We start from the raw sequence: 115,343 nt of genomic DNA, 5'->3' as shown, positions 1-115,343 counted from the left end.
TAGGCTGCGGGACGGGTAGACTAGCGATTCCGCTGGCAATGGAAGGGTTCAAAGTGGAAGGGGTAGATCTAAGTGCAACGATGCTGGAATTGGCGAGATCGAAGACGGACGAGCACAAGCTAGACATCCCATTCTACGAAATGAATTTGACAGCGCTCAAGTTAAATAAGCCATACGCGATGATGTTCATGGTCGGGAATACCTTCCAGCATGTGCTCACGAACGTTGAGCAGGATCTAATGTTCCGTGCCATTCATGATCATTTGGAGAAAGACGGGGTCTTTATTTTCGGGACCCGCTTGCCGAATCTCGAAGAACTTGGTTCGATTCAGAACTATGAGGAACGTTATCGGGATGCGATGAATCAAGTCGTCGTGGAAGAGCACGAAGAAATTTATAATCCGATGACGCAGGTGTTAACTTGTAGAATCGTGAAGAACATCTATGGAAGAACCAATCACCTCGAACAAACGGAGGCGTCTCTACATATCCGGTACACGTTCCCGCTTGAATTGGATCGATTGCTTCATCAGCATGCCTTTAAAATCGAACATTGTTATGGCTCATGGAGTAAGGAGGAGGTGACAGAAGGTAGCCAAGAATTGATCTATGTTTGTCGCAAGATCTAATGGAAATGAGGTTGATATGATGATAAAGAAGCAGCCGATATATCGGCTGCTTCTTGCTGTCTTGCTATAGTTATCTCCGAGTTGTGCGTGTCCAAAAACCGCCGTGCAATCGGGTTGGCTCCATCGTTACGATAAAGGCCTTCGGATCGCTTGCGAGGATGGAGGTGTATAGTTGGGTTTGATTTTTACGCTTCGCGAGTACCTCTAGAATGAGACGATGGCCATCTCGACCATCACCAATCCAAGAAGTTACGCCGTATCCCAGATCCCGTAACTGGTTGGGAAGTCCTGTATGGACATCTGTTACAATGACCTTAAATGTGACGTATCCGAGAGCGATTTTCTCTTCAATCCATGAGCCGACGAGAACCCCCAGTCCATAGCCAAGGGCGTAGACGATAAGGCTAATCGGCTGATTCACGTATTGCAGCACCATGTTAAGGCCTAGCACATAAATGGTAATTTCCAGTGTGCTGAGTCCAGCAGCCCAATACCGTTGACCTTTTAACGTCAAGATCATCCGCAGTGTAAAAAATGAAACATATACGATTTGAATGGCAAAAATACTCACAAGCACAGATAACATAAATATCCGTCTCTCCCGTTCTTATGAATGATCTAAGTTGTCTTTGTTCGAAATGTGACTACATCATCATAAGACGGGAGCATGTCTGTGTATAGTAGAACTATTTTACAAGTGGGGGATTCTTCGCTGTTATTCCGTAATTGTTACAGTCACTGGCGAATACTCCGCAATAACGGTCTGACCATGTATGGATACGCTGCCTTCTGGTGTTAAATCCTTCTCTGTCATGATCCCAAGGGCAATCGTGAATTGATTGAATTTAATCGGCACATCGTTCTCACGGCGTACTTCTTCACCATTCAGGTAGAAAATGACCTCGTCCTTGGCACGGTTATAAGTAATTTTATACGTATTAAATTCTCTTGGTTTGAAGTTCGTATCTTCCTTGAAAATACAGAAGTAACGCGTCTTATCCATCTTAGGTACTTCAACGCCAGGGAAAGGAAGTACAGCATAGACACTGGCATATTTATCATTACCTGCAAAGAAATCGAGGGCTGCACCCGTCGTAAAATCAAGTAGATTCAGCGATACATAACCGTCGTATAGATCACCTGGTACCGTGTTCTGCGTACGCGCACGAATTTGAAGCTCGAAGCTGACTTCACCTTGCTCCGGTACGACAACTTGTTCTACGGAATAGTACATATGCTTCGCATTGTCCAGAATTTGAATTTTATCATTTTGCTTGCTAAGCGGTGCGCGAACGTAGAGAATGCCGTTGCGAACAATCACGACCGCATCCGGCTCGCGATATTCCCAGAAGGAACCGTCGGGAAGCGGGAACCCACCGATTTTCCAGACCTTCTCCTCGGATAGAATCGTATCAAATTCACCAAAAATAAGTTGTTTCTCCATTCGTAGTTCCTCATTTCTGACAGTATTTAGATGGATTGAATTAACCCTTGAATCATTAAGCAGATCACCATGATCCCGCCGCAGCGAATAGCTGCTTTGGAGGATGCGCCCATCAGTGGAAGATAAGCATGGGACTGATTCGTACTACCCAGTCGTCCGTATACAGTATATATGGGCAAGGCTGTAATGAGCGCCACTAGTCCATAAACCGGGAGGATATCTAGGATCACACACAAGACTAAGGACCCGTATGACATGAACATGAGGAATCTTGAGAACTTGAGTGAGCGCTCCTCCCCCCATATGACGACGAGTGTATTTTTTCCCGAAGCCTTGTCTGCTTGCCAATGCAAAAAATGGTGATTGAATAACAGCAAGGTTGTTAATAGACCAACCGGCAACGAGAGCAACACCGCACGGTAATCGAAATGTCCGGTCTGTACATAATAGGCTCCCGCAATGGGAAGAATCCCAAAAGACAATAAGATAGCGATTTCGCTAAAACCTTTGCCACGATATCCGAATTTCAGTGGAGGCGCAACGTAGAAATAAGCGATGAGACCGCCGAATAATCCGAGTACGAATGCCCACCAGCCACTGAGGAAGCTGAGTATAACACCGCATAGTACGGCGATTCCGAATAACCCCCATGTTAATGAAGCAAAAATACGTTCGGAGATGATACCGTTCGTGAGAAAGCCAGAGTTCGTCGTGATCAAGCCTTCGGTTTGCTTGGCTTCTTCATCCACCCCGTTGCGATAATCCCACAGATCATTGATCATATTCGAAAATAAATGCGCTGCACCAGAGCCGAGTAACGTGATAAGTAGTAGAATGGGGTGAAATATGCCCTCCCAGACATAAGCACCGAGAGCCCCAAGAATAACGGGAATAAGCATGACCGGAATCACGCGAATCCGAGTAGCTTTCATGAGAACTCGTAACTTGTTGTCCATGCATATTCTCCTTTCTATATAAAAATATCCTATGATAATAAACAATCCAATTATAAAGCAATCTAATTAATTAATCTATCTAAATTTCTCTTCCTAATGTTCTCAAACCTACCAATGGAGCGGTGCGATATGGTACATACGTGGGAATTGCATAGGTAGGGGGGCTATGCTAAAATGAAGTTATGAGGATGTATGTCAGAGAGGAAGTGATTCATTATGGAGAATGAGCGCATGGAGCAACAAGGTACGACAACACATGATTCTTGTGCAGAGGGGCACCATCGGAAGAGTCATCATTCCGACAAAACCAAGAGTAATCTCATCAGTCGATTGAATCGTATTGAAGGTCAAGTGCGCGGTGTGAAGGGCTTGATTGAGAAAGATACGTATTGTGATGATGTGCTGAATCAGATCGCATCCATCCAATCCGCATTGAACGGTGTTGGGAAATTACTGCTTGAGCATCATATGAAGAGTTGCATCGTCGAGCGTATTCAAGAGGGCGATCATGATGTGCTCGATGAATTGTTGACGACGATGAATAAGTTAATGAAGTAATGCAGTTAGGAAGAGGAGAGCCCCGAATCGATAGAAGCGAAGAAGGATAAAGGGCAATCCTATTTTTCACTTGACAATTATAGGGTAGAGGGGTATGCTAAATATATAAAAACGATGCGGATGCATCAAATGAAAAAGGAGCTGCTGCGACATGGAAAATAAAACTTATAACGTTGAAGGTATGTCTTGTAATCATTGTGTAAATTCGATTGAGGGCGCTTTGAAACAAATCGGTGCGAATGGCAAGGTTGATCTAAATGCAGGTACGGTATCTGTAGAGTTCGATGGAAGCAAATTATCCGCTGCTCAAATTAAAGAAGCGATCGAAGATCAAGGTTACGACGTCAAATAATAGGATTATATGAAGTGAGACCGTATCTCCTAGTAAATTGAGGAGTGCGGTTTTTTTATTGGATCATGTTCGAAAAAGTAGTGAAAGTGTGAGGGGAGTCCGATATAACAGCAAATAAGCGAGCGTTCTTACACGTGATTCATTGCATAACGAAAAGGTGATTTCTGTGTTATGATTCGACAGGATATCGCGCTGCTCAAAGAGGGATGCGAAAGTTGTTTTTTTTCGCTATAATAGATGGTAAGTTCATATTAGATATTGAGAAAGTGGGTACAGCATGGGTCGTAAGTGGAATAATATCAAGGATAAGAAAGCGTCGAAAGATGCAAACGTAAGTCGTGTATATGCGAAGTTCGGGGTTGAGATTTATGTAGCCGCGAAAAAAGGGGAGCCTGATCCTGAATCGAACCGCGCCTTAAAAGTTGTACTTGAGCGCGCAAAGACATACAACGTTCCAAAAGCGATCATCGATCGTGCACTGGATAAAGCAAAGGGTAGTGCGGAAGAGACTTATGAAGAGCTGCGCTATGAAGGCTTCGGTCCGAACGGATCGATGGTTATTGTCGATGCCTTAACGAATAACGTGAATCGTACAGCTTCTGCCGTACGCTCTGCATTTAACAAAAACGGCGGTAACATGGGGGTCAATGGCTCCGTTGCTTACATGTTCGATGCGTCTGCCGTGATCGGGCTTGAAGGGAAATCCGTCGACGAAGTGATTGAGATCTTGTTAGAAGCAGATGTCGATGTACGTGATGTCGTCGAAGAGGACGAGACAGTCATGGTATATGCTGATCCTGATCAGTTCCATGCCGTTCAAGAAGCGTTCAAGCAAGTGGGAATTACGGAGTTTGCCGTTGCTGAGCTAACGATGTTGGCGCAGTCCGATGTGACATTGCCTGAAGATTCTCAAGCACAATTCGAGAAAATGATCGATGCGCTGGAAGACCTTGAGGATGTTCAGCAAGTGTATCACAACGTAGAGCTAGAATAGGAGTAAGTAACGGAGAAAGCCGCAGATGATGCGGCTTTTTTTGTGTTGGTTGATTCATATACATTTTTATTGGGGGATTGCATGATTAATGTTAAACTGGGATTATATGGATTCATCTGAAACGGGGAGGCTTCATGATGACAATTGTATCCGATACTTATGATCCGGTCCGCGATTCAAGAAGATGCAAAAAGTCTGTTAGAAATACAGCACTAATGAAGGAAATTATCGAGAAATTGAATATGGAATTGTTATCAACGAATACATCCGCAATCTATTTATATCAAAAGATGGGTTTTATAGAGGAAGGTAGATACAACACAGTAGAGCACGCGAATAAGGGGGATTACGATCATGACCTATCTATTTCAACCGATGACAAGAGGACATGCAGAAAGTATGATGAATTGGCGATATCAGGAGCCTTATGATTTTTATGATTTTGACAATAGCGAAGAAATGATGAGTGAACTCATGAATGGCGATTATTATAGCGTATTTATCGATAAGGATATTGAATCTCCAATAGGTTTCTTCTGTATCGGCAATTCAGCCAGGGTTCCAGGAGGGTACAACGCTGGGATCTATGACAGGTCTGATCTCATGGACGTTGGGTTAGGACTTGAACCATCCCAGACAGGAAATGGATTGGGAAGGATATTTGTTAAGGAAGGAATGGATTACCTTAGACAGCTCTTGAATCAAGAGAGGTTTCGCCTGGTTGTGGCAAGTTTTAATGAAAGAGCGATACATGTCTATCGGGAAAATGGTTTCGTAGAACATTGCAAAATCACAAGTAAAGTTCATGATCGAGAAGTAGAGTTTATATGCATGATCAGAGAAAATTAAGCAAGTGGAAAAAAACGAAAAAGAAGCATTATTGAAGCAATCATCAGTCATACGGTCAGAATAACAGATATCAAGTAGATTTTGATTATAGGAAGAAGTTGATTCCCAGGATGATTTCTCAAGCAATAATTACTAGAAATGAAAAAGTCTTAATGGTCAGACAATTCGTTGCCCGTGGAGATATCGTATGGAACTACCCGGGTGGTGGAATTGAAGAAGGAGAAACGCCTGAGAGCGCATGTATAAGAGAAGTTCAAGAAGAGACAGGGTATGTAACCAAAATTGTTAAGTTATTATTATTTTCTAGAAGTCGCTTGGGTTTCATTAGAGGATGAAGAAAAATTCGATTCCTATACTAGACCTATATTGGATTTGCATCGTGGCAAGGAATTTTCGCTATGATACATAATTCTTACTAAAGGTCTATTGATTCGGAACTTGAACGATGAGGTGAATAATGCCGAGAATCATTACTTTAGCAGATGGGAGATCAATCGAAGTCGATTGTCTTAGCTGCGCTTTGACAAGTGGTCTCATACAACCAACAGGTGGAGTTATATACGAATCAAGCCGTTTTCATATCCACCAAGATGTTACTTACCCTATAAGAGGGTTAGTTATATTAGCATCGAAGAGACATTTTTATGGCATGGATGAACTATCAGATGAGGAGCAAGTTGAGTACATATCATTAATTCATCGGATTCGAAGTGCACAACGAACGAAGTTGGGTATCGAGAAAGTCTATTATTTTTATAATGAGGATACAACTCATCATTTTCATTTATGGATGGTTCCTAGGTATGAGTGGATGAGCCAATTTGGAAAATCGGTTGAATCTCTAAGGCCTGTATTGTTGCACGCACGGAATAACCTGAATGATGAGGAGAATATGAGAAGCGTCATTGAAGGGATCAACATATTAAAGGATTTTTTCAAGAATGAACCATAAGGAAGTTATTCACGAGAACGCTTGTGCGCATTGTGATGAAAAGGTAAAATATAGATATTGAAAGGGCGTTAGGAAACGATGGAAATGATATGGCATCGTCATCTTGGCATCTACGGTATTTGTATTGAGCATGAACAATTGCTAGTCATCCACAAGAATGGTGGACCTTATACTGGAAGATTTGATTTGCCAGGCGGGAGTATTGAACCGAATGAATCGATACTTAAGACAATTGTTCGAGAATTTTTAGAAGAAACGGGTATATCAATACGTGTATTAAGTAATATTGGAACGAAAGATTTTATTGTACCTTGGAAAAGAAGCAATTTCGATCATACACATTGTCATCATATTGCTGTATTTTATGAAGTGACGAGAATGAGTGGGAGCATTGAAGAGTCTCCTAACATAGGTGATTCATTAGGAGCAGCCTGGGTCTCTATCAATGATTTGAATGAACATAATTCTTCACCCTTAGTGATCGAAGCGATGCAATGGATTCAATATAAGCAGTTTAATATCGAGACGAAAGAGTACTTAGCAGTGCTATAACCATACATGAGGAGACAGCTATAATGAGAAGGATTAATGTTGTGTACTCACTAATTACGGATCCGTCAAAATCCAAAATACTTATGGTCAAGAATGGCGATAATGGGAGCTGGACACTTCCAGGTGGACTGGTAGAAGAGGAAGAGTATCTTGAAGCAGCTGCAATTCGAGAAGCGAAAGAAGAAACAGGATTGGACATTAAAGTCTTTGGAATCGTAGCTGTCAATGAAGCAATCCTAGAGAAACAGGGAGAACATGCTGTATTTATTACTTTTAGAGCTAAAATTATTGGAGGAGAACAAGAAATTGTAAGACCCGACGAGATTAATGATATTCAATGGATTGCTGTAGAACAAGCTGATCAATTGATGCCTTACTATCTAGAAGGGCTTTGCGAGATTGTTCGTAAAGATGTTGAAGTCACATATTTTAATGAAGGAAGAGTATAGATACTTTCAAGGATGGTGGAATACGCGTGAAGCGAAATATTGAAGCTGTATTTATCGATCGAGACGGCACGATTGGTGGGAACGGTCATTTCATTCATCCGAATCATTTTGAGTTGTTCCCTTATGCACAACCGGCCATTGATATGTTGAAGTTGAATCACATCAAAGTATTCGCCTTTACGAATCAACATCGGATTTCACGCGGAGAGGCAACATTAGAAGAGTTTAAAGCGCAATTTAGAGCATATGGATTTGACGATTCTTATGTTTGTCCGCACGGGGTGAATGATCATTGTGATTATCGAAAACCCCAAGCGGGTATGTTAATTCAGGCTGCTGAGGACCATCAATTGGAGTTATCTCGATGTGTCGTTATTGGCGATGTAGGCGAAACGGATATGCTGGCTGCTCATCAAGTTGGTGCGATGATGATCTTGGTGAGAACTGGCTGGGGAGAAGGCTCGCTAGGTCCATTTCGAGACAAATGGATAGAAACCGAACCAGATTATATAGCGAAGGATCTCTTAGAAGCAGTCGAATGGTTATTACAGACTGAAGCTATGAAATAATCTTGGATGAGGGTGCATTGATGGAACATATATTAATCGTTGGCGGCACGGGTGTGCTCGCTGGCGTAACGCGATGGCTGAATGGTAGAGAACATAAGCTATCGATCATTGCTAGAGACCAAGATAAGTTAAGGCAAATCTCTAGTGGGTGTACGTTTCCTGATGATAATCATCTCATTTCATTGGATTATGGGAACAGTCATCAATTGAGAAGTAATGTTCAGGATGCACAGAAGAAGTATGGTAGGTTTACAATGATTGTAGCGTGACCCATTCGACGGCACCTGATGCACTTCGTACCATTATTGACGATATGAATCAAGATCAGTCATCCTTTACATTATTCCATATTCTTGGAAGTGGTAGTGATGTACAAGAAGTGAAGAAGGGGTTAAACGTACCGTCTACATTCCATTACTATCAAATTAAGTTAGGCTTCGTGATTGAGCATAATCAATCCAGATGGTTGACGCATGATGAGATATCAAACGGAGTCATACGCGCGATCCAGGAAAAGAACCAATTAACCGTTGTAGGAACGCTAGAACCTTGGAGTATGAGACCTTAACCTATACTTTTATCATTAAATGGAACACAATTGGTTCAGGAAGAGGAGAACGTTATCTGAATGAATTGGCAGGAAATAATAGAAAGGAAATCAAACGTATGGAAATTATTTCATATCAAGAGGTTTTTCATTCAAGTTTATTTGAAATGATTCGTAGTCACATTCGTCAAGTCCCTCCTTTCATAGATCTGAAATATGAAGAGTTCCTTCATATTCTGCATCAGCCCGGTCATATGACAGATCAATGGTATGGGGTTGCAGAACAAGATCTGAAGACATTTATGGTTCTCAAAGAGGGAGAATTGATCGCAGCAGCTCAGGTATCATTCCCCTTGTCTAGTGGTGAGGAACAACAGAATACTAGTGATAAGGAACAACAGAATACTAAGGAGAACACGGCTGAGTTGCTCTGGATTGTCGGAGATTCCAAATTCATGGATGAACTCAAAGCGTTCTATAGGCACCTTAACCAAATTGTTCTTGAGAATGGCTGTCAATCTATTCATATTTCACGAAATCCATTTGGAGCGGGTTGGGCAGGTATTCCAGACTGCTGGCCGCACTTGCTTGAAGTTGTACAAAGCGTATGTTCTTATGAGGTGGATCTTTGGGAATGTTATTGGTCGGATGGGCCGTTAAATCGACGAGCGCTTCCAATAGGGTATAACGTAGAATTAACAAATAATCTTCAAGCGCTTCAACTACACTTTGAGCTGATCTTGGACGATCACACGATCGGTGAAATCGATGTGTGGACACCTTCAACAATCGCTAGCTCTTTAACTGAAATCGGCTATGCTGCCATGGAGTGGATTGAAGTATCTGAAGAGCATCGAGGGCAAGGCATAGGACATGCGATGTTATCTTGTATGTATGACCGTTGTCTGGAATTGGGACTCAAGAGATTTATTCTATGGACAGATACACCAGAGATGAAGAGTTTAGCGATCAAATCAGGGTTTAGAGAAGGCCCCGTCTTTCACTGGATTACAACTCAAATCGAAGGATCTATTCATCTTACTGCGGAGGTTCAAAATGATTAGACGATGTACCGAGATGGATATCAATGCAATATTCCAAATTATTAACGACGCAGCAATAGCCTATAAAGGCGTTATACCAGAGGATCGTTATCATGAACCATATATGTCATTCAAAGAATTACAACATGAAATTTCAGATGGCATTGTGTTCTGGGGATATGAAGAGAACGAGCAATTAATAGGCGTAATGGGCATTCAGGACAAAATCGATGTTTCTCTCATTCGACATGCCTATGTACGTACGAATCAGCGGAATGGTGGGATTGGGACGAAGCTACTCTCTCATCTGACGGGACTAACCCCAAAGCCTATTTTAATAGGAACGTGGGATTCAGCCACATGGGCGATAAGTTTTTATGAGAAGAACGGGTTCGATCTTGTATCTCCCTGTGAGAAGGAAGTACTACTTAAGAAGTATTGGAATGTTCCGGAAAGACAGATAGAGACATCAGTTGTGTTACGCAATAGAATTTTATAAATCGAACAATGGAGGAGATAAGATGCAATTAGCGGGCAGTTATTTGTACATACCGGTAAGCCGTTTGAATAATGCAGCATCGTGGTATACGAAACATTTTAGCTTTAGAGTCTATAAAGAAGACGCGCTGTTCATCGAACTTCGTTCAGAATCCGGTGTAAGAATCATGCTCATCCCTAACGAAGAGGGTATTAATTCGCACATGCATTATTCTACAGGTACACAGGCCGTCTATGGGTTCGTTGTTATGAATATCCATGAAGTCTATCAAGAATTAAAGGACGCAGGGATTCAAGTGACAGCCATAACGGACTATGAGGGTCTATCTTTTAAATTCTATGATCCTGACCAGAATATGATTGAACTCTGGGGCGACTATCCCCAGGTGGGATGGACTGTATTCGAACCTCTAAATAAAAAATAACTCAAACAGGAGAAGTATCCAATGAACAATTTAGATAATATTTACCTGATTACCGACATTCCGGGGTTTACACCTCAAATTAGCCGTTTGATCTCAATGATGAATTATGCAAGATATACAACGTTAGAGGCGACCAAAGGCTTAACAGTCGATCAACTGGATTATTTAATAGATTCTGAGAGCAATTCAATAGGAGCATTATTATTGCATTTTGCAGCGGTGGAGTATGCCTATCAAGTTCAGACATTCGAGGGCAGAGAATTATCGGAAGAAGAATGGCTTGAATGGGGGCCTGCATTACGATTAGGTGAAGAAGGCCGTAATGCAATAAAGGGGCAGGAGTTGAGCTTCTACATAGAACGCATGAATCAAGTCAGAATGAGAACATTGGAATTATTCGGAACGGTAGATGATGACTGTTTGAATACCGAAGAGTCGTTCTGGTATGACAAGCAGGCGAATTATTACTTTATGTGGTTTCACGTCTTTGAAGATGAAATTAACCATCGAGGCCAAATTCGAGTGATTCGTAAGAGACAGGGCGTCTAAATACGAGTCGATTATTGGGAGGAACAAATGAATAACGAGAGAATCATCACAAGTACGAGCGAAGAATCGAATGATGTTCGCAATAAACTGATAGAATTTAACTCATCCCACGTACCGAATGGGCGATATGAAGTAGTGAATTTATGCGTTAAAAATGATCAGGGAGAAATCATAGCTGGTCTTAATAGTGCGATAAAATGGAACTAGATGGAGATCGATATTTTATGGGTTCATCATGATTACCGCGGAAAAGGGCATGGAAAAAGATTGTTAGAGGAAGCTGAGCGTATTGCTAGAGATCAACAATGTACATTTATAAAATTACACACTTTTAGTTTCCAAGCACCTGATTTTTACCCGAAATATGGGTTCCAGGTCATGGCAACAATCGAGAATGCGCCAACAGGTCATAGCCATTATTACTTCATGAAGGAGCTTTCTTAGTGTCGAACAACAGAGTGGAGAGTATCAGAGCGACAGTGGTGAATACCATGATGATGCCAACCCATATTGTAGCTGTCGGTGGTATTGTTGAGAATGAACAAGGCGAGATTCTTCTTGTGAAGACACGAGATGGAGGCTGGGTATTTCCTGGGGGCCAAGTAGAAGCTGGCGAAAATCTCATGGTCGGTCTGACTCGAGAGGTCAAAGAAGAGAGCGGCATCGATATTGCCATATCACATATGATCGGCGTGTATTCGAATACTAGCACGTATAAGTGGCATGATGGGATAACTGATGTTCCAACGAAAGTTATGCTAGATTTTTACTGCACTCCAGTCGGCGGAGAGTTGACTACTTCAGAAGAAACGTCTGAAAGCAAGTGGGTAAGGAGGAGCGAAGTTCTGGACCTGATTACGGCTCCTGCGATTCGTACGCGTTACCAGGCCTATTTGGATTTCGATGGAATTGTGAACTATATGGCGTATGTGACGAAGCCGGAATTCGAATTGAAGCTCACAAAGGAACTATAAAATAAAAAAGAAAGGGACGTATCATGTCCATCGCAATAGATCATTTCTTATTCCGAGTTGCTGGCGTATTCATCAAGGAGCGAAAGGTCCTCTTACATATGACGAAGAATGGGGGAGGCTGGGTATTGCCTGGTGGTAAAGCCGAAGTGAACGAACTAACAACGGATACCATCATTAGAGAATTTGAGGAAGAACTCGGATATACGGTGAAAGTTGATCGATTATTATGGATTATTGAGAATTTTAACGCTTATGGTGTGCCGGAATTGCATGAACATGGGATGTATTATGCCGTTGAAGCTCCAGGTGTTATTGTTCAAGATGCTGCATTTACCGGTAAAGAAGAATTGGGAATCCGTTACCAATGGGTAAATATCGATGAATTAGATCATGTGAATATCTATCCCAAAGCGTTAGGAACCCTGATCCGTGAATTAGCACAGACGGACGGCATTAAACATGTGATGAACAATGACCTTGAATAGTTGGGTACTACAGCTAAGGGGGGAGCATCGTTGCAAGAAGAGCAGCTATTAGTAGAAGGATTAGAGATCGTAGCGACGTGTAAGGGAACTACCGGTGATCTATGGCATGCACATTACGGTGTTGCGGCCATTGCGAGTTATTTCTTTCTCCAAGATAATCGGCTGTCTGGCGACATTCGCAGTACGATACTGAATCAAACCACAGCGATGCTGAATATGCATTCCATAGGAGAAATGAAGGAAAGTGAATCTCGCAGTGCAACCTACCCATACGCTGAAGAGAGAATATTAGATGCATTGGAAGGGACGATCGATGAGCTGCACTGGGTGGGGCATCATGTGACCTACTCTGCTTTGTCTCTTTTGGCTATAAAAGAACTAGGCTCTTGGGGGACAGAGAAACACATAGATGGCATTGTACAATTGATTCGTTCCTTTGAGAAGACGATTCCTGGTCGATCTTGGCTGGGCTTATCTACGCCTGAAGTGAAACGTCTAGCAATCCCGGCAGACGATCCATTACTACGAATTCAACACCCGAGTGACTTGTCAGTGCTAATCTTATCAGAGTTGTCTGCGTTCAATGCAATCTATAGGGCCGAAGCACATCACGATTTGATCGGTCATTTGCTTACTTTTTCACATGCACTGAATATTTTGTATGATTTAGGACATGAATCGTTGTTCCACAGAGGACTGCGACCTCTACTCAAAATGGTCAAAGTACTTCGATTGAGTCATGATCTGCAACCAGAATCCGAAATCCCATTGTATTCTCCCGTTGATCGTCTGCCGTTAGAGAAGAAGCAACCGGTGGTACACTTGCCGCTCGAGAAGGCATTCTGGTTACACGATCATCATGGATCGGATTGGGATTTCGGTCATGTGTTTAAGTTTACGTTCAGCTATTACAATCATCTAAAGCGATTGCCTCAACATATCGGAGATACTTCACTGCATAATTTTCGGTATGTGTTAAGTTTATAGTAATTGACTAGTTAATTTGCATTTTGAGAGGAGTGGTGTGGTATGAAAAATATGAATCGTACAAAACAAGTTATCGAACAAAGTAGGTATTTATCAACGTAGAGGAATCCATCGGATTCGGATTTCTCTACAACATTTAGGAGGAGTTCGGAATGATCACATTTCAAGCCATTGATAAGGCAAATTGGCAAGAATGCATTAATCTCAAGTTGAAAAAAGAACAAGAGCAATTTATTGCTTCGAATTTGTATTCTATTGCGCAGGTTCAATTTCTAGAGCGCTTCGAGGCGAAGGCCATATATGATGAGCAGCAAATGGTCGGATTTACATTATTTGGTCTAGATTCAGATGACGACAACTATTGGATCTACCGTTTTATGATTGATGAACGATTCCAAGGGCGTGGATATGGAACGGCAGCTTTCAATTCGATCATCGATCATATAAGACAGCGAGAAGATCGGACCGATGTTCTTATGATTAGCTATGCGCCTACGAACGAGCAGGCGAGAAGACTCTATGCCAAAGCAGGCTTTACCGAATTGGGCATCATGCCGTGGTCCAATGGTGAAGTCGTTGCGAAGTATACATTTTGAGTGAAATAATCAATAGATTAATAGATTAAGGCCCTGCAGCTGCAGGGTCTTTCAACACGATAGTTGAAAGAAATAACAACTTTGATCACAGAAATGAGGCTATACGTATGAGACGTGTTGATGTTGCATCCGTGTTAATCCACGATGAGCATGGACGTATTTTAGTCGTGAAGAATGGCGGTCCCTCTGCCTATTGGGGTCTGCCTGGGGGTGCCGTAGAACAGGGTGAGACGTTGAAACAAGGTGCCATTCGCGAGGCAAAAGAAGAAACGGGATACGATATTGCTATTACGGGGCTGAGTTCGCTTCGGGAGATGTACTTTACGGAGCGGGAGTCTCATGCTCTAATTATCACATTTACCGCGAAAATTATTGGTGGATCAATCCAAGTTCAAGACCCGGATAACGATATTGTTGACGTGCGCTGGATCGATGAGGATACAGCGATGGAGCTCATGCCAGAATTGACCGAAATGCTTCGATTGAACTCCGATCACGATAAATCTTTAGCATTTTATGCATTCGAAGGGGTCAAACCATAGACGGGCACATGGACTTTATATTTGTCGGAAGAGCGCTGGAGGAACCCATGAAATCAATGCTGAACATCAACCCTGATATGCCTGAGTCAAGGAGCGACGACTTGTGAAAATTAGAATCATAGGTGCCTGTGGAAGCGGGAAATCGACAGCTGCACGAATGCTAACGAAGCATTTCAACATTCCTTATTTCGAAATTGATAACATCGTCTGGGATCGAAGTGAAGAGAGCTTAAGATTCCCCGTGGAGGTACGAGACCGGACATTTCGCGAGATACTAGCCAGAGAGGACTGGGTGCTTGAAGGCGTACAGCACCATTGGACGGGAGAGAGTTTCGAGCGAGCAGACGTTATCTTTATTCTTAATCCGCATGTGTTCGTGAGAGACTACCGTATCGTGAAGCGATTCATTCGCTCCCGAAGCGGCATTGAGCCATGGAATTACGAGCAATCAGTCAGCAACCTGTGGAAAATGATCACGAAATGGAATCACAGATATGATATGGACGAGGTCCTTACCGTGACGAACCCTTACATACATAAGCGATTTATCGTTAAAAACATATCCGAGATGATTCAGCATCTCGAAGCATATGAGAGCGAAGGTACAACGTACAAAGCAATAATGTAGCTATTCGGATAGCAATAGGGCTGTGTGCCCATATTAATTTACATGCAATTTCCAATCTGTGAAAGTATCCCTATGACAAATTATTCAAATTTGTCGAATTGATTGACCGTCAACGTCCTGTCTACTAGACTTAGTTATGTTTTCCAGCAGTTGTAACTACAGGAGGTAAGACGGAAATGAACAAAAAATGGATGCTAACCGCAGGACTTACATTGACACTGGTAACAGGATTTTCACTGGGCGCTTATGCCGATGGACTCGTGAAGAAAATCTCAGCTTATCAGAATGGCAACATCAAAATTAAAGTAGACGGGAAAAGCGTGAACCTTGTTGATGGCGGCGACAGACTGATCCCAATCGTATATGATGGGCATACCTATGTACCTGCAAAGCCAGTAGCAGAAGCGCTAGGCGCGAAGATCAAATGGAACGGATCCACATCAACGATAGATATCTTAACGGGTGCGAATGGAACAGATACAGGCGCGACTCCGAATAAGGATAACGCAGCAACGGCAGTTAAAGGAGCGACGAATACATACCCATCGACAACGAAGTCCGCGGATCTGTTCGAGAGCTTCAAGCCAACGGCCAAAGACGCGCTCAAACTCTATATGGATGCGATCAAGTCTGGCGATAAAACCAAGTTGAATGCGTTTATTGAGAAGAGCGATCTATCGGTCGATGGATATGAGAACGAAGCAGCGAATGATGTGAAGAAGGCGGGCAAGAACGTTGACGGAATTCGTCTTAGCGATCAAGAGGTCATCGATGGGCTATATACTGGCATTATGGATCAGTTGAATAATGATCGTTGGTACAAATACTCGCAGCACTCTCAAACCAATGGTAGAATGTATCTCGAATATGTTGTCAAAGCGGATGATTATTCCAAACTTATCTCCGCGACATTTACGTTCGTCGTTGACAGCAAGAGCAATAAATACCACTTAAAATCGATTTATTTCTATTAAACGTAACGTTTAGAACGATTTGAAAACCCCTGCACGTCAGTGTTCTTGAGAACAGCTGTGGTACAGGGGTTTTTTATGACTAATTAGGTATTAACGGGTTCAGCATCGACCGTGAACAGAACCGTATGCATCGAGATTTTGTTGGCAAGAATGATTGGCCCCTCTTCGGATCCATCCGTCGTATTTTCGCTCCGCTCCACTTGCGCTTTCTTCCGGTCACCATGGGATTGCTTGAAGGAATCACTTTTCACCCAGCCATCAAAAGCTTCGCGATTTTCCCAAGAGGTGTTTACTTTGATCTCATCACATTCTTCTAAGTTTTGTGTGAGCCACAGCTCCATGGAGATGAATCCTGGCATGTGATGAACACCTTTCGGGTTCTGAAAACGCTCCGCGATGGATTCGCCAAGGCCTTTTCTAATTTGAATCGTATTCGTAACGACGATCATGGATCAACGCTCCTTTATATTCTCTTTTATTCTTGTTCCAGAAAAGCAACCACATCTCGCGCTGCTTCCCCGCCCATATAGGCGTGCCGCAGGAGTGGAATGCCATGAGGACCTTTGGCATGCTTCGCTTGAGGGTTGACCTGTACGATACTCTTCACGACATCCACGTATCCGAGCATGGCTGCAGCGAATAGATCAAGATGTGCTCCTTGCTCGAGCAGATAGCGCGCGATGTCTTGTCTGCCCACATGTGCGGCTGCACCTAAGGCTGTCTCCCAATCGCCGCCACCCCAGTTCATAGCTGCATGGAGCAAACCTGGCTCTACATCGAGCATCGATTGAACCGTATCGAGATCATGATGCGCACTCGCTACAAATTGCCGAACGAGCTCGCTCGGTAGGGCAGAGGGAATAGATTGTGGATCTAATTTTTGTTCCATGGACAACGCCTTCTTTCATTAGAAAATGGGTCGATCATAGACAAGATTGCTTATCGCATCGCAAGCATTGCATTAATCTCACATAAGGATAAGGGTCATCATAGTGAATACGAACGGTAATCTCAAAGACTTCCTCGAACATTTCGTGTGTAAGCACTTCAGAAGGCGTGCCTTGCGCGACCATGCGACCTTCTTTCATGACGATTAACCGGTCACTGTATTGGGCGGCTTGATTAATATCATGGAGGACGGATACGATCGTCATATTCATTTCTTTGTTTAATTGCGAGATGAGCTCTAGAATTTCGAACTGATGTGAGATATCTAGAAAAGTAGTTGGCTCATCTAACAGGAGAACCTTCGGCAGTTGAGCCAGTGACATGGCGATCCATGCACGCTGACGCTCGCCGCCAGATAAGGACTGAATCTGTTGGTCCGCGAGGTGATCCATTCGTGTCGCATGAATCGCCCACTCCACGATTTCGCGATCTTCCTTGCTCATACCCGAGAACCAACGCTGATAGGGATGTCGTCCATAGCGGACTAAATCTCTAACAGTTAGATCATGTTGACCCGTTTGCATTTGTGGCAGCATCGCTAAGATTTTGGCAATCTCGTTGCCTTTCATCGCTCGAATATCATGTCCGTCGAGAACAACGGTACCTGTATTCGGTTGCAGCAATCTTGTGATTAGGCGCAGCATGGTCGACTTGCCCGATCCATTAGGACCAATGATTGCAATCCGTTCGCCTTGTTCTGCAGAAATATTCACATCATGGATGGAGAATCGTGGGGTAGGAGCATAGGATATTCGCTCCGCATTAAGAAATGCCAATACGACCACCTCCACGTCTTAATAAATACAGGAAGAACGGCCCGCCTAGTGCAGCTAACAATATCCCGACAGGTAACTCGATCGGATCGAACCAGCTGCGCGCTGCCGTATCTGCGAATACGACCAGTGCAGCACCGCAGATGGCTGACATCGGCAGCAAAAATTTATAATCGCTACCCACGAACATTCGTACAATATGCGGAACGACGAGTCCGACAAAGCCGATTAAACCGGATACACTGACTGCAATACCCGCTAGCAGTGTGCTTACGATGATGAGGAAGAAGCGACTTTTCTCTGTCGGATGACCTAATAATTTGGCAGCCTCATCCCCAAGTAACAGAATGTTCGCATGTCGGATCGCGAAGATCGAGAGTATGAGTGCGACGGCTACATAAGGTAAAATCATATCGAGATGATACCAGCTTACACCCGATAATCCTCCGGCCAGCCAAGGGAGAACCGCTTGCACCCGATCACTATAGAGCTGCATGATCCCCGAAGTAATCGCACCGACAAGTGAATTGACAGCCACACCCGCAAGAATAATCCGTACAGGCACAGCCCCTTGCTTCCAAGAAAGCGCATAAGTGATCATCACAGCAATCCATGCCCCGACAAAAGCAGCGACAGGAATAAGATAGTAGTACTCTGGGAAAATGATCATGATGAGCACAGCCATCAACCCAGCACCTGCGGAAACCCCGATGATGCCGGGATCTGCAAGCGGATTGCGCATCACACCTTGCATGAATGCTCCGGACATTGCTAGTACCATGCCGACACATGCCCCAATGAGAACACGTGGAAGCCGGAAATTCCAGATAATCTGTTCTTCCGTGGAAGGTTCATGATGTACGAGTACGTTCCATATTGTCTGTAGCGGGACATGAACGGATCCGACGATTAGACCATATAGCATCGCGGCGATCAAAATAAACAAGGAAACGACAAGGGCAATTTGCCTGGTCATCAATCGACGATCAACAGGAACTTCTGGCTTTGTGATCGCCGATTTCGCCAATGAAGACTGGGATGGGCGAGCCAAGCTCATTATTTATCCTCTTCCTGAAGCTTTTTCGTTAAATATTGCAAAGAATCCGTTACTTTTGAACCTGCATTAACACCGAAGAGGTTGGAAGGCAGGACAATCACTTTTTTGTTCTTCACAGCTTTTAAGTTTTTCCATGCGGCATTTTTCTGGATTTCAGCCATAAAGGTTTTCTCAACCGCAGCAGGATCGCCATGTGTTATGAGCATCACATAATCAGGATCAGAAGTAATAATTCGCTCTGTGCTTAATTGGGCATAACCGCTGTATTCTTTCATGGTCGGGTAATCTTCGGCTACGTTCTTACCGCCAGCTTTTGCGAGTAGATCACCTGATAGAGAAGTGGGAAGTGCAGCGAGCAGAGCACCAGGAGCACCGTAGACGAGCAATACTTTTTTAGGGTTTACTTTGTCGACTTTAACGCCTTTGAGAAGTTTGTTCATGGTTGTATTGATTTCTGCGGCGCGTTTGTCTTTGCCGGTCATTTGACCATATAACGTAATACTTTTTTGAATGTCGCTGATCGAACTCGAGTTGCCTAAGAACACTTTGGCACCCGTAGCTTCTAGCGATTTGACATCTTTGAGATTTGCGACATTGGCAATGATGAGATCAGGCTTCAAGGCAGTAACTTTTTCATAATCAACTTTGTGCGTCGAGCCTACTTCAATCGCTTTCATCACGGCTGGTGGGAAGGATGGGTCTTGGATCGCTGGTCTACCAACAACGGTAGCACCCAAATCAGACATGATTCGAGCATCACCGGAACTCAGAACGACGACGCGGCTGACAGGTTTTGTGAATTTGATTTCTCGATTCGCAAAGTCTTTCACGGTAAAAGCTTTAGTCACCGCTGCCTTCGCAGTCGGTGCTGATTTCGTTGGTGCAGCGTAGGCGGTAGAGCCAGCAGCGAGTGGGGTTGCAACTATGAGTGCAAGGGATAGAAGGGCAATATTGAGTTTTGACATAGACCGTTTCATGCGAAAGTTCCTCCTAGAATCTTGTTCATTATGATGGAGTATCATCAACACACCGGGCCCTTGGTTATGAGAATGATATTCATTATCAGTAATACTAATTGAAAATCATTCTCAGTGTCAATATGTATTTTGAAAAAGGTGGAAATATTCTTATGAAGCGAATGATAGGGGGAGGGAACCTGGGGAAATAGAAAAACCTTATCATCTGTGGTAAAGTGTTAGGGTTGTTAATAATTACCACAATCAGTTCATGAACGCCTGGTGAATCAGATGAATGCGTTTGGGATGGAATAATGAGGTGAGAGAATGATATATTCTATTGAGAGGTTGCTTCGCGAGACATTAACTAGGGAAGTATCTCCCACAATGATCCTTCATAATTTTGAAGAGCGGATGATTAGACCAGGGATGTCTGGCGCAGCACTTCGTAAATTTGAGTTGTTTGTTTCGGATGCTTCAATATCTGAACGACTAAATTTGTCTTTAGTAGTAAAGGAAAGTTCATGGATTGAACGACGTGTACTCGATACTCTCTACAAACAGAAGATGAATGTTCCGTTTAATTTTACATTTAACTTAACCTCAGACGTTTCTGATTTCATATGCCTTCAGGATCTAGGTAGCAATCATATTCCGGATCCCTTGTCTATTTCGGATGACTGGTTGAAAAAAGAAGCCTATGAGCTCGCACGCATCCATGCAACTAATTTACATCAGGATACACAGTATGCTTGGCTACCTAGAATTGACCGTCGTTTTATTGAAACTTGGTTACAGGTCGGCTGGAAGGGCCCTTGGCAGGAAGTGTTACAAAACGAAGAGTTTGTAGATGTATTTCACTCATACATTAGTCAAATCGAGCAATCAGCACAACATATTGTCGAGGATATGAATTTGGTTATTCGGGATTCGGATTTTTTCAGTCTCATTCATACAGATCTTCATGGTGGTAACGTACTCGTTCATAACGACGAAGTTTATTTTATCGATTGGGCCGAAGCACACTATGGTTCGATCATACTTGATTTACCGCATAATTTTTGCACGAGGAGGCATGTTCAACATTATGTTGAGGCATTGAATGATTTGGGAGTGAGATTTCCAGAGACGACATTCTATAAACATTATCAGATATGCAGGCGTTACATCGGGCTTCGCTACATGGGATGGTTGCTGCATATTTGGAAACATGACAAGGGTGCGACGAATTGGATCATTCATCAAATGAACATGGCTATTGAATAACAGAGGAGACTTATATAATCATGACTCATAGTATCACACTTATACCTATCACACCCGATAATGAACTCGATTGCATCAAGCTCAGTCCTAGGGGAGATCAAATGAACCTGGTAGCGAGCAACTCAGACTCATTAATTCATGCCACCAAAGAGCTTACTTCTAAGCCTTATGGTATCTACGTAGACCAATCGATGGTCGGATTTATACTATTCGATCAGGAAATCTATCGCGACGGGTACTATTGGATCCTTCGCTTCATGATCGATGCACGATATCAAGGGAAAGGCTACGGACAATTAGCGATTCTGGAAGTTATTAACCAGTTAAGAAATAGAGAAGATTGCCGACAGATTCGTGTGTCACACATTCCTTGTAACACCGCAGCGAATCGATTGTATAAAAAGTGTGGTTTCGTAGAAACCGGCGAATTCGAAAACAATGGAGATATCATTCTTCGATACGACGCTCCAATTCCTTCATCAACGCGATAAAATGCTCAGCGGGCTTGGTCAAATAGCGATCCTTCAACCAGACCAAGCCTGTCGCGAAGGCGTTCTCGCTGTCTGTAATGGAAACTGCTTGTATATCATAACCTCGATATAATTGCAGGATCGATGCAGGAACGATGGTCGTTCCATTGCCCGTGGATACCCATTCGAGCAGCGTGACAATATCGGAGCATTCCCCAATAACATTCGCACGCAGGCCCCTCTTCGTAAATTGTTCCAGTATATTCTGATAGAGTCCAAGCCCTTCCGTACTTGGTAGGATGAGCGGGTACGGTTCAATGTCCTCATAGGTTATTGGCGCTCCGGCAAATGCATGAGAACTCGATCTGACAAAATAAAATGGCTCTGATCGTAAAGCCATCACCTCGAATTCACTGACATCCAGCGGAAGCCGCACAATGCCTAGCTCAATCGCGCGTTCATGAATTAATCGCAAGATCTGTGCCGATTCATTCTGCTGAATTCGATACGTAATCTGCGGGTAACGCTCCTGGAAGATACGCAGCAGCTTCGGCAATACAGCCGATGATAGTGTATTGACGCCTATCGTTAATTTGCCCCGTGTACCATGTCCGATTTCTTGTACTTCAATTTGCGACTCTTCCAACATCTTCGTGAGTTGAAGCGCATGTCGATATAAGGCTTGTCCCGCATCTGTCAGCTCCATGGATTTACCCGTTCGCTTCACCAGTTGAACCCCGAGTTCTTGTTCCATTCCTTTTAATTGCTGACCGAGCGGAGGTTGGGCCATATGAAGTCGTTGTGCTGCGGCTGTAATTTGCTTTTCTTCTGCAATGGCAATGAAATACCGAAGTTGCCGAATATCCATGCTTCACGTCCTCCTCATACGAACGATAAAAGTATGTAAATTAAACTCACTAAATATTTTTCGTTCGTTAAAGGCTATGGTACCATAACATCAGCACTCGATGAAAGGGAGTGTTTCATCGTGTTACGAATCATTTTGATGTATTGTGGTTTCTTCATGTTAACGGCATGTCAGCAGCCCGACAATTCTATGACAAAGGATGTGGCAAAGATGAACAATCAGCTTATTCTAGCTGCCGAGCAAGGAAATACGGAAGCCGTATTGCAATGGCTCGAACAGGGAGCGAATATTGATGCACGAGATTCGCAAGGTCGGACTGCGATCTTGGCAGCGACCCACAGGAATCATCCAGAGACGATTCAAGCATTGATTGAAGCGGGAGCGAACATCCATATCCAAGATAATCAACTGGATAATCCGTTCCTGTATGCTGGTGCGGAAGGATTGCTAGACATCGTGAAGCTGCTCATAGATGCAGGTGCGGACCCGGCGATCACAAATCGATATGGTGGTGTAGCGCTAATTCCAGCTTCTGAGCACGGGTATGTCGAAGTGGTGCGTGAGCTGCTCACACGAACGTCGATCGATGTGAATCACGTGAATAATTTAGGATGGACGGCTCTGTTGGAAGCCATCATATTGAATAACGGCGGTTCGAACCAGCAGCAAGTGATTCAATTGCTTATTGAGCATGGTGCAGATGTTACGATACCAGATAAGAATGGCGTTACACCGTTAGAACATGCTAAGAATCGTCATTTTACAGAGATTGAAAGACTTCTGGTCGAAGCGCAGCAATAATGGAATGAATATATTTCGAATAAAGGATGCGTGAAAAATGTTGAAATCATCGTATTGGTTGTCCCGAGTATTACTAGAGCAATCCTACATCGTCGAAAATGAACGAGTAACAGGAACGAAAACAAAGAGTTGTCATTTACACATCGAAAATGGTGTAATTACAGAAATTATTGATGCATCTTCACCAATCCATAGCGAACTGCCAATCTATGACGGTGGCAATCTACTCATGTTACCGTCTTTCATCGAAGGACATATCCATCTGGACAAAACTTATTTCAGTGATGCTTGGCATGCAGTGAAGCCGATCTCGAGTATTTTTGACCGGATTGAAGAAGAGAAGGTGCTGCTGCCGCAAATCCTGCCGAAGTCACAACAGCAAGCAGAGAATATATTAACGCTTATTCAAGGACTAGGAACAACACATGTTCGAACACATTGCAATATTGAGCATGTCAGTGGTCTGCATCGTCTAGAAGCGACCCAACGAGCATTAGCAACGTTCGCGAATAAAATGACGTCCGAAATCGTTGCATTCCCGCAGCATGGCTTATTGCATTCGGACTCCGTTGGTCTCGTGCGTGAAGCGATGCGCGAAGGTGCAACCCATGTGGGAGGGCTTGATCCGTATTCCGTAGACGGTGATATCGAGAAGTCGCTGCAGACAATGTTCGAACTCGCTATTGAAGCGGACGCGGGTATCGACATGCATTTGCATGAAAGTGGGGAACACGCGAAGCATACACTCCTCAGGTTAGCGGACTTAACTGAAGAAGCAGGTCTGATTGGTCGCGTCACGGTGAGTCATGCATTCTGGTTCGCGAGTGCTGAGGCCTCAGAAGCGGAATTGATGGCTGATCGGTTCAGCGAACTCGGCATCTCCATAGCATCGACAGTACCGATTGGCCGAACGCACATGCCGCTTCCGATGCTGGGCAGCAAGGGTGTGAAAGTGAATCTCGGGACGGATAGCTTGACGGATCATTGGTCTCCTTTTGGCAATGGGGATATGCTCGAGAAAGCAGGACGATTCGCTGAACTCTATCATTACAATGATGAGTTCCGATTATCCCAATCCCTTCGTTACATTACAGGCGGGATCACACCACTCGATTCGAAAGGAAACCAAGTCTGGCCCAAAGTGGGAGACCATGCGAACTTCGTCCTTGTTCAGGCAAGCTGCTCCGCAGAAGCCGTTGCGAGAAGAGCACCACGTCAATCCGTATGGTATCAAGGCCAAAAGGTTAGTGAAGCTGGCAAGTAAGATATCAGTACCTTAAAGGAGGAACGAAATGATGCCGCATCACCATGATGAAGCGTATCGAAAGGCGATGATGGCTAAGGCTATCTCGCTCGCTTATACAAACACAGAGAAACATCAGGGAAAGCCTTTCGGTGCGATCATCGTCAAGGATGGACAGGTCATCGCAACAGGCGTAAATGAAGTTCTATCTACTTGTGATCCGACGATGCATGCGGAGATTCAAGCGATTCGTGAAGCATCACGTAAGGAACGGACGGCTGATCTGTCAGGATATGAGTTGTATGCGAGCGGCCAGCCATGCCCGATGTGCCTCAGCGCCATGTATTTGGCGAATATTCAGGATGTCTATTATAGTTACGGAGAACCTGATGCTGCAGAGGTGGGTCTAAGTACGAGATACATCTATGAACAAGTTGCATTACCTATCGATCAGCGTGATATACAACTGAAACGAATTGATCCAAGCTGCTCTGATCTTAGGCCATTAGCGTTGTGGAGAAAGCTTTCGGAGAAATAATCCGTCGAAAAATATGTAAAATATGAAACGTCCATTCCTGCGGGCTTGATGCCTCGTATGGAATGGACGTTTTTGTTACCACATAGGAAAGTTTAACTTTATTAAAGCGTTAAGCGTATTATAACTTTCCTATTGGCGATATAAACAACCTTAGAACGCGGTCGCTCATCTTTGAACGTACCTCGATAGAGGTTTATCTCATAATTGTGAAGCCAATTCAGCGATACGTTGATTGACATGATCTTCGAATAGGCCACCGTGATAGGCAATAACTCGCGTAATATCATATGAAGTGAGCTTCTGGATCGAAGCGTTAGCTTGAGCTAGGTCGATTGAATATCTCGGATCTGGACCTAAGAGTTGCCCGTTCTCAACGACCATCGCATCACCTGCGATCAGTGTCTTACTCGCTTGATAATAGACGCTGAAATGTCCGGGTGTATGTCCAGGTGTATTAATGATGATTATTCCGCCACAATAAGGGAGTATCTCACCGTCTGCAACCAAGGTGTTCACGGGTGCAGCAGGTGGATTTGCGAGTAATCGTTTGAAGGGGATAGCACGTTCTGGCGGCCAAGAATCCATCGATGCGACGACCTCATCCGTAAATTTCATGATCCGTTGTTCCCCTTGAATATAGGGTTTCTCAATCGCATTACTAATGACCTCGATCGGATCTTCCGCGTGTGCAACGAAGCTAGGCAGCCCGCCAATATGGTCTAGATCATGATGTGTAATGATGATTTTGCTAAGGGTTTGAAGTGATTTACCTACCCGTTCGAAGGCTTCTTGAAATAAAGGGAGTTGACCTGGATAACCGGTGTCGATCAGAATTGTCTCATTCTCGTCCCAGATCAAGGTAGGGTAGATAATACGTTGTTCTCCCATGAGATGTGCTGAAATTTCGAGTGCTTCGATACCAATTCCTGTGTTCAAATGAATCCCTCCATTGTTCATATGACTGATGCTAGATTATAATAACGCTGCACACAAACAATGTCAAACATTAAATTTTAATCATAACACAAAAATAAAAATTTGTCAATATTTAAATTTGGCTATTTTGTATATTATGATAATCATAGAACATATAATTGCGAAAGGATTGGTTTCCTTTGGAAAATAAGACAGCGTTGGTACTCGGGGCTTCAGGATTAGTCGGAGCGGCTCTGGTTGAAATCCTAGTTTCTAGAAACTATTATCAGCAGATCCATCTACTTGTTCGAAGACCGCTGCAGCTTGCATCCGGGCGATGCATCCAGCATGTCATTGATATGGATGAACTACAGCGGTATAAACATCTTTTTGAGGTCAATGATGTATTCTGTTGTCTTGGGACGACGATTAAGAAAGCGAAGTCGAGAGAGGCATTCCGCAGAGTGGACTATGAATATCCTGTGGAAGCTGGTCAACACGCTGCACAGCATCACGTTGAAGGGTACTATATCGTGACTGCCATGGGAGCTAGCTCTAGATCATCGATTTTCTACAGTCGAGTCAAAGGAGAAGTGGAGGATAAGCTCGCTTCCCTTCAACTTCGTTCACTACATATCTTTAGGCCGTCATTGTTGACCGGAAATCGGGAAGAATATCGATTTGGGGAGCGAGTAGCAGAGAAGATCAGTCCATTCTTGAACCCGTTGTTCGTTGGACCGCTGAAGAACTATCGTTCCATCGAAGCGTCTACGGTTGCGTTATCCATGGCTCTGACAGCGGAGAAGCCGGTAAAGGGAACTTATGTACATCTTTCCCATGAAATGGCTGATCAAGTTGCACGCCACAGTTGAACGAAAAGAAATAGAGGTGGATTATGAAAGGGAATCAAATTTACTTACGATCATTAACGATCGAGGATTCTGAAGCTTTGCTGCAACTTCGGCAGCGTAATCATCAATTTTTACAACCGTTTGAACCGTATCGCGGTGCGAATTATTTAACATTAGAATGGCAAATTCAAGATATCGAGAATAGCGAATTTGGTGCAAAGTCAGATCAGTCCCATACCTTTGGTATTTTTCACAACGAATCGGATGAACTAATCGGTAGAATCGCGATTACAGGCATCGTTCGAGGTCCAGCTCAGCATGCGAATATCGGGTACTTTCTAGATGAAACCTACAATGGGAAGGGATTGATGACAGAAGCGGTGGGGCTATGCATCAAATTCGCCTTCGAGCAGCTGAATGTGCATCGACTCCAGGCTGGTGTCATGCCTAGAAATCTTCGTTCTGCAAGGGTATTGGAGAAGGCGGGCTTTAGACGCGAAGGGCTGGCTGAACGATATATTCACATTAACGGCGTCTGGGAGGATCATGTTTTGTTCGCAATAACCGCTGAAGAATACCAAGTTTGATCGGACAAGTTATACAAAATTATACAGCGAGATTCAGCTTATTTTAAGCTTCGGATGGTATGGTGACGACATGAGATTGTGTGCTCGAAGAGAAAGAGGGATTCATCATGAAAATAACTATGAAACATCTTCGAATGCTGGGTGTGACGGCCGCGGCCATCCTCGTGATTATCTTCTTGCCTTGGCATCATGGGCCTAAACATCCCTTGCGAGGAGGATTGGTGATTCTGCGGCCAAACGCAGTTGGGCTCGGAGCCAGACCTATCATTTCCGGGAAGAAACCGAACATAGCTGTTGAGGTGCCATCAGTGAAGCTATTTGACCACAAGGTCGCTGTGATCATGTACCACCACATCGATCCGAAACTTCAAAATGAAGACACCATTACGCCTGAATTATTCGCATCACAGCTCGATGAACTGACTCGGAATCATATGCAGTTCATATCCTTAAATCAGTTCCGCGCATTTATGAAAGGTGGGAGTGTGCCGGCGAATGCCGTGCTTGTCACGTTCGATGATGGATATGAGAGCTTCTATAAATATGCTTATCCGATCATGAAGAAGCGTCATATTTCCGGCGTATGCTTCGTCATAACAGGTGATCTGACGCCGCGTGCAATGGTCTTTACACCGCACATGACGCCGGATGAGATTCGGGATATGACGCAGCATGATCCCGATATGGAAGTTCAAGCGCACACGGATGATCTGCATTTTAAGGTTAATCGCGGGCATGATGGCTTAACGGGGTTCCTCATCGTGAATGGGAAGAAGGAGAATAAGCAGCAATATATGGCTCGAATCAACCAAGATATTAAGGCATGTGTTCAGAAGTTATTACCCTTAAATCGGCATGCGATTGATACGTTCGCCTATCCTTATGGACTGCACAATTCATCTTCGATCCGAGTTCTGCAAGCGAATGGCATCCATTACGCATTCACGACAAAGCCGGGGATCAGCACGACGGCGACGAATTTGATGTTATTGCCGCGTATTAATGGAGGTTCGCCTCATATTACACCGCAAGCCTTATACCAATCGATTCGCAATGCGGCTACGCCGCCGCTTACGTTCATGGGCTCCTTGTTAGAAATGCTGAAGCCCGCTTAATACGAAGAAGCCCAAGACATATGTCTGGGCTTCTTTTGGTTCCACTAGCTTGATTTTAGATAATCCAAAAACAGTCGTTTGAGGATTTGCAGCTGTCTGATGGGGTCAATATCGGTCTCAAGCATCGGGATGCTGTTCTGCAGCGATAATTTCTTCGCGAATAAACCAAAAGCATGAGTTACCGTTGCTATTGTCTCCCCGAGAGGTAGATCGGATCGTATGGATCCATCATGGATACCGTCTTTCACGATCTGGCTTAAGGAGTTCTTAATTCGTCCGATCGCTTCGGTATACAGCGGGAGATCCTCTAACGGCTCAGTGGATTGGGCGGCATAACTCTCGAATGCTTCGAGCAGCTTCGTATTCTGGCTATGTTCCGCGCCGATAAACCCGATGAACGTATCCAACATGTACTCCAGCTTCTCATAACAAGTGCCTGGAAGATTTGTGACTCGATCGAACGTCTCGATTTGCGATTCGACAATCCGCGTAGCGACGGCAACGATTAATTTATCTTTTTTCGGAAAATGCCGAAATACCGTGGCTACACCCATATGAGCTTCTGTCGCGATATCCTGCATCGTTGTTTTGTCCAGTCCTTTGCGATTGAAGATGCGCTCAGCCGCTTCAATAATCAGAACAATCCGTTGCTGTTTAGCATCCTCACGTTCTAGGTCCCATCTGGTCTTCGTATTCACGTGTTCCCACGTTCCTTCCCATACGTACGTATTAATTGGTGATTGATAATAACAGAACGGAAGTTCATTGTCAAATGGAAGCGCTTATTCGAATAAGTTGTACTTTGGCATGAAAGGGCGTATAATATGTTTTGGATATGATGATAGTCACGCTATCGTTATGATATTATGGCTATCTTAACCTAAATTAATCATTTATAAGGAGTCGGTGGACATGTCGGAAACAAATCAAGTTGTAGTTATTACGGGAGCGGGTAGTGGTATTGGCCGTGCTTCAAGCTTGAAATTTGCTACAAATGGCGACAAGGTCGTATTGGTAGACTTCAACCCACATACAGGTGAAGAGACTTTGAAGCTTGTGAAGGAACAAGGCGGCGAAGGGATTTTCGTGCAAGCGAACGTTGCGAACAGTGAAGATGTGCAGAACTATGTGAACAAAGCGGTTGAGACCTATGGACGTATTGATGTTTTCTTCAACAATGCAGGTGTGCTCCAGAAGATGTCTATGTTCGCGGATATAGAAGAAACCGAACTTGATCGTATTCTATCCGTTAACGTCAAAGGTGTATTCCTTGGTATGAAATATGTGCTTAAAGTAATGGAGAACCAAGGCAGCGGCGTTATTATCAACACCGCTTCGACAGCGGGAATTCGCAGTGAGCATAGCTTAGCTGTATATTCGGCGAGCAAACATGCCGTTGTCGGCTTGACGAAATCGGCTGCACTTGAGTATGTGAAGAAAGGGATCCGTGTGAATGCCATCTGCCCAGGTGGGGTGGATACAACCCTTACGCAAGCTGTTCCAGTAATGATGCAGACGTCGGGTTATATTCCAGAAGAGCTGCCTAATATGAGACTTGGACGCTTCGCGCAGCCTGAAGAGCTTGCAGAAGTGGTTACGTTCCTCGCATCGCCGAAGAATAGCTACATGACTGGATCGATCGTAGCAGTCGATGGTGGATTAACACTGTAATAAATAAGGAGCTTCATCATTTAGAAAAAAGACGGATCTCATGAAGAGGTCCGTCTTTTTTTTGCTCGAATTAGGGATGGGAAGAGTCGATATCCTCCTTCAGGCGTGCAATGAAATTACGATAAATACCAGAGAAGTGCTTCCCTTCAGCGCGTACCCAGCCCAGGTAAACAGGCTGCTGATCAATGGACTCGAGCTCGAGTGTAATGATTTTTGAGGCGAATAGATCTGGACCGTGAAGGAATGAGAAATCAATTCCTAGGGTTACCGCTTGATGATTGATGACGGATGTGCGAATCGCATCGGTATTGTTGGAGGTGTACAGCAGATTGACGGAACCGTATTTTTCTTGGAAGTATTGAACGAACCACGTAACATAATCATCTTGATAAATCGCTAATGTCTCATTTCGAAGCTGCTCAGCTGTGACAGAGTTCCGCAATGCGAGTGGGGATTGTCGACTGACTCCAGCAACGATCCGTCCTTGCAGCAACGGTTCGAAAGTGAGCCCCGTTAGATTTTGATGGATATGCTTGGATTTGATAATGAGGCCGATGTCAATCTTATTATGCCGAATATCATCGAGAATTTCCTGTGAGCCCTTCTCCGTGATTTCCATACGGATATTCGGATAGGCGCGTTTGAATCCCATCAGCGAATCTACCCATAATGACATCGGACCTGGGATCGAAGCGACGCGGAGTTCACCGCTGACATGGTTCGAATAACCTTCGGCTTCATCGCGTAAATCCTGAACTTTATGAAGAATATCGTAGGCTCTCTGAATGATTAATTTTCCTTCGGGTGTCAGAGCTGCTCCCAATCGGGAGCGTGTAAATAAGTGAACCCCTAATTCCGTCTCTAAATGGCTGATGGATTGGCTGATTGCGGATAGGGTGACATGTTTGTTCTGTGCGGCACTGGTTAGAGAGCCTGTCTTTGCAACTTCCACGATATATTCTAATTGTTCGAGATTCAAATTGCTTCACCTCTATTACTTAAGTAATACTTAACTAATAGTAACTATAATTAATTATTAATAAATGATCAACAGTGTTACAATGAATGCATAAAGATCAACCATTTGCAATGAAATATATCACAAACTGAGAGGTGTTGGGTGATGAGACTACAAGGGAAAGTTGCACTCATTACAGGCGGCGGCACAGGGATTGGGAGAGCGACTGCGCTCCGGTTCGCACAAGAAGGTGCCAAAGTGATTGTCACAGATATTCAGTTACAGAGCGCTCAGGATACTGTTCAAGAAATAATTCGGATAGGTGGAGAGGGATTGGCTATTCGTCATGATGTCTCCCAAGAAACAGACTGGATTCAAGTGGTGGAACAAGCGAAAGAAGCCTATGCGAATATTGATATTTTGTTCAATAATGCAGGAATTTATATTATTAAGCCGCTTGCAGAGATCACGATCGAAGATTGGAATCGCCTGATGGGGATCAATGTAACTGGCGTATTCTTAGGGATGAAACATGTGATGCCAATTATGGCTGCACAGCGGAAAGGTTCCGTTATCAATGCCTCTTCGATTGCAGGGATCAAAGGCGCTTCAGGCCACGTGCTATACGGTGCAAGTAAAGGTGCGGTTCGATTGATGTCTAAAGATGCTGCCATCGAGTACGCTGCCGCAGGTGTTCGAGTGAATTCCATTCATCCTGGTTACATTGATACAGGGATGGTTGACTATGCGGCTGCAACAACCAAGGCTTCTAAAGACGCATTAGCGGATCTATCGCCTAACGGTCGTCTTGGTACGGTTCAAGATATTGCGAACATGGTGTTGTTCCTTGCTTCAGATGAAGCATCTCATGTGACTGGCGGCGAGTTCGTCGTCGATGGTGGGGCAACGGCGAAGTAAGTTAGAGACGAATAGGGGGTATTAGCCATGAAATTACTTCATAAAGTAGCGATTGTAACCGGTGGAGCTAGTGGGATTGGTGAAGCGACTGTCAAATTATTTGCAAATGAAGGTGCGAAAGTAGTTATTGCGGACTTCTCTGATCGCGGTCAACAATTGTCAGACACATTGAATGCAGAGGGTAAGGATACACTTTACATCAAGACCGATGTAACGAATGAAGAGCAAGTAAAACATATGATTGAGGCTACGGTGGAGAAATACGGCCAATTGGATATACTATATGCAAATGCAGGGATTGCCAAAGATGGACCAGCCCATGTGTTGAATATGGAGGCATGGCAGCGTACGATTGACATTAACTTAACTGGTGTGTTCCTCTGTGATAAATATGCAATTGAGCAAATGCTCAAGCAGGGTACAGGCGGCGCGATCGTGAATTGTGGATCCATTCATAGTCATGTTGGTAAACATGGTGTTACAGCTTACGCATCAGCGAAGGGTGGCGTGAAGTTATTGACGCAGACACTGGGTATTACTTATGCCCAAGAAGGAATTCGTGTCAACGCCATTTGCCCAGGTTATATTGATACCCCATTGATTGAAGGACGCAATGAAGCGCTTAATGAACATCTTGTGAGTCTTCATCCGATGGGGCGGCTGGGCAAGCCTGAAGAGGTAGCCAAAGCTGTTCTGTTCCTGGCGAGCGATGATGCATCTTTTGTTACAGGTACAAGCTTGCTCGTCGACGGAGGATATACCGCTCAATAATTAAGTCGAATAGGTCAAAGACGTCGGTTACCGATAGAAATATGGGTAGCTGTCGTCTTTTTTTGTATGCAAAGATCTTATGAAATCGATATCGGGGGGATAGATACCAAATATCACTAGCAATGTTGGTTGCTTCACTATAAAATGGAATTATATATAATGAAACTCAGTTTCATGTAATGAAACGAAAAGAGGGGGGTGGCTTTCAATGGCATACGAATTTGTTGGTCTGGACCATGTTCAACTTGCAGCACCTGAGGGTTGTGAAAGTGAAGCTAGGAATTTCTATCATCATCTCTTGGGTTGCCCAGAAATTCCGAAGCCTGAACCGCTCAAGCAACGAGGTGGTGTATGGTTCCGATGTGGAAGGCATGAAGTACATATCGGTGTGCAGAAGGACTTTGTGCCCGCAACCAAAGCCCATCCAGCATTTCAAGTGCATCAAATTGATGCATTGCGGGCCTACTTGCTCCGGAACCACGTTCAAGTGATAGACGATACGGCGCGCACGGATGAGGGCGTGAAGCGTTTCTATGTACAGGACCCTTTTGGCAACCGGATTGAATTTTTAGAATGGATGTAATTGACAAATCATGAGTATGACATTACGATTGTGGTAGGAATTTACTTTTTATAGGAGAGGGTGAGTGTTCAATGTTGAAGCAGTCTGAATTCAAGGATCACAGAATGATGAACGTGCGTTGTAATCTCATTGTACCGCCCTTACTCGATACGTATATTTTGTATGCGTAAATAATTCATGAGTAATTGGGATAGGACCATGGTGATGTACGCCGTGGTCTTTTTTGTTGTTCAGAATAAATGAGGGGGAATACCAATGAATACAATTAGAAATTTGTATCCAAACGAAGTCGAGGGATTAAAAGTGATTCTACGGACTGTGTATCAAGAAATACTAAGTTATCAAGAAGATCGTATCCAGAATAATGAAATCAAGATGCGTGAAGCGGTGAAGTCCACATTACCTTATTTAAATCTTTTCAAAACACATATTCCTAAATACAAGCAGCGTTACATTGAATTATTGGAAAAACAAGAAGAACTGAAGGCATACGATTTGATCATTTGTTTTGATCGTGCGATATATGAACTACATGCTCGTGTCGAAGCTGGAATTTTCGCGGATCTGCCATGGAGTAAAGAATTAAGAGATTTATTGAACGAGAGACAGAACACGACGGGTGTAGAGATGACTCGAAATGAATCGGTTGTCGAGTACATCACGAGTGGAATGAGTGTAAGCCGTGGTGTTGTGGAAGGTATCGCTCGTGTCATTCTGGATGAAGGCAATATATCGGAACTCAACCAAGGAGATATTCTTGTTACTTCAATGACAGCTCCTAACTTCGTACCTTATGCAAGGCTTGTCTCGGGTCTAGTAACGGACAAAGGCGGGTTAGTATGCCATGCAGCCATTTTAGCTAGAGAGTTCAACTTACCTTGTGTTGTTGGCTGTAAAGATGCAACGAAGACAATTCAAGATGGAGAGCGGATCAGACTCGATGCAGATACAGGGATTGTGGTGAGGTTAACTAGATGAGTATTCTACCACTTATGAACGTATCCGATGAATTTTCTTATGGTGGGAAGGCTGTACAATTAGGATTTGCATTGCGAGCTGGATTGCCTGTACCCATGGGCTTTGGCGTATCGTATCAGTCTGTTCAGGAGATTGTAAACAATGAAAATGAGCATTTATTAAATGGGTTAGATGAAATTATATCTCTACTTGGAGATTCCTGTACCGTCAGATCTTCCGCTGTCGGTGAAGATGGGGTGCAGGCAAGTTATGCTGGAATATTTAGGACTGAACTTCATTTGACGAATCGATCTCAAATTTTGAATGCAATTCGGCGGGTTGCTTCCTCTATTCATTCCGATCAAGCTAATCAATATCGTAACAAAATGGGGGTGACATCGACCCCAGAGATGGCAGTTATTATACAGCAAACGGTCAAGGCTGAATGTTCAGGTGTGATGTTTACAAGGCATCCGATCACGCATATTGATGAACGGATCATTGAATCATGCTGGGGACTAGGGGAGAGTGTTGTATCAGGTAGAATTATCCCTGATCAATACAGGGTTAATAGAGGAGCAACGAGTAGTCAATTGGTTAGAGGAATGCAAGATACAGCCATGTATACCTCATTGAACGGAGGCACAGTTGAAGTTGAACTTGAAGACCATCTGAAAGACCAGGCTAGTCTCAACGATATTCAAGTTAGACAACTTGATCGCTTAGCCCAAACCAGTGAAGAGCATTTCGGAGCAGGACTTGATTTGGAATGGGCCTTTGCGAGCAATTCGTTGTATCTACTGCAGTGCCGGAAAATGACGACATAGCTATTTTACATGAAAATACCGCAATACTGTCTTCATCTTGGAAGGTTCTGTCTTCGTATTGTCCGTCAAGTAAATTTCGCGATGGGTACGTGTGCTAAGCTCTAAGTTATGCTCTTGCATGAAATGTTTCATTCTCGCGAAGCTATGTACTTCATCAGCAAAAGGTCCCATATGCAGCATTTGGACGGACTTGCCATCTTCAATGGAATCGAACACAACCTCATCAAGAGCAAGGTTCGGTTTCTTCTTCTTCGTTGCCTCTAAAGCGCGGCTCACAACATCTTCTGTGACGAAATCAGGTTGGCGAATCATGATCGTGTAGATTAAGTCGTCTAGGTTCAATGTCTCAACAGAGCGGCTTTCCTCGGCTAGATCCCACACACCTTCTAGCGGATACACCGTATATTCGAAGTAACCTGGTGGAGTATACCCTTGCTTAGGCATCATTCGAATGGCGTAAGATAGAGCATAGAGGACCTCGACTTTCGCAGAAAATGCTGTAGAGTTCGGGTTTCCTCTACCTCGAATCATTAGAAATTGCTGCTTGGGCACGGTGATGAGCACGGGTTGGTTTTTCGGAAGATAGAGATCTTTTTCTTGTTTTCTCCATTCATATTTCATCGTATTCACTCCCATTCATCTATGAATCCTTTTAGATTTGACTAGCCTCGAGGATATCTTAAATGAAATGGATTGAATATTCAAATGTGACACATTTTCACATATAACAGATTATTGTATTGTAATATATTGGAACTAATTATATAATCATACCTAGATAATCGATGCATCTAATTCCGATGTATTATTGGAGGCCGTTATGAAGATTAACAAAGAATTAATGAAAGGCAGTACTGTCATCTTGATCCTGACTTTATTAAGTCGTAAGGAAATGTATGGTTATGAAATGGTCAAAGAGCTAGAACATCGATCAAGCGGGCTATTTACACTCAAAGAAGGGACACTGTACCCCATTCTCCACACGCTTGAGACAGATGTTTTGGTAGAGTCTTATTGGAGTGATGAAGGCGGTCGAAATCGTAAATATTATCGCATAACGGATAAGGGTAGACGACAGCTTGAAGAGAAGAAGCGAGAATGGACACTTTTCCGATCAACGCTTGATCATGTGATAGGGGAGGGTCAAGCATGAATGAAGCATTGTTGGAACATGAAGCAGTTGTGGAATATCTTAATCAAGTATGCAGACAAATAAAGGTGAAGGAAGTTCATCGTGACATAAGAATGGAATTGTTGAGTCATTTGAGTGAACTTGTTGATGATAAGATGATGGAAGGGCTGTCCCAGGAGGTTGCAATCCAGCAAGCATTGGTACAGATGGGCAATCCGGTCCTATTAGGGAAGCAACTCCACACTGCACATAAACCTGTGATGGCCTGGGGGTTACTTGCTCTCGTTGCGATCTTTGTCGGGTTAGGCCTATTGGCGATGTATGCGATGAACTTTGCTATAGATCGTGATTACAGCGGAATCTTTTTATCTAACCAACTATTCTATGTCACGATAGGGATGCTAGTTATGGTTATGATATACTTTTTCGATTACCGCAAATGGCAGAGGTATTCATGGTGGTTATATGGGGTTGCCATCGGGTTAATGGTGCTCTGTCAAGGGTATGGTCGCCAAATGAATGGTATGAAGCAATTTCTCAGTCTACCCGGAGGATTTTATGTGAATATCTATGAATTTGTTCCTTATTTATTCATTATTGCTTTTGCGGGTAATATGGTGACAACGCGGAAGAAGTATGATGGTCAGCAAGTGAATACTTGGATGACGATACTATTTTATCTGATTTTACCGGGTTATTTCTACGTCACGGCTCCTTCGATCGCTGGATTAATCATTCATAGCAGTGGAATCATCGTCATGCATGTTTGCTTGAGTCGTCGTGTGAAGCTGCTTCTAGGAAGTGTGACAGTATTCTTCATGATGGGACTGGCTGCATTGTTATTCATGCATGATAAGGGGTATACAATAACGCGTATCTCTGGGTGGTTAAATCCTATGCAAGATCCATCCGGTAGTGGCTATTTCTATATAACCATCTCGAAAGTGCTTCGCTCTGCTGGAATGTGGGGACAAGGCTTTGGAGTGCGAACCAAGCTTCTTCCCAATATCCAGAATGATATGTTATTTCCTTACTTAGTCTATAGTCTTGGCTGGGGTTTCGGACTTTTATTGATCATTTTAGTATGCATCATGTTGTGGCGTATCGTTAAATTGACCCTCGAACTCATGGAACCATTCGGAAGAGCGCTGGTCATCGGGTTATCTTCGATTTTATGTTTTAAGTTTTTTTACAACATGCTTATGTCCGTTGGGCTTCTGCCGATAACTTCGATTAATATGCCATTTGTCTCTTATGGTGGAACGATGATGGTTGTTAATCTAGCCGTCGTCGGAATCATTTTAAGTGTTTACCGGAGAAAGAAAATGCTCAGTCAACTCGCAAAATAATACTTAGTGTATCACTGTGCCTAACCGTTCGAGCACCATATCCAAATTCTGTCCAGGAACTCGCATGATCAAATCTCCTAGCTTCTTTAATCGTTCTTCAATATTATGTAGATTAAACTCTTTCGCATCGGGGCGGAGAGCCACTTCGGACCAGAGCAGCGGCGTAGAGAGTGTCGCATGCGGTCTAGCGCGTGGTGTGTATGGGGCAGAGAGCGTTCTTCCATAGCCATGCTGGAGATAATCAATATAAATTAAATCCCCGCGATTTTTCTTGAACCGTTCGATTGTGAACAGCTTCGGGTACTTCTGAACCGCGAACGAGGCAATGAAATGGCCGAGCTGGCGCAATTGATCGAACGAATACCGCTCGTCGGACGGAAGAGGAACGTAGATCTGTACACCGGTAGCACCAGAAGTTTTGGGCACGGATGTAATGCGCAGCGAATCGAGAATTTCACCAATCGCTTGCGCTGCTTCCATGATGCGTGGCTCCGGGTCGCGACTCGGATCGAGGTCGATGATCCACTCGACGGGTGCCGTATGCCCTATATAATGAAGGGATGGGTGAAATTCCAGGCAGGCGAGATTGCCAAGCCACATGAGGGTGGATAACGAATTGAGGTTTACATAGTCAATATCTTCTAATGGGGCAGTCTGCACGAAATCTGGTTTTCCTGTTGGACAATTTTTCTGGTAGAATGATTTAGCCTGAACGCCATTCGGATACCGAATGGTCGTCAGATGACGATTGGCACAATATCGGAGCAGATATGGAGCAAGAAACACGAGCTTGTTCAAGTAATCCAGCTTCGTCACTTGAGCTTCCGGCCAGAGAAGCTTATGGGGATTCGAAATAGTGAGTTCGTTGCCTTCTATCGTGATTTTCTCTTTCTGGCCGACGCTCATGTGGTTGCTCCTTATCGATTCATATTTTGGGTTTACGGCTAATTTTCGGATGTCGAAGCATACCTTGATGTGTTATCTCAAGACCTGTGACTTCACAGCTTAACGGCTTAGATAGCCACAGGACGTGTTCTTTTTTTAGATCCATAGGAAGTGGTGAGAAGGGTGCGCACGAAGCCGAATGAGTTGCCGCGTAAGCCATTAATTGCTCCTTGTCTGCACCATTCAGTCCTAACGAAACACGACCGAAGTAGGCCCCATCGCTCACCATGACCATACTTGCCACTCGGCCTTCGCGAATGGTAATACCATAGATGTCGACTTCACGCAGGATGGATGTTTTACGTTTCCACCAATCTTGATGTTTCTTGCCTTCATGGTATCGGCTTGTTAAGCGTTTACTGACAACACCTTCCCACTTACGCTCCTCCACCCAGTTCCAGAGCAGGTCCCCATTCAAGAATAGATCGGTCACAAAAAGCTGCGGCAGCTTCTCCGGCAATAATTCATTCAGACGCTGATGACGCGACCGAAAAGGCTCGAGTGCCCAATCTAAACCGTTCTCATGGAGAATATCGAAGACGACGTACATCGGTTGATGATCTGGATATTGTGACTCGGTTGACACGACACGCTTGCTGCGAACACGCTGTTGGATACGTTTGAAATCGGGCCGCTGCAATACGGTATCGAACATGACGAGCTCTCCGTCAAGCAGGAGGTTGCCACTTGGAAATTGCTTCTGCAGCAGCGCTACGATTTCAGGGAAAGCAGCATTTTGCGTAAGCATGTTCTTAGAATAGAGCGTGACATTTCCTTCCGATAAAACAGCGAGAGAGCGAACGCCGTCCCACTTCAATTGATACCCAATATCAGATCCCGTCGGAAGTTGATCTTGATAGATGGGGGACATCGGCTTAATCGGAAGGGTCATACCATAAACATGCAGTCCGGTGAATCCCATCTTAAGAAGCCGTTTCCTTCGCTTTTTTGCGGCTGCGAGGCTTTGGTTTGGTAGGTGCTGGTCCACCCGTGTCTGCTGCGACAACTGGCTTCACGACATCAAGGCTCGCCTGTAATGCCGACATCAGATCTATGACATTCGTCTTCTGTGCTGCTGGTGCTACATTAATTTCTTCTCCGGCGATTTTATGTTCGATGGCTTCCAGTAATGCTACGCGGTACGTATCTTTATACTTCTCAGGCTCAAAAGGAGTCGTTAGTTGGTCGATCAACATTTTCGCCATATCCAGTTCTTTTTCGTTCACGGTTACAGGCGTCTGCGGCAAGTTCGGCACTTGGCTGACGGGTCGAATCTCATCAGGGTAGAAGATCGTCTCCATCGCAATACAATTGTCGATCACGCGAATGGCGGCGAGACTGCTCTTGGAGCGAATAGATACTTGAGAAATACCAATTTTCTGTGTTTGCTTCATCGATTCGAGCAGTAGATTATACGCATGCGCTCCAGTTTCAATCGGGGAGAGATAATACGTTTTCTGAAAATAGATCGGATCGATATCGTTCAAATGGACGAAGTCCAGAATCTTGATATCCTTGGTGATCTCTCCGGACAAATTCTCCAGCTCATCCTTCTCGAAAATAACGAATTTTCCAGGTTCATACTCATAACCCTTCGAAATTTCTTCCCACTCCACTTCGGTATCGCATGTTTTGCATTTTCTTACATAGGATAAGGGCGTATTGCATTTCTTATGAATGTATCGCATCGAGATATCTTTATCTTCCGTGGCCGAGAACATTTTCACAGGAACGTTGACTAACCCAAAACTGATGGCGCCTTTCCAGACTGTATGCATGACATATCAACCTCCATGAACGTTTTTCGTACAGGCTTGTCATTAGTATGGTCCAGGTAACTGCGATTTATAATGGGAAAAGGGAGCAGGGATTGCGAATGCTGGTCTTATTCGACTTGGATGGAACGCTGATTAGTTCATATATGGATAATCCGGATAGGAATTATGATCACTGGACAATTTTGCCCCATCGAAAAGAGATTCTACATGCCTTGTTAGCACAAGGGCATACCATTGGTATTGTCACGAATCAGGCCGGTGTTGCGTTCGGACATATTACAGAGAAGAAGGCGATGCAGAGGATTCATGCCGTATTCGATGCCCTTGAGCTCACGCCATATCCTGCTGTCCAAGTGAGCTATGGCCATCCGAAAGCACGTATTCCTCGTTATCGGAAGCGCGAAGCTGTTGCCCGTCGGAAGCCTTCCGGACGAATGCTTCGGGAGCATATCGCTATGAACCCTGAAGCGGCTTCGGAGGGTGTTATTTATATAGGTGATCGTCCTGAAGATGAAGCAGCTGCGAAGGATGCAGGTGTTGATTTCGTATGGACAGATGCGTTCTTCCGACTTGTTAGCGTAGAGCATAAATGATTTACAACCATTTTTTATCTATACATTATTTCTAGCTCCTTTAGAATGAAAGTACGTACCTTTTGAACCACCCATCCCGGTTGAGGCTATCAATAGGCATATATAAGACGAATACGGCGATATTATTGCTGGGATAAACTGTATTCATTATGCGTGGAAATGCATTGCGATCGACGCATTGTGGGTACGTGAGGACTATCGGAAAACGGGGCAAAAAGACGCTCAGCATCACCGGTCATGGTGATGCGAGCGTCTTTTGGTGCAAGGATGATATAAGGCATTATAGCGGACGAAGAGCAACCTCCGGCGTCTCCTTCAACCGTTCGATCATATCAAGCCAAGCTTGTGGTTTGTTCGGGAGTACGGAGTAATACCAAGATAGGAAGTCAACGATCAATTGGCCAGGCAGGGCTACGATCTGATCATCTTTTGGCATGAAGCAGAAGTCAAGCCCATCAACCGCCTCACCGTCATTGCCCCATGATGGATGCACGTAAGGGAAATCAAGTCGTTGGTAGCCAAGATGTGAAAGTACTTCACGCCGTACGATCGGATTCATCGGAGTTACACCGCCGAATTCCAGATCAATGGATTGGTAAGGATCATAAATTTCTGCGAACATGCCGAGCATTTGAACGCCTGCTTCGGCAGCTAGCTGGTCAAGATCGCGCTCGCGGTTTTTGTACAGGAACCGCCCAATGCCAAGGCCCGGCTTGCCAATAATCGTGAAATCGGTCATGGCAACGTTCAATGCTGTGACATAGCGGTATTCCGTTGAACCGACAACTTGTCCTTCATGGACAGCGACGAAGACACGAATATCCGGATCTTGTAACGGTTCTCGCCAGAGGTCGAAGGCAAGCACTTCTTCTGGTGGGAAAATAGATTTCATTAAGTTATGCATTTGGGTGAACAATGGATCTTCAATCGATGTAATGCGGATATATTCCATAGTCATCGTTGCTCCTCTCAGTTTGTGTGGATTCATGTCAATCGTCTATTGAAATGGGTTCTTCCACTCCATCAATAGCGCATGGTTACAGGATTCTTCGTCCTCAAGATAATTGTGGGCTACAGCGACCGGCGTACGGCCGCAGCGCAGCAGGAATGTAATGACAGGGTCGCGTAGTTCTCCCCTCATCACGGCACTTGCATATTGTTCAGGCGTCATCTGATCTGCATAGCGATGATAGCCCGGCATCCGTCCTCCGCCTAGTAGGCGCTCCAATCGAAGCTGTACGACCGTCTCATACATGGACTGCATCAACCATTTGCCGATGCCGCATTTGCGATAGGCAGGTCGGACACCGATGTCCACCACATATAAGGAATTTCCGTTCGGATTATGGTTGCGAATATAGCCATGATCCGTGACTTCCTCCCAAGTATGTTCAGGATGTCCCGGATCGAATTGCGTGATAAGACCTGTCATCGACCCAATGAGATGCCCATCACTTTCCGCGCACAATGCGCCTTCAGGGAAATTCTTCATATGACTGCGCAGCTGTTCTGCGTTCCACCATAACTCGGAAGGGTAGGGCGGCGGGAAGCTCTCTCGTTGAATATCAATCATTTCTGCAATATCTTGTTCTTGATAATTGCGTATGGTGACAGGCAATGGCGTCTCATCTAGAAATACGTAGAATGATTTGTTGAAAGTCATCAACGGCATCCTACCAATCTGGATAGAGGTCCGTACGGCGATCACGCCAAGTCGTAACGGATCCACTCTCACGGACTTGATGCAGGAGCGAGAGATCGAGGTCCGCTGTAATAATCATGTCGTTATTGATCTCGCCTTCTGCGATAATGCCACGCGGCGGAAACGGTACATCGTTCGGCGACAAGACTGCAGCTTGTCCGAAATTCCCGCGCATGAAATCGACGGTCGGCAGGGAACCGATGGTTCCAGTCGTCACGACATAGATCTGATTCTCAATCGTACGTGCATGGCAGCTATAGCGAACGCGGTGGAAGCCGTGTCGGTCATCGGTACAGGAAGGACAGAAGATGACATCCGCACCTTTCGCGCGCACCATCCGAACGATCTCAGGGAACTCGATATCATAACATGTCAAAAGGCCGATCTTGCCTTTATCCGTCTCGAACACTTCAACGCCATCGCCAGCGGACATGTTCCATTCGGTGACTTCGGTTGGCGTAATATGAATTTTGGCTTGCTCTGCTACCTGACCATCCGGATAGAAGAGATGCGCAACATTATACAATTTGTTGTTCCTGCGGATGACATGGGTTCCACCGATAATGTGCATCCCGTATTTTTTCGCGAGTCCTGTGAAGAGACTTAAGTATGCATCCGTATAATCTGGCAGTTCTTGAATGGTTAGAGCTGCGGCTTTGTCGTTCCCGATCGACATGAGCTGAGTAGTCAGAAATTCGGGAAAGAGGACAAAATCCGTATTAAACTCATCCGCGGATCTTACATAATGCTCGACTTGATCCGCGAATTCTTGAAATTTCGAAATGGTGTGTAAATGATATTGTACTGCAGATACCCGCAATTTCATTTCATCGCCTCCCCTAATTTACCTTGTTCCAAATAACATACCTATTATGAAGCACAGTAGGCAATTGAACAAGTATAAAAATAGGACCCTCCCCTGTCATATGAACATGGTGAAGGTCCTTCGATTTATGCGAGCTTATTCACGGCCTGCTGCTGCTTCTTACGATCCTGAAGCCGAATGGTTCCTGCTGTCATCAAGAGCAGCAATCCGTTAATGACGAAGACGTACGGGATTGGCAGCCATCCACCTAGCGCGCCGCCAATCATCGGGCCTGCCATCGTGCCAAGCTGGTTCGCCGATTGATTCAAGCTGAATGCGCGGCCCCGGAAGTCTGGTGTAGTTGCCTTCACGATCAGGGCATTCAGTGCAGGGTAGACGGCGGCGAAGAAGAGTCCATAGACGAACCGTAGAATACCGAATCCAACAATGTGATGGAAGAAGATTTGAAGAAGATTCCCAATTCCACCTCCAATTAAGCCAATCATCAAGATTTTGCGATAGCCGTATTTGGCTCCGAGCTTGCCCCATTGTGGTGCGGCAATAACGGTCGCAATCCCAACAGCGGAGAAAATGATACCCGAGCTGAAGGATGCATCACCATGCGTGATGCCCATATCCAGCACATATAGCGTAAGCAGTGGTTCAAGAATCATGACCGATCCGCTGACGATCAATACAGTAACGAATTGATTCATGAGAGGCCTGTTGCTTGCCGCTTGCTTGAGATCATCGATCACATGGGAACGGGCACGGTTGCGATCGAATTTCTCTTCTTTAATACCGATCAGTGCGATCAATGCAGCGATGAGCACGACCACAGCGGAGAGGAAGAATGTCTCTCGATAGCCGAAGAACCGGCTCATCGTACCGCCGACCATCGGACCAATAATACTTCCGGCCGCACTGGCTGTGGCCATAATGCCTAACGCGTGACCGACATGTTTCTCCGGTGTATTCGTACCGACGAGCGCGATGGCAGCGGGGACATAGCCTGCAAGAAGTCCTGAGAGTATTCGGACAGCGATTAGTTGATAAGGGTTCTGTACAAGTGCTGTCAAGACGTAAATCCCGGCAAGTGCGAATCCGGAGCGGAGCAGCATGGGCTTCCGGCCGTATTTGTCCGCGAGTGATCCCCAGTATGGGGCGATCATGGCACTCGCTAGAAATGTAATGCCGAACGCAATGCCGGACCATAATGATAAATTCGTCGTTACATGCAGATCACTGCTGATAAAGAGGGAAAGAAAGGGGACTGACATGGAGAAAGCCGTACTGCAGAAGAAAACGCCAGCCCAGAGTACATAGAGATTTTTTTTCCAAGAATCCACGGGGTTCACATCCTATTCTGCCTATTCACGGTCCTATTTTGAAATTTCATTGTACCATGAATATAAACATAGAGATCTTACTTCAACTCCGAAATAAGCTCATATCTGAGCATAATAGGGAACAAGAGAGGACTAGGTGGTACTAACCAAGCTTTTTCGGAAAATTAAGGCAGAAAAGTGATCGATTCGCCAGAACGTTTATTTTTGGGCAGTGGTCGTTTATACTGGAGGAATGAGTGTTTAGGGTTGTTCTTCGATATTCGAATAAGAAAGGAGAGGAAATTGATGTTCGTAGAAGAAAGACATCAAGCCATATTACATAAGCTGCAGCAAGAGAAATCGATTAGAGCTTCGGATTTGATTCAGATCTTTCAGGTATCATTTGAGACGATTCGCAGAGATTTAGAATTCCTAGAGAGTGAAGGGGTCCTAAAACGGGTACATGGCGGTGCGATCCTAACAGAAATGGATTACAGCCGTGAAATTCCTCGGACGCTGCGTGAGAATACGTATCTGGAAGAGAAGAATGAACTCGCGGAGATTGCGGCGTCCTTCGTCGAAGAAGGCCAATCCATCGCACTGGACGTGAGCACGACGAATAATCATTTCGCCCAAGTGCTGAAGCGCAAATTCGATCGATTAACGATTATTACGAACTCCCTTCCAATTGCGAATGATTTGATGTCGAAGCCAAACTATACGATCATTCTGATCGGCGGGGTTATTCGGAATTCAGAGCAGGGAACAATTGGTGACTTGGCTGAGGAGTTCGCTAGCCGGTTCCATGCGGACTTATTCTTCATGAGTATGAGCGGGGTGACCTTAACCGAAGGGATTACGGATTATGGCCTAGCGGAAATGCAAATTAAGAAGATTATGCACAAGAACGCGAAGCGTACGATCGCCCTGGCGGATAGCAGCAAGTTTGACGCGATCTCCTTGATCAAAATCTGCGGTGCCACTGAGGTTGAACGGTTTGTCACGGACTCTCATGTCTCTGAAAACATCGTGCAGAAGTACAAAGAACATGGAATCGAAATTACGTATTCTTTATAAATACGAAGAACCCTGACCCGAATGGTGTTAGGGTTTTTTTGCGCACACGAGAATGCAAATTTAATATTGTGTTTGTGTGTGTTTGTGTGGTATTGTGTTGGTACAAAATACATATGAAAGTGAAGGTGGCACAGGTGGTTGTTATCTCCCTAATACTCGTCCTTTGCTCGGGTATGGCGCACGCCGTATGGAATTTATTCACGAAGCAAAGCGAGAATAAGAGTGTGTTCTTATGGTTGATATTCATTCCTGTAACGGTCGTTCTACTTCCCACGCTCTTTATGGAGCTGGCGTCGAAATCTCTCCCGGTCGTTGCTTTTGTGTGGATGGGTCTATCGATGGCCATGCAGGCCATTTACGCAACCTTATTATCCCGAACCTATCAAATGGGGGATTTATCTCAAGTGTACCCTGTGATGCGCGGTACGGCGACATTGCTCATTCCGCTGCTCGGGGTCCTTGTATTCGGTGAATCGTTAGCGGCTTGGGGCTGGATTGGAATTACGTGTATGTTGATAGGGTTCTTCTTAATGAGTGGCTGGACGTGGAAGAAGAACCAATTCACCACTTCCTACAAACCATGGCTATATGCTCTATCTGTGGGATTGTGTGTGACGTGTTACACCTTGATTGATAAGCAGAATCTATTGTATTTATCCCCATTAAGTCTATTGGCTCTGACGAATATTGGTTTTATTATCGGATTAACACCAAGTGTGATCAAGTCCAGACGTGTGAAGTCCGTACTTCGATCCAATTGGCAAACTTTTATCATTGGTTCCGTTCTTTCACCGGGATCTTATTTATTATTCTTATTTGCGATGCAGCATGTGCAAGTATCCTACATCTCGCCGCTTCGGGAAGTGGGAATTGTCTTCGGTACTGTGCTCGGTATTCTCGTGTTGAAAGAGAAGAGCGGTATGCGTAGAATTGCTGCAGCATGCAGTGTCGTGGCGGGGATATTGCTTATTGCTTTCTCGGGATTTTAGCAGCAGAACCTATCACAAATAAAAAGGAAGCCTCCAATGTCGCAAAATGGAGAGCTTCCTTTTTATTATCACCGGTCAGACTTATTTCTCAGCAATTTGCTTCGTCTGTGAATCTGCTTCATGATCTTCTTCTTCAACCATACCTCGGGTTGAGTTGCGAAATTCCCGTAAAGTATCGCCAAAGGCTCTTCCTAGCTGTGGCAGCTTAGATGGGCCGAAGAGAATGAGCGCGATCGCCAGAATTATTATCAATCCGGATACACCGATATTATTGAACATGTGCCTTCATCCTTTCTAATTCCATTTCATGATTCAGTACGTGTCTGCATCCGACGCCATTGTCTACTCGAAATATAGATGCTTATCTCGAACAGCAGGATTAACGGAATCGTAACAGATAGATGGGAGACGAAATCTGGCGGTGAGATGCAAGAGCCGAATATTGCAAGTCCCAAATAAGCATATTTTCGCGTCATTTTGAGGCGTTCCGGTGTCAATAATCCAATTCGGGTAAGGAACAAGATGATCACTGGGAGCTCAAAGGCTGCAGCTAAGGGAATGACCAAATCGAATAGAAAGGAGAAGTATCGGTCAATACCATAGGTTTCAATCGCGCCAATGGTGTGATTCATGCGTTTCATGAATCGCAGCATCATCGGGAAGACCACGAAATAACTGAAGGACATCCCAGTCAAGAACAACAGGAACGCTACCGGAATATAAGGGAAGGCGCTCGACGCCTCCTCCTCGGTAAGTCCCGGTCTTGCGAATGCCCATAACTGATAGAGCATGACAGGAACGGTGAACAATAATGCGAATAATAAGGCGCATTTCATATAGATCAACAGCCCGTCAGTGAACGAAAACACATTCCAAGCGATCGGTTCTGCAAGAGGCTGCGACTTCAAATACAGCAAGATCGCCGGGGATACATAGAGTCCCGCACTGAAGGTCATAATGAACCAAATGGCCACGATAATCAATCGTTTGCGCACTTCCGCAAAGTGAAATATCAAGTTGTCCTGTTCCATATCAACCCTCCGCTTCTATCGATGGTGTTGTTTTGTCATACGACCATACCGCCATTTTTCAAATATTTGGCGATACCGTCTACAGCACGGTAAGCTAATGCACCTACGGTGCCAGTCGGATTGTATCCGCTGTTGTGCGGGAAGGCCGATGCACCGACGACGAATACATTTTCTGCATCCCACATTTGTAGATAAGAATTCACGACGGATGTTGAAGGATCAGCGCCCATAATGGCACCACCCGTATTATGCGTGGATTGATACGGTACGATGTTGTACGGACCTAGCTTATTCGATACGCCGATGGATGTCGGATTCATTTCCTTCATAATCTCTTCCGTCTTCGAAGCCATGAACTTGATCATTTCACGATCTTGATCTTCGAAATCGAAGGTGATTCGCATGAGCGGTAATCCATAAGCATCCTTGAACGTAGGATCGAGATCCAAATAATGATGCTGCCAAGGAAGACTGCTCCCTTGCGGCGCGACAGTCAAGGTGCTGTTCCCATACTTCAAGGATTGCTTCTTGAACTCGGCCCCCCATGTCGGTGTACCCTTCGGAACAGGATTCGTCGCAATAGGACGTTGGCCTGTCTGAGAAATCCGAATCCCTGCACCATGCAGGAAGTTCAAATCTGTATGGTCGAAGTTATCTCCATTGAAATCTGGGATTTCCATTCCGAGCGACCCTGCGCCCGCGTAGAGGTTGAATTCTTTATCATCGAAGAAACCTGTTGCGGAGCCGCCGTTTGTCTGGTAGCAATAGTTCTTGCCCACGACACCTTTTCCTGTCTTCGGATCATAAGGTTTACCCAATTTGGATGTAAGTAAGAGCCTCACATTATTGAATACATAGCTCGCGAGGATGACAACATCAGCAGGTTGTTCATATCGTTCACCCGTTACCGTGTTCACATAGACCACGCCGGTAGCTTTTTTGCCGTCGTGTTGAACTTCAACTACATTGGAGTAAGTTCTGAGCTCGAAGTTCCCGGTTTTATTCGCCACAGGGAGCACAGTCACGACGGGATCCGCTTTAGCGCCATATTCACAACCGAATCGCTCACAGTATCCGCAATATTGACACGCTGCGCGAGTAATCCCGTCTGGATTTGTATATTGTTCTGATAAGTTGGCCGATGGCATCATGTAGGGGTGGTATCCGAGTTTTTTCGTTGCATCTTCGAACATTTTGAGAATAGGTGTCTTCATCATCGGCTTGGTCGGGAAAGGCTTAGACCGCTTTCCGACGAGCGGTGTCTGTTCTTGCTCGCCTGAGATGCCTGCCACCTCTTCGAACTTATAGAAATACGGCTCTAGCTCGTCGTATGTAATCCCCCAGTCCTGAATCATCATGCCATCTGGAATTTTCTTCTTGCCATACCGCTCAACGGTCTTGCTATAGATCTCGAAGTCATAGGGCAGGAAGCGGAAGGTTTGTCCATTCCAGTGGATACCCGCACCGCCAAGTCCTTCGCCGATGAGGAAGGATCCATAGGAACGCATCGGTAGTGCTGTCATTTTACTGGTATTGCGAAAGGTTATGGTCTCCTTGGAGAGATCTTGCATGAGGTCGTAACGATGCGCATAACGCAGCTCATCATGCACCATGTAGTAGTCTTCCGTAGCACGTGGTTTGCCGCGTTCGAGCCCGACAACTTTGACGCCTTGTTTCGATAATTCGGCGGCTATAATCCCTCCGAGCCAACCCATCCCGACGATGACGACAGGGACTTTTGGCATTTTTGTTGCCATGAAAGGCACCTTCTTTCTAGCTTAATAGGGTCTAGTGTGCGATATGATCGCGTAAACTCATCGGTTCCATCGCCACAAATTCTGCTTTCTCCATAATGTTGGTGTAGCTCATCTGATTGCCTGGGTATTTGCGCATTTTCCAACCCTGCATATTCTTGTTCCCACCATAGAGCGGATCGGCATAGGCGCCTTCAAGTGTCAAAGTCCGTAACAGATTGAAAAAACTCGTGCCCGTAATACCATTGATCACTTCGATGTCTCCTTTTTCCAACGAGGTCAGAATGGCATCTTTTTGCTCATCCGTTAAATCAGGAAACTTATTATTGTATTTCTTCATACTGGCTTGTTGAATGGCGAGGAGACCTAGATTGAACACTTCGGTGCGATGGATGCTTTGATAGTCTCCTTGCGTAGCCTCACCTTTGACGTAGGGTCCGGTCCGATATTCACGTCCATTGATCCCCCAAGGGCTCGCAAGCTGATGATCAATATAGTAAGCGACGCCAAGCTCGGCAGCGCCAGGTCCAAGATCGTCTTTGGGGAATATTCGCTCTACAGCAGCCTGTGTAATTTGAAGTTGACTTTGTGTGAAGTACATCGTCGCTTGATTGTAGTCAGCAGCTGCAGCCTGTCCACCCGGTGTTGTTGGCGTAGGTGTTGGAACAGGGGCTTTTTTCTTGAAACCGCCTGCGATCGCTCCGCCAATGACACCGCCAATGACAGCACCACTAATTGCAGCGCCTGAATATTTAAGGAATTGACGTCTTGACTTATCTGGTGGCTGATGGTTATGTTGTTCTGCCAAATGTTGTACCTCCTCTGGGGAATCTGGACAATTTATGCAATTGTATTTTGTTCCAATTGGGAGTTCTTATACATGAAATGTGAAAATAGGGGCATTGTAACCGTAGCACAGTCATTTTTGAGCATGATTGAAGGGATGGTCATCAATTTGAAAAGAACAGCAGCATTACTTTTTTCTTGTTTGATTGTTATCGCGTTATCCGCTTGCGGTGGTGCTACGAGCACCAAGACACCAGAGCCTCCCAAAGAAGGGGCAGGGACTGGCGCAACAACAACAAAGGTTGATGCGGAAGCGGTCTTCAAGGCGAATTGCGTAAGCTGTCACGGAAATAATCTAGAGGGGGCTGTAGGTCCCAATCTGCAGAAAGTCGGCGGCAAATTATCCAAAGGCGATATTGATACGGTTGTAACGAACGGACGAGGCGGAATGCCGAGCTTCAAAGGGCAGCTGTCCAGTGAGGAAATTGCTGGGATCGCGGATTGGTTATCGACAAAGAAATAAATAACCTACATCAAAAAAATGCAGTCAGTTCTTGGATGAACGACTGCATTTTTGCGTTACTATCATAACCCTTAGAGGTATCTATCTTACAGTAAGATGTCTCTTTCTTATGAAGTCTTACAACAATGTAAGATACATGTAATCTGAATCGATGGGTGTTCGAACGAAAATTCGGTAAATTCTAGGAAAGAAAACAAAACATCGTCTCATATGAGGTCGGTACGGCTTCATATCACGTATAGGAGGATCTAAATGAAAACGCCAGTCGTTGAAGTGAGTAATGTGAAGAAAGTATATGGTAAAGCCGGAGAGAATCAATCGTATGCACTAAATGGTGTATCGTTCACAATTCATGAAGGTGAGTTCGTCGGAATTATGGGACCGTCTGGTTCGGGGAAAACAACGTTATTGAATGTGATCTCCACGCTGGATCAAGCGACGGGAGGCATGGTCCGCATTGCAGGCAGCGATATTACAAAGATGAAGCAAGGGGCGCTATCTGATTTTCGCTCACAGAAACTCGGATTTATATTTCAAGATTTCAATCTATTAGAGAACTTAACAATCTATGAAAATATTGCATTACCGCTATCCCTGCAAGGTGTGCCATCGCGCCAAATTGGACCGAAAGTGCAGAAGGTAGCCGAGACATTGGGGATTACCGCGATTCTACATAAGAATCCAGCTGAAGTATCAGGAGGACAGAAGCAGCGGTGCGCAGCTGCTCGGGCACTCGTTCATGAACCAGCGATTATCCTCGGAGACGAACCGACAGGAGCACTAGATTCCAAGAATGCCACGAGTCTATTAACAGCGATGACGAACCTGAATCAAGAGCATGGCGTATCCATTATGTTGGTCACCCATGATGCCTATAGCGCGAGCTATTGCGAACGAATTCTATTCATTCAGGACGGGGAGTTGTACAAAGAAATTCATCGTCAATCCTCACGTGAAGATTTCTATCGGGAAATACTTGATGTGCTCGCAGATTTAGGGACGACGAAGGCGTAGAAAGGAGGTTATTCAGTCATGTTATTCAAATTATCGATGTCAGGACTGCGCAGCAAGTATAAAGATTATATTGTTCTGCTTGCGGGTCTTGTGATGTCTATCTCCATCTTTTATATGTTCCAGACGCTCGCAATGAATAAAGCATTTATTGAAGCAAACGCGATGATTGGGCCGATCCAATTCGTCTTCTATGCGGGTTCGGTGCTGCTCTCGATCGTAACGTTCTTCTATATTCTCTATGCGAATTCATTCTTACTCTCTCTAAGGCAGAAAGAATTCGGGATGTATATGACCCTCGGGGCTCGAAAGAACAAAATTACACGGCTCATGTTCATGGAGACGGTTGTCATTGGTCTAATTTCACTCGTCATTGGTATTGCTGTGGGAGTCGGTCTAGCACAAGTCATCGGGTCAATGCTTATGAAAGAACTAGAATTTAATTCCAACGGATACCATGCACTTTATCTTCCATCCTTGATCGTAACAGCTATTTTCTTCACAGCGCTATTCCTGATCTCAGCGATCATGAATACGATCAAAATGCTGCGTGTTACCGTATTGCAGCTAGTTCATGCGGATGTCCAGACGGACAAAATTGCGAAGCGTGGGAAGAAGACGGTCTTTGCAGCCATTCTATCAATCATTCTATTGCTCATCGGTTACGCATCCATGATTTTCATGACTTACCTACAGCAATTAGGTGTTATTATCGCGCTAATTACGATCACATCAGGGACGTATTTGCTCTTCATGACCTTCCTGCCGCTCGTCATTCATGCGATGAAACGAAATAAGAACCGTACGGAGAAAGGGCTAAATGCATTTACCTATGCGCAGCTCAACTTCCGTATCAATTCCCTTACGAAAGTATTGGCAACAGTAACCATGCTGATTGCGTTATCTGCCGGTTCGATTACCGCGGGAATGTCGTTCAAGAATAACATCATGATTATGGTCGACGGCGCTGAATATTATGATGTAACGCTTCATAATCCGACGAAGGCGGAGAAGGAATTGCTCGCCAGCATTCCATTCACCGAACAGAAGGAATACCGGTATAAAGTGAGTGACAAAGGGATTTATTATCTGAAAGATGATTTGATGAATCACCCACCACGTATCATGATGAGAGCCAGTAAAGAGGATTTCGGCAAAACGAAGGTTCCGGCTGCAGAGCTCCCGACAGGAGCTGAAATTCGTGGTGAGAAGAATGACAAGCATGGTCCTCAGATGCCAAATGATTGGTACGAGGCGATGGAGATGATCCAACCGTATTATGTCTATAAAGGCGAAAGAGTTATTATTGCGGATCAGCAAATGTATGATCGTATTCAGGGGAAAGAGGGCGTAGCGCTTCTCGGCAAATCGGATCAGTACGATGCCCATTTGTCCACTTGGAAGCAGATCGATGCGATGCAGAAGAGCAAACTCAACCTTACTACTGATCAATATATCAACACGAAATATAGTAATTATACGAGCTTCAGAGCTTTCTCGGCAGGTACCGTATACATGGGCTTTTTCTTAGGGATTGCGTTCCTCGCGATGATGGCTAGCTGTCTTATGTTCAAGATACTTACTGGCGCATCGAAAGATATCCATCGTTATGAAATGCTCCGTAAAATTGGGGTTCGTCGTGAGTTGTTGATGAAATCGATGTACAAAGAGCTATTCTATGTGTTCCTGTTCCCGGCAATCATCGGAATTATCCATGTGCTCATCGGGATGGAGATGTTCTCCTTTATCCTTGTGCACCCTTACTTCCGAGTTTGGCTGCCGATCCTGATATTCCTTGTGATCTATGCGGTATACTATTTCATTACCGTACAACTCTATCGTGGTATTGTTATGCCGCGGAAGAAATAAATAAAGGATTCCTACAAGAGCGACAAAAGTCGCTCTTTTTTTATGTGTTAAAAAGCAACCACTCGGAAGGAATAGATGGTATAATATAACAAAATTTTCAACGCTAGGCTGTTGTTCGCATGCGATCGAATGGAGGTGATATCTATGACGAGTGAATTTGGCAATGTGTCAGATGATTATGCAAAATATCGGGATGCGCTCCCGCAGATCTTGTTCAATCAGCTCACTGAACAAGGTGTCTTTTTTGCTGGGAACCAGATTATTGAGTTGGGATCGGGAACGGGCATCATTAGTCGCGATTTAGCGATGTTAGGTGCACACGTCATTGGGATCGAACCATCACCACAGATGATCGAGCAAGCTGAAAGATCGGTATTTGGCACCTCAGTAGGCTCGGTACGATACATCTGTGCAGCGGCGGAGTCATTCGAAGTGGATCATCGGGTTCCGATCATGATTGCGGTACGTGCTTGGCATTGGTTCGACCGAACGAAGACACTTCAGAATATTGACAAGCATCTAACGGAAGACGGGATATTGATCATCATTAATTCCATCTTCCGATCGGATTCGGACATCGCACAGTTAACATTCGGCGTACTGCAGGATCATGGAATAGAGATGAAACCCGCAGGAAGCCATTCGAGTGCATCACTTCGAAGAAATGGTTTTCCTGTGGATTGGTTCGAGGAATGGGGACAGCATCGTTTCCAGGTCGTTGCGGAATGGCAGTACGAATATGCATTACCGTATTCCCATGACGCTTGGTGTGGCAAAATTCGATCGGTGTCTTGGCTAACGGATATTGAGGAAGAAGTGCGCATGCATGTGACAGCGGATTTGATGGGAAGATTGCAGGGACATGCAGCATTAATTCATATTCCTCATCAGGCATCCGTGGTTGTATTGCGTAAAAGGTGACAGCATGTGTAGGGGGGCAAGATGAAGAAATTTTGGATTATTTTATTTGTTGTTTTCGTAGGTGCGGGGGTATTTATTTATCTTTATATCCAGGATGAGTCCACAGCTTCACCACATGAAGCGATCGCGCATAGGATCGGTACAGGTCAGATTTACGAGGAGATCGATGTGCCGAAAGGGAGACTGATATTCTATAGCAGGGGATCTTCAATCTATGCTGACTTTGTGAAAGAGTCTTGGAAAGGATGGAAATGGGGATATGGCGGAGGACACACGATCCCTGTTTATAAGCAGCAGGCAGGGAAGTACGAGCATGTGGATTTTTCTTCGCAATATTTTCCGAGCATAAGGGGGATGGGGCTGTATATGCCTTATCCTATGCTATTCGGTGTGATTACGAATCCGAACGTTGCATACATCAGCGTACTTAGTAAACAGACCGGGGATAACTTCAGAACGGCAATCTTATCGAATGGACGTGATCCTTATCGCATCTGGTTTTTGCGGCTGGATGAGGTACAAGGCAAACAGTTCGAGATCTCGGCTGTATCCTCCAAGCATCAGATTTTGGATGTCGTTGAACTGGATGAAGGAAGCTCACCATCTAACGAGACGATTGTTAACGAGTAAACCATGCAGAAAGAGGCGTATGATATGCAAATTCTAACGGAAAGATTAATCCTTCGCGATTTTGTACGAGAAGACTGGGAGCAGGTCCATCGATATGCCTCAGATCCAGGTGTTGCGACCTTCATGATCTGGGGACCGAATTCGATCGATGAGACAAAGGCTTACATGGAATATGTGATCCGTATGCAAGAGCAGCAGGAGCGTACCGGATTTGAGCTGGCTGTTGTGCTGCGAGACACGAATCAATTGATTGGCGGATGCGGCATTCATATTGAAGGTCGTAATGCAGAGATGGGGTATTGCTTCAATCCAGAATATTGGGGACATGGGTATGCGTCAGAAGCAGCGCAAGCGCTCGTAACGTTCGGGTTCAAGGAGAAAGGAGTTCATCGGATCTATGCGACCTGCCGTCCGGGGAATTCCTCTTCTGCGAATGTGATGCGTCGACTAGGGATGCAGCAAGAAGGGCATTTGCGGGAGCATATGTATCATAAAGGGCAATATCACGACTCCTACCTGTTCTCGATCTTAGCGACTGAGGTGGAAGAACAACGGCAGTGAAAAGAAACATGCAGACAGGTTAGACCGGCATAGAGTGGATAGAAGGAAGGTGTTGGTTAGGATGCTTGCAATACTATTATGGCTGTTATCGCTCGTACTGGGTGCTGTCCTCTTGTATTGGATCATTACGAGTGCCATCAATTTCTCAGCCGTCGCTGCGATTCGGAATAAACTGAGTTCAATGAAAAACCAACAATCCAGTCAACATACCGAACTTATGAGGCAGATGCAAGAGATGCAATTATTGATGAAAGAGCAGAATGAACTTTTAAGGGATCTTGTCTACAGAGAACGACCTTGAATTCGATTGCGAGGGATCCAAAAGCTGGTGCGTGCAGGGAGGGGGAGTTCATGGTAACGATCCGAACGGAGATAGTGATTCATGCACCTGTAGCATTATGTTTTGATATGGCTCGGGATATGGATCTGCACCCTCGAACGGTCTGGCCTCGTACGAAGGAACGTCTCGTGAAGGGCAAGGTGCGAGGAAAGGTAGAGTGTGGTGACCAAGTTACATTTGAAGCAAAGCACTTTGGGATTAGGCAGCGATTGACTTCCTGTGTTGTGGAATATGAGCGACCGCGGTATTTTGTTGATGAAATGGTATATGGTGCCTTTCAGTTTATGCGTCATAAGCACGTTTTCTTGGAGCGTGAGGAACTGACGATTATGCGGGATGAACTTAAGTTCGCTGCACCATTCGGTGCTATGGGTCGGTGGGCTGATCGATACATCCTTAAAAGTTATATGACCAAATTTCTTACATACCGAAATGAACAGTTGAAGCGAATGATTGAGGAAGAATGGCGGAAGAAGCGAGAGAGATGAGGGTGAAAAGATTGCAATGGAACGAATGACTGCATATATCAAAGAGCATTATGTTGCCAGCGCGATACTGCTCGCACTGGTTTTTCTCACGGTCATCTTGTTAGGCGCTGTTGACTTATTTACATTTCGGATGACCCAAAAGTCGCATATGTCTGGGAATGGAAACCCAGCACTTATTTTTGTATTCATTTTGGTTCCTTTGTATGTGATATTATTCGGGCTAATCACGGTGATCTCGGGGGTGATTTTCAGAGATAGATTCCGAGAAGGTTTAGATAGTATAGGGATGTTCATCGTCTTAATCGTCTTTAGTGTGATATTCGCGGTTGGAGCACGTACCTATGCGGATATGATCTTTAATAGCTTGGGAGGATGGCCAGAAAATCCTTATTCCGCAATATATGGCTGGGGAGTCGTCAATCAGTATACGAATACAGCATTTATCAATGTATTTACCTATAGTCTCGGGTTGAAGTTAGCGGTCATGCTAGGGTATCTATGGGCTGCGATATTGCAAGTACACAGGGTGAACAAGAAAAAGCCGAGGCATTAGTACCTACGGCTTAGGGTAGAGGCTACAACGCTACGCGTTGGATTCGTTCTTAATCTCCGCTTGAAGGCCTTGAATACTGTGTTTCAAGTGGATGTTCTTCTCGCGGACACGTCTAGCGTTCTCCGGAGTCATTTCGTCAGCATGCTCGTCTAAGAATTCCTCTACGGCTTGATAATGCTGTACGGAGCTATCCACGGCATCTTGCAAAATTTTCGTGCTCTTGGAATTTTCGTTGGATGTAGTCACGATTGTTAACGCTCCTTGTCATATGTAGAATGCAGAACAGATTCATCCTTAAGATGACAATGATGGAAGGAAATTATACATGGAACGAGGGACAACGCCTGGAAAGGAGAGGGATGAAATGAACAAAAGAGTCTTTGTAGAATCACTCATTGTAGGTATTCTGCTGATTCTAGGTTATTACGGATGGCAAGTCCTGAATGGGATGTTTCTGACATTGAACTATAAACCTGATGTGATTGATACTTACGCAACCGTTGAAACGTTAGATGAGAAAATATCGTTTGGGACAAGCAATGAATCGAGTTCGGTGTACTGGCTGCTCGGAGGTATAGGGCTTAGCGCAATCTATTACGGAATTCGAATCACGATGATCTGTACGAGAAAGATTAGGTAGCCTACTAGGAAATGGCAGATAAATTCGTGGATGCACGGAACTCTTTGCCTATTTTAAAGTGATGAATAATGGATGATTATGGTACAATGGATGTGGTTGAACTTGCATGGAATAGGAGACACATCATTGAAATGTTTAAGCATAGATATTATAGAAATAATGTCGTAACTACTATCTTACTCGTCGCGTTAGTAGGTTATTGCTTGGTGATGTTGAACTTGCTGTTCTTTCGGGCAAGGCATGCTTTGGATATGTATCACTACAATCTCATCCCATTTGCTACGATCGAACAACTTGTGATCCATCGAGACCACTTTAGCACTGAGACATGGGTAAAAAATCTGTTCGGGAATATCATCTTATTTATTCCGTTAGGGATTTTCATTCCACTATTGAATCAGAAGTTTATGCGGGTCGCAAAATTCGTAATGCTCGTGGTGGTCCTCATCTTTGTCGTCGAATGTGCACAGATGTTGACTTATGTAGGCCGATTCGATGTCGATGACATCATGTTGAATACGGTGGGTGGATGGATAGGTCTCGTCTTAACCAGGCGGTTATGTAGGCAAGTATCACAATCAATAGATACAACAAAAGGAGTGTAATATATGGAGAAAATTGCTTTACTTATCGTGGATATGCAGCGTCTATTTTTAGAGAATAACATGGAGAAGTTTGATGTTGCTAGAGCATGCGAATACATGAATCATGTTGCGGATCAGCTTCGCACGCATGGTCATTGTGTCGTACATATCCAGGACGTTGAAGATACAACGGATGATAACGCAGCGCTGCTCGATTTCATCCCCGAAATTCACGTCGATGCGCATGATCTTCATGTGAAGAAGGTGCACTCGAATGCATTCTGGCAGACAGAGCTGGAGCAAATTCTACGGGCTCAGGGTGTTGGCATGGTTATCGTGGCAGGGTTCGCTGCGGAGCAATGCGTGTTATTCACCTATAATGGCGCGATTGAACGTGGATTCAAAACAGTTATGCTGCAGAAAGGCATTGTTAGTTTACCAGATATTATTGCGATGACAACCCGCGATCGGCACATGATCTCTTATCCGGTAATTGAGTTCATGGTCGGGAGGGGCAGTGCATGATCTGTCATAGCATGACCCCCATTCTTCGCATATTTGATGAACAGAAGGCGAAGGAGTTCTATCTGGAATTTTTAGAATTTGGGGTCGAATTTGAGCATCGTTATGAGGATGGGTTTCCGTTATATATGTCCGTTACGATGTCTGGTATTACAATTCATCTGTCAGAGCATCATGGCGATGCAACGCCAGGTTCGACGATACGAATCGGTGTGACTGGGCTGGAAGATTATCATAAGAAGCTGCTGGCGAAGACATACAAATTTGCACGGCCAGGCCTTGAACGCACACCTTGGGATAACGTCGAGATGTCGTTGGCGGATCCTTTCGGGAACCGACTCGTATTCTATGAAATGGATGCAGGATAGGAGCGTGGGATCGTTGGAGATGAATCAAGTCTATTTGGATAGTGTGAAGAAGCAGTTCCGCTATTATAAAATGCTTGGTGAGAAGGCAATGGAGCAGGTAACACCTGAACAGTTATTCTTCGCTCCTAATAACGATTCAAATACGATAGCAACGGTCGTAAAGCATTTGTGGGGCAATATGCGCTCGCGATGGACGGACTTTCGTACGATGGATGGGGAGAAGGAATGGCGGGACCGTGATGCAGAATTCGAAGTTGATCAGCAAGATCCGACAGAAGTAATGAAGCAATGGAACGAAGGCTGGACTTGTCTTTTCGATGCGCTTGAATCGATCGAACCGAATCAATTGATGGACATCATCTATATCCGAAACGAAGGGCATACCGTGATGGATGCGATCAATCGACAGCTTGCGCATTATCCGTACCATGTCGGCCAGATCATCTATGCGGCCAAAGCGCTCAAGGATGGCGCATGGAACAGTCTCTCTGTTCCGAAGAATCAGTCCAAGCAATACAACCATGCCAAGTTTGCCGAAGATAAAGGCATCCGACATTTTGTGGATGGGGAAGTGAAGAGGCTCGAGTCATAGGACTTCAGCCTCTTTTGTCGTTTTAGATGTTCGAATCAACTTGGAAAATCGAATCGACGATGATCGGCAGGTTGTCTCTCACGGAGACAGCGCCGAACACGGATCGCGCATGCAGCCCTTCATCACCGAATACGTCGATCATCAGCTCAGAGAACCCATTGAGTACCTTATTGTGCTCTTCATAATCAGAGGTTGCATTGACAAAGCCTTGGACTTTGACGACACGCTTCACTCGCTCGAGCGATCCGAGCTCGGCCTTGAGTACCGACAGTACCTCAAGCCCAACTTGCCTTGCAAATCGATACCCTTCCTCCGTCGAGAAATCGATGCCGAGTTTTCCCTTCGGTTGACCGGATGGTCCTTTGCCGGATAGAAATACGAGTCCATTGATATTCACGAGATTCGAGTACTTTGCTGCGGGCTGACTGGCTTCAGGCAGGGTAAATCCTAATGCTGCGAGACGCTGTTCTACGGTCATATTGATCCTCCTCTAATATGAAAATATAGATTATGGAAAAACATACCACAAGCCTAAAATGGATTCAATCTTAAAATCAGACCTATCGTGTTGTATTGCTATAATGTTCGACCGTTGAAAATAACTATTGCTCATTACGCTGCGTAATATGATTAAATCATAAATAAAGATGCGATTAATGAGCTGGAAGATACTTGTACTGCAGGCAGTTACATGTTCTTAAGGGTGTTGATTCTAAGGGGGAACGAGTTATTTTGATAAAAAGTAAACGAGGTCATTTTACTTCTGAAGCAGGAGAAGCGGAGTTTAAGAATGCTTATCATGAAGCAATGGCACTTCTCCCAAAGCCTAATGAGACAAAGGATATCCAAACTAAATATGGTACAGTTCGTATTTATCACTTTACTGAAGAGAAAAACAGGGACAAAGAGCCGATCGTATTGCTTCCTGGACGCTCAGCTTCCACACCGATGTGGGAGCCGAATTTGGAGGGGCTAATGAAGGAAAGGCCTATCTATGCAATTGATTTACTCGGGGAGCCTGGAATGAGCATACAGACAGTTGCAATTGTCAACCGGCAGGTACAAGCTGAATGGTTAAATCAGGTGCTTGAAGCGTTAAACTTAGATAGAGCTCATATTGTTGGAGTTTCAATAGGGGGTTGGACTGCCATAAATTTAGCGAGATATTACCCCGAAAGAATAGCATCTATTAGCCTTCTAGATCCAGTTTTTGTTTTCGCTCCCATTTCACTAAAGATGATTGCTTTATCAATTCCGGCATCTGTGCCAGTTATTCCCCAAGCTATCAGAGAAAAGATGTTAAGCTATATTTCTGGAGGTGCTAAGGCTGATGAAAGTGAACCGATTGCAAAGTTAATAGAATCAGCAATGAGAAACTACAAGCTTAAGCTTCCGGCTCCTGATCAAATTCGTGTTGAAGATTTGAAAAAGATTGATCTTCCTATTCTTGCATTAATGGCTGAAAACAGCACAATGCATAATTCGAAAAAGGCAGTTGAAAAAGGTAAAAAATATGTAAAAGATATTGATATCGAAAGCTGGCCTAATGCCTCACATGCGATAAATGGGGAGTATCCTGAAGAAGTAAACAGCAGAATACTGGTATTTGTAAAAAAGCATTCGCGGGACTAGGGTCAGTAAGATAGTCAAGCAATTAGGGAATCTCCTCTGATTGTGTTTGGCATTTATCGTATTTACGTTTTAAAGAGCTGTATTCTTTGCTGTCCTCTGGTCGGGTCTTTAAATAGTGCTCCACCGATAGATCAATAAAAGATTGAGATGCATCCATGAGATCGCGGTCTCCCTCAGGCCATGAAGCTCGATCTTCTTGAATCTGTGTAAAAGCATGGATTCGTTCATCATCCCCTTCGGTTACTTCCAGTACTATTTTCCACCAAGCCTCGGCTAATTCTTGTGCAACCGGATCTTCTGGTGCCATCCCGGACTTGGCAAGCGCCGCGGCTCTCAATGCTATTGTTCTCCATGTATGATAAAAATCGAAGGCTTCTCTTTTGGCAAAATGTTCACCCAACATTTCCTTCAGGCTGTCACTGAAAGTGTATTGCCCCCAATCCAACAGATTACTGTTCCTTAAGGATCGGATAAAACCGGTTATCAACTGCCACGACGGGTCGTTTCCAGCTGCGATGGCAGTCCGAAATGCATCGATTGAAGCAATGCTTGCATAAGCGTCTTCTATTTTTCTATAGAGTACAACCTCCTGCTCATGCAGGATTTGATCGATCTGAGATAACTTCGGACGTTTAATCACTTTGTCGCGTATTTCTTGTAAGGAAAATCCTAATGATTTATAAAACATGATTTGCTCTAAACAGAGCATGTCTTCCTTGGCATAATAACGTCGTCCACCATCAGTACGGCCGGATGTTGGCAACAGCCCGATATTGTCGTAGTGCTGAAGGGTTCTTACGGTTACACCGGTTGCCGCGGCCAGTTCGCCGATCAAAAAGATTTTATCTGTTCCGTCCATGATGCGTCTCACCTCCTTACCATTACACCACATAACGTAACGTAATGAGCAAGGAATTTTTATTTTTAAGGTACCTGTTCAATATGACATTTACTTCTAAAAGGGGCATTATTGTGTCAATTATTACGTATAAATCGACAGCAAAGTAGGATTATCCATTATTCTGATAACCTTTGTCGAATGTATTGCTATGGGGAGAGGAATCTACTATTTTAGGGTTATACCACCCCTCAACTCTAAGCGTGTTACTGGAATCAGGCATAAGCTTAAAGAGGCAACTCTTTTTGCTCATGCTTTTTTTACGCCCTTTTTAGGCAACAATTTGGGCAAAAAAACGAAAAGGAGATGATGATGCCGATATTTTTGGACGTAATCGAGGGGAATGGTAATCGACGTTGTGGTGCTGAGGGGGCAGTCTTCGCGTTAACATTCAAATATGATGAAGGAGGGGACACAAGAATCGTGAAGAAGATCAAAATCTTTACAACAATTTTATGTTTGTTAGGCATGATTCTCACGTTGGTACCGCTGTCAACGGCTAATGCGGCAGAAGGCAGCGTGAATCTGAAGCCGACTGTTATTCCAAGCCTGCAAGAATGGACAGGGGGAACAGGCAGCTTCACGCTGACAGAGAACTCACGTCTCGTACTGCCTACAAGTTACGCACGTAAGTTAGGCGCAACCGCTGTCGTATTCCAGAGCGATCTGAAGGAATTGACAGGGCGCAAATATGTATCTGCTGTCAGCAACCTGCCGAAGGCGGGAGATATTGTCCTTACTATGACGAATGAGCGAGACGATTCGATTGGTGATGAGGGGTACTACTTTGAAGTCGGTGATTATGTCACCATACGAGCGAATACAGATACGGGCGTGTTCTACGGTACGCGGACTGCGCTTCAAATTCTAGCACAAGATGGAGCACACATTCAGATCCCTAAGGGGAATGCGAAGGATTTTCCGAAGTACAAGGTGCGCGGCTTCATGCTGGATGTTGGACGTAAATTTTTCCCGATGGATTTTCTCAAAGAATATGTGAAGTTTATGTCGTATTACAAAATGAACGACTTCCAAATTCACTTAAATGATAACGAGATTTTCAAAGATAATAGTCGTACGCATTGGGATAAATATGAGGCATTCCGATTGGAGAGCACGAAGTATCCGAATTTGACGGCGAAAGATGGACATTACACGAAGAAGGAATTCCGCGAACTGCAGGATTTGGCGAATTTGCACGGCATGACCATTACCCCGGAGCTGGAGTCGCCAAGCCATGCGCTATCCTTGACGAAAATTCGACCTGACCTCGTTAAGGACACGCTTCCCGTAGATCATCTGGATATTACTCGCCCGGAGGCGGTTGAGTTTGTCAAAGATGTATGGGGAGAGTATATCGATGGCGGTTGGTTCGATGCGAAGGAACTCCATTTTGGCGGCGATGAATTCGATCGGAATGATAAGTCGACGGTGGAAGCCTATCGACAATTCTTGAATTCGATGGATGACTATTTTAAGAGTAAAGGCAAGACATCTCGGATGTGGGGAAGCCTCTCCTTCTTCCCAGGTACGACACCTGTGAACAAAGATATTACGATCAATATCTGGAATAACGGATGGCATAATCCGAATGATGCGATTCGCGATGGGTTCAATATCATTAATACGGTCGACGGTAACTTATATATCGTACCGAAAGCAGGCTATTATTACGATTATTTGAATACGAAATGGATTTATGAGAGTTGGGATCCTACATATTTCAGCAGCTCGATCAAATTAAGCGAGAACGAACCGAAGCTGCAAGGGGCCATGTTCGCGGTATGGAATGACCTATTAGGCAAAAAAGTTAGTGTCGAGGACGTCCATGATCGCGTTAAGGAAGCGCTTCCGGCATTGGCGCAGAAAATGTGGGGCGGTAAAACGACAGATTCGACTTACGCACAATTCCAGCAAATTAGCAAATCCATTGGGGATGTGCCCGGGACCAATTTGCAGCATCGTGTAGCCTCACAAAGCGAAGTGGTTCTATCTTATCCATTTGAAGAAGGTAACGGTCAAACCGTGCACGATACTTCCGGCAATGGCTATGACGGATCGATGCAGGAGGGAACGTGGGCCGAGTCGGGTAAGAATGGCAAGGCTGTACAGTTCAACGATGCGAGCGGGTTCATTACAACAGGACTTCCGGACAAAGGATTCCCATGGACCGTCTCGGCTTGGGTGAATCTGGATGAAGCAGCGACCAATGCCGCGTCCGAAGTGACCTTTATGCAGTCCGACTACGGTAAAATTCAATTGAAACAAACTGGAACAGGTAAAGTTGGATTTTCGCGTGAAGGGTATGATTACAGCTTCAATGCAGTCATTCCTACTGGCAAATGGGTGCATGTTGCACTTCGTGGGGATCTAAGCGGCACATCGTTATTCCTGGATGGGGTATTGAAGGATACGCTGAGAGATACAACACTGCTGCCGATAGCAACGATTGGTGGAAGCCATGGATTTGTTGGTGCATTGGATGATTTGCAAGTGGTGAATCGCGTGCTTTCCGCGAAAGAGATTGCAGCAGCTGCTGGATCACCGCCATGGACGATCAATATCGCTGCGCATCAGCCGGCCACTGCATCATCGTCTGAAGTGGACTATCTGACACCAAATCTCGCATTTGATGAAATCGAATCGAGCACTTCTCGATGGGCTTCGAAGTATACGGATAATGAATGGATTCGAGTCGACCTAGGAGAGCGCAAGGCGTTCGATAAAGTAGTCTTGAAATGGGAAGCTGCCTATGCGAAAGGATACAAGATCCAAGTCTCTGACGATGATCAGAACTGGAGCGATGTCTACACGACAACAGCAGGTGCCGGAGGAACAGAAATTATCCGATTCCCTGCAACGACAGCTAGGTATGTGAAAATGTTAGGAACGAAGCGAGTAGGTACTTATGGATATTCGCTTTATGAATTCGAGGTTTATCAACCGAATCCGAATGATCCGGTTACTGTTCCAGAAGCGATTCGTTACACGGAGAACTTCGAGGACAACACTATCGAGGGTTGGGAGCATGTGATTGGCAAGGGTGTAGGAACCATGACGTTAGTGGACGATCCGGCGGGAGCAAGCAAGTATGCGCTTCGTTTGGCTTCCAATGGAACGAACAATATTTTCGTGGATCAGCATTCACCTGCTGTGAAGGACGGTGAGGTCGAATTCAAGGTTCTTCCGGAGTCTGACAACATGCGTCTAGGGATTATTTTCCGATACGATTCGAATGATTCGTGGGCTTCGGTAGGGTTCGATAAGACATCGTGGTACTGGGTCAATGCGCAAGATAGCTACGGTCTGATGACCAGTGATGCCGGTGCGAAGTTAACGAAGGGGGTTCCTGCGACGGTCAAAGTGAAATTCGAAGGTAATTCCGTCGCGCTGATCGTGAACGGCGTGACGTATTATGACAACATCATCAGCGGTATTCCGAATACGGCGGGTAAAATGGGCGCGAGAGTGTTCGGTACGACAACAGCGGTCTTCGATGACTTTCATTACAACAACAACGTACCGGTTACGAATATCAGCGTCACAGGGGTCTCGCTTGATAAGGCTACCATTACAATGAAGGAAGGCGAGACAGCAGATCTGACAGCTACCGTTCTTCCAGCGAACGCGACGAATAAGCAGGTGACTTGGTCCAGCAGCGACATTACAATTGCGACAGTGGAGGCGACGGGCGCGGGTCAAGCCAAGGTCACGGCCGTGAAGGAAGGGACAGTAGATATTAAAGTCACGACGACAGATGGTAAATTTGAGGCCATTTCAAAAGTTACCATTGAGAAGTCCGTGAACAAGGAACTGTCTACGGCATTGATCGGTGCTTCGTCAGTCGTATCCGGACAATCTTTCGATGTGACTTTAGGGCTTCGCAACGTTACACAAAGTGTATACGCTCAGGATATTTCCCTGCAATTTGATCCGACAGTGCTGGAGTATGTGGATGCGAGCTCTTTGATCAATGGTGTTAGTGTGATCAAGTCGGTCTACAAGCCAGATGGAACATTGCGCTTCATCCTTGCAAGTATTGATCCAGAGCAAGCATCGACCGGAAATCCTGATATGCTGAAAATCACTTTCAAATCTAAGGAATTAACGCAGGGCACGAACACGACTCTTGCTGTGACAAATGCCGTGGTATCGGATGATGGAGGCGTAGAGATGACTGCGAAGGTATCGTCTCTTGCTATTCAAGTAACGGTCTATGAGCCGGGTATTCCAGGCGATTTGAATGGCGATGGCAAGATCAGCATCGGGGATCTCGCAATCATCGCGGCGAATTACGGCAAGACCGATAAGGATTCAGACTGGAATACCGCGAAGAGAGCTGACGTTAATCATGACGGGAAAGTGGATCTAGATGATCTAGTATGGGTCGCGCAGCGAATCATGGGTACGAACAAGAATTAAATAGGGAAATGACATCCGACACGGCTTGCTTCATGAGAACGATGAGACAATGCCGTGTCTTTGTGCTTGCACTTTCGGACTATGTAGGAGGAGGGGATTTATGACACGTCATTAGAACTTCGATCAAGATCGCACTTATGGGCGTAAGAACATGACTTGAAATGGGAGGATTATATAACCAATGAAGAAAAAGAAAAAAGTTATTAAACAGACTAGCGCAGCGATCGCTTTATTTATGAGTGTGCAGATGGGGGTTCCAGCGACGCTCGTATTCGCCGATGGGACGACGAGTGCCGTAACGTCGAACATTTCTGCCACAGCAGCAGCGGCGTTAGCAAGCTACACGAAGGATTTTAATGACGGCAATGTATCGAGTTGGAAGGTGGCAAAAGGTGCAGCTACGCTCACGGCGGATAATGGAACGTTGAAGGCGGAGACGGTTGGATCTACAGTCCTCGTGGATACCGATTCTCCTGTCATTAAGAACGGTGAGTATGAGATCAAGATGAAATTCAAAGATGTTCCATCCCGGATTGGACTACTTATTCGCTATGTCGATGCCAATAACTATGCACTTATTCATTATGATAATAATGATTGGGGCTGGGATTTCCTGAAGAACGGGACAGAGACCTATGGAGGAATTGAGACGGTCTCCAATCCCGTATTCGAAGCCAATAAAGAATATACGTTCAAATTGCGCTACATTGATGATAGCGTCCAATTGTGGCTGGATGGGAACGAAGTGCTGCATGCGACACTTTCCGATATCCCTATGGCCCCGGGCAAAATCGGTATTCGCAGCTGGTTCGCCAATAAGACCATCAATATTGATGATATTAAATTAACAGAAAAAGAAGCCGGGAATGTGAATACCCGTCCAATCACGATCACGGACACGCTCGCTTCCAACATCTTAACAACTGAGATTGATAAAGAATTCCCTAGGGTTAAGCAATATACGTGGAATGCAACAGGCAAGCTGATACAAGGCCAGATCAATGGTGCAAATGAAGTGAAAATTAATGGCGTGTCCTCCTACCCAATCGCTACAAATTACGCGAAGCATGCAGCGACTTCGACGAAAGGGGAATCGGCGACCTATACCCTAAGCTTTCCAGATCAGAACGTGGATATGGATGTTGAACTCGAAGTGAAGGATAACATTCTTAACTTCCGCGTTACACGAATAGCCGAGAATGGTACGACCAAGGTTCGAACCGTCGAATTCCCGAATCATGATCTTGTGTCCGTCGTATCTACTGAGCCAAAGGCCGATGAGACAGCCGTACAAGTCACTTCGCAATGGAACACCATTAATGAAGAATATAAGAATTTGAAGGACAATGCAGCAGATGGTGGCGGAAGCCGAACTTACGCATTCTTGAACAATGGTTATCTTGCTGGAACGATCGTGAACAATGTCATTAATGGGGACGATAAACTTCGCGTGAAAGTCTCTACGGGGACAGATAGCGTTAAGAAGGCCGCGCTGTGGAACGGGGCATGGACATATCGGGGAAGTCTTGCGCCTGGCTTTGGCCCAGAAGAGCTGCCATGGTCCAAAGTCATTATCACGCCGGATGCGAACAATGACGGTATCATCAACTGGCAAGACGGAGCGATAGCCTATCGTGCGAATGCACCTGCGCCGTACCGCAGTGATATGATACGCGATAACATCTCTTACATTGCCATTAACCTCGGCTCGACGAATACGAATCCATTCATGCGCGCATTTGATGACGCGAAGAAAATCTCGAATCTAACCGATGGATTTGGTCAAATTGTGCTGCATAAAGGATATCAAGCGGAAGGCCATGACGATTCTCATCCGGATTATGGCGGTCACATTGGTATTCGTCAGGGTGGAGCGAAGGATTTTAACTATATTCTCGAAGAAGGTAAGAAGTATAACATCAAAGGCGGCGTGCACATTAACGCGACCGAATACATTTTGGATGCCAAAGAAACGAAAATGGAGAACTTGGTTCAACCTCTAAGCAGAGGATGGGGATGGCTGGATCAAGCCTATTACGTGGATAAGACGAAGGATATCGAGTCGGGAGAGCTGAAGCGTCGTCTGGATATGCTAAAATCCGATACCGGAAATAACCTGGACTTCCTCTATGTCGATGTCTATTCCGGCCTTGGCTGGAATGCTGCCCAACTGGCGAAGTACGCGAAAGACAATGGCTGGATGCTCGGTACGGAGTTCGCAGGCCCGTTCAACGAACAAGTATCTTGGGTGCATTGGGGAACAGATCCAGGATATCCAAATCAAGGCAACACCAGTAAAATTATGCGTTTCTTACGGAATGACACGATGGACGGCTTCTTAAGTGATCCGCTCTTAAAGGGGAACAAGCAAGTTGGCGTTGGTTACTGGCAGAATAACCCTGCATTCTATGATTACAAGAAGACGACAGAAGCCTTCTTCGAGCATAATTTACCTACGAAGTATATGCAGTATTTCCAAATTACAAAAATGATCAATGATCGGATTGATTTCACGAATAATGTCTCTGTTGCCCGTCTGCAAGATGGTAAGGTGCATCTAACGAAAGATGGCAAAGATATCGCAATCATGACTTATAGCAGCGAAATTACAGATAGCACGGTATTCATACCATGGGATCCGGTCAAAGAAGATAAGATCTACCACTGGAATCCTGTAGGCGGATCCACCTCATGGGATGTACCGACTTCATGGGGTCAAGTGAGCAGTGCGAAGCTTTATAAGCTTTCGGATCTAGGGCGTGAGTTCGTTCAGGACGTCCCCGTCGTAAATGGCAAAGTAACGATTAATGCGGACCAACGAATCGGTTATGTCCTCTATAAATCAGATGCACCAGCGGCTCTAGACATGATTTGGGGCGGTAACGGCGCTGCGAAGGATGTAGGCTTCGATAGTCAAGGGTTTACGAAGTGGCAGAAATCCTCGACAGGCGGAAATGCGGATCATATCACGATTGTGAAAGACGGCAACGCGGATGATAAGCTGCAAGTCTCAGGACCCCAAGATGCTTCCGTGAAGCAAGTGCTTACCGGCCTAACACCAGGGAAAACGTACAGTGCTTCTGTCTGGGTGAAGGTGAACGGGGAACGCCGAACGACCATCAGTGTCAAGCAAGGCGAGCAAGAGAACAGTAATTACTTGGATAACACCAATGTGAAGTTCTGGGCACAGCAGCACAAATATCTAAATACGAATTTCGAACGGTTAAAAGTGAATTTTGATGCGACGGGTACAACAGCAACACTGGCGCTGAACGTAGATCCAGGCACTGCCGTTGTTCAATTTGATGATGTGCGTGTATGGGAGAATCCGTCGAAGACGGATGAGCATGATGGCGGCACATTCTATTACGAGGATTTCGAGAATATCGATGAAGGATATGGTCCTTTCGTGTATTCGAAGAACAGCCCTGTACGGACGCATCTTGTCGAGAAACTTGATGGCCAGATCAAGTCTTATGTCATTGACGGCAAAACATCGCTCAAGACCAATGAAGAGAGTACAGGCGAAGTGCTGCGTACGCTACCTCAGACATTACGTCTCATGCCAGATAAGAAATATCATCTGACCATGGCCTACAACGCTGAAGTGAAAGATATGTATACCGTATCCGTTCGCGGAAACGTTGGAGGAACGGTGAAGGACTTGGTATCACAGAAACTGGATGCAGGCAAGGGGACATTAGATCTGAGGTTCGAGACAGCGAATGCGAAGGATATCTATCTGGCGATTAACAAGAACTTCACATCGAATGCAGGAACGGAATTAACAGGAACCATGGTACTCGATACGATTCGTGTGGTCGATGAGACTACACAAACGGCAGTAACAGGTGTGAAGGTGGATAAAGCCGATGCAACACTTACGGTGGGTCAGACTGTTGAATTGAATGCAGCAGTAGAGCCGAGTAATGCGACGAATAAAAATGTCACTTGGTCGAGCAGTGATGAATCTGTGGCATCCGTCGCCGTAACGAACGGAAAAGCAGTCGTCACAGCGAAGAAGTTGGGAACGGCTGACATTACGGTGACGACGGAGGATGGTAAATTCAAAGGCGTTAGCAAAATTACGGTCTCTACAACGGCAGCGCCAACGGGTTCGATCGCGGCACCAGCTTCGGCTTACGCTGGTAAAGAGTTCAAAGTTCAAGTCGGTCTAAGCAGCGTGACGCAGGGTGTATATGCACAGGATTTGTCTGTCGATTTCGATCCAGCAACATTGGAATTCTTGCATGCAAAATCTCTGATTACGGGCATTAGCATTATTGATAAGAAGACAACACCGGATGGCAAGCTGCGCTTCATCGTTGCAAGCGAAGGGCCAGGGAATGCCGCAACAGGAACCAAGGATGTCCTCGAGCTCACGTTCAAAGCGAAGCAAGTTACAGAAGTTGTGAACAGCGTCATTGCAATCACGAAGGCCATCATTTCGGATGCTGCTGGAACTGAAGTGACAGTCGGCAATGCAAGCACAACCGTACAAGTGTCGAAGGAGCAACCGCCAGTTGCGACAGGCGACTTGAATGGTGACGGCAAAGTGACGATTGGCGACTTGGCTATTGCAGCAGCGAACTATGGTGCCACGAAGACAAGTCCGAACTGGAGCAAGGTGCAGTTGGCTGACTTTGACAACAATGGTGTCATTGACATCAGTGATTTGGCTGCTATTGCCCAGAAACTTATTCAATAACACATAACAGCCCGAGAGAAATCTTGGGCTGCTTTTTTTGAATTTGTAATGATACACAACGTATCATTGTTGGATATCGAAATAATCTCATTCGTTAGACCTAGATCTGCAGGACTATGAAATATTATTTGTCGAAAAAAGGGGTTAAAACCGCGTCTTTACAATATATTAACAGTTCTATGAAGAATTTTATAAGATTATTAGAAGTTATGTCGAAAGACTTGCAAAATGTGATGGATCGCGGTAATTTAGATACAAATAGTAACATTAATTTCGTTAATAATTTTGAACACGTTACTAGATTTAGAAGATAGGGGAGGGATGATTCGAATTTTAAGACATGCGTTAAATCATGAATTATATACCCATACTAAAAATATACTGAAATTCGAAGGGACGATCCTATGAAAACGAAATTATTATCCACGCTACTTGCCGGCATCTTATGTCTGCCGCTTGTATTGAATACAGCATTCGCAGCTACGGGACCTGCGTTCTCTTTAAAAGCAGATCAGAAGCAGGCCAAAGTAGGTGAGACGGTCTCACTAACCTTGAGCGGAAAAGGAATTAAAGACCTGTATGCCTATGAAGCTAAATTTACGTATGACCCGAATCAATTGGAAGTCGTAACCGCGAAGTCCAAAATGGAGGGGTTCTCTGTATCGCCAATTAAGAAAGATACGGAGATTACGATCGCACATACGAAAATTGGGAAGGTCAATGGGCAGGATGGAGATTTCGATATCGGCACCATTTCGTTCAAAGTTAAAAAAGAGGGCGATGCGAAAGTGACTTGGACGGCGATGAAGACCGTCGATCATAATCTCACATCGGCTACTGTAACGGTTAACAGTTCGGCTTCGTTCAAGGTTTCGGGTAAAGCAAGTGCGCCTACGCTGACAGATATCCAGAATCATTGGGCGAAGGATCAAATCCTTGAAGCCGTTGAGAAGGGCATCGTCGATGGATATCCTGACGGCACGTTCAAGCCGGATGCGCCAATCTCCCGAGCTGAATTTGCTGCTATTCTAGCGCGTGCATTGAATTTGCCAGATGGCGATGCACTCCAATTTAACGACCTGCTCAAGATTCCGAATTGGGCACAGCCGCAAGTGGCTAAAGCAGTCAAAGCAGGCATCATTACAGGCTATGATGACAACACATTCCGTGCGAATAGTACAATATCACGTACTGAAATTGCAGCGATGGCAGCACGTGGATTGAAGCTCACGCAGGGAACAGGCGATAAGCTAAATTTCGCGGATAAGGATGTCATTCCAGCTTGGGCAAAAGGATGGGTTGAAGCGGCAGTGGATAAGTCGATCATCAAAGGCCGTGAAGGTAATAAATTCGTTCCAAAAGCCGGAGCTACGCGTGCAGAAGCAACTGTCATTGTACTGCGCATGCTCGATTCGAAATAAGAAGAACCAGAAGTAAATAAAGAATAAAGATCAATCTCCAGGGCTTAGGCTCTGGAGATTTTTTGTATTTTCAAAAATAGACGGAATAAAATAATGTTTGACGTTTAAGTAAACGTGATGATAATATATCCATTGATATTATAGACACAAATATGAATTGTCTATAAAATATAATGTTGAAGGAGAAGGGATTTCGATGTTTAAAAATCCGTATGTCCGGACGATCATTTCGTCCCGTGTGCTTATTCAACTTGGCATCTGGGTAAGGAATTTTGCAATTTTGTTGTATGTGACAGATATGACGCATAACGATCCACTATATGTTTCGCTAATCTCGGTGGTTGAATATGCGCCCATTTTCATTTTCGCGATCATTGGGGGCACTTTTGCCGATCGATCCAAGCCACGAAGGACCATGATCGGTAGTGATATGTTATCCGCACTATCGATTATTACGGTCTTGTTGGTCATTCTGTATGGGGCATGGCATGCATTATTTTTCGCGACATTAATCTCTTCGATCTTGTCGCAATTCTCGCAACCGTCCGCGATGAAGCTCTATAAGCAGCATGTACCGGAAGAGCAGCTGCAAGCGGTAATGGGGATCTACCAGACGCTTACGGCGGTATTTGTCGTGATTGGACCGATGGTAGGGACATTTATTTATCAACAATATGGGTTAGAAGTGGCCCTAGCGATCACCGCCGTGCTGTTCTTAGGTGCAGGTTGGATTCTCTCTTGGTTACCGAAGGATGCTGAAGATGTACGTCTGGAGCAAAAGACCCATTTTGTGCAGGATTTGAAGGATGGGCTTCATTATGTATGGCGAAAACGAGAGCTTCGAGCACTTGGTGGCGCATTTGTGTTCTCAGGCTTCGCGGCGGGATTAGTTCAACCGATGCTGATCTTCGTCACGATGGAGAATTTAGGACTGGATAAGGGTCAATTGAAGTGGATGATGATGGCCAATGGTGCAGCAATGCTCGTGGGTGGAGCTGTCGTGATGGGAATCGCGAAGAAAATAAAACCACAGACCTTGTTAACATTGGGTCTAGCGGTCAGTACATTCACAACAATTGGACTTGGATTCTCCGTTAGCGTACCACTGTCTATGAGCTGTCAAGTGTTAGGAGGCTTTTTCTATCCGTTCATTATGATCGGCATCAATACGTTGATGATTAAGAACACCGAAGGTGCGTTCATCGGCCGTGTCGGTGGCGTCATGACACCGCTCTTTATGGGGATGATGGTAATCGGGATGTCGATAGCCGGGATTCTCAATACCGCATTATCGTTATCGACGGTCTATCTGATAAGTGGTTGTTTGTTCTTCATTGGGATGTTGGTTCTATTGCCTCTGTATCGTAAACATGTACAGGATACAGTGGAGGTCCCTCAAGTTGTTCAAGATTCTGAAGCGTGATGGGTGCCATTAATTCTGTGTCGTAGGCTTCCACCGTGTTAATCCGAATGGGCCATGCATACGCTGTGAGTGACATATGATTAATAGATGGTGGTGAGTAGATGGGTGCAATCGTTGGTGTTCTCCTCGATCCGAAGACATATGCGGGGATACGAAGCGGGAAAACAGGCAGTGAACGCATTGCCTTATATCAGAAAGCGGGTCAAGAACTTGGCATTACGCCCCTCTTTATGTCACTAAGGCCAATTCGGAACAATGTTGTTGTCGGACTGATCTATAGACATCCTAAATTTCATCTTGTAAGACGTCCTATCCCGAGTGTGACGCATAATCGCGCGATGGCTTTGTCGAAATCGAAAAAGCAAATTATGGCGACGTTGGCTGCACGCAGTACCATTTTTAATCGCGTTAATCGGTTTGATAAATTGCATATCTATCAGCTTATGTACAAAGAAAAGCGCATGCGGCGTTTCCTGCCGTGGTCTGTGAAATTCACACTTGCACAACTTCGTAAAGCGATGGTAAAACATAATGCACTCTATATTAAACCGACGAGCAGCAGTGTGGGGGAAGGCATCATCAAGATTCAGAAAGACATGAACGGATTATGGATCTTGACCTGGAAGAAGAGAGAAACGTATCTGTTAAATGAGGACAGAGCAATCGCCTGGATTAAGAAGAAGGTTGGTCGACAGAAATATATGATTCAAGAAGCGATTCAATTGGCAAAACACGATGGGAATGTCTATGATTTACGTGTCTCCGTCCAACGAGGGGGAGATGGAAGGTGGCAGATTACTGGGATCGTAGGGAAGGTCGCTGCGAAGGGAAGCCATGTCACCAATGTCGCCAAAGGCGGGAAGGTGAAACGCACACAGGTATTGTTCCGCGGGAGCGGCTTCCATCCAGTGATCATGAAGCGTATGGTCGAGAGGTCTTCCCTTCAGATGGTCAAATTCCTAAGCACCAAGCTGCCGCTTTTGGCTGACGTGGGACTAGATATTGGGATTGATGAGTTCGGGCAAGTGAAATTGATTGAGATGAACTGCAGGGACCAACGTTATTCGTTCCGGAAAGCAAATATGAAGAAGACGTTCTATCGTACGTATGAAACGCCGCTGCGGTACGCCAAATTTCTGCTATTGAAGAAAAAGATCTCCAGATTGAAATTACCAAATCTTGAACAATCGAAAAAGAAAGTGCTACAATAGACTTTTAGGAAGAATGCACTAGATTCTACCATCGATTCGACAAAATTTGTAATAGGCGATCAACCATTCAATAAAGGAGCGACATGGAACCAAACAAGCAGCCACGTAAAGGCTTAAAATTATCGGCAATCATTTCAATTGTTGTACTCATCTCCGTCTTCGTTACGATTATTATCAATACGATTGTCGGTTATCAAGCAGAGCGCATCTCGTTATATAACAACACGATAGAATTTAACAAAATCAACGCGACAGATCTAAGTAAGACGACACAATCTCTGATGGTATCGATGAAGAAGAGCATTAAAGTGGCGGCTCAATATTTCGCGGATGTGCCCCTAACCGATGCGAATGTCCTGTCACAACTTGATTTCTTTATGGATACCAACCATTATTTTAATTCAATTGTAGTTGTGAATGCAGGGGGGACGATTGTATCGACTTCACCGAGCCATCTGTCCTTAATCGGCCAGAAGCTTAGCTCGCAGGCGGCGCAGCAGGCGCTAGAACGTCGTACCCCTCTTATTTCAGAGCCGTATCTGGCCATCACGAAGCGGTTGATCGTGCTCGTCAGTCACCCGATCTTTGATTCGAAGGGCGTTTACAAAGGATTTGTTGCGGGTTCGATCTACTTGCAGCAGCCGAATATTTTTCAGAACATTCTAGGTAACCAAAATAAAAATAAGAATGGATCGTATTATTATGTCGTCGATTCTTCGGGCCGATTAATCTATCATCCGGATTCATCGCGTATTGCGGAGAAAGTAGACCAGAATCCTGTTGTGCAGAATCTAATCAATGGGGTTAGTGGACAGCAATTAGTGACAAATATTAAAGGTGTCCGGTATCTGGCCGGATTTGCAAAGGTTGATGAAGTCGGCTGGGGGATCGTATCGCAAACACCAGAGAGTTATATTCACGCGCGCAGCAACAAGCTCATTAAGAATATGCTCGTGTTCTCGATGCCTTACTTGATCGTTCTATTATTGTTGTCGATCTGGCTTGCACGTCGCTTGTCCAAGCCCTTGTATCAGCTTGCGAATGCCGCATCACGCCTCTCGCAAGGGGATGAGAGTTTAACCTCTATCCCGCTCCAACCGAGTTGGAATTATGAGACGAATGAGCTTGCGAAGACGATTGCAATCGCCTTCGATCGGATGAAGCAGAAGACCGATGAGCTTTCACAAGAAGCAATGACGGATCCGTTGACAGGTTTAACGAACCGAAGAACAATGATGGCTATCACGTCACTCTGGGAAGAGCAGGGGATATCCTATGCTTTCGCCATGCTGGATTTAGATCGGTTCAAATCGGTTAATGATACATATGGTCATCAACTTGGCGATGAAGTGCTGAAATTTCTTGCGCAAGTGATGATGGAAGAGAAGCGGGACCAAGACTTCTGTTGTCGGTATGGCGGTGAGGAGTTCACGATCCTTATGCCGGATACGACAGAACAAGAAGCATACATAGTTGCAGAGCGGATACGAGAAAGAATGGAATCATCAATAAGTCCGATCGGACGTCCAGTGACGCTGTCCATCGGCATTTCCTCGAATGCAGAGGGTTCTGAAGATACGATGGAACGCTTATTGAAGAAGGCGGATGAAGCGTTGTATGCGGCCAAGCATGCAGGGAGAAATCGGGTCGTTATGTATCACAACATGGAAGACATCATGTCCTCGAAATGAGACGCATAATGTTAGACAAAAAGGTGTGAGCTACAAGAAGATATTTTCTTGAGGTTCATGCCTTTTTCGATCGGATTTGTGATATCTTGAGGAAAGAAGATGAAACGTCATGGTGGAGAGGATGTGCGATGAGAGGATGACGATGAACAGGAAGGAACAGACGTCTGTAAGACTGCGTGTGCTGACATACAACATACATCATGGAGAAGGCATGGATGGGGTTGTAGATTTACAGCGAATTGCGAATGTCATGCAGTCTCTGCAACCGGACATTATTGCGCTGCAAGAAGTCGACAAATATGTACCGCGCAGTGATGACGTGGACCAGACCGCTGAACTTGCTCGGCGAATGGGAATGACAGGGGTATTCGGCAGAGCCATTGATTTGATGGGCGGGGAGTACGGTGTTGCGGTATTATCTCGGTTCCCCGTAATCGATGAACATAAGACGTACTTGCCGAATATCGAGCATGGAGAACAGCGAATACTCTTAACGGTAAAGTTGGATCTAGGGGAAGAGCTTCCGCCGTTAACGTTCTCCGCTGTCCATCTGGAGTGGAATCCGAAGCAGATTCAAGCTGAGCAAGCGGCAGCAATTATTGAGCTGCACAGTACGGAGACACCTTATGTTCTCGCAGGAGATCTAAATGCAATACCTGGATCGGATACGATGAAGCTGATGTCAGCCGTGTGGACAGATGCCACGGCGAGCATTACGGACTGGACGAATGCAGAAGATGGTAAAATTGATTACATCATGGTTGGGGCGAAGGATCAGTGGCAAGTGGGAGAGCCGATCTTGATGAAGGAAGATATCGCATCGGATCATCGCCCGGTCCTTGCTGTGCTAGACTGGATTAGATAGTAGCAACAACGTGCCAGCCCTAGCGTTTATGATTAGCGATACATGAAGAAGGACATCCGTTCATTCGTGAACGAGATGTCCTTCTATTTTTCCAATTACTCTTGCGGCGCCTGGAACCATGTACGCTCGCCATGTCGAATGATGCGTGCTGCTCGTGCAGGAATGGTCTCGCTGCCAACTTTCACTTTGTGATCTGAGAAGTTCGCGGTAACTTGTAACTGATCGCCATATGAAGCCTGTTGAACGAGCCTATCTTCAGACAGTATCTTGAAATCTGTCATCGATTTCTGGACAGCTTCCGCATGGAAAGGGGACCACACCTTCAAATAATCCGTGATACGCTGCTTGTTGATGCTCCAAGCACGCTCATTCATATGATAGAGCGGAGGGACATTATAGAGGAGCTCTTTCAGCATTCTTGTACCGACTTCACCCTTAATTTTGAAGGAACCCCACTCCCAGTGCGCTGTGGTAATCACGGAATCGTTATACACCAATTTGAAGAGTGGAAGGGAATACGTAGGGTCAATATAGATATGATCATAGAGTTCCTTAATTGGAACTTGTTTGTTGTAACGTTCCGGAATTTGTCCGGGCGGTCCCCAATAGCCACCGATATAATAAGGACTTTGTTTGTTCGTCCGCATGTCGGCATCGCCCCATTTGATCACAGGCGCCTCCATGCCATGTGCAAATGCTATCGTCTGGCTCGCATAATCATTCCCTGTCTCCGAACCGATCACCATATGCTGCTCGTCACGGATATATGCCATACGATCAAGCTTAGCCTGCATATCTTGCGCTTCTGTTGTCTCATGGCCCGGTGTGTAATCATCATTGAAGTCACCCGCGGCATCCACGTCGATGAACCAGGAATTAAAGGCGACACCGGTACCCATAATTTCTTGCAGCCGCTGCTTGACACTTGGCAGTGACAAGATCGGGTTCAGCAGACGGCCTTTCTTCAGAAATCCTGTCTTTTTCTCTCCATTTGCCTTTGTAATGGTACCATCTTCGTAAAGACTTGCATCTGGGAAGAAAGCTGTCTCCCAATCGCCAGTCTTCTCTTGATGTATGGAATGATAGGAGTCATAGGGCCCAATCAGATAGCCGAGCTCCGCCGCCTTCTTAACGAACTCAGGATTCATATAAGCAGCAGTCCAATCGGACAGACCTAGCCAAGCTTTTGTCATATCGGCTTGCTGGAACTGCTGTAGTAATTGAACGGTATTCTTCTCATTCCAGTGATCGACTTCGACGACGGCATTGCCGAGTTTAGCCTTCAGCAGACGTTTGTTCAATTCGAATAATTGTACGGGATTCAACTTGTCGATTCCTTGGGCGATCAGCGTTTCGGTTGCCCGATCCAAGGATTTGAATATTTCCGGCTGGTAGAAATCCTTGGATTGGAGCAGCGCGTTAAACCCGCCGATGATGCTATTTTTCTGATATTTATCATAATAATCCTGCTTCATGACAGCACGGAACTGGGCTGCTTGCTCTTTCCCTTCATCACTTGCACGTGGTAACTGCGAAGTGATCCAATCGAGAAATGGCTTATCGAGTTTCGATTTCAACTTCGGCCAAAGGATATCCTCCTCAGAGAGGAGAGATTTATTCCACATATAAATATGCGGTGCACCATAGAGCTTCTCGATATTCGGATTGTTCACAGCTTTCTGCTGGAGTGTCGTGAATTTTCCTTGTGCGAGCAGTTCATTTTTATAAATACCGGCGATTGCTACGGGATCATTGTCGGTTACATAAATACGGAAATTATACGATTTATCCGGATTAATAGAGGGAAAATCATGCGTCAACGAGATCGTGATCCGTGGGTCGACCGTGAAATCTACCGTATTGTTATAAGGATTGTCGAGAACATACATGATTGCATATTGGCTCTTGTTCACCGTCATGAAACGCATGGAGAAGGATTCATTGAAGGACAGACTCTCGTCCGCCAGGAATGCTCTCCAGTGCTGATCATGACTAGGAATCCATTTCCCTTCCCCCCAAGGTATCATATAACTGTCTCCGCTTAACGTTGGCCATGTGATGGACTTCGCTGCGGTCGACGTCATTAGAACTTCAAGAGCGTCTCTTGCCCGTGTTAACTGAACCTGTAGGCCATCGTCAGGATATGTCCATGATATTTTATCGCCCACACGTTGAACATTTGAGACTTTACGTATGGGTTGAGGCTCGGACGCGATCTCTGTCTTGCCGTCTTTTGTAACAGAGATTTGGAACGTCTCGGGCACAACATCATACGTAAATGGAGAAGCAGGATTCACAACAATCGGTTTGGGTACAGCAGTTGGAGCAGCAGGACTTGAACAGCCTGTAATTCCGACGGATAAAATAAGTACTAAAGTTAGTAGCATAGACATGGTATGTTTCATGATGGAACTCCTTTGGAATATATATCACAATATAGATCGTATTACGATGTACTTAATGAAATGAAAACCCTTGATGAAGTGATGAGATCATTTCTTCATGGCAAGGGGCAACGTGTAACGTGCTTATTCATGAATTTGGAACTTTGCATGTTTGTATTGATTGACCAAGACATGTATCACTTTATAGCATCCGAATCCCATCATACCGCCAATTAAGTTCAATATCAGGTCATCCACATCGAAGCTGCCTAAGGTGAATGCATACTGCAGCATCTCGATGAGGACACATCCGGTAAATGAAGCAAGAAAGATGCGATGAATTGACCGGAAGTAGGGGAAGAGCAAGGGTAATAATAGACCAATCGGGATGAAAACCCCGATATTGCCGAACAAATTCAAGAAGATCGTCGAAAAGGTATAGCGATGATGATTCACGATATAATCACGCAAGGTGTGAAAAGGGACTGTATTCTCGTATAAGTGCATACTCTGCGTATGTCCATACTCAAGCATTTTACGTTTCCATTCGATTGTAAACGCCCGACGTGCCCAGCGGTCACTCGATAGGAGCATGACGTAGCTGAGGAGGGAAGTATAGAGAATGAAAAGCGCTAGAATCCATTTGCGCATATACTTGTCCACGAGCGGGAGAGCATGACATAGCTGATTGCGGATGAACTGCGGCTTCCCGAATCGTTCGATGGCCATAGCTGAAGCCGTGTGCTCGTCGCAGCCTTCTTCGATCAGGTCCATATGTAGTTCGGTTAAATGATCCTTGAGCTCGTCCTGCATATCTTTCTTCTCACGCTTGGAACAAGGCAAGCCTTGAACGATCTGTGATGTATATTGTTCAAAATCCATGCTACTCGCTCCCTTCATGCGTTAGGGTCACGAGGCGCGTCAGCGTTTGCCAATCTTTCATTTTCGCTTGCAAGATTTTGGTTCCCTCGTTCGTAATTCGGTAATATTTACGGCGTCCGCCTTCAATCGATTCTCCCCAGTAAGATTCGACGGCTTTTTGGGACTCTAAACGCTTAAGGGCTGGATAGAGTGTGCCTTCTCCAATTTCATAGACATCATTACTAAGCAATCGAATTTTTTTGGAAAGCTCGTAACCATATTGATCCTTCTGAGCGATGAGGTTCAGTAGGATAAGATCAATACTGCCTTTTAATAGTTCTTTGTTCACGATATTCACTCCTTTCTAATTCGTGATTAACAGAATATCACATAGTATATCGTATTACAAGGTAATTGGCTTTCCATATTCTTCTTGACAATAGCTCTGCGATATTGTAGATTTGTCGTTAATATTCAACAGTGTTGACCGAGAATCATGGTATTCAGCCTTTCGTCGCGTCAGAGAGGAGACCCCTTGGCTGCAAGGTTTCTAGCTACGAATGAATGCCCCTGTCTTGTGAGCTGTATTGGTGATTGCGGCTTATCCAGTTTGACAACTTTACCAATACCGGGTTCGACCGTTATATCGACGAAGAATCATCATACGCCGTGTGATGATTAAATAAGGGTGGTACCACGACACATTCGTCCCTGACGAATGTGTCTTTTTGTCATACAGAGAAAGAGGAGGAGTATACGATGCGTCAAAGTCAATTATTCTCACCTACCCTGCGAGAGGCACCATCGGACGCAGATGCGATCAGTCATCAGCTTTTGCTTCGAGCAGGCATGATTCGCACGTTAGCTGCAGGAATCTATAGTTATTTGCCGTTAGGAAGGAGGGTGCTGCGGAAAATTGAGAACATTATTCGCGAGGAGTTAGACATGGCAGGTGCTCAAGAAATGCTCATGCCATCGATGCAGCCAACGGAGCTCTGGAAGGAATCTGGACGGTATTCAATCTATGGACCCGAACTTATCCGTCTTCACGATCGTCATCAGCGTGAATTCGCTCTTGGTCCTACCCATGAGGAGGTCGTCACCACCATCGTACGCAATGAGATCAATACGTATCGTAAGCTGCCTCTCATCGTGTATCAGATTCAGACGAAATTTCGGGATGAACGAAGACCTCGATTTGGGTTGCTGCGTGGTCGGGAATTTCTGATGAAAGACGCATACTCTTTCGATACAGACATGGCAGGTCTCGATCGGTCTTATCAAATCATGTCTCAAGCCTATCATCGGATCTTCAACCGTCTCGGCCTTCATGTCAGAGCGGTAGAAGCAGATGCAGGCGCGATTGGCGGAGATGGCGGTACGCATGAGTTCATGGCACTGGCAGACATTGGAGAAGATACAATAGCGTCATGTGATTATTGTGAATATGCGGCGAATTTGGAGAAAGCGGTAGCTAGACTCTCAAGTGAACAGACGGGAAATAATAATAATAATAATCGGATTCTTGATATGCCTGAGCGATTCTATACCCCTGGCATGCATACGATCGACCAATTAGTGCAGCTGCTGAATCTCAATCCGAAGCACATAATCAAGACGTTAATATATCGTATAGGCGATCATGTCATTGCTGCGTTGGTACGCGGTGATCATGAGGTCAATGAAATCAAGCTCATGAATGCGCTTGGCGTCGAACAACTCGAATTGGCCGATTCAGCTACCGTTGAACGTATCACGGGGGCGCCAGTCGGATTCGCGGGACCACTCGGTCTTTCCGTACCGGTCTATGTTGATCATGCTGTAGCACGGATGGAAGAGGCTATTGTGGGAGGGAATGAACAAGATTATCACATCCGACATGTACGACCAGGGCATGATTTTGGATTGAATACCGTATTAGATTTGCGGAATGTTGTTGAAGGAGATGTATGTCCGCATTGTGATCAAGGTAGATTGCAGTTCAGCCGTGGTATTGAAGTCGGGCAAGTCTTTAAGCTTGGAACACGATATAGCGAGAAGATGAGAGCAGCTTTCTTAGATGCATCTGGACGCGAACAGACGATGGTTATGGGATGTTATGGGATTGGCGTGTCGAGAATATTGTCTGCCGTCGTTGAACAACAGCATGATGATCATGGGATATGTTGGCCGGAAGCGATTGCTCCATTTCATGTACACCTTATACCAGTATCATTGCAGGATAACAGTCAAGCGGAATTGACGGAATCCTTATATCAACGTTTGCGAGCTAACGGTGTCGAAGTACTGCTCGATGATCGCGAGGAAAGACCAGGCATTAAATTCAAAGACTCAGATTTGATTGGGATACCGCATCGAATTGTTGTTGGAAAGCAAGCAGCCGAAGGAAAGGTTGAACTGAAGCAGCGCAGCAGGAAGGATACCGAAGTGCTGACAATCGAAGAAGTTATCGTGCGAATGTGTTCATAGGAAAAGGAGGTAATCCATGGTTCAAATGTTAAATCGACGAGCATTAAACCGCGCATTACTCGCGCGCCAGCTATTATTAGAGCGTGCTGATATGCCCGTCTACAATGCGATTGAACATTTAGCAGGTATGCAATCACAGGTGCCCAATCCACCTTATTTCGGATTATGGTCACGACTTCGAGATTTTCAACCAGATGAATTATCGGCATTAATCTTATCTCGACGTGTCGTACGCATTAGTCTGATGCGATCCACGATTCACCTTGTGACCAATCAAGATTGTCTCACTTTTAGACCTATGCTTCAACCTGTGATGGATCGCGGTCTTCAGGGCTCTTATGGGCGACAGTTACGGGGAGTTGATCTCGCTGAGATTGCCGAGACTGGCCGAATGCTGGTCGAAGAACATCCAAGAACATTCGCTGAATTAGGCAAGCACCTACAGTTGCAGTGGCCTGACCATGATGCTGCTGCGCTAGCCAATGCCGTTCGGAATAAGGTTCCGCTTGTCCAAATTCCGCCGCGGGGTCTCTGGGGGAAGAGCGGGAGTGCGACGCATACGACAGTCGAAGCATGGCTGGGTCAATCGCTCACTGCCACCACGACTCCTGATGCAATGATTTTGAGATACCTTGCTGCCTTCGGCCCGGCAACGGTGCAGGATATGCAGACATGGAGCGGGTTAACGAAGCTTCGTGAGGCCGTAGATCGTCTATTACCTCAGCTGCTGACGTTCCAAAATGAAGAAGGACATATACTCTATGATTTACCAGAAGCACCTCGTCCGTCAGCGGATACGCAAGCGCCCGTTCGATTCCTAGGTGAGTTCGATAATATGCTGCTATCTTACGCGGATCGAAGTCGGATCATAGCTGATGAATATCGTGCCCGTGTATTTACCGATAATGGTATCATTCGGTCGACTATACTGATTGACGGGTTCGTCCAAGGGTTATGGAAAATTGAGAGCAAGAAGAAACAAACGGTATTAACGATTGAACCTTTTGCTCCGCTGGAACAGGATATACGACAAGCATTGATGGAGGAAGGGACAAGGCTGCTGTCTTTCACAGCGCCAGGTACCACTTTCCGGGAAATACAAGGGATTTGAAGCACACAGATCGGTATTTTTAGTGTATAGTAGTAGGATGTGTTTTTTGTGAAGTATTTTTCTTAATGATTTGGAGGCAAAATTCGATTGACTACGTACCCATTTGCATTTAACCCCGGAGAGTCTTTCATGAAACAAGCTGGTGATTGGATCGCGGATGTATTCTATGAGATTTTACCGGAAGCCGGCTTTGAAATCCGGGACGAACAGATCTATATGGCGTTTCAGCTGGAACGGGCCTATAGTGAGAAGCAGACGATTTTCGCTGAAGCGGGTGTTGGAACCGGCAAGACGCTCGTCTACCTGCTCTATGCGATCAGTTACGCGAGATATACGCGGAAACCTGCAGTTATTGCATGTGCTGATGAGTCCTTAATCGAACAATTGGTCAAGCCGGAAGGAGATATCGCCAAGCTTGCTCGCTATTTGGACCTCACGATCGATGCGAGATTGAGTAAATCCCCGACACAATATATTTGTCTGAACAAACTCGATGAAGCCAAGTCAGGATTTGAGGATGCAGAGAGCTACCAAACGATTTATCAAGATCTGCCGGATTTTGTTCATTTCCCGGACACGATGCAAGCGTTCCACCCATACGGCAACCGGAAGGAATTTCCGCATCTATCGGATGAGCAATGGGGGAGAATTGGCTGGGATGTGTTCCAAGACTGTCTCGTCTGCCATCAGCGTCATCGATGCGGACAGACATTGTCTAGAGATCATTATCGAAAATCGACGGATCTCATTATTTGCTCCCATGATTTCTATATGGAACATGTATGGACATATGAAGCAAGGAAGCGTGAAGGGCAACTACCGCTCCTTCCGGAGCATAGTTCCGTTGTTTTTGATGAGGGACATCTCTTGGAGACGGCTGCGCAGAATGCGCTCACGTACAAGTTAAAACATAATTTATTTGAAAGTCTTGTCGTAAGACTGCTGGAGGGCGAAGTCAGAGAATCTCTAGCGGTAGCGGTAGAAGAAGCGATTATGCAGAGCGAGTTATTATTCGACATGATCGATCGTAATAGTCGTCAAGTTCCAGCTTCGGACCGGCGAGAAATCATGCTAACAGATACGTTGATGCAGGAAGTGAAACGATTCCGTGATCGCATAGCCGTCATTGAAGAAGAGTTGGTGTTCGAGAGCGGCATGTTCTCCCTCGATGATTATCAGCTAAAGATTGTTGAAGAGCATCTGGAGATGATCCAAATTGCACTTGCCCTATTCGAACAACCGAACCAACTGATTACTTGGGTCACGAAGGATGAAGACGGGATCACGCTCATTATTATGCCGAAGACCGTGAAGGAAATTTTGAGTGAGCGTGTATTTGCGAAGAAGATGCCTGTTATTTTCTCCTCAGCAACATTATCAGTTGATGGATCCTTCGATTATATGGCGAACAGTCTTGGAATTCATGAGTTTTTATCATTCTCCGTGCCTTCGCCTTATGATTATGAAGATCAAATGCGAAGTCAACTGATACTGGATGATCCTGCTGCGGATAAAATGGATCAAATCCGCCGACTTCTTGAACAATCGGAAGGAAGGGCATTGATCTTATTCCCATCGCAAGAGGAATTGCTGGCGTTCAGACACAGGCAGACGCAGACACCAGGGCTTCTCGGTTACCGATTCTTATATGAAGGATCTGCGGAGATTAGTCATGTGATTGCAGACTTCCAACGTGATGAACAGAGTGTACTCTGCGCGGTTACGCTCTGGGAAGGATTGGATATCCCGGGTCCCTCGTTATCACATGTCATCATCTGGTCCTTGCCATTCCCACCGAATGACCCTGTATTTACAGCGAGAAGAAAGGATGCAGCGGATCCGATGGAAGAAGTGGATATGCCTTATATGCTGCTCCGTCTGAGACAGGGGATCGGACGATTGATTCGCTCGAGGGATGATCGAGGGATCGTGACGATATTTGGTAAAGAGCTGCACCAAGCATCGATCCGATCGAGAATCGAAGTATTATTACCACAGCCATTAGAGGGGATACAAGTATGATTAACATTACAGCATTTGAAGTGGAATTGATTAAGGATCCCTTTGGGATATTGTCAGGAACACGCTATGAATTTAAGCTTGATATTGAGGTTCCTGAAGATGACGAGCTGTGGTCTGAGAACGGTCTTTACATTCGCGTGATCTATGTTGTCGAAGAGAACCGGACAGGCATCGTGAAATATGAGCTTTATGAGAAGACGACCGGACAGTATTTAGATATGGACCTTGAAGAGGATGAGGTCGCAGCGGTCGATGCTTTCTGTCAGGCGCATTATGGAGAATCGTCAGAGTAAGAAGAGGATATGAATACGATAAAGTCTGGGCCCGCAATCCTGCGTGGTTCAGGCTTTTTCTAATTACTAGTTTCTTTTTAGATATATAGCTATTACACTGGGTAAGGAGAAAGAGAGAAAGGTTGATCAGCACATCATGATACAGACATTTACAATGAATCAGAAATTAAAGCAGGTCGTTATGATTCTGCTTCCAATCCTAGTGACACAGGTTGCCCTGCAATGTATGAGCTTCTTCGATACGGTCATGTCAGGTAATTTCAATAAGGAAAATTTGGCTGGGGTGGCCGTTGCCGTAAGTTATTGGGTGCCTGTATATACGGGTTTGACGGGGATATTCCTTGCGGTAACACCCATTGTTGCTCAGAATATGGGCGCAGGGAATCGATCTAGAATCGCCTCAAGTGTGACACAAGCTGCGTATTTATCGGTTGTTTTCGGGGTTGCTGTAATCATCTTAGGTATTTTTGCTGTGGACCCGTTGATTAACATGATGCACTTGGAATCCGAAGTGGATCGCGTCGCGAAATCATTTCTCAAGGCGATTGGGATTGGTGTTGTCCCATTATTCGTGTACACCGTTATCCGTGCAACCATCGATGGCCTCGGCATGACTCGAGTGACCATGTTTATTACGTTGTTGTCATTCCCGGTGAACGTGCTGCTAAATTACTTGTTCATCTTCGGTAATTTCGGTTTTCCTCGTCTAGGGGGTGTTGGATCCGGCGTAGCAACCGCAATCACTTATATTGTCCTCTTGATCGTTGCTCTATTCTTTGTGAAACGGAATGCTACCATGCGAGAGCTGGCTTTATTCTCACGGTGGGAACGCGTTCGATTCGCAGAGTGGCTAGAAATCCTTCGCATTGGCGTGCCGATTGGATTATCGATTTTTCTAGAAGTGGGCGTATTCTCGATGGTGACGCTGCTTATGAGCGGTTATGATACGGTTACGATTGCTTCCCATCAATCCGCACTTAATTTCGCTTCACTCTTGTATATGCTCCCGCTGAGCATTGCGATGTCACTAACCATCCTTGTCGGATATGAAGTTGGTGCGAAGCGGTACAAGGATGCCAAGCAATATGCAAGAATTGGAATGGTCTCTGCCGTATCGCTTGCTGTGATATGTGCCGTGTTCCTAGTCATCTTCCGAGTAAAAATTGCAGGGCTATATTCCCATGATCCGGTCGTGATTGCAATGACGGAGTCCTTCTTAGTCTATGCTCTGTTCTTCCAACTATCGGATGCGATTGCAGCACCGATTCAGGGGGCGCTGCGGGGATACAAGGATGTGAATAGTGTATTTATGATTGCTCTAGTATCCTATTGGGTAATTGGCCTTCCCGTCGGAATGGCGCTTGCGAAGCTGACAACACTTGAGGCTTATGGATACTGGGTTGGCCTGATCACGGGTCTTGCTGTCGGGGCGATTGCATTATTCTGGCGACTTGGTGTCATTGAACGCAGCGTGCGAGTCAAAAATGTTCGAATTGAACAATAGGTTGATCTAGGCAGGAGTCATCATGACTGCTGCCTTCTTAGGAATGATAATGGCATAGGGGAGATGAATCCATTGACGAGCTGGAATTTAGTAAAGACGCATTGTCACCTGTTGATCTGCAACGGTAGCAATAGCGTGAGGCGAGATGTGGAAGAGCATGAGGTGCGTAAATGAGTCGCTATATCGCAACTGAATCCTTGATTCAAGATATTGAACAATCGGAGATTGATTACATGGTGGACCGGATGCGATCGATTCAGCTTCGAGATGACAATCCGGAGGGTGTCGAAATCGTACGTCTGGGTCGTGCGACATGTTTCTATAGCAAGACCATGCCTTGGCCTATGTTCAATACCGTAAAAGGATTGAGAAATGAAGATCTTGACCTCCTCGAGCCAATCCTGGCATTCTATCGAGAAAGAGATCGGCAGCCTCGAATTGAACTTGTCCCATCTCAAGTGGATGTGAATTTCATGGCTAATCTCGCACAGCGGGGGTTCTATCAATCGGGCTTCCATACCTCACTTTACATCGAACCTATGCAATATCAAGTAGATCGGCAGAATTCGATAGTTATTCGTGAACTGCAAAGTGATGAATTCGATGTGTATGCATCGATTCATTGTCTCGCGACGGGTCTCGGCACTCAAGGGATTCCGTATGTCTCAACGAACAACCGAATCCTGCATGATCGAAAAGGGTGGAATTTCTATCTTGCAACGGTTGATGATGTTCCGGCTGCGGTTGGCGTAATGTATATGCAGGATGGTATCGCGTCCTTGACGTTCGGGGCTACGCTCCCTGAATTCCGGAATCGCGGACTTCAACAAATGTTAATTCAATATCGAATCGAAGAAGCGTATCGTATGCAATGCAGACTGGTCGTAAGTCAATGTTCCTTTCTATCCAACAGCCATAGGAACATGGAGCGAGCGGGGATGCGGATCGGTTATGTTCGAGCGACATGGGAGCGAGGATCGTGAAATCAACCAAACAATTGTCGCGGCTTCGCAATGTGATTGCGAATGTGCAAGTTCATCTGTCCGTCGCAGCGCATACGAAGGTAGATCACGGATGGCGATCTATCAACTACGTACCTGACTTTAACCGCTTCTATTATATACTCGAAGGGGAAGGTCAGCTGACGATAGACGGAATTACGTACCGACCGAAGCCCGGTCAATTATTCGTAATGCCCGCAGGGGTTCGGCAATCGTATAGCGTCGTGAACGAGAATACATTCAGTAAATATTGGTGTCATTTTACCGCCCAAATCGGAGATATGGACTTATTCAAGCTGCTCAAGCTGCCGCATTTTATCGATGTGTCGAATCACGAGCATCTTATACAGCTGTTCCAACGGTTAATTCATTATCAAGAGAGTAAGGATTTCACGGCGATTATTATGCAGCGTTCTGTCCTACTGGAGATTGTAAGCGTCTTCCTCGAGGGGTCCTTACAAGGTCAATATGAACATCAATTGCATTATGATGCGAATCATCGGATGCACAAAATCCAAACCGTCCTGAAGTATATCGATCAGCATCTGGATCAGAACATAACCGTGCAGGAGATGGCAGAAGTGGTGCATTTCCACCCGAATTATTTTATCCGCTATTTCAACGAAATGATGGGGGTTACGCCTATTCAGTATGTTCACCAGATGAAGATGGAGAAGGCGAAATATATGCTAACGGCAACCGATGATTCGGTCTCCGAAATCTCCCAGGCCCTAGGTATGGAGCTATGCTTCTTCTCACGGGTATTCAAGAAACATACCGGTCTTCCTCCCTCGGGTTATCGTAAAATGTTTTGAATTGATTTGACGAAAAATAGGTTAATATTGTTCAAATTCATGTGAACATTAGCTATGTTATCCGATGTCGTTCATGTTTAGAATAAGGGTAGATTTTTCGAAGAGTTCCAATCCTGACCAGGAGAAATGAGGAGGTCTACACATGAGCACGAACGAACCGCGTTTATTAACCGATGAACAGATGAGACAGTTTATTACAGAAGGGTATTTACTGCTTCAGACGGATTTCTCGTCCGAGTTCCACCAACAGTTGCTTGAGCAATTGAATTACGTGTATAACCATGAAGGAAACCCCGGTAATAACCTGCTGCCCCGTGTTCGCGAGTTACAGAAAGTGATCGATCACCCGATCATTACGGGAGCCCTCACGAGTGTACTAGGACCGGATTATATGCTTCATGCACATCATCACGGTCATTTCAATAATTCGCCGCAACCTGGCGGATGGCACAAAGACAGTTACTTCGGCTATGGACGTATTCGCAATCACCACCCATGGTGGGCGATGATCATGTACTTCCCGCAAGATACACCAGTAGAGCTGGGACCTACAGGCATCATGCCGGGAACTCAGAACTACGCTACGAGAGTGTTCGAGCAAGATGAGAGCGAATCTGAGGCAAAGGCAAGTGGAGGCGCAGGTACCTTTGCGCTGATTGCTTATGATATCTGGCATCGGTCTACGGCGAACATCTTAGGTAAAGAGCGTTATATGCTGAAGTTCGAATTTATGCGTACGCAGATTCCAACTGTACCAAGCTGGGATCATCAACAACCTGAATGGGTTACACCAGCAGCTTTCTCGGCACCGATTCACCCGCATGAGTGCATTTGGCAGGAGACTTGGAACTGGATGCGTGGTGAAGTTGGAAGCAGTGCATCGGCAGCTGCATCTCAGGTAGGCGAAGTGTCCAGCCTGCTCGAACAATTGAACAGCGGCTCGAACGAGGAGCGGGTTACAGCAGCAGATCAGCTCGGGCTTTTACGGAGCAATAGCTCGGCAGATGAAGTGGTGACAGCTTTGGCAAAGGCGTTGGAAGATGTTTACGAACCCGTTGCATTGAATGCAGGTTATGCATTGGCACGGTATGGTGATCATGGCATCCAAGCGCTGCTCGAAGGGTTGCGTCATGAGGATCGTATCGTATCTTTGTCCGCTGCCTATGGTCTTTCCGTCGCTGGAGCGGGTGCAGTTGAAGGATTAACCGAAGCTTTAGACAGTGATCGTGAGGAGACCGTGACTCGTGCGATATTTGCTCTAGGTGAACTGCGGGAGCTTGCATCGGACAGCGTGCCACTCTTGATCGGACAGCTTCGTCATCCGTCCGCGAATGTTCGCATTAGTGTGGTTGAAGCATTAGGGAATATTGGACAGCCGCATGACATTATTGTTCAAGCTCTAGCGCGTTGCCTCAAAGATTCTGATACGCAAGTGCGCTTTATGACAGGTCTTTCTCTTGCAAAATTGGGAAAATCGGCTGAGGAGGCCGTGCCATCACTTATCGAGGCGCTGGATGATGAGAATCGGTATGTCCGAGCGCATGCTGCAGAAGCGTTATACTATATAGGAACGGAGAAGGCTGAACGTGCGCTGATCCATTTCCTCAAAATTGCACGCTGGTGCCCCTCCACGACACCTGCGAGCACATTCTATCCATAAACAACAGGATGCCGGAGCGATTCATTCGCCCGGCTTTTTTCTTGTTCAATTTGGTGGGCAATGAGCATAAAAGTGATGCCCTGAGACACACTAGGTAGGAAATAAATGTATCCATGCTATGGTTAAAGGGGCTAGCCATGAAGAAATCCGACTTACAAGATCAATTGGTGATGCGTCAAGTGGATGTATCAGAGATGGAGCAATTCTATGACTTGTTAAATTATGTGTTTCAGATCACGAATCATGATATCCAAGAAATCGGAAGCGAGTTCTTGAAGGAACAGAAGAGACCGTTGTTAAGCTTATGCGAGGTCATCGGATGGTTCGATCAAGATAAGCTGGTCTCCCAATTAATGATCTATCCATTTCACGTGAATATACACGGGGTGATCTACGCGATGGGAGGCATTACAGGGGTAGGGACATATCCAGAATATGCAGGTCACGGATTAATCCATACGCTGATGAGAGAAGCGCTGCGTCGGATGAAGGAGATGGGACAGTGCGTCTCCTATCTCTATCCTTACTCTATTCCGTTCTACCGGAAACAAGGGTGGGAGATTATTTCCGATCGCATCAAATATAAAATACGAGACACGCAGCTTCCGAAGCTATTTGACGTTCCAGGACGAACAGCACGAGTGGATTGGGATCATCCTGACAAAGAGCGCATCTATGAGTTATTCTCCGCACGAACCCATGCCGCGATGATCCGCGGGCATCTCGCTTGGGATGAACGCTTCCGTTGGGAACGACATGAACTATCGCTAGCGATTTATTATAACGAGGACAAGCTGCCCTCGGGATACCTCTGTTACAAAGTGGAAGAAGAAATGTTCCATGTACGAGAGATGGTCTATCTTGACAACGAGGCGCATCAAGGATTATGGAATTTCATCCATGCGCATTTTTCCATGGTTTATCATGTGAAAGGCACAATCTATACCAATGAGCAGCTTGCTTTTTACTTTCATGATGGAGAGATCGAGCAGTGGATCAGCCCGAATTATATGGCGCGAATCGTGGATGTTGAACAATTCCTTATAAAGTACGCGTTTCATCAAACGGCTCATTGTGAGCTCGTCCTCCGGATACAAGATCCGATGGCAGATTGGAATCAAGGAACCTTCTTCGTACGTATTGAGGCGGGGCGAGTAATTTCAATTCAACAGGTTGAGAATCGCAATGCAGATGTGGAGATGGATATTCAGACGTTCACAACGATGATGTTCAGTTATCGGAGTCCCGCGTATCTTCATAGTATCGACAGAATTCATGCGTCACTACAATGGATTGACCAATTGGAACAGATTATCCCTGATGCGCAGCCTTGGTTCGCTGATTATTTTTAATGACAGAATTCTTAATGCATTGATATAATGCGTGATGAGAATGATGTTGAGGGGGAAGGTACCATTGGATCGATTTGAGCAGCAATTATACAAATACGCAGACCTACTGATTAAAGTCGGCGTAAACTTACAACCAGCTCAAGTGTTGTGCTTAGAATCTCCTATTGAGACCCCTGAATTTACACGCATTGTCGTCCGTAAAGCTTATGAGGCTGGGGCGAAGTTCGTACAAGTCGTTTGGGTCGATGAGACGATATCCAGAATTCGGTTCGAGTCTGCGCCAGACGATTCGTTTACATACTACCCGCAGTGGACTGCTTCGACGATGGAGCAGTTATGTGAATCAGGAGGTGCGCTGCTTAGCTTGTTGGCAGACGATCCTGACCTGCTGAATGGGATCGATTCCGGTAAAATCTCAACGGCTGCCAAGGCAGCATCGATGGCAAGACAGAAATTCCGCAGCTATATTCGTACGAACAAAATAAGCTGGTGCCTGGCCAATGTTCCAACGCGGGCATGGGCTGACAAAGTGTTCGCTGATTTTCCGGAATCAGATCGTGTGCAGGCGTTATGGGATATACTCTTTAAGATCAATCGGATTGATCACGATGATCCCGTTGTTTCCTGGCAGAATCATATTCAATCCCTTCAGAATTTATCGGGGTTATTGAACGAGAAACGTTATAAGAAACTCCATTACAAAGGTCCGGGGACGGCGTTAACGGTAGAGCTCGTACAGGATCATGTATGGGTTGGAGGCGGTGGATGGAATCAGGATGGTGTCTATTTTGTCGCGAATATGCCGACGGAAGAAGTATTCACGATGCCGCACAGATCAGGTACGAACGGCTATGTATCCAGCACGATGCCGCTCAATTATAACGGAGGACTTATTGACGGATTTACATTAACCTTCAAAGATGGTCAAGTGGTTGATTATACAGCCAAAGTCGGCTATGAATCTTTGAAAGAATTGCTTGAGAGCGATGAAGGTGCTAAATACTTGGGAGAAGTCGCACTTGTTCCGCAGGACTCGCCAATTTCGAACTTGAATCGCGTTTTCTACGATACAGGCCTTGATGAGAATGCATCATGTCACTTGGCCATTGGTAGTGCATATCCATTTAATGTTCAGGAAGGGACACAATTGTCCAAAGAGGAACTCGAAGCACGCGGTGCGAACATGAGTATGACACATGTTGACTTCATGATCGGATCCACATCACTCGATATCGATGGCGAACTTGCTAATGGGACCACGGAACCTCTTTTCCGGCAAGGCAACTGGGTGATCGCAACAGCATAAACATGACAAGAAGACCATGAGAGCCTCATTCGGCGCTGCATGGTCTTCTTGCGTGAAGAGGGCTATCCAGACATTCTTATATGCACGCGCGGGTAACAATTACGAGCAGAATGAACAATACGAGGATTGTTCCAGTGCTAGTAAACAAGCCTAATCCACCTACTTCTCCCATGTTCCTCCCCCTCTCCAAGAAGACTTTGTACTACATGGTATTGTATGATAAAAGGACAAGGAATGATTGGGCAAATTACCGCACATATATAGGGTTAACGCATAAGATGAGAGGATACGGGTCAATTGTGTAAATAATACTTTCATATAACAAGTTATTGACTTTTGCTTATGATGTTAGGTATGATTAATCCAAGTTAATATTTCGGCGATGATCAAAGACATGATCTTCAATGCGGGCTGTCAGAGAGGGAAGTGTGTGGTGTGAGCTTCCTCAGTTAACGATTGTAGATTACCCCTTTGTAGCTGTGACGTTGAACCTGCATGATATTGCGGCGGTAAGCGTCACCGGCTTATCCACGATAATGGATACCAATAAGGATTTTCCTTCTGCCACCATGGACCAAGAGTCTAGCATGGCTGGAAGGGGATTGAATTAGGGTGGAACCACGAGCTGAACGCACTCGTCCCTTGCCGGGAGAGATGCGTTTTTTTGCGTTCAATGATAGATTGCGATAACGAAGAAATGGAGGAATTCACATGGAGATTCAAGTAACTTTGCCAGATGAAACAGTAAGGAGGTATGCACAAGGCACGACCATTGCGCAAGTGGCTGAATCCATAAGCCAAGGCCTTAAGAAGCAGGCGATTGCTGGGTTAATCCATGGGAATCCCTATGATCTGAGTCATTCGCTAGTGGAAGATTGCCGTCTTGAAATTGTTACACTGGATAGTAAGGCAGGACTTGACATTTATCGGCATAGTACAGCTCATGTGATGGCTCAGGCGATCAAGCGGATTTTCGGCCAAGATGCCGTTCAACTCGGGATTGGACCTGTCGTCGAAGATGGATTCTATTATGACATTGATATCGAACACCCACTGTCAACGCGTGATTTAGAGGCCATTGAGAAGGAAATGGGTAAAATCGTGCAAGAGAATCTTCCGATTGTCAGACGCGAGGTTCAGCGTGAAGAGGCCGTTCGAATGTACGAAGCGCTTCATGAGCCACTGAAGCTAGAACTCATTGCAGGACTACCAGCGGATGTTGTCATATCCATCTATGACCAAGGAGAGTTCTCAGATCTCTGCCGTGGACCACACTTGCCATCGACTGGACGAATTAAGGCATTTAAGCTGATGCACGTCGCGGGTGCGTACTGGCGCGGTGATTCGAACAATAAAATGCTGCAGCGGATCTATGGAACGGCATTTCCGAAGAAAGCGGATCTCGATGAGCATTTGCATATGTTGGAGGAAGCGAAGAAGCGGGATCATCGCAAATTAGGAAAAGAACTTGAGTTATTCATGTTCTCCGAAGAGGCACCCGGCATGCCGTTCTATCTACCGAAGGGAATGACAATCCGCAACGAACTGGAACACTTTGCTCGCGAGCTTCAGGTACCGCGTGGATATCAAGAGGTGCGCACGCCGCTTATGATGAATCAACGTCTATGGGAGCAGTCTGGGCACTGGAATCATTATCAAGAGAACATGTATTTTACAGAGGTCGATCTGACGAAATATGCGCTTAAGCCGATGAATTGTCCAGGGCATATGCTCGTGTTCAAGAACAAGTTGCGTTCTTATCGTGATCTACCGCTTCGGATTTCAGAATTTGGTCAAGTGCATCGGCACGAGTTCTCTGGTGCATTAAATGGGATGATGCGGGTACGCTCCTTCTGTCAAGATGATGCGCATATGTTCGTACGCCCTGATCAGATTGAGGAAGAAATCGGTCGGATCATCTCGTTGATTGATCTCATCTATCAAGTATTCGGGTTCTCGTATAAGATCGAGTTATCTACTCGGCCTGAGGATTCGATGGGTTCGGAAGAACTGTGGGACATGGCGGAGAAGTCGCTCCAACGTGTGTTAGATGATCGAGGCATCGAATATGGGATCAACGAGGGTGATGGTGCGTTCTATGGTCCGAAGATTGACTTCCATATTCTTGATGCGCTGAAGCGCAGCTGGCAATGCGGAACGATCCAACTGGACTTCCAGATGCCTGATAAATTCGACCTTTCTTACATTGGTGAAGATAATCAGAAACATCGTCCGGTTGTCATTCACCGAGCAGCATATGGCTCGATTGATCGATTTATCGGCATTATTACCGAACATTTCGCCGGAGCCTTCCCGTTATGGTTGGCACCCGTGCAGGTGAAGCTGCTGCCTGTCTCAGCGAATGAGATGGATTACGCCATGCAGGTGAAGGAAGCGCTGGAAGCCGCACAGATTCGCGTTGAAGTTGATAGTCGGGAAGAGAAGCTTGGGTATAAGATTCGTGAGGCCCAGCTGGAGAAAACGCCGTATATGTTCATCCTTGGCGCCCAAGAAAGGCTTGCGAATTCCTTATCCGTTCGGAAAAGAGATGAAGGAGACTTGGGTGTTAAGCAAATCGATGAGATGATCATCAAGCTGCAGGAAGAGATTCGAGCACGGCGGTAGGTCATAGGATCGCTTTACCACAAACCTTACATTTATTGGTTTGCGGTGAGGCGATCTTTTTGGCGTGTATATTCAAGTCCGATTCGAGCAAAATTAACACAAACTGGGATTCATTGGATCGGTTTCATCATTGGAGGGGAACAACATGGATAGTTTATGGATATTAGGTATTGTTATCATTCTTGCCGTTGCTTTTGATTTTATAAATGGGTTCCATGATACGGCGAATGCGATTGCTACATCGATCTCGACAAGAGCATTAACACCCAGAGCTGCCATTCTGCTCGCTGCTGTCATGAACTTCATCGGGGCACTCATGTTCTCGGGTGTCGCGAAGACGATTGGCGGCAGTGTGGCGGACCCTGCAACGCTCGATAACGGCGTTCAGATTGTAATAGCGACGTTAATCGCGGCGATCACCTGGAATTTAGTAACTTGGTGGTTCGGCATTCCATCATCCTCATCGCATGCGCTCATTGGTTCCTTGGCTGGTGCTGTGTTCATGGGAGCAGGTTCCGATCACGTGAATTGGAGCGGATTTATTGGCATTGTTAAAGGGCTTATCTTGTCACCGATTATCGGTTTTGCCATTGGTTATGTCGTCATGACGTTGTTAAAATGGATTTTCGCGAGCCGAAGCCCGCATGCCGTGAATCGCGGATTCCGGATTACGCAGATTTTCACGGCAGCGATGCAATCCTTCGCGCATGGAACCAATGATGCACAGAAGGCCATGGGGATTATCACCTTTGCGCTTGTAGCCGGAGGGGTTCAAGATACGTTAGATGTTCCGCTCTGGGTTAAGATTACAGCCGCAACTTCGATGGCACTGGGTTCATCCGTTGGCGGATGGAAGATTATTAAGACGATGGGGACGAAAATCTTCCGAATTGAACCAATCAATGGGTTCGCAGCAGATATTTCGGCAGCAAGCGTGATTCTAACCAGTACGTTACTGCACTTGCCCGTGAGTACTACACATGTCATTACTTCATCCATTCTGGGGGTGGGGTCCGCCAAGCGATTCTCATCGGTGAAATGGTCACTCGCGGGACGAATTGCGATGACTTGGATTATAACGATCCCGATAACGGCAGTTCTAGCGGGTATTATTGTGAAGGTGTTATTCTAAGGATCGTTCAGATGCAAATAAACCCATTTCAGATATCCATGGTTGACGGATAGATGGATGGGTTTTTTTGTGCTTCATTCAAGTTTGAGCCTCGTCTATACATACAATTCCACATAATGGTAATATAGGGGTGTTCTATGAAAACGTAGCGAGGAATAGAAAAGGGGGGTCAATGTATGACCACAAATATGGATTGGTTAATCGAAGCTGATATTGAACGAATGCAGGCAGCAATGGAATCAGGGAAACTCCGTGCTGTGGAGCTTGTAAAGTTCTATCTGGATCGAATTGATAAGTATGACGAGAAATTGAATTCCATTCTGGAAATAAATCCAGATGCACTTGCCATTGCAGAGGCATTGGATGATGAACGTCAGCTTCATGGCAGCAGGGGGCCCTTACACGGGATTCCCATTCTGTTAAAAGATAATATCGACACCCATGATAACATGCATACGAGTGCTGGTTCGATCGCACTTGCAAATTCGTATGCTGCAGAGGATTCATTCGTAGCAGCTAAGCTCAGAGCAGCAGGGGCGATTCTGCTCGGGAAAGCGAATATGACTGAGTGGGCGAATTTCATGTCGAGCACAATGTGGTCAGGATATAGCTCCAGAGGAGGTCTCGTATTGAATCCTTATGGACCCGGTGAAGTCTTCGTGGGCGGATCTAGCGCCGGATCGGGTGCATCGATCGCGGCCAATCTGGCCGCAGCTGCGATTGGTACGGAGACGTCGGGCTCGATCATCTGTCCTGCGAGCCAGAATAGCATCGTTGGTATCAAACCGACGATTGGACTTGTGAGCAGAACAGGAATTATCCCGATTGCGCATTCCCAGGATTCAGCGGGTCCTATGACAAGAACCGTTCGGGATACAGCGATTTTATTGGGTGCGATGACTGGGGTAGATTTGAGAGATCCTGCAACGGCTTCGAGTGAAGAACATGCACATTCCGATTATACGCAATTCCTAGATGCAGATTACCTTCAGAATGCACGAATAGGCGTGCCAAGATGTTATATTCGGGATCTAGACCCTGATCGGCTAGAGATCTTCGAAGCGGCGATCGAAGTCCTTAAGCGTAAGGGTGCTACGATAATTGATCCCGTCGATATCCCGTGTGAACATACGGCATGGGGTCCTAATATTATGAGATATGAGTTCAAGAAAGGCCTAAATGATTATTTGGCGCGATTAGATGATTCCGTACCCGTCCGTTCCTTGCAAGATGTGATTCATTACAATGATGTCCATGCAGAAATTGCATTAAAGTATGGCCAGGATGTGCTGATATGGGCTGAGGAGACGGTTGGGGATTTGTCTGAGCCTGAATATTGGGAGAGTCTTGCACTCAACAAGGAGATGGCATCTGACCAAGGGATCGATCGCGTACTGAAGGAACATCAACTGGATGCCCTAATGCTGCTAGCCTTTGAGGATGGAGTCGATCTTGCGGCAAAGGTAGGATATCCTGTTATCACCGTACCTGGCGGCTATGCGATTGACGGAATAACGGCGGAGGGCGGTTATAATACGAAAGGACCGCAAGGAATTACATTTATCGGAACGGCATACAGTGAGCCGACGCTGCTCAAGATCGCTTATGGTTACGAGCAAGCAACGCTGCATCGTGTTCCACCTCAGTTAGATGCTCTCATACATGGTTAACAGGCATCAAGGCATCATTTTCATTTCAATATTCCCTCTGAAAGGTGTTGAACAATGATCACGAAGTCGGAGCAAGAATTAGCGATTATGCGTGAAGCGGGACGAATTGTTGCCGAAAGTCATGCATTTCTCGCGGAGAAGATTAAACCAGGCGTTACAACACAAGAGTTGGATCAGATGGTGGAGAATCATATCCGTAAAAGAGGCGCGCTACCAAGTTTTAAGGGACATCACGGCTTTACAGCCTCCATATGCGCTGCAAGAAATGATGTCATCTGTCATGGGTTTCCGGATGATGAGCCCTTGCAAGATGGAGATGTCATTACGATCGACCTCGGCGCATTCTACAAAGGGTTTCATGGGGATTCGGGTTGGACGTATGCCGTAGGGCAAGTCTCTGATAAAATTACGAAGCTGATGAAGGATTGTCATACAGGTTTGATGCTCGGCATCGAGCAGGCGGTGATTGGAAAGCGAGTGGGTGATATTGGGCATGCGATACAGTCCTTTGCCGATCAGCACAAGTACGGGAATGTTAGAGAATTTACGGGTCATGGCATTGGTCAAGATCTTTGGGAAGAGCCGGCTGTACCGCACCATGGTCGTCGAGGCACTGGGGCACTGTTGAAAAAGGGGCTAGTTCTTGCCATCGAACCGATGTTCACACTTGGGGATTGGCGCGCTTTTATCGATGAGGATGGTTGGACCGCTCGAACAATGGATGGCTCGATCTGTGTACAATATGAACATACCGTTGCGATTACGGAACACGGCCCTGAAATCTTAACGAAATTATAGATTTGCCAGCATTTTCTTGATATTCACCTTGAACTTCGTTATAATGACACTATTCTGCACTTAAGGGAGAGACTTTGATGTTGGTGGTCGTTCTTAACTAATCAAATTCCATAGAGAGGATTCGTACGCGCGAATGAACGTTGTTGAAATTTTGAAATTGACAATGTTAATTTTGTGCTGCAGAGCGAAGGACCTCGGAATTAGTTAAGAACAGCGGATATCATACAATGCCCTAGGTGTATACCTATCATTCATGACGCCTAAATCCGTGCTGTTTTCAGCGCGGATTTTTTTGTGGTTTTTTTACGGCGGATATGTAGGTAGGACATCAAAATTTAAGGCAGAGAATGACGACGGTCATTCTCTGCCTTTTTTTTATTCAAAGGAGGAAATTAGAAGATGGATCAAGCAAATCTGCAACGACTGGAATACGGGAAAGTGAAAGAATTATTAGCGCACCATGCCGCTTCTTATCTAGGAAGACGTCATATTGAGGCGATGGAGCCGATGACGCAGTTCAAGATGATTCGCCAGAAGCTGGATGAGACAGCTGAGGCCAAGGTGATTCTTCAGAACGGTGGGAGCGTACCGATCCCTTCGCTCGAGGGCTTCGAGCATATCCTGGATCTGATGGATACGGGCTACGTCTTCACAGAGCAAGACTTCTCGCACATCCATACCTTTCTGCACAGCTGCGCGCAGCTCATTAAGTATATGGGAACGAAGGCCATGATTGCACCGCATATTAGCGCCTATGCCGCATCGATGTATGAACTCTCGACGCTCAAAACTGAAATTGAACGCTGCATTCGAAATGGTCGAGTCACGGATTTCGCGAGTAAGGATCTTGCGAAAGTACGCAAGCGGATCGCGGTGATTGAAGAGCGCTTGAAGAGTCGGCTTGATGCTCTGATGAACAAGCACAGTTCGATTTTGCAAGAGAGGATAATAAGCATGCGTAATGATCGTTATGTGCTTCCCATCCGCAGAGAACATCGCAAACAAATCAAGGGTACCGTCTTGGATGAATCGGCTAGCGGTCAGACGGTCTTCATTGAGCCTGCGGATATTGCACATGTCCAGCATGAGCTTGCGAGCTACAGAGCGGAGGAAGCGCGAATCGAAGCCAAAGTATTAAGCGACTTGACGGCATTCGTCGAGCAATACACTTATGAGATTCAAGTGAATGTCGATACGGTAGGGATTTATGACTTCGTGTTCGCGAAAGCGAAATATGCCATGACCATGAACGGCAAAAATGTACGATTGAATGATGAAGGTATGATGGATGTGATTGAAGCTAGACATCCCCTGCTTCGGAATATGGTGCCGCTTCATTTCGCAATAGGACGTTATTATAAGTCCCTTATCATAACGGGCCCGAACACGGGCGGGAAGACGCTTGCACTGAAGACCGTTGGACTTCTTACCTTGATGGTTCAATCAGGCTTATTAGTTCCCGCAGCGGAAGAGAGCATGTTCTCGGTCTTCGATCAAGTGATGGTAGACATTGGTGATGGACAGAGTATTGAGCATGCCCTCAGCACATTTTCAGCGCATATTCGTCATGTCATTGATATTCTTCAAGTAGCAAGCCGAGGAACGCTGATTCTCATCGATGAGATGGCATCAGGAACAGATCCGGGCGAAGGGGTTGGATTATCGATCGCGATTCTTGAAGAGCTTCACCGCCGAGGTTCGACGGTCGTGGCGACGACACATTTTACCGAGATTAAAAATTTCGCTTCGTTGAATCCCGGGTTTGAGAATGCAAGAATGGCGTTTGATCCAGAGACGTTGCAACCTGCATATCGGCTTATTATCGGGGAGGCAGGACAGAGCTATGCGTTCCTGATTGCGAAGAAGCTAGGACTCCCTGAGGAGATTATCACACGCTCACAGGAAATCACCTCGCAAGGTGTGAAAGCGGAATTGCCGCGCGATCAGACATTCGTAGCGTTCAAGTCAGTTGATGATCGTGTGATCCACAATATGCCGAGTCAGCAGCAGAAACAGCTGGAGAAAGCTTCAGTAGATCGAGGGGAGGAACGTGCGCTTGTTCGTGAACCACAATCGAACGAAGTCAATGCCCTGCATGCGGAGAAGGAAGAACGTCCAAGCAAGCAAAGGCCGCTGCAGCTGGGTGACCGCGTTCGGATACCCTATCTCGACCGAACCGGCGTGATCTATGAGACCGAGGACGCCAGAGGGGTCATCGGTGTTATGATTCAGAAGCAGAAACTGAAGATCAATAAGAAACGAGTCGAGCTCTATATTGAAGCCAAAGATCTCTATGGCGAAGACTACGATCTGAGCATCGTGCTCGATTCGAAAGCCAATCGTAAGAAGCGTAAGCTCATGAATCGCAAGCATGTGGAAGGATTAACGATTGAGATGTCCTCTGACGAGTAAGTGCGGTAGAACAGGTTTCCAAACCATCGTTTTGCCGATATAATTGGGATATTGAGCAGCGGAAGGAGTCGGCTGAAGATAATGGAACGATTATATCAACAGATGGAATTCATCATTGAATTGGATAAGTTGAAAAATATTATTCGAAGAACCAAATTGATCTACACGGATCGGAATGAAAACGACGCGGAGCATTCTTGGCATCTGGCGATGATGGCGATGAATCTCTGTGAGCATGCGAATGAACCGAACTTAGATGTCAGTAAGGTCATACGAATGGTCTTGATTCATGATATTGTCGAGATTGACGCGGGAGATACGTATGCTTATGATGTATCCGGTCATGCGGACAAATATGAGCGTGAATATCAAGCGGCCGAGCGAATATTTGGCCTACTGCCTGCAGATCAGAAGCAAGAGTATATGGCATTATGGCAGGAATTCGAAGACGGGAAGAGCGCTGAGGCGAAGTTCGCCATGGCGCTCGATCGCTTGCAGCCGCTCATTCACAACTATAAGAATCAAGGGAGTATATGGGCAGCGAACGGAATTAAGATTGCACAGGTCCGGGAACGCAGCCACAAAATCAGAGAAGGCTCGGAGTCGCTATGGAAGTATGCGCAAGAGATTATCGATAAGAGTATCGCGCAAGGGTTTCTATCGGAGTAAATGATCGAATTAGAACTAGTGAACGAATATTACATCGCCTGTCCGACGCCTTAGACCGTGTATTGTAGGAGCGAATGAAAATGTTAAAGTATAATATTTGTTTTATTAAGCGAGGGGAAGAGATTCTCTTACTAAATCGCGAGAAATCCAGCTGGATGGGATGCTGGAATGGGATCGGCGGGAAACTTGAAGCCTATGAGACCATCCGAGAATCGATGATTCGTGAGATTCAGGAAGAAACCCGAATGGATATCGAAGATCTTCAGTTTAAAGGCATGATTACATGGACCGTCGACGAGGTGTATTATGGCGGGATGTATATCTATTTGGCTGAAGTACCGGTAGATTTCGAGTATCCTACGCCGATTCGAACCGATGAAGGCATACTGGATTGGAAGACCGTTCCTTGGATCGTTCATCCGGAGAATCATGGGATTGCGACGAACATTCCACATACCTTGCCTATGATATTAGAGGATCCAATATGCTATGATCATCATTGCATTTATGAAGGGTCGCAGTTCAAACAGATGACGTCCCACGTCATTGACGCACGAATGGAAGATGATGGTGCACTGTTGCAGGAGTATCTTAAGCAGCATGCGAATAAGCAATTGTCCATGGCCTAAGCAGATCGTCGGCATAAACGAAAGCCCTTCGCAGGAACGTGAAGGGCTTTTTGTGATGAACGCGTAAATACCTCGCTGACCAACCACCTAAAAAATGGTAGAATATCTTAAAGGGAGGGGAGGTCGGTTGAAGGTAAAGCGGACAGCACTGGGTGGGTTGACCATTGTTCTAATTTTGGGAAGCTGGATATTCAATATTCTTTATTTTCAACAGTTGCATTTGAAGGAGCCGCTATTTTTCAAATATCATATGATCGTGAATATGAACCATGGTAAAACAATCTATATTAACTTTCTCGAAAATAAGAATGAAGGCAAGAAAGTTACAGGTATACAATTCGTAGATTTCCCGCAGATCCGTTTTCAAATCTACCCAGATCAATCATATACGCATCACATGATGATGAAGGCAACTGCTGATTTGCAATGGAATGATGATGAGCTCCGTGGGAAATTGCCGGCGACGATCAACGAATTGTTCGTGTACTACAATGAGGGTCCGCCTGCCATGGTACCGATTGGCGAGATTCGGATTGTGGAGGATAAAGAGTCAGATGTTGTTGATTTTCTAGGTTCAAGTGGATCTTCAGATGGGTCGGGTACTTACACGATACGCACGACGCGGAAGGTTAAGCTTGAAAAAGTGGATTTTGCTGGTAATGAGCGATTGAAGGCTTGGTTGGATCTGAAATTAGCGGCTGTACCGATCAAAGATTTGAAATTGCCGATGAACATTGAGAAAGGTGAAGTACTACCATTGCAATATCAATGGTCTGTCCCGGATGCTGAGCATGCTGCCGATGAAATATTCCAATCCAAGATTCAAATTCATTTCCGAACGCTAGACGGTCGTGTAGTTATAGAAAGTGTGCCCATAAGCCAATACTTACGTCTAACCAATGCCCAGGTGCGTCATTTGGTTCGAACCGGGGGTGAGCTCGAATGAAACCAGAAATATACCGTGCGTATAGACGGTTAGGCTGGGGATTTGTCTTTGAAGTGATTGATTTTCGAGCGTTTTATTTTGACGTATTGCCGGATTTCGTAGGGTATATCATGATCGCAACCGCACTTTCTCAACTAAGTTCATTGCATACCGTATTTATTAAGGCGAAATGGGTCGCGATTGGAATGATTTTCGTAACGCTTCCGCATGTTCTCATGGCATCTAGCGTTACATTCTCGAATTTTGGTTCCTTACCGCTCTATCTGCACATCTATTCAGAAGCTTTATTAGGATGCCATGTTCTGATTGTTTTCTGGATCTGTCAGGGGTTCGAGGCTATCGCGAGAGCCGAAAGGCAAACAAATTTACATATGACAGTTATAACTCGAAGGAATCTGTATATGGTCTTGGCCATCGCACAGCTTATCTTTTATCCGTTCTTATTGAATGTCGAAGAGAGCTGGATCAACTTGCTACTTATCTTCGGTGTATTGCAAATGATCATGGAAGTGCTGTTTATTCGGCTACCGTTTCGGTTCTCACAGATAAAAATTAAGCAAATAGACTTGCGTGTGTAGGAGGGATAGATTGAGATGGAGATGAAGGAGCAAGTAACGATGCGAACCGAACAAGAAATGTTCGATCTGATTCTCGGCGTCGCGAAGCGCGATGACCGTATACGTGCGGTATATATGAACGGTTCGAGGACGAACCCGAATGCTCCGAGAGATATTTTTCAAGATTACGATATTGTGTATGTCGTGACAGAGACCTCTTCATTTATTCAAGATGAATCGTGGATTCAAGTATTCGGAGATCTGTTGATGATTCAGGAGCCAGATAAGATGGATCAGGCTTCTGGAATTCCGATGAATTTCGATCGATCCTATACGTATCTCATGCTCTTCACGGATGGAAATCGGATCGACCTACATATCGAGACACATGAATCGATGCTGGAAGGATATGTAAGCGATAAACTGACGGTTGCATTGTTAGACAAGGATAACTGCCTACCATCGATTCCAGCGCCAACAGATGAAGATTATCACGTACATAAGCCGACAGAAGTTCAATTTCTCAATTGCTGCAATGAATTTTGGTGGTGTCTGCAGAACGTAGCCAAGGGAATATGGCGGGACGAAATGCCCTATGCAAGATCTATGTATGAACACACGTCAAAAGCCATGTTGGATCGCATGGTAACTTGGTGGGTCGGTTCAGAGCATGAATTCGGTGTTTCAACGGGGAAAATGGGGAAATACTTCAAAACCTATCTACCATCACCGTATTGGGAGAAATACGAATCGACTTATGCGGATCGCGAGCATGAGAAGTTCTGGGACGCGGTCTTTGCGGCCTGTGAGCTGTTCAGGATGCTCGCAGTTGAAGTCGCTGAGGACGGCGGATATACCTATATTATGAGAGACGATGAGAACATGCTGAGTTATCTGCGACAAGTAAGAGGTTTGCCGCATGATGCAATAGGAATTTATTAATGGTGATGTAGGCTGCAGGAAGAATGAGAGGAGACAGCATATGTTGAACTATCAAACGATACTATTTGACCTAGACGGTACATTGACGGACCCGAAGCTAGGCATTACGAAATCTGTACAATATGCCCTTCGCAAATTCGATATCCACGTCGAGAATTTAGATGAATTAGTGCCGTTTATCGGTCCACCACTTGCGAATTCATTTCAGGAAGTCTATCATTTCGATGAGGAACAAGCGAAGCAAGCGGTAGATGATTACCGGGAATATTTCAAGGATAAGGGAATCTATGAGAACGATGTCTATCCGGGGATCCGAGATTTACTTACAATGCTACGAGAGCAGGGGAGAAGGCTGATTGTAGCCACTTCTAAGCCAACGGTGTTTGCGAAACGGGTCGTAGCTCATTTTGAACTCGATATGTACTTTGATGACGTCTGTGGAAGCAACTTGGATGGTACGATGTCCGACAAAGCAGAGATCATCCAATCGATTCTTGACCGATATCAAGTAGAGAAAGACCGTGTGATTATGATTGGTGATCGTAAACATGACATCATTGGTGCACACAAAAATGATATTGCATCCATTGGGATTGAATACGGGTATGGCAGCAGTGAAGAAATCGCAAAAATCAAGCCAACTTTTATTACGAAGACGGTTCATGAACTGATTCAATTATTTTCACATGAATAGCAAAAAAAAGAGGAGCACTTAACACTCCTCTTCTTACGAATTACATATGGGAAATCACCTTGTCGATGATGCCGTATTCCAATGCTTCCTCGGCGGACATGAAATGATCACGGTCCATATCTTTCTCAATTCGCTCCAAAGATTGGCCTGTATGCTTCTGCGTAATCTCGTTCAGTTGTTGACGCGTCTTCAAGATCCTTTTGGCAGTAATTTCGATATCTGACGCTTGGCCCTGCGCCCCGCCACTAGGCTGATGAATCATGATCTCGCTATTCGGGAGAGCGAAGCGTTTGCCAGCGGTTCCAGCCAACAGCAGAATGGCGCCGAAGGAAGCAGCGAACCCTGTACAAATGGTGTGAACAGGTGCCTTGATATATTGCATCGTATCGTAGATTGCAAATCCTGCTGTTGTGGAACCGCCAGGACTGTTAATATACAGGGAGATGTCTTTATCTGGATCTTCTGCGGAGAGGAAGAGCATCTGCGCGACAATGCTGTTCGCGACTTGATCATCTATGGCGGAACCTAGGAAAATGATTCGATCCTTCAATAATCGGGAATAAATATCGTAGGATCTCTCGCCCAAGCGAGTCTGTTCCACGACATAAGGGATATAGTTACTCATCTTCATACCTCCAAGGGGTTCGTTATGGTCATTCTTCTGGTAAACGAATCAGTGAAGGCATAGGATACGGAAGTTATTCCATTTGGGGTAAATACAACTTTATTTATGAGCCGCGTATCTTATGAAGAGAACCATTCGTTTGCTTCATAAGGGGAATGTTGTTTATTGAGCAAAGGAGGTTGTGAAATGGTCTATATCGAACCTATGCAAGTAGAGAAGGTGTATCATCAAGATCGTGTGGATCAGCTGCAGGTTGTACTTCGCCGTTACTGTCTTTCCATAACGAATTCCTGGGATGATGCAGAAGATTTGGTACAAGATACATGGGTTAAAGCTTTAAGTGCCAGTCCAGGACTGACACATCTGAACCCGGAAGCATTACTGCTTCGGATTGCGAAGAATACATGGATCGATCAGATGCGGAGAAGAACCCACCTGAACCGAATCATGGAGCAGTTACAACTAGAGCCCATGTTGTACCCAGATCACGGCCGGCTGGAAGTAGAGGCTGCTTTTCATCACCTGATGAAGCATTTATCGCCGCGCCAACGAACAGTGTTCCTACTAAGGGATGTGCTCGGGTATTCCATCGCGGAAGCATCTAAGATCATGAAGACATCCGAAGGAGCTATAAAAGCAGCACTTCATCGTGCTCGCCAAACACTAGCGGATATTCAAGAAGAGAAGAATATCGATTCGGCTGTTACCGAAGATCATATCGCCAAAGAACAAATTGAGCGACTCGCGAGCACCTATCTAGACGGAGATATTAGCACATTAATTCAACTGATTCAGAAGAACAATATGGAATCTGTTGCGATGATTGGTCTGATTCAGAATAAAATGCTGCAAAGATCGAGCACGGTTCAGGCCGGCAGATCGAAGTCCTATACCAATATGATGATGGCGGCTTAATTTTACATTGGGAGAGCGAAAATGTTTACGAAAGGGGACGGTTGTTTTCCGCATACGTACGTCCCTTTTTATTGTCTAGAGAAAGTCTTGTCATAGAATGCAAACTGATTCAGCATGGAGGGAACAAGGTGGCACGATCAGCACAGAAAGTCCCTTTCGGTTATGAACCTCCGGTTCTAACACGGAAAGGGACGTTAATTTACTACGATGCATTTGAGCATGCGACAGATCTTGATCTGGAACTTGCTGCTGCGTATGCTTCTACTCACGATTTTAAGGAACTGGTAATGTACCCACTCCATGAAGAGACGGTAAGACGGATGACGAAGGAGCCGGTGAGCGCCTTCTACAAACGCTTAGATCGTCTCGTGGATTGGCAGCAGCATCATTCAGGAATTCCAGCGAAGATCGAACAATTCGATGGTAAACGGAAGAAGTATACGCCAATCGATTCTGCCTTACGTCATCTCAGCGATCAATATGCTGCACCCTATTTCTTATATCTCACGCCTGAGGTAGCCAATCAATTTGCATCCTACGATTCCTTCGAATCTTGGATTGTGAAGCTGCGTCTTGTCTTAACGGAGGAACCTCAGAGGATGCATCCGAGGCTCGCACAGTATCAGCATCGTTGGTCGATCCGAGCATGACCAATTACAATCGAGTAAGGGGCCGCTTTGCTGGCCCTTCCATCACCTCACCATCGATCGAGAAACGTGATCCATGACAAGGACAATCCCAGCTTAAATCTCCTGCATTCCATTCCACTTCACACCCCATGTGGGTACAAGTTGTATCCACCATATGCAATACCCCTTGCGCATCGCGATAAGCGCCTGCTCTTTGACCATCCACGGTGACCACATCGCCTTCGCCCACTTCTAAATCCTCAGGTTTCTTACGTACCATCTCCAACTTGCCGGCAATGAGATGTTTTGCCACATCCGCATTTTGCACGACGAACGTTTTAATATCGGGATCGGCATGGAACCGAGACGGCGTATACAGCGCTTGATACGGATTGTCACGCCCAAGTATGGTATCCCGCAGCAGAAGGGCTGCTAGGGTCCCTTGGGTCATGCCCCATTTCCGATACCCTGTCGCCACATAGACGTTCTGAACACCAGATGAAATCTGCCCAATGTAAGGGATTTTGTCCAATGTAACGAGATCTTGTGTGGACCAACGATAAGGAATGTCTTCGACTTTGAACTGCTCCATCGCAAAGGTCTGCAGTGCTTCGTAATGCCGAATCGTACATACACCTTGACCCGTCTTATGCCCTTCACCACCTACCAACAAGAGGGTATCGCCATTCGCCATCGTGGTACTGCGTATGGATCGCGTTGGATCCTCAGCGCGAATATACATCCCTCCAGGGTATGCCTCCGAACTCTTTACCCCAAGCACATAGGAGCGCTCCGCATGCATTCTTGAGAAATAAAACCCCATGCCGTCATAGAACGGGAAATGTGAACAAGACACGGCGTGACGACATGTGACATGATGCCCATCGCGGGTAACGAGTTTTGGTTCAGGTTCATTCTCAACGGTCGTAACAGTGGTGTGCTCATAAATTTTCCCGCCTAATTTCATGAACATCCGGACAAGTGCATATAGATAATGTAAAGGGTGGAATTGAGCCTGATTGCGCATGACGAGTGCTTGCTTCATGGATAGTGAGAGGGGCATCGATTGGACAAGTTCGCCATGAATGCCGAGCTGCTCGTAAGCCTTCATTTCAAGCTCTAATTTCCGCAAATATTGCTCATCGTTAGTGTAAATATAAGCATCTTGATCTATTAATCCACAATCGATGGACTGTTCTTGGACAAGCTCTTTGATAAACTGTATCGCTTCTTGATTCGCATGATAGTAATACTGTGCCTTCTCCAGGCCCACATGCTGAATCAACTCGTGATAAATCAGGTCATGTTGTGCGGTAACTTTGGCTGTCGTGTGCCCCGTGGTGCCCTTTAGGAGCTCTCCAGCTTCGAGGAGTACGACGTTCAATCCCTCTTTGGCTAACAACAATGCGGTCGTAATGCCGGAAATTCCACCTCCGACGACGGCTGCATCCGCTTGGATATCCTCTTTTAATGCGGGGAATGTCATTGGTTCCGAAGAAGCAATCCAGTAAGAATCAGGGTATTGCGGGAACGCATCAGTTGTCTTCATGGGTATCCTCCTACTTCGATGTTCTCGCTGAATTTTTCCCATTTCGCACCAAAAAAATGTATGGACATCCCAAATAATGACATCAAGAATTCGTGAATACGAGCCCAGTTGGTTCGATTCCGCTTAGGTCGACAAATAAACAAGTATTCCTCACAGACCGTTTGACATGCTTTTTACGCTCAAATGTGTACAATCTAACCTATATTGAAGCAGGTTTACTTCATCACTTATAAGGAAGAGGTGTAATCATGCGTAGATTAATTAATCATCCATTATTTGTATATGTATTATGTTTGACGTTGCTTTTGACAGTAGGTATGGATTTCCTCGCATCCACAAAAGCAGCGGGTTTAAATCCAAGTGACCTTAATTCTCATTCGGAATCAACTTCCGTTATGGAAGAGGCCTCCATACTAGGTCCCATGGTTCCTGTTCATCTAAGCGCATCAAAATCTGTATCGAAAGAATTGAGTCGGGTAACAACCCTGTCTATAAGCAAGCCGTCTCAGAAAAACAAGGTAACTGCCGCGAAACCATCTTTTGATCGTTATGAAGTTACTGCAACTTACCTCAATGTACGAGCGAACCCTTATGCAACATCCAAGAAAATCGATACAAAAAAGAAAGGGACCGTCCTGCAGGTGGAGAGCAAAACACCAAATGGCTGGCTTCAGCTGAAAGGCGGCGGTTATGTGCATGGTGGTTATGCGCAGCATATGCCTGAAATTGATCCAGATCGCAAATTTCCAGATGTCGTGACCATGACGAAGCGTCCTGCACGAACCATTCCCACACCTACACCTGTAGTGACGGAGCCAATGAAGCCGACATCATCCATCCAATCAGACTCCGGGTTATCGGAGGAACATATTGCGCAGTTATTCAAAGGTACGGCGCTGGCGGGTCATGAGCTCGAAGAAGCGGTCTTAGAGATCGAAGAAGAGTATGGAATCAATGCTTATTTTACAATTGCCGTGATGAAGCTGGAGAGTGGCAATGGCAAGAGTAAGCTTGCGAAGACGAAAAATAATTTGTTCGGCTTAAATGCGACGGGCGGTTCGAATAAAAATGCATTTCATTTCAAATCCAAAGGTGCAAGTGTGGAGAAGTTCGGTCAGCTGCTATCCAAAAATTATGTGAAGAAAGGCTATACAACCGTTGAGAAGGTCGCGTCGAAATATTGTCCTGTCAATCCGAAGTGGCCGAGTCTGGTCAAAGGTATTATGAAAAGTGACTATAAGAAGCTATAATTGACATAGATCGTTGTAAGAAATGAAGTACATAAGAGCATGAATTTAGGCGAAAAAAGATAACGAAATAGGGTTGACTTTGACGTTGCGTAAAGGTGTAACCTGAGGGTGTCAGGAGGCGAACATGTGGAATATACAGTCCAGAAACTAGGCAAACTCGCAGGGATCAGCACTCGAACGCTTCGATACTACGATGAGATTGAACTCCTTAAGCCGGCAAAGGTCAATTCGTCAGGTTATCGAATTTATGGTCAGAAGGAAGTCGACCGATTGCAGCAGATCTTATTCTATAGAGAACTCGGAATGAGTCTGGATCGTATTAAAGAGATCGTCACTTCTCCCAGCTTCAATGGGGCCATCGCGCTTCGAGAGCATCGAGAACAACTCCTTGACAGAAGACGGCAATTGGATGCGTTAATTGCGAATGTAGACAAATCGATTGCCTATAACGAAGGGAGAATTACGATGACAGACCGTGAGAAATTCGAAGGTTTTAAGCAGAAAATGATCGATGAGAATGAGCACAAATATGGGGCTGAAATCCGGTCGAAATACGGAGATGATACAGTCAACAAATCGAATGAGAAACTGAAAAATATGTCGCAAGAGCAGCATGATGAAGTCACGCGCCTTGCTAATGAAGTGATTGCTGTATTAGGCGAGGCCATCCAGACTGGGGATCCAGCAAGTGATGTTGCGCAGCGTGCGGCGGACTTGCACAAGCAGTGGCTTACCTATTATTGGAGCGAGTATAGCAAAGAGGCTCATGCGGGTGTCGCACAAATGTATGTTGATGACGAGCGTTTCCGTGCATATTATGATAACCATTACCCTGGGGCTGCGGAGTTTTTGCGTGATGCCATCCATATTTACACAGGACAACAGTCCTAATCAACGAAGTTCAAGAAAGCTTCTTCCCGTGATGGAAGGAGCTTTTTCTTTTGGAAGCATAGCAGAATTCATGTTTTCTTAATGATTGAAAATAAGCTATTGTCAATGGCACGCCACGTGTGTTAATATCTTCCTTGTTATGATAATGATTATCACTATCAATATAATATGTGGGGGAGACATACATAATGAATGCACAGTTTCGCAAATGGGGTTTATTGACGGGGGCTTTGTTACTAGCACTCGCTGTTGGTTGCAGCAGTAAAGAGAAGACAGCAGAAGCAGGACAAGAGACGACTACACAAGTTGCAACAGAGGAGAAAGCAGCAGCTCCTGCGTCAGCTTATACCGTAGACGAGACCAAAGCTTCAGAATTACAAGCACAATTCGGGGATTCAGCGCCGAATAAAGTGGTTGTGGCTTCCGTTGCGATCTCGGAAATTCTGAACGAATTAGGCGTTATGCCGGTCGGCGTTCCAACATCAACGCTAGAGTTACCCGCAGCATTCAAGGATTTGCCTCGGATCGGATCCGCGCTCAAACCGGATGTCGAGCAAGTAACGAAGCTGCAGCCGGATGTCATTCTAGGGCCAGAATCGATTAAGACAAGTCTTGATAAGCAATTTAAGCCTGCGAATTTGAATACAGCTTATCTGCCAGCCGATTCACTGGAAGAGTTGAAGCTAACAACGGTCGTTCTCAGCCGCATTTTTAAGAAAGAAGATCAAGCAAATGCGTTCCTTGTGAAGCTCGCTGAACAAGAGAAATCAAGTGTAGAGCAAGCAAGTGGAAAGACACAGCCGAAGATCATGATTCTATTCGGCTCTGCAGAATCGTTCATGATGATGAATGAGAATACATTCGC

124 protein-coding genes and 1 pseudogene (2 of these 125 only partly in view) are annotated in these 115,343 nt (G+C 45.3%); 92 read left to right on the top strand and 33 right to left on the bottom strand.

The annotated features are described in order from the left end of the window. A protein-coding gene (locus ACFQZR_RS16020; protein WP_379347539.1) for a class I SAM-dependent DNA methyltransferase crosses the window boundary here: on the top strand, positions 1-629 show its 3' portion. The gene continues 118 nt to the left of window position 1, outside the view; the window shows 629 of its 747 coding nt (coding positions 119-747); its start codon lies beyond the left edge, outside the window; the stop codon is at positions 627-629. Positions 630-699: 70 nt separating this feature from the next. Here the strand turns inward: ACFQZR_RS16020 and ACFQZR_RS16015 are convergent, their stop codons facing one another. The 3 genes from ACFQZR_RS16015 to ACFQZR_RS16005 all read right to left on the bottom strand — a co-directional run bounded on the left by ACFQZR_RS16015 (position 700) and on the right by ACFQZR_RS16005 (position 3,029). Next, on the bottom strand, positions 700-1,215 hold the full coding sequence (locus tag ACFQZR_RS16015; RefSeq protein WP_379347537.1) for a DUF2179 domain-containing protein: 516 nt from the start codon (positions 1,213-1,215) through the stop codon (positions 700-702). A 129-nt stretch (positions 1,216-1,344) separates the two neighbouring features. Then, positions 1,345-2,073 carry a DUF6081 family protein gene (locus tag ACFQZR_RS16010; RefSeq protein ID WP_379347535.1) on the bottom strand — a complete coding sequence of 243 codons (729 nt, stop codon included), beginning with the start codon at positions 2,071-2,073 and terminating at the stop codon, positions 1,345-1,347. A 26-nt stretch (positions 2,074-2,099) separates the two neighbouring features. Further along, complete coding sequence (locus ACFQZR_RS16005; protein WP_379347533.1) at positions 2,100-3,029, bottom strand: prenyltransferase; 930 nt, start codon at positions 3,027-3,029, stop codon at positions 2,100-2,102. Positions 3,030-3,260: 231 nt separating this feature from the next. Between ACFQZR_RS16005 and ACFQZR_RS16000 the strand changes: the two genes are divergently transcribed. The 23 genes and pseudogenes from ACFQZR_RS16000 to ACFQZR_RS15890 all read left to right on the top strand — a co-directional run bounded on the left by ACFQZR_RS16000 (position 3,261) and on the right by ACFQZR_RS15890 (position 16,552). Next, complete coding sequence (locus ACFQZR_RS16000) at positions 3,261-3,587, top strand: metal-sensitive transcriptional regulator (protein ID WP_040674638.1); 327 nt, start codon at positions 3,261-3,263, stop codon at positions 3,585-3,587. A 151-nt stretch (positions 3,588-3,738) separates the two neighbouring features. Then, complete coding sequence (locus ACFQZR_RS15995; RefSeq protein ID WP_379347531.1) at positions 3,739-3,939, top strand: copper ion binding protein; 201 nt, start codon at positions 3,739-3,741, stop codon at positions 3,937-3,939. A gap of 277 nt (positions 3,940-4,216) precedes the next feature. Continuing rightward, positions 4,217-4,933 (top strand): YebC/PmpR family DNA-binding transcriptional regulator, encoded by a 717-nt coding sequence (locus tag ACFQZR_RS15990; protein ID WP_018755726.1) that lies wholly within the window; start codon positions 4,217-4,219, stop codon positions 4,931-4,933. Positions 4,934-5,287: 354 nt separating this feature from the next. Then, a complete protein-coding gene (locus ACFQZR_RS15985; protein WP_379347529.1) occupies positions 5,288-5,782 on the top strand; it encodes a GNAT family N-acetyltransferase in 495 nt (164 codons plus the stop codon). A gap of 110 nt (positions 5,783-5,892) precedes the next feature. Beyond that, positions 5,893-6,117: an NUDIX hydrolase gene (locus tag ACFQZR_RS15980; RefSeq protein WP_379347527.1), complete on the top strand. Its 225-nt coding sequence runs from the start codon at positions 5,893-5,895 to the stop codon at positions 6,115-6,117. Positions 6,118-6,302: 185 nt separating this feature from the next. After that, positions 6,303-6,734 (top strand): HIT family protein, encoded by a 432-nt coding sequence (locus tag ACFQZR_RS15975; protein WP_379348876.1) that lies wholly within the window; start codon positions 6,303-6,305, stop codon positions 6,732-6,734. Positions 6,735-6,812: 78 nt separating this feature from the next. Further along, entirely contained in the window at positions 6,813-7,286 is a 474-nt protein-coding gene (locus tag ACFQZR_RS15970; protein ID WP_379347525.1) for an NUDIX hydrolase, read from the top strand. A 23-nt stretch (positions 7,287-7,309) separates the two neighbouring features. After that, positions 7,310-7,735 carry an NUDIX hydrolase gene (locus ACFQZR_RS15965; protein ID WP_379347523.1) on the top strand — a complete coding sequence of 142 codons (426 nt, stop codon included), beginning with the start codon at positions 7,310-7,312 and terminating at the stop codon, positions 7,733-7,735. Between the two features lie 26 nt (positions 7,736-7,761). Next, the gene (locus ACFQZR_RS15960; RefSeq protein WP_379347521.1) at positions 7,762-8,304 is read left to right on the top strand and encodes an HAD-IIIA family hydrolase; all 543 of its coding nucleotides are present in this window, start codon (positions 7,762-7,764) and stop codon (positions 8,302-8,304) included. 20 nt (positions 8,305-8,324) lie between these two features. Further along, positions 8,325-8,573, top strand: a complete 249-nt coding sequence (locus ACFQZR_RS15955) for a Rossmann-fold NAD(P)-binding domain-containing protein (RefSeq protein ID WP_379347519.1) — start codon at positions 8,325-8,327, stop codon at positions 8,571-8,573. Next, complete coding sequence (locus ACFQZR_RS15950) at positions 8,570-8,872, top strand: Rossmann-fold NAD(P)-binding domain-containing protein (protein WP_379347517.1); 303 nt, start codon at positions 8,570-8,572, stop codon at positions 8,870-8,872. Before ACFQZR_RS15955 ends, ACFQZR_RS15950 begins: the two co-directional genes overlap by 4 nt. A 146-nt stretch (positions 8,873-9,018) precedes the next feature. After that, positions 9,019-9,915 carry a GNAT family N-acetyltransferase gene (locus ACFQZR_RS15945; RefSeq protein ID WP_379347515.1) on the top strand — a complete coding sequence of 299 codons (897 nt, stop codon included), beginning with the start codon at positions 9,019-9,021 and terminating at the stop codon, positions 9,913-9,915. Next, the gene (locus ACFQZR_RS15940) at positions 9,908-10,393 is read left to right on the top strand and encodes a GNAT family N-acetyltransferase (RefSeq protein ID WP_379347512.1); all 486 of its coding nucleotides are present in this window, start codon (positions 9,908-9,910) and stop codon (positions 10,391-10,393) included. Before ACFQZR_RS15945 ends, ACFQZR_RS15940 begins: the two co-directional genes overlap by 8 nt. 22 nt (positions 10,394-10,415) lie before the next feature. Then, positions 10,416-10,817 carry a VOC family protein gene (locus ACFQZR_RS15935; protein ID WP_379347510.1) on the top strand — a complete coding sequence of 134 codons (402 nt, stop codon included), beginning with the start codon at positions 10,416-10,418 and terminating at the stop codon, positions 10,815-10,817. Positions 10,818-10,838: 21 nt separating this feature from the next. Further along, positions 10,839-11,366: a DinB family protein gene (locus ACFQZR_RS15930; RefSeq protein WP_379347508.1), complete on the top strand. Its 528-nt coding sequence runs from the start codon at positions 10,839-10,841 to the stop codon at positions 11,364-11,366. 27 nt (positions 11,367-11,393) lie between these two features. Then, positions 11,394-11,810 (top strand): annotated as a pseudogene (locus ACFQZR_RS15925) (GNAT family N-acetyltransferase). Between the two features lie 47 nt (positions 11,811-11,857). Further along, a complete protein-coding gene (locus ACFQZR_RS15920) occupies positions 11,858-12,340 on the top strand; it encodes an NUDIX hydrolase (RefSeq protein ID WP_379348873.1) in 483 nt (160 codons plus the stop codon). A gap of 23 nt (positions 12,341-12,363) precedes the next feature. Continuing rightward, the gene (locus tag ACFQZR_RS15915; protein WP_379347506.1) at positions 12,364-12,825 is read left to right on the top strand and encodes an NUDIX hydrolase; all 462 of its coding nucleotides are present in this window, start codon (positions 12,364-12,366) and stop codon (positions 12,823-12,825) included. Between the two features lie 30 nt (positions 12,826-12,855). Next, positions 12,856-13,812, top strand: coding sequence for a hypothetical protein (locus tag ACFQZR_RS15910; RefSeq protein ID WP_379347504.1), 957 nt, complete (start codon positions 12,856-12,858; stop codon positions 13,810-13,812). Between the two features lie 152 nt (positions 13,813-13,964). Continuing rightward, positions 13,965-14,408, top strand: a complete 444-nt coding sequence (locus tag ACFQZR_RS15905; RefSeq protein WP_379347502.1) for a GNAT family N-acetyltransferase — start codon at positions 13,965-13,967, stop codon at positions 14,406-14,408. Positions 14,409-14,515: 107 nt separating this feature from the next. Further along, positions 14,516-14,950: an NUDIX hydrolase gene (locus ACFQZR_RS15900; RefSeq protein ID WP_379347500.1), complete on the top strand. Its 435-nt coding sequence runs from the start codon at positions 14,516-14,518 to the stop codon at positions 14,948-14,950. Positions 14,951-15,053: 103 nt separating this feature from the next. Next, a complete protein-coding gene (locus tag ACFQZR_RS15895) occupies positions 15,054-15,578 on the top strand; it encodes a P-loop NTPase family protein (RefSeq protein WP_379347498.1) in 525 nt (174 codons plus the stop codon). Positions 15,579-15,754: 176 nt separating this feature from the next. Then, entirely contained in the window at positions 15,755-16,552 is a 798-nt protein-coding gene (locus ACFQZR_RS15890) for a stalk domain-containing protein (RefSeq protein WP_379347496.1), read from the top strand. A gap of 83 nt (positions 16,553-16,635) precedes the next feature. Here the strand turns inward: ACFQZR_RS15890 and ACFQZR_RS15885 are convergent, their stop codons facing one another. The 5 genes from ACFQZR_RS15885 to ACFQZR_RS15865 form a co-directional block, all read right to left on the bottom strand. Next, positions 16,636-17,001: an antibiotic biosynthesis monooxygenase gene (locus tag ACFQZR_RS15885; protein WP_379347494.1), complete on the bottom strand. Its 366-nt coding sequence runs from the start codon at positions 16,999-17,001 to the stop codon at positions 16,636-16,638. A gap of 26 nt (positions 17,002-17,027) precedes the next feature. Beyond that, positions 17,028-17,441, bottom strand: coding sequence for an ankyrin repeat domain-containing protein (locus tag ACFQZR_RS15880; protein ID WP_379347492.1), 414 nt, complete (start codon positions 17,439-17,441; stop codon positions 17,028-17,030). A gap of 34 nt (positions 17,442-17,475) precedes the next feature. Next, the gene (locus tag ACFQZR_RS15875; RefSeq protein WP_379347490.1) at positions 17,476-18,276 is read right to left on the bottom strand and encodes an ABC transporter ATP-binding protein; all 801 of its coding nucleotides are present in this window, start codon (positions 18,274-18,276) and stop codon (positions 17,476-17,478) included. Beyond that, positions 18,263-19,249, bottom strand: a complete 987-nt coding sequence (locus tag ACFQZR_RS15870; RefSeq protein WP_379348872.1) for a FecCD family ABC transporter permease — start codon at positions 19,247-19,249, stop codon at positions 18,263-18,265. Before ACFQZR_RS15870 ends, ACFQZR_RS15875 begins: the two co-directional genes overlap by 14 nt. Positions 19,250-19,329: 80 nt before the next feature. After that, on the bottom strand, positions 19,330-20,307 hold the full coding sequence (locus ACFQZR_RS15865) for an ABC transporter substrate-binding protein (RefSeq protein ID WP_379347488.1): 978 nt from the start codon (positions 20,305-20,307) through the stop codon (positions 19,330-19,332). 306 nt (positions 20,308-20,613) lie between these two features. Here ACFQZR_RS15865 and ACFQZR_RS15860 point away from each other — a divergent pair, with 306 nt between their 5' ends. Both ACFQZR_RS15860 and ACFQZR_RS15855 read left to right on the top strand, forming a co-directional pair. Further along, positions 20,614-21,552 carry a phosphotransferase gene (locus ACFQZR_RS15860; RefSeq protein WP_379347486.1) on the top strand — a complete coding sequence of 313 codons (939 nt, stop codon included), beginning with the start codon at positions 20,614-20,616 and terminating at the stop codon, positions 21,550-21,552. Between the two features lie 20 nt (positions 21,553-21,572). After that, positions 21,573-22,043 (top strand): GNAT family N-acetyltransferase, encoded by a 471-nt coding sequence (locus ACFQZR_RS15855; protein ID WP_379347484.1) that lies wholly within the window; start codon positions 21,573-21,575, stop codon positions 22,041-22,043. Here ACFQZR_RS15855 and ACFQZR_RS15850 read toward each other — a convergent pair. Continuing rightward, the gene (locus ACFQZR_RS15850) at positions 22,000-22,890 is read right to left on the bottom strand and encodes a LysR family transcriptional regulator (protein ID WP_379347482.1); all 891 of its coding nucleotides are present in this window, start codon (positions 22,888-22,890) and stop codon (positions 22,000-22,002) included. The two genes, ACFQZR_RS15855 and ACFQZR_RS15850, sit on opposite strands and share 44 nt — an antisense overlap. 117 nt (positions 22,891-23,007) lie before the next feature. On the opposite strand from ACFQZR_RS15850, the gene ACFQZR_RS15845 reads away from it, so the two are divergent. The 3 genes from ACFQZR_RS15845 to ACFQZR_RS15835 are packed head-to-tail and all read left to right on the top strand — an operon-like array spanning position 23,008 to position 25,472. Continuing rightward, entirely contained in the window at positions 23,008-23,691 is a 684-nt protein-coding gene (locus tag ACFQZR_RS15845; protein WP_379348869.1) for an ankyrin repeat domain-containing protein, read from the top strand. Between the two features lie 37 nt (positions 23,692-23,728). Continuing rightward, positions 23,729-24,955 (top strand): amidohydrolase, encoded by a 1,227-nt coding sequence (locus ACFQZR_RS15840; RefSeq protein WP_379347480.1) that lies wholly within the window; start codon positions 23,729-23,731, stop codon positions 24,953-24,955. Between the two features lie 28 nt (positions 24,956-24,983). Next, positions 24,984-25,472, top strand: a complete 489-nt coding sequence (locus ACFQZR_RS15835) for a nucleoside deaminase (RefSeq protein WP_379347478.1) — start codon at positions 24,984-24,986, stop codon at positions 25,470-25,472. Positions 25,473-25,670: 198 nt separating this feature from the next. Here the strand turns inward: ACFQZR_RS15835 and ACFQZR_RS15830 are convergent, their stop codons facing one another. Then, entirely contained in the window at positions 25,671-26,408 is a 738-nt protein-coding gene (locus tag ACFQZR_RS15830) for an MBL fold metallo-hydrolase (protein WP_379347476.1), read from the bottom strand. Between the two features lie 179 nt (positions 26,409-26,587). On the opposite strand from ACFQZR_RS15830, the gene ACFQZR_RS15825 reads away from it, so the two are divergent. The 3 genes from ACFQZR_RS15825 (at position 26,588) to ACFQZR_RS15815 (ending at position 28,940) form a co-directional block, all read left to right on the top strand. After that, positions 26,588-27,259, top strand: a complete 672-nt coding sequence (locus ACFQZR_RS15825; RefSeq protein WP_379347474.1) for a Rossmann-fold NAD(P)-binding domain-containing protein — start codon at positions 26,588-26,590, stop codon at positions 27,257-27,259. Between the two features lie 23 nt (positions 27,260-27,282). Continuing rightward, a complete protein-coding gene (locus ACFQZR_RS15820; protein ID WP_379347472.1) occupies positions 27,283-27,825 on the top strand; it encodes a GNAT family N-acetyltransferase in 543 nt (180 codons plus the stop codon). A gap of 119 nt (positions 27,826-27,944) precedes the next feature. After that, on the top strand, positions 27,945-28,940 hold the full coding sequence (locus ACFQZR_RS15815) for a polysaccharide deacetylase family protein (RefSeq protein WP_379347470.1): 996 nt from the start codon (positions 27,945-27,947) through the stop codon (positions 28,938-28,940). Between the two features lie 44 nt (positions 28,941-28,984). On the opposite strand, the gene ACFQZR_RS15810 is transcribed toward ACFQZR_RS15815, so the two are convergent. After that, positions 28,985-29,638, bottom strand: coding sequence for a TetR/AcrR family transcriptional regulator (locus tag ACFQZR_RS15810; RefSeq protein WP_379347468.1), 654 nt, complete (start codon positions 29,636-29,638; stop codon positions 28,985-28,987). Positions 29,639-29,852: 214 nt separating this feature from the next. On the opposite strand from ACFQZR_RS15810, the gene ACFQZR_RS15805 reads away from it, so the two are divergent. Then, a complete protein-coding gene (locus ACFQZR_RS15805; protein WP_379347466.1) occupies positions 29,853-30,611 on the top strand; it encodes an SDR family NAD(P)-dependent oxidoreductase in 759 nt (252 codons plus the stop codon). Between the two features lie 70 nt (positions 30,612-30,681). On the opposite strand, the gene ACFQZR_RS15800 is transcribed toward ACFQZR_RS15805, so the two are convergent. Further along, positions 30,682-31,590 carry a LysR family transcriptional regulator gene (locus tag ACFQZR_RS15800; protein WP_379347464.1) on the bottom strand — a complete coding sequence of 303 codons (909 nt, stop codon included), beginning with the start codon at positions 31,588-31,590 and terminating at the stop codon, positions 30,682-30,684. Positions 31,591-31,734: 144 nt separating this feature from the next. Here ACFQZR_RS15800 and ACFQZR_RS15795 point away from each other — a divergent pair, with 144 nt between their 5' ends. The 5 genes from ACFQZR_RS15795 (at position 31,735) to ACFQZR_RS15775 (ending at position 35,625) form a co-directional block, all read left to right on the top strand. Then, a complete protein-coding gene (locus ACFQZR_RS15795; RefSeq protein ID WP_379347462.1) occupies positions 31,735-32,487 on the top strand; it encodes an SDR family NAD(P)-dependent oxidoreductase in 753 nt (250 codons plus the stop codon). Between the two features lie 27 nt (positions 32,488-32,514). Then, positions 32,515-33,258, top strand: coding sequence for an SDR family NAD(P)-dependent oxidoreductase (locus tag ACFQZR_RS15790; protein ID WP_379347460.1), 744 nt, complete (start codon positions 32,515-32,517; stop codon positions 33,256-33,258). A 208-nt stretch (positions 33,259-33,466) separates the two neighbouring features. Continuing rightward, positions 33,467-33,841 carry a VOC family protein gene (locus ACFQZR_RS15785; RefSeq protein WP_379347458.1) on the top strand — a complete coding sequence of 125 codons (375 nt, stop codon included), beginning with the start codon at positions 33,467-33,469 and terminating at the stop codon, positions 33,839-33,841. A 255-nt stretch (positions 33,842-34,096) separates the two neighbouring features. Then, positions 34,097-34,819, top strand: a complete 723-nt coding sequence (locus ACFQZR_RS15780) for a PEP-utilizing enzyme (protein WP_379347456.1) — start codon at positions 34,097-34,099, stop codon at positions 34,817-34,819. Then, positions 34,816-35,625, top strand: coding sequence for a PEP/pyruvate-binding domain-containing protein (locus ACFQZR_RS15775; protein ID WP_379347454.1), 810 nt, complete (start codon positions 34,816-34,818; stop codon positions 35,623-35,625). The genes ACFQZR_RS15780 and ACFQZR_RS15775 overlap by 4 nt, the downstream gene beginning before the upstream one ends. Here ACFQZR_RS15775 and ACFQZR_RS15770 read toward each other — a convergent pair whose 3' ends face one another. Next, a complete protein-coding gene (locus tag ACFQZR_RS15770; RefSeq protein ID WP_379347452.1) occupies positions 35,626-36,246 on the bottom strand; it encodes a GyrI-like domain-containing protein in 621 nt (206 codons plus the stop codon). Between the two features lie 199 nt (positions 36,247-36,445). Between ACFQZR_RS15770 and ACFQZR_RS15765 the strand changes: the two genes are divergently transcribed. Both ACFQZR_RS15765 and ACFQZR_RS15760 read left to right on the top strand, forming a co-directional pair. After that, positions 36,446-36,778, top strand: a complete 333-nt coding sequence (locus ACFQZR_RS15765) for a PadR family transcriptional regulator (protein ID WP_379347450.1) — start codon at positions 36,446-36,448, stop codon at positions 36,776-36,778. Continuing rightward, positions 36,775-38,106: an FtsW/RodA/SpoVE family cell cycle protein gene (locus ACFQZR_RS15760; protein ID WP_379347448.1), complete on the top strand. Its 1,332-nt coding sequence runs from the start codon at positions 36,775-36,777 to the stop codon at positions 38,104-38,106. Before ACFQZR_RS15765 ends, ACFQZR_RS15760 begins: the two co-directional genes overlap by 4 nt. A gap of 3 nt (positions 38,107-38,109) precedes the next feature. Here the strand turns inward: ACFQZR_RS15760 and ligD are convergent, their stop codons facing one another. The 3 genes from ligD to ku are packed head-to-tail and all read right to left on the bottom strand — an operon-like array spanning position 38,110 to position 40,829. Continuing rightward, entirely contained in the window at positions 38,110-39,012 is a 903-nt protein-coding gene (ligD, locus tag ACFQZR_RS15755; protein WP_379347446.1) for a non-homologous end-joining DNA ligase, read from the bottom strand. Positions 39,013-39,031: 19 nt separating this feature from the next. Further along, positions 39,032-39,973, bottom strand: coding sequence for an ATP-dependent DNA ligase (locus tag ACFQZR_RS15750; RefSeq protein ID WP_379347444.1), 942 nt, complete (start codon positions 39,971-39,973; stop codon positions 39,032-39,034). A gap of 1 nt (position 39,974) precedes the next feature. Next, positions 39,975-40,829, bottom strand: a complete 855-nt coding sequence (gene ku, locus ACFQZR_RS15745; RefSeq protein WP_379347442.1) for a non-homologous end joining protein Ku — start codon at positions 40,827-40,829, stop codon at positions 39,975-39,977. A gap of 98 nt (positions 40,830-40,927) precedes the next feature. Between ku and ACFQZR_RS15740 the strand changes: the two genes are divergently transcribed. Beyond that, positions 40,928-41,422: an HAD-IIIA family hydrolase gene (locus tag ACFQZR_RS15740; protein ID WP_379347440.1), complete on the top strand. Its 495-nt coding sequence runs from the start codon at positions 40,928-40,930 to the stop codon at positions 41,420-41,422. Between the two features lie 280 nt (positions 41,423-41,702). On the opposite strand, the gene ACFQZR_RS15735 is transcribed toward ACFQZR_RS15740, so the two are convergent. The 4 genes from ACFQZR_RS15735 to ACFQZR_RS15720 form a co-directional block, all read right to left on the bottom strand. Next, a complete protein-coding gene (locus ACFQZR_RS15735) occupies positions 41,703-42,374 on the bottom strand; it encodes a GNAT family N-acetyltransferase (protein WP_379348867.1) in 672 nt (223 codons plus the stop codon). A 45-nt stretch (positions 42,375-42,419) separates the two neighbouring features. Next, on the bottom strand, positions 42,420-43,085 hold the full coding sequence (locus ACFQZR_RS15730; protein WP_379347438.1) for a GNAT family N-acetyltransferase: 666 nt from the start codon (positions 43,083-43,085) through the stop codon (positions 42,420-42,422). A gap of 10 nt (positions 43,086-43,095) precedes the next feature. After that, positions 43,096-43,950, bottom strand: coding sequence for a carbon-nitrogen hydrolase family protein (locus ACFQZR_RS15725; protein ID WP_379347436.1), 855 nt, complete (start codon positions 43,948-43,950; stop codon positions 43,096-43,098). 125 nt (positions 43,951-44,075) lie between these two features. Next, positions 44,076-45,278, bottom strand: coding sequence for an MFS transporter (locus ACFQZR_RS15720; RefSeq protein ID WP_379347434.1), 1,203 nt, complete (start codon positions 45,276-45,278; stop codon positions 44,076-44,078). Positions 45,279-45,563: 285 nt separating this feature from the next. On the opposite strand from ACFQZR_RS15720, the gene ACFQZR_RS15715 reads away from it, so the two are divergent. Together ACFQZR_RS15715 and ACFQZR_RS15710 are read left to right on the top strand one after the other, a co-directional pair. Then, positions 45,564-46,334, top strand: a complete 771-nt coding sequence (locus ACFQZR_RS15715) for a DeoR/GlpR family DNA-binding transcription regulator (RefSeq protein WP_379347432.1) — start codon at positions 45,564-45,566, stop codon at positions 46,332-46,334. A gap of 113 nt (positions 46,335-46,447) precedes the next feature. Beyond that, positions 46,448-47,323 carry an EamA family transporter gene (locus ACFQZR_RS15710; RefSeq protein WP_379347430.1) on the top strand — a complete coding sequence of 292 codons (876 nt, stop codon included), beginning with the start codon at positions 46,448-46,450 and terminating at the stop codon, positions 47,321-47,323. An 81-nt stretch (positions 47,324-47,404) separates the two neighbouring features. On the opposite strand, the gene ACFQZR_RS15705 is transcribed toward ACFQZR_RS15710, so the two are convergent. The 4 genes from ACFQZR_RS15705 to ACFQZR_RS15690 are packed head-to-tail and all read right to left on the bottom strand — an operon-like array spanning position 47,405 to position 50,916. Next, on the bottom strand, positions 47,405-47,602 hold the full coding sequence (locus ACFQZR_RS15705; RefSeq protein ID WP_379347428.1) for a twin-arginine translocase TatA/TatE family subunit: 198 nt from the start codon (positions 47,600-47,602) through the stop codon (positions 47,405-47,407). Between the two features lie 26 nt (positions 47,603-47,628). Beyond that, complete coding sequence (gene tatC, locus ACFQZR_RS15700; RefSeq protein ID WP_018758139.1) at positions 47,629-48,354, bottom strand: twin-arginine translocase subunit TatC; 726 nt, start codon at positions 48,352-48,354, stop codon at positions 47,629-47,631. A 35-nt stretch (positions 48,355-48,389) separates the two neighbouring features. Next, positions 48,390-50,111, bottom strand: coding sequence for a GMC family oxidoreductase (locus ACFQZR_RS15695; RefSeq protein ID WP_379347425.1), 1,722 nt, complete (start codon positions 50,109-50,111; stop codon positions 48,390-48,392). Between the two features lie 31 nt (positions 50,112-50,142). Next, positions 50,143-50,916 carry a gluconate 2-dehydrogenase subunit 3 family protein gene (locus tag ACFQZR_RS15690; protein ID WP_379347423.1) on the bottom strand — a complete coding sequence of 258 codons (774 nt, stop codon included), beginning with the start codon at positions 50,914-50,916 and terminating at the stop codon, positions 50,143-50,145. Between the two features lie 72 nt (positions 50,917-50,988). Between ACFQZR_RS15690 and ACFQZR_RS15685 the strand changes: the two genes are divergently transcribed. The 9 genes from ACFQZR_RS15685 to ACFQZR_RS15645 all read left to right on the top strand — a co-directional run bounded on the left by ACFQZR_RS15685 (position 50,989) and on the right by ACFQZR_RS15645 (position 57,790). Continuing rightward, the gene (locus ACFQZR_RS15685) at positions 50,989-51,417 is read left to right on the top strand and encodes a c-type cytochrome (RefSeq protein WP_379347421.1); all 429 of its coding nucleotides are present in this window, start codon (positions 50,989-50,991) and stop codon (positions 51,415-51,417) included. 252 nt (positions 51,418-51,669) lie between these two features. Then, a complete protein-coding gene (locus ACFQZR_RS15680; RefSeq protein WP_379347419.1) occupies positions 51,670-52,431 on the top strand; it encodes an ABC transporter ATP-binding protein in 762 nt (253 codons plus the stop codon). Positions 52,432-52,449: 18 nt separating this feature from the next. Beyond that, positions 52,450-54,297 (top strand): FtsX-like permease family protein, encoded by a 1,848-nt coding sequence (locus tag ACFQZR_RS15675; RefSeq protein ID WP_379347417.1) that lies wholly within the window; start codon positions 52,450-52,452, stop codon positions 54,295-54,297. A 144-nt stretch (positions 54,298-54,441) separates the two neighbouring features. Continuing rightward, positions 54,442-55,218, top strand: coding sequence for a class I SAM-dependent methyltransferase (locus tag ACFQZR_RS15670; RefSeq protein WP_379347415.1), 777 nt, complete (start codon positions 54,442-54,444; stop codon positions 55,216-55,218). A 21-nt stretch (positions 55,219-55,239) separates the two neighbouring features. Next, on the top strand, positions 55,240-55,848 hold the full coding sequence (locus ACFQZR_RS15665; RefSeq protein WP_379347413.1) for a hypothetical protein: 609 nt from the start codon (positions 55,240-55,242) through the stop codon (positions 55,846-55,848). Between the two features lie 24 nt (positions 55,849-55,872). Further along, the gene (locus ACFQZR_RS15660; protein ID WP_379347411.1) at positions 55,873-56,409 is read left to right on the top strand and encodes a GNAT family N-acetyltransferase; all 537 of its coding nucleotides are present in this window, start codon (positions 55,873-55,875) and stop codon (positions 56,407-56,409) included. A gap of 61 nt (positions 56,410-56,470) precedes the next feature. Next, entirely contained in the window at positions 56,471-56,710 is a 240-nt protein-coding gene (locus ACFQZR_RS15655) for a hypothetical protein (RefSeq protein ID WP_379347409.1), read from the top strand. A 50-nt stretch (positions 56,711-56,760) separates the two neighbouring features. Continuing rightward, the gene (locus tag ACFQZR_RS15650) at positions 56,761-57,237 is read left to right on the top strand and encodes an SRPBCC family protein (protein ID WP_379347407.1); all 477 of its coding nucleotides are present in this window, start codon (positions 56,761-56,763) and stop codon (positions 57,235-57,237) included. Between the two features lie 16 nt (positions 57,238-57,253). Further along, positions 57,254-57,790: a hypothetical protein gene (locus ACFQZR_RS15645; protein WP_379347405.1), complete on the top strand. Its 537-nt coding sequence runs from the start codon at positions 57,254-57,256 to the stop codon at positions 57,788-57,790. Positions 57,791-57,820: 30 nt separating this feature from the next. On the opposite strand, the gene ACFQZR_RS15640 is transcribed toward ACFQZR_RS15645, so the two are convergent. Further along, positions 57,821-58,036: a small acid-soluble spore protein Tlp gene (locus ACFQZR_RS15640; RefSeq protein ID WP_379347403.1), complete on the bottom strand. Its 216-nt coding sequence runs from the start codon at positions 58,034-58,036 to the stop codon at positions 57,821-57,823. A 118-nt stretch (positions 58,037-58,154) separates the two neighbouring features. Here ACFQZR_RS15640 and ACFQZR_RS15635 point away from each other — a divergent pair, with 118 nt between their 5' ends. The 5 genes from ACFQZR_RS15635 to ACFQZR_RS15615 all read left to right on the top strand — a co-directional run bounded on the left by ACFQZR_RS15635 (position 58,155) and on the right by ACFQZR_RS15615 (position 60,496). Continuing rightward, positions 58,155-58,430 carry a hypothetical protein gene (locus ACFQZR_RS15635; RefSeq protein ID WP_379347401.1) on the top strand — a complete coding sequence of 92 codons (276 nt, stop codon included), beginning with the start codon at positions 58,155-58,157 and terminating at the stop codon, positions 58,428-58,430. Positions 58,431-58,561: 131 nt separating this feature from the next. After that, positions 58,562-59,035, top strand: a complete 474-nt coding sequence (locus tag ACFQZR_RS15630; RefSeq protein WP_379347399.1) for a VanZ family protein — start codon at positions 58,562-58,564, stop codon at positions 59,033-59,035. A 3-nt stretch (positions 59,036-59,038) separates the two neighbouring features. Next, entirely contained in the window at positions 59,039-59,539 is a 501-nt protein-coding gene (locus tag ACFQZR_RS15625; protein ID WP_379347397.1) for a cysteine hydrolase family protein, read from the top strand. Further along, positions 59,536-59,904 (top strand): glyoxalase superfamily protein, encoded by a 369-nt coding sequence (locus tag ACFQZR_RS15620; protein WP_379347395.1) that lies wholly within the window; start codon positions 59,536-59,538, stop codon positions 59,902-59,904. Before ACFQZR_RS15625 ends, ACFQZR_RS15620 begins: the two co-directional genes overlap by 4 nt. A 19-nt stretch (positions 59,905-59,923) precedes the next feature. Then, entirely contained in the window at positions 59,924-60,496 is a 573-nt protein-coding gene (locus ACFQZR_RS15615) for a DUF1572 family protein (protein ID WP_379347393.1), read from the top strand. A 22-nt stretch (positions 60,497-60,518) separates the two neighbouring features. On the opposite strand, the gene ACFQZR_RS15610 is transcribed toward ACFQZR_RS15615, so the two are convergent. Further along, positions 60,519-60,974 carry a RidA family protein gene (locus ACFQZR_RS15610; RefSeq protein WP_379347391.1) on the bottom strand — a complete coding sequence of 152 codons (456 nt, stop codon included), beginning with the start codon at positions 60,972-60,974 and terminating at the stop codon, positions 60,519-60,521. A 329-nt stretch (positions 60,975-61,303) separates the two neighbouring features. Between ACFQZR_RS15610 and ACFQZR_RS15605 the strand changes: the two genes are divergently transcribed. Further along, the gene (locus ACFQZR_RS15605; protein ID WP_379348865.1) at positions 61,304-62,128 is read left to right on the top strand and encodes an alpha/beta fold hydrolase; all 825 of its coding nucleotides are present in this window, start codon (positions 61,304-61,306) and stop codon (positions 62,126-62,128) included. Positions 62,129-62,150: 22 nt separating this feature from the next. Here ACFQZR_RS15605 and ACFQZR_RS15600 read toward each other — a convergent pair whose 3' ends face one another. Beyond that, on the bottom strand, positions 62,151-62,987 hold the full coding sequence (locus ACFQZR_RS15600; protein ID WP_379347389.1) for a MerR family transcriptional regulator: 837 nt from the start codon (positions 62,985-62,987) through the stop codon (positions 62,151-62,153). A 462-nt stretch (positions 62,988-63,449) separates the two neighbouring features. Here ACFQZR_RS15600 and ACFQZR_RS15595 point away from each other — a divergent pair, with 462 nt between their 5' ends. From ACFQZR_RS15595 to ACFQZR_RS15565, 7 genes are all read left to right on the top strand, one after another. Beyond that, positions 63,450-67,448 (top strand): family 20 glycosylhydrolase, encoded by a 3,999-nt coding sequence (locus tag ACFQZR_RS15595; RefSeq protein ID WP_379347387.1) that lies wholly within the window; start codon positions 63,450-63,452, stop codon positions 67,446-67,448. Between the two features lie 181 nt (positions 67,449-67,629). After that, positions 67,630-72,156, top strand: a complete 4,527-nt coding sequence (locus ACFQZR_RS15590; RefSeq protein ID WP_379347385.1) for an endo-alpha-N-acetylgalactosaminidase family protein — start codon at positions 67,630-67,632, stop codon at positions 72,154-72,156. A gap of 404 nt (positions 72,157-72,560) precedes the next feature. Further along, entirely contained in the window at positions 72,561-73,577 is a 1,017-nt protein-coding gene (locus ACFQZR_RS15585) for an S-layer homology domain-containing protein (RefSeq protein ID WP_379347383.1), read from the top strand. Between the two features lie 196 nt (positions 73,578-73,773). After that, positions 73,774-75,000 carry an MFS transporter gene (locus ACFQZR_RS15580; RefSeq protein ID WP_379347381.1) on the top strand — a complete coding sequence of 409 codons (1,227 nt, stop codon included), beginning with the start codon at positions 73,774-73,776 and terminating at the stop codon, positions 74,998-75,000. Positions 75,001-75,101: 101 nt separating this feature from the next. Further along, complete coding sequence (locus ACFQZR_RS15575) at positions 75,102-76,211, top strand: YheC/YheD family protein (RefSeq protein ID WP_379347379.1); 1,110 nt, start codon at positions 75,102-75,104, stop codon at positions 76,209-76,211. An 83-nt stretch (positions 76,212-76,294) separates the two neighbouring features. Then, a complete protein-coding gene (locus ACFQZR_RS15570) occupies positions 76,295-77,902 on the top strand; it encodes a sensor domain-containing diguanylate cyclase (protein WP_379347377.1) in 1,608 nt (535 codons plus the stop codon). A gap of 142 nt (positions 77,903-78,044) precedes the next feature. Continuing rightward, positions 78,045-78,767: an endonuclease/exonuclease/phosphatase family protein gene (locus tag ACFQZR_RS15565; protein WP_379347375.1), complete on the top strand. Its 723-nt coding sequence runs from the start codon at positions 78,045-78,047 to the stop codon at positions 78,765-78,767. Positions 78,768-78,862: 95 nt separating this feature from the next. Here ACFQZR_RS15565 and ACFQZR_RS15560 read toward each other — a convergent pair whose 3' ends face one another. From ACFQZR_RS15560 to ACFQZR_RS15550, 3 genes are all read right to left on the bottom strand, one after another. After that, positions 78,863-81,172, bottom strand: coding sequence for a glycoside hydrolase (locus tag ACFQZR_RS15560; RefSeq protein WP_379347373.1), 2,310 nt, complete (start codon positions 81,170-81,172; stop codon positions 78,863-78,865). 123 nt (positions 81,173-81,295) lie between these two features. Further along, positions 81,296-82,033 (bottom strand): VanZ family protein, encoded by a 738-nt coding sequence (locus ACFQZR_RS15555; protein WP_379347371.1) that lies wholly within the window; start codon positions 82,031-82,033, stop codon positions 81,296-81,298. 1 nt (position 82,034) lies between these two features. Beyond that, positions 82,035-82,361: a PadR family transcriptional regulator gene (locus ACFQZR_RS15550; protein ID WP_018758169.1), complete on the bottom strand. Its 327-nt coding sequence runs from the start codon at positions 82,359-82,361 to the stop codon at positions 82,035-82,037. A 410-nt stretch (positions 82,362-82,771) separates the two neighbouring features. Here ACFQZR_RS15550 and ACFQZR_RS15545 point away from each other — a divergent pair, with 410 nt between their 5' ends. From ACFQZR_RS15545 to ACFQZR_RS15500, 10 genes are all read left to right on the top strand, one after another. Further along, positions 82,772-84,481: a proline--tRNA ligase gene (locus ACFQZR_RS15545; protein ID WP_379347368.1), complete on the top strand. Its 1,710-nt coding sequence runs from the start codon at positions 82,772-82,774 to the stop codon at positions 84,479-84,481. Between the two features lie 16 nt (positions 84,482-84,497). After that, positions 84,498-85,592 carry a winged helix DNA-binding domain-containing protein gene (locus tag ACFQZR_RS15540; protein ID WP_379347366.1) on the top strand — a complete coding sequence of 365 codons (1,095 nt, stop codon included), beginning with the start codon at positions 84,498-84,500 and terminating at the stop codon, positions 85,590-85,592. A gap of 87 nt (positions 85,593-85,679) precedes the next feature. Further along, the gene (locus tag ACFQZR_RS15535) at positions 85,680-87,614 is read left to right on the top strand and encodes an ATP-dependent DNA helicase (protein WP_379347364.1); all 1,935 of its coding nucleotides are present in this window, start codon (positions 85,680-85,682) and stop codon (positions 87,612-87,614) included. Next, positions 87,611-87,907 (top strand): DUF6509 family protein, encoded by a 297-nt coding sequence (locus tag ACFQZR_RS15530; protein ID WP_379347362.1) that lies wholly within the window; start codon positions 87,611-87,613, stop codon positions 87,905-87,907. The genes ACFQZR_RS15535 and ACFQZR_RS15530 overlap by 4 nt, the downstream gene beginning before the upstream one ends. Positions 87,908-88,043: 136 nt before the next feature. Next, on the top strand, positions 88,044-89,411 hold the full coding sequence (locus tag ACFQZR_RS15525; protein ID WP_379347359.1) for an MATE family efflux transporter: 1,368 nt from the start codon (positions 88,044-88,046) through the stop codon (positions 89,409-89,411). A 170-nt stretch (positions 89,412-89,581) separates the two neighbouring features. Next, on the top strand, positions 89,582-90,394 hold the full coding sequence (locus ACFQZR_RS15520; RefSeq protein ID WP_379347357.1) for a GNAT family N-acetyltransferase: 813 nt from the start codon (positions 89,582-89,584) through the stop codon (positions 90,392-90,394). Continuing rightward, positions 90,391-91,227: a helix-turn-helix domain-containing protein gene (locus ACFQZR_RS15515; protein ID WP_379347355.1), complete on the top strand. Its 837-nt coding sequence runs from the start codon at positions 90,391-90,393 to the stop codon at positions 91,225-91,227. Before ACFQZR_RS15520 ends, ACFQZR_RS15515 begins: the two co-directional genes overlap by 4 nt. A gap of 142 nt (positions 91,228-91,369) precedes the next feature. After that, on the top strand, positions 91,370-92,887 hold the full coding sequence (locus ACFQZR_RS15510; RefSeq protein WP_379347353.1) for a HEAT repeat domain-containing protein: 1,518 nt from the start codon (positions 91,370-91,372) through the stop codon (positions 92,885-92,887). A 137-nt stretch (positions 92,888-93,024) separates the two neighbouring features. Further along, a complete protein-coding gene (locus ACFQZR_RS15505; protein WP_379347351.1) occupies positions 93,025-94,239 on the top strand; it encodes a GNAT family N-acetyltransferase in 1,215 nt (404 codons plus the stop codon). A gap of 64 nt (positions 94,240-94,303) precedes the next feature. Next, positions 94,304-95,545 carry an aminopeptidase gene (locus ACFQZR_RS15500; protein WP_379347349.1) on the top strand — a complete coding sequence of 414 codons (1,242 nt, stop codon included), beginning with the start codon at positions 94,304-94,306 and terminating at the stop codon, positions 95,543-95,545. Between the two features lie 76 nt (positions 95,546-95,621). On the opposite strand, the gene ACFQZR_RS15495 is transcribed toward ACFQZR_RS15500, so the two are convergent. Next, positions 95,622-95,717 carry a YjcZ family sporulation protein gene (locus ACFQZR_RS15495; protein ID WP_379347347.1) on the bottom strand — a complete coding sequence of 32 codons (96 nt, stop codon included), beginning with the start codon at positions 95,715-95,717 and terminating at the stop codon, positions 95,622-95,624. A gap of 232 nt (positions 95,718-95,949) precedes the next feature. On the opposite strand from ACFQZR_RS15495, the gene ACFQZR_RS15490 reads away from it, so the two are divergent. From ACFQZR_RS15490 to ACFQZR_RS15435, 12 genes are all read left to right on the top strand, one after another. Continuing rightward, the gene (locus tag ACFQZR_RS15490) at positions 95,950-96,156 is read left to right on the top strand and encodes a hypothetical protein (protein ID WP_379347345.1); all 207 of its coding nucleotides are present in this window, start codon (positions 95,950-95,952) and stop codon (positions 96,154-96,156) included. Positions 96,157-96,256: 100 nt separating this feature from the next. After that, positions 96,257-98,170 (top strand): threonine--tRNA ligase, encoded by a 1,914-nt coding sequence (gene thrS / locus ACFQZR_RS15485; RefSeq protein ID WP_379347343.1) that lies wholly within the window; start codon positions 96,257-96,259, stop codon positions 98,168-98,170. 145 nt (positions 98,171-98,315) lie between these two features. Next, the gene (locus ACFQZR_RS15480; RefSeq protein ID WP_018758182.1) at positions 98,316-99,302 is read left to right on the top strand and encodes an inorganic phosphate transporter; all 987 of its coding nucleotides are present in this window, start codon (positions 98,316-98,318) and stop codon (positions 99,300-99,302) included. A 176-nt stretch (positions 99,303-99,478) separates the two neighbouring features. Then, positions 99,479-100,972 (top strand): amidase family protein, encoded by a 1,494-nt coding sequence (locus ACFQZR_RS15475; protein WP_379347340.1) that lies wholly within the window; start codon positions 99,479-99,481, stop codon positions 100,970-100,972. 54 nt (positions 100,973-101,026) lie between these two features. Beyond that, the gene (gene map / locus ACFQZR_RS15470; protein WP_379347338.1) at positions 101,027-101,770 is read left to right on the top strand and encodes a type I methionyl aminopeptidase; all 744 of its coding nucleotides are present in this window, start codon (positions 101,027-101,029) and stop codon (positions 101,768-101,770) included. 399 nt (positions 101,771-102,169) lie between these two features. Next, positions 102,170-104,182, top strand: a complete 2,013-nt coding sequence (locus ACFQZR_RS15465; protein ID WP_379347336.1) for an endonuclease MutS2 — start codon at positions 102,170-102,172, stop codon at positions 104,180-104,182. Between the two features lie 81 nt (positions 104,183-104,263). Continuing rightward, complete coding sequence (locus ACFQZR_RS15460; protein ID WP_379347334.1) at positions 104,264-104,851, top strand: HD domain-containing protein; 588 nt, start codon at positions 104,264-104,266, stop codon at positions 104,849-104,851. 80 nt (positions 104,852-104,931) lie between these two features. Continuing rightward, positions 104,932-105,480: an NUDIX hydrolase gene (locus tag ACFQZR_RS15455; protein WP_379347331.1), complete on the top strand. Its 549-nt coding sequence runs from the start codon at positions 104,932-104,934 to the stop codon at positions 105,478-105,480. 127 nt (positions 105,481-105,607) lie between these two features. Then, complete coding sequence (locus ACFQZR_RS15450; protein WP_379347329.1) at positions 105,608-106,426, top strand: hypothetical protein; 819 nt, start codon at positions 105,608-105,610, stop codon at positions 106,424-106,426. Next, entirely contained in the window at positions 106,423-107,004 is a 582-nt protein-coding gene (locus tag ACFQZR_RS15445) for a hypothetical protein (protein WP_379347327.1), read from the top strand. Before ACFQZR_RS15450 ends, ACFQZR_RS15445 begins: the two co-directional genes overlap by 4 nt. Before the next feature lie 39 nt (positions 107,005-107,043). Further along, the gene (locus ACFQZR_RS15440) at positions 107,044-107,925 is read left to right on the top strand and encodes an aminoglycoside 6-adenylyltransferase (RefSeq protein ID WP_379348863.1); all 882 of its coding nucleotides are present in this window, start codon (positions 107,044-107,046) and stop codon (positions 107,923-107,925) included. A gap of 40 nt (positions 107,926-107,965) precedes the next feature. Continuing rightward, entirely contained in the window at positions 107,966-108,619 is a 654-nt protein-coding gene (locus ACFQZR_RS15435; protein WP_379347325.1) for an HAD family hydrolase, read from the top strand. Between the two features lie 40 nt (positions 108,620-108,659). Here ACFQZR_RS15435 and clpP read toward each other — a convergent pair whose 3' ends face one another. Continuing rightward, positions 108,660-109,244 (bottom strand): ATP-dependent Clp endopeptidase proteolytic subunit ClpP, encoded by a 585-nt coding sequence (gene clpP / locus ACFQZR_RS15430; RefSeq protein WP_379347323.1) that lies wholly within the window; start codon positions 109,242-109,244, stop codon positions 108,660-108,662. Positions 109,245-109,430: 186 nt separating this feature from the next. Here clpP and ACFQZR_RS15425 point away from each other — a divergent pair, with 186 nt between their 5' ends. Together ACFQZR_RS15425 and ACFQZR_RS15420 are read left to right on the top strand one after the other, a co-directional pair. Further along, complete coding sequence (locus tag ACFQZR_RS15425) at positions 109,431-110,159, top strand: RNA polymerase sigma factor (RefSeq protein ID WP_379347321.1); 729 nt, start codon at positions 109,431-109,433, stop codon at positions 110,157-110,159. Between the two features lie 128 nt (positions 110,160-110,287). Then, on the top strand, positions 110,288-110,809 hold the full coding sequence (locus tag ACFQZR_RS15420; protein WP_379347319.1) for a hypothetical protein: 522 nt from the start codon (positions 110,288-110,290) through the stop codon (positions 110,807-110,809). A 4-nt stretch (positions 110,810-110,813) separates the two neighbouring features. Here the strand turns inward: ACFQZR_RS15420 and ACFQZR_RS15415 are convergent, their stop codons facing one another. After that, positions 110,814-112,337, bottom strand: a complete 1,524-nt coding sequence (locus ACFQZR_RS15415; protein ID WP_379347317.1) for an FAD-dependent oxidoreductase — start codon at positions 112,335-112,337, stop codon at positions 110,814-110,816. Positions 112,338-112,585: 248 nt separating this feature from the next. On the opposite strand from ACFQZR_RS15415, the gene ACFQZR_RS15410 reads away from it, so the two are divergent. The 3 genes from ACFQZR_RS15410 to ACFQZR_RS15400 all read left to right on the top strand — a co-directional run. Next, positions 112,586-113,587, top strand: a complete 1,002-nt coding sequence (locus tag ACFQZR_RS15410) for a glucosaminidase domain-containing protein (RefSeq protein ID WP_379347315.1) — start codon at positions 112,586-112,588, stop codon at positions 113,585-113,587. Between the two features lie 126 nt (positions 113,588-113,713). Continuing rightward, on the top strand, positions 113,714-114,478 hold the full coding sequence (locus ACFQZR_RS15405) for a MerR family transcriptional regulator (RefSeq protein ID WP_379347312.1): 765 nt from the start codon (positions 113,714-113,716) through the stop codon (positions 114,476-114,478). A 188-nt stretch (positions 114,479-114,666) separates the two neighbouring features. Then, a protein-coding gene (locus ACFQZR_RS15400; protein WP_379347310.1) for a helical backbone metal receptor crosses the window boundary here: on the top strand, positions 114,667-115,343 show its 5' portion. The gene runs 316 nt beyond the window's last position; the window shows 677 of its 993 coding nt (coding positions 1-677); it begins with the start codon at positions 114,667-114,669; its stop codon lies beyond the right edge, outside the window.

The sequence above is a fragment of the Paenibacillus sp. GCM10027629 genome, assembly GCF_042676425.1.
In the GTDB taxonomy this organism is placed as follows: Bacteria; Bacillota; Bacilli; order Paenibacillales; family Paenibacillaceae; genus Paenibacillus_K; species Paenibacillus_K terrigena.
The sequence above is the reverse complement of the archived record's forward strand: the minus strand, read 5'-3'. Positions and strand labels throughout refer to the sequence as shown.

Coding starts and splice junctions, on each gene's coding strand:
- ACFQZR_RS16015 (WP_379347537.1), bottom strand. CDS start 1,215: ATGTTATCTGTGCTTGTGAGTATTTTTGCCATTCAAATCGTATATGTT.
- ACFQZR_RS16010 (WP_379347535.1), bottom strand. CDS start 2,073: ATGGAGAAACAACTTATTTTTGGTGAATTTGATACGATTCTATCCGAG.
- ACFQZR_RS16005 (WP_379347533.1), bottom strand. CDS start 3,029: ATGGACAACAAGTTACGAGTTCTCATGAAAGCTACTCGGATTCGCGTG.
- ACFQZR_RS16000 (WP_040674638.1), top strand. CDS start 3,261: ATGGAGCAACAAGGTACGACAACACATGATTCTTGTGCAGAGGGGCAC.
- ACFQZR_RS15995 (WP_379347531.1), top strand. CDS start 3,739: ATGGAAAATAAAACTTATAACGTTGAAGGTATGTCTTGTAATCATTGT.
- ACFQZR_RS15990 (WP_018755726.1), top strand. CDS start 4,217: ATGGGTCGTAAGTGGAATAATATCAAGGATAAGAAAGCGTCGAAAGAT.
- ACFQZR_RS15985 (WP_379347529.1), top strand. CDS start 5,288: ATGACCTATCTATTTCAACCGATGACAAGAGGACATGCAGAAAGTATG.
- ACFQZR_RS15980 (WP_379347527.1), top strand. CDS start 5,893: ATGATTTCTCAAGCAATAATTACTAGAAATGAAAAAGTCTTAATGGTC.
- ACFQZR_RS15970 (WP_379347525.1), top strand. CDS start 6,813: ATGGAAATGATATGGCATCGTCATCTTGGCATCTACGGTATTTGTATT.
- ACFQZR_RS15965 (WP_379347523.1), top strand. CDS start 7,310: ATGAGAAGGATTAATGTTGTGTACTCACTAATTACGGATCCGTCAAAA.
- ACFQZR_RS15955 (WP_379347519.1), top strand. CDS start 8,325: ATGGAACATATATTAATCGTTGGCGGCACGGGTGTGCTCGCTGGCGTA.
- ACFQZR_RS15945 (WP_379347515.1), top strand. CDS start 9,019: ATGATTCGTAGTCACATTCGTCAAGTCCCTCCTTTCATAGATCTGAAA.
- ACFQZR_RS15940 (WP_379347512.1), top strand. CDS start 9,908: ATGATTAGACGATGTACCGAGATGGATATCAATGCAATATTCCAAATT.
- ACFQZR_RS15935 (WP_379347510.1), top strand. CDS start 10,416: ATGCAATTAGCGGGCAGTTATTTGTACATACCGGTAAGCCGTTTGAAT.
- ACFQZR_RS15930 (WP_379347508.1), top strand. CDS start 10,839: ATGAACAATTTAGATAATATTTACCTGATTACCGACATTCCGGGGTTT.
- ACFQZR_RS15920 (WP_379348873.1), top strand. CDS start 11,858: ATGATGATGCCAACCCATATTGTAGCTGTCGGTGGTATTGTTGAGAAT.
- ACFQZR_RS15915 (WP_379347506.1), top strand. CDS start 12,364: ATGTCCATCGCAATAGATCATTTCTTATTCCGAGTTGCTGGCGTATTC.
- ACFQZR_RS15905 (WP_379347502.1), top strand. CDS start 13,965: ATGATCACATTTCAAGCCATTGATAAGGCAAATTGGCAAGAATGCATT.
- ACFQZR_RS15900 (WP_379347500.1), top strand. CDS start 14,516: ATGAGACGTGTTGATGTTGCATCCGTGTTAATCCACGATGAGCATGGA.
- ACFQZR_RS15890 (WP_379347496.1), top strand. CDS start 15,755: ATGAACAAAAAATGGATGCTAACCGCAGGACTTACATTGACACTGGTA.
- ACFQZR_RS15885 (WP_379347494.1), bottom strand. CDS start 17,001: ATGATCGTCGTTACGAATACGATTCAAATTAGAAAAGGCCTTGGCGAA.
- ACFQZR_RS15880 (WP_379347492.1), bottom strand. CDS start 17,441: ATGGAACAAAAATTAGATCCACAATCTATTCCCTCTGCCCTACCGAGC.
- ACFQZR_RS15870 (WP_379348872.1), bottom strand. CDS start 19,249: ATGACCAGGCAAATTGCCCTTGTCGTTTCCTTGTTTATTTTGATCGCC.
- ACFQZR_RS15865 (WP_379347488.1), bottom strand. CDS start 20,307: ATGAAACGGTCTATGTCAAAACTCAATATTGCCCTTCTATCCCTTGCA.
- ACFQZR_RS15860 (WP_379347486.1), top strand. CDS start 20,614: ATGATATATTCTATTGAGAGGTTGCTTCGCGAGACATTAACTAGGGAA.
- ACFQZR_RS15855 (WP_379347484.1), top strand. CDS start 21,573: ATGACTCATAGTATCACACTTATACCTATCACACCCGATAATGAACTC.
- ACFQZR_RS15850 (WP_379347482.1), bottom strand. CDS start 22,890: ATGGATATTCGGCAACTTCGGTATTTCATTGCCATTGCAGAAGAAAAG.
- ACFQZR_RS15840 (WP_379347480.1), top strand. CDS start 23,729: ATGTTGAAATCATCGTATTGGTTGTCCCGAGTATTACTAGAGCAATCC.
- ACFQZR_RS15835 (WP_379347478.1), top strand. CDS start 24,984: ATGATGCCGCATCACCATGATGAAGCGTATCGAAAGGCGATGATGGCT.
- ACFQZR_RS15820 (WP_379347472.1), top strand. CDS start 27,283: ATGAAAGGGAATCAAATTTACTTACGATCATTAACGATCGAGGATTCT.
- ACFQZR_RS15815 (WP_379347470.1), top strand. CDS start 27,945: ATGAAACATCTTCGAATGCTGGGTGTGACGGCCGCGGCCATCCTCGTG.
- ACFQZR_RS15805 (WP_379347466.1), top strand. CDS start 29,853: ATGTCGGAAACAAATCAAGTTGTAGTTATTACGGGAGCGGGTAGTGGT.
- ACFQZR_RS15795 (WP_379347462.1), top strand. CDS start 31,735: ATGAGACTACAAGGGAAAGTTGCACTCATTACAGGCGGCGGCACAGGG.
- ACFQZR_RS15790 (WP_379347460.1), top strand. CDS start 32,515: ATGAAATTACTTCATAAAGTAGCGATTGTAACCGGTGGAGCTAGTGGG.
- ACFQZR_RS15785 (WP_379347458.1), top strand. CDS start 33,467: ATGGCATACGAATTTGTTGGTCTGGACCATGTTCAACTTGCAGCACCT.
- ACFQZR_RS15780 (WP_379347456.1), top strand. CDS start 34,097: ATGAATACAATTAGAAATTTGTATCCAAACGAAGTCGAGGGATTAAAA.
- ACFQZR_RS15775 (WP_379347454.1), top strand. CDS start 34,816: ATGAGTATTCTACCACTTATGAACGTATCCGATGAATTTTCTTATGGT.
- ACFQZR_RS15770 (WP_379347452.1), bottom strand. CDS start 36,246: ATGAAATATGAATGGAGAAAACAAGAAAAAGATCTCTATCTTCCGAAA.
- ACFQZR_RS15765 (WP_379347450.1), top strand. CDS start 36,446: ATGAAGATTAACAAAGAATTAATGAAAGGCAGTACTGTCATCTTGATC.
- ACFQZR_RS15760 (WP_379347448.1), top strand. CDS start 36,775: ATGAATGAAGCATTGTTGGAACATGAAGCAGTTGTGGAATATCTTAAT.
- ligD (WP_379347446.1), bottom strand. CDS start 39,012: ATGAGCGTCGGCCAGAAAGAGAAAATCACGATAGAAGGCAACGAACTC.
- ACFQZR_RS15750 (WP_379347444.1), bottom strand. CDS start 39,973: ATGGGATTCACCGGACTGCATGTTTATGGTATGACCCTTCCGATTAAG.
- ku (WP_379347442.1), bottom strand. CDS start 40,829: ATGCATACAGTCTGGAAAGGCGCCATCAGTTTTGGGTTAGTCAACGTT.
- ACFQZR_RS15740 (WP_379347440.1), top strand. CDS start 40,928: ATGCTGGTCTTATTCGACTTGGATGGAACGCTGATTAGTTCATATATG.
- ACFQZR_RS15735 (WP_379348867.1), bottom strand. CDS start 42,374: ATGGAATATATCCGCATTACATCGATTGAAGATCCATTGTTCACCCAA.
- ACFQZR_RS15730 (WP_379347438.1), bottom strand. CDS start 43,085: ATGACTTTCAACAAATCATTCTACGTATTTCTAGATGAGACGCCATTG.
- ACFQZR_RS15725 (WP_379347436.1), bottom strand. CDS start 43,950: ATGAAATTGCGGGTATCTGCAGTACAATATCATTTACACACCATTTCG.
- ACFQZR_RS15715 (WP_379347432.1), top strand. CDS start 45,564: ATGTTCGTAGAAGAAAGACATCAAGCCATATTACATAAGCTGCAGCAA.
- ACFQZR_RS15710 (WP_379347430.1), top strand. CDS start 46,448: ATGAAAGTGAAGGTGGCACAGGTGGTTGTTATCTCCCTAATACTCGTC.
- ACFQZR_RS15705 (WP_379347428.1), bottom strand. CDS start 47,602: ATGTTCAATAATATCGGTGTATCCGGATTGATAATAATTCTGGCGATC.
- tatC (WP_018758139.1), bottom strand. CDS start 48,354: ATGGAACAGGACAACTTGATATTTCACTTTGCGGAAGTGCGCAAACGA.
- ACFQZR_RS15695 (WP_379347425.1), bottom strand. CDS start 50,111: ATGGCAACAAAAATGCCAAAAGTCCCTGTCGTCATCGTCGGGATGGGT.
- ACFQZR_RS15685 (WP_379347421.1), top strand. CDS start 50,989: ATGAAATGTGAAAATAGGGGCATTGTAACCGTAGCACAGTCATTTTTG.
- ACFQZR_RS15680 (WP_379347419.1), top strand. CDS start 51,670: ATGAAAACGCCAGTCGTTGAAGTGAGTAATGTGAAGAAAGTATATGGT.
- ACFQZR_RS15675 (WP_379347417.1), top strand. CDS start 52,450: ATGTTATTCAAATTATCGATGTCAGGACTGCGCAGCAAGTATAAAGAT.
- ACFQZR_RS15670 (WP_379347415.1), top strand. CDS start 54,442: ATGACGAGTGAATTTGGCAATGTGTCAGATGATTATGCAAAATATCGG.
- ACFQZR_RS15665 (WP_379347413.1), top strand. CDS start 55,240: ATGAAGAAATTTTGGATTATTTTATTTGTTGTTTTCGTAGGTGCGGGG.
- ACFQZR_RS15660 (WP_379347411.1), top strand. CDS start 55,873: ATGCAAATTCTAACGGAAAGATTAATCCTTCGCGATTTTGTACGAGAA.
- ACFQZR_RS15655 (WP_379347409.1), top strand. CDS start 56,471: ATGCTTGCAATACTATTATGGCTGTTATCGCTCGTACTGGGTGCTGTC.
- ACFQZR_RS15650 (WP_379347407.1), top strand. CDS start 56,761: ATGGTAACGATCCGAACGGAGATAGTGATTCATGCACCTGTAGCATTA.
- ACFQZR_RS15645 (WP_379347405.1), top strand. CDS start 57,254: ATGGAACGAATGACTGCATATATCAAAGAGCATTATGTTGCCAGCGCG.
- ACFQZR_RS15635 (WP_379347401.1), top strand. CDS start 58,155: ATGAACAAAAGAGTCTTTGTAGAATCACTCATTGTAGGTATTCTGCTG.
- ACFQZR_RS15630 (WP_379347399.1), top strand. CDS start 58,562: ATGTTTAAGCATAGATATTATAGAAATAATGTCGTAACTACTATCTTA.
- ACFQZR_RS15625 (WP_379347397.1), top strand. CDS start 59,039: ATGGAGAAAATTGCTTTACTTATCGTGGATATGCAGCGTCTATTTTTA.
- ACFQZR_RS15620 (WP_379347395.1), top strand. CDS start 59,536: ATGATCTGTCATAGCATGACCCCCATTCTTCGCATATTTGATGAACAG.
- ACFQZR_RS15615 (WP_379347393.1), top strand. CDS start 59,924: ATGAATCAAGTCTATTTGGATAGTGTGAAGAAGCAGTTCCGCTATTAT.
- ACFQZR_RS15610 (WP_379347391.1), bottom strand. CDS start 60,974: ATGACCGTAGAACAGCGTCTCGCAGCATTAGGATTTACCCTGCCTGAA.
- ACFQZR_RS15605 (WP_379348865.1), top strand. CDS start 61,304: ATGGCACTTCTCCCAAAGCCTAATGAGACAAAGGATATCCAAACTAAA.
- ACFQZR_RS15600 (WP_379347389.1), bottom strand. CDS start 62,987: ATGGACGGAACAGATAAAATCTTTTTGATCGGCGAACTGGCCGCGGCA.
- ACFQZR_RS15590 (WP_379347385.1), top strand. CDS start 67,630: ATGAAGAAAAAGAAAAAAGTTATTAAACAGACTAGCGCAGCGATCGCT.
- ACFQZR_RS15585 (WP_379347383.1), top strand. CDS start 72,561: ATGAAAACGAAATTATTATCCACGCTACTTGCCGGCATCTTATGTCTG.
- ACFQZR_RS15580 (WP_379347381.1), top strand. CDS start 73,774: ATGTTTAAAAATCCGTATGTCCGGACGATCATTTCGTCCCGTGTGCTT.
- ACFQZR_RS15575 (WP_379347379.1), top strand. CDS start 75,102: ATGGGTGCAATCGTTGGTGTTCTCCTCGATCCGAAGACATATGCGGGG.
- ACFQZR_RS15570 (WP_379347377.1), top strand. CDS start 76,295: ATGGAACCAAACAAGCAGCCACGTAAAGGCTTAAAATTATCGGCAATC.
- ACFQZR_RS15565 (WP_379347375.1), top strand. CDS start 78,045: ATGAACAGGAAGGAACAGACGTCTGTAAGACTGCGTGTGCTGACATAC.
- ACFQZR_RS15560 (WP_379347373.1), bottom strand. CDS start 81,172: ATGAAACATACCATGTCTATGCTACTAACTTTAGTACTTATTTTATCC.
- ACFQZR_RS15555 (WP_379347371.1), bottom strand. CDS start 82,033: ATGGATTTTGAACAATATACATCACAGATCGTTCAAGGCTTGCCTTGT.
- ACFQZR_RS15545 (WP_379347368.1), top strand. CDS start 82,772: ATGCGTCAAAGTCAATTATTCTCACCTACCCTGCGAGAGGCACCATCG.
- ACFQZR_RS15540 (WP_379347366.1), top strand. CDS start 84,498: ATGGTTCAAATGTTAAATCGACGAGCATTAAACCGCGCATTACTCGCG.
- ACFQZR_RS15530 (WP_379347362.1), top strand. CDS start 87,611: ATGATTAACATTACAGCATTTGAAGTGGAATTGATTAAGGATCCCTTT.
- ACFQZR_RS15525 (WP_379347359.1), top strand. CDS start 88,044: ATGATACAGACATTTACAATGAATCAGAAATTAAAGCAGGTCGTTATG.
- ACFQZR_RS15520 (WP_379347357.1), top strand. CDS start 89,582: ATGAGTCGCTATATCGCAACTGAATCCTTGATTCAAGATATTGAACAA.
- ACFQZR_RS15510 (WP_379347353.1), top strand. CDS start 91,370: ATGAGCACGAACGAACCGCGTTTATTAACCGATGAACAGATGAGACAG.
- ACFQZR_RS15505 (WP_379347351.1), top strand. CDS start 93,025: ATGAAGAAATCCGACTTACAAGATCAATTGGTGATGCGTCAAGTGGAT.
- ACFQZR_RS15495 (WP_379347347.1), bottom strand. CDS start 95,717: ATGGGAGAAGTAGGTGGATTAGGCTTGTTTACTAGCACTGGAACAATC.
- ACFQZR_RS15490 (WP_379347345.1), top strand. CDS start 95,950: ATGCGGGCTGTCAGAGAGGGAAGTGTGTGGTGTGAGCTTCCTCAGTTA.
- thrS (WP_379347343.1), top strand. CDS start 96,257: ATGGAGATTCAAGTAACTTTGCCAGATGAAACAGTAAGGAGGTATGCA.
- ACFQZR_RS15480 (WP_018758182.1), top strand. CDS start 98,316: ATGGATAGTTTATGGATATTAGGTATTGTTATCATTCTTGCCGTTGCT.
- ACFQZR_RS15475 (WP_379347340.1), top strand. CDS start 99,479: ATGACCACAAATATGGATTGGTTAATCGAAGCTGATATTGAACGAATG.
- map (WP_379347338.1), top strand. CDS start 101,027: ATGATCACGAAGTCGGAGCAAGAATTAGCGATTATGCGTGAAGCGGGA.
- ACFQZR_RS15465 (WP_379347336.1), top strand. CDS start 102,170: ATGGATCAAGCAAATCTGCAACGACTGGAATACGGGAAAGTGAAAGAA.
- ACFQZR_RS15460 (WP_379347334.1), top strand. CDS start 104,264: ATGGAACGATTATATCAACAGATGGAATTCATCATTGAATTGGATAAG.
- ACFQZR_RS15455 (WP_379347331.1), top strand. CDS start 104,932: ATGTTAAAGTATAATATTTGTTTTATTAAGCGAGGGGAAGAGATTCTC.
- ACFQZR_RS15445 (WP_379347327.1), top strand. CDS start 106,423: ATGAAACCAGAAATATACCGTGCGTATAGACGGTTAGGCTGGGGATTT.
- ACFQZR_RS15440 (WP_379348863.1), top strand. CDS start 107,044: ATGCGAACCGAACAAGAAATGTTCGATCTGATTCTCGGCGTCGCGAAG.
- ACFQZR_RS15435 (WP_379347325.1), top strand. CDS start 107,966: ATGTTGAACTATCAAACGATACTATTTGACCTAGACGGTACATTGACG.
- clpP (WP_379347323.1), bottom strand. CDS start 109,244: ATGAGTAACTATATCCCTTATGTCGTGGAACAGACTCGCTTGGGCGAG.
- ACFQZR_RS15425 (WP_379347321.1), top strand. CDS start 109,431: ATGGTCTATATCGAACCTATGCAAGTAGAGAAGGTGTATCATCAAGAT.
- ACFQZR_RS15415 (WP_379347317.1), bottom strand. CDS start 112,337: ATGAAGACAACTGATGCGTTCCCGCAATACCCTGATTCTTACTGGATT.
- ACFQZR_RS15410 (WP_379347315.1), top strand. CDS start 112,586: ATGCGTAGATTAATTAATCATCCATTATTTGTATATGTATTATGTTTG.